Raw genomic sequence first — 109,746 nt, forward strand, 5'->3', positions numbered from 1 at the left:
GGCATCTCGCGCCAGCGCGCGCAGCAAGCCCTCGGCGGCGCCGTCGTGGCCGAAGCCCTGCTCACCATCACGGGCGGCCGCATGGCCATCTGCCCCTGGTCCACCCGCGACGGCCTCCTGCTCACCCTGCTCGACGCCCTCGCCACGACGCCGGACAGCACGGGTTCGCGTCCGGCCGCGTGACACCCCTGGTGCGACCAGGCCGAACGAGGTATCCCGGACCCATGACACGTGAGCTCTTCCCGCGCGACCGCTCCGAAGACGACGAAGACGACCTGACGCTGCCCGACCCCAGTCGTGTGCACTCCGAGGTGCCCACGGCTCCGGGGCCGGATCTGACGCCGAGTCATACGGCGGAGGTGGAGCCGCCACCGGGCACCGAAGACGCTGAAGACTCCTGAGCGTCGGTTTGTGGTGCGCCGGCGGATTCGGGGTGGCCGCAGGCGCAGGTGTGGTGGTGGCCGGGTGGTCGAGCCGGTGGTAGAGCCCCGCGGAGCCTGAGCGCCCGCGGGGCCGGGGAACTCAGGCCTCCGGGGCCACGAACTGGCGCAGCTTCGACCCGTCCCGGCGTTGGGGTGCGCGGCCGTAGGGCTGCAGCGGCGGGTCGCCCGGGTCGACGTCCGCGATGGGGAGCGTCACGGGGTCCGTGGTGACCGTGAAGCGCTCGCCGTGATGCACGAGTTCCAGGGGCTCGCCCTCGAGGACGTGGTAGGTGGCCTCGCCGGGGCGGATGGCGACCTGGAAGCGCGTGCCGCGGAAGGCCAGGCGGAAGGTGATGCCGCCGAGTTGCCTGGGCAGGCGCGGGGCGAACGAGAGCTGCCCGCCGTGGTCGCGCAGGCCGCCGAAGCCGGCGACGGTGCCCTGCCACGCGCCGGCGAGCGAGGCCATGTGCAGGCCGTTGCGGACGTTGTTGTGCACGTCGTGCAAGTCGGTCAGCGCGGCCTCGGCCAGGTAGTCGTACGCGAGGTCCAGGTGGCCCACCTCGGCCGCGATCACGGCCTGCGTGCCGGCCGAGAGCGACGAGTCGCGCACCGTGCGGGCCTCGTAGTAGGCGAAGTCGCGGGCCTTTTCCTCGGGGCTGAACGAGTCGCCGCACAGGTGCAGCGCCAGCACGAGGTCGGCCTGCTTCACGACCTGCTTGCGGTACAGGTCGAAGTACGGGTAATTCAGCAGCAGCGGGTAGAACGCCGGGTCGGTGCCCTTGTAGTCCCACTCGTCGTGCTCCAGGAAGCCCTCCGACTGCGGGTGCACGCCGAGTTCCTGGTTGTACGGCAGGAACATCGCCTCGGCCGCGGAGCGCCAGCTGTCGATCTCCGCGGTGTCCACATCGAACTGCTGCATGGCGGCGGGGTACTTCTCGCACACCTGCGCCGCGGCAAGGAGGTTCCGTCGCGCCATCAGGTTGGTGTAGACGTTGTTGTCCGCCACCGCCGAGTACTCGTCCGGGCCGGTCACGCCGTCGATGCGGAAGTGCCCGTGGCGGTCGAAGTGCCCGAGCGAAGCCCAAAGCCGCGCGGTTTCCACCAGGAGTTCGGCGCCACAGCCGCTTTCGAACTCCTCGTCGTCGGTCGCGTTGATGTAGCGCTGCACGGCGTCGGCGATGTCGGCACTCACGTGGAACGCCGCGGTGCCCGCGGGCCAGTACGCCGAGCACTCGGCGCCGGTGATGGACCGCCACGGGAACGCCGCGCCGCTCAGGCCGAGTTGCTTCGCGCGTTCTTTGGCCTTGTCGATTGTGGAGTGCCGCCAGCTGAGCGCATCCCTTGCCGCGCCCGGGATCGTGTAGGTGAGCACGGGCAGCACAAAGGTCTCGGTGTCCCAGAACGCGTGTCCGTCGTATCCGGGACCGGTCAGGCCCTTGCCGGCGATCGCGCGCTGCTCGCCACGGGCCCCGGCCTGAAGCAGGTGGAACACCGCGAACCGCACGGCTTGCTGAAGCTCGGGGTCGCCGTCGATCTCGATGTCCGAGGTGGCCCAGAAGTCGTCGAGGTACTGGCGCTGCTCGCTGATCAGCCCTTTCCACCCCGTCTGCCGCGCGCCGGCGAGCGCGGCCTCGACCTGCGCCCGCAGCGCGGGCACGGACCGCTGCGCGGACCAGCCGTAGGCGAGGAACTTCGTGATCCGCAGGCGCCCGCCCTTCGGGACGTCGACGGCGACCGTGAGCCGCGCGAGGTCGTCCTCGCTGTGGATGCGCGTGCGGATGCCGTCGTCGACCTCGATCTTGTGGTCCATCGCGGCGGCCATGCGCAGGCCGGAGTTGCGCGTCTGGTGCACGAGCACGGCCTGGTAGTTGGCCGCGCGGTTGAACTGCGACACCAGCGGCGTGTCGAGAGCGGCGGCGACGCGCGGGTCGCGGGCGTCGGACTCGATGGGCTCATTGGCCAGCAGGTCGGACTGGACCACGAGCTGCAGGTCCTCGTCGAGCGGCTCCACCTCGTAGCGGATCGCCGCGATCGCGCGCTGCGTGAACGACACGAGCCGCTCGGTCTTCACGCGCACGCGGCGGCCCGTGGGGGAGGACCACTCGGTGGAGCGGGTCAGGGTGCCGCTGCGGAAGTCGAGCACGCGGTCGTGCTCCAGCGCCGTGCCGTAGCGCATGTCGAGCGGCTCGTCCTCCACCAGCAGCCGGAGGATCTTGCCGTCGGTCACGTTGACCACGGTCTGCCCCTCCTCGGGGTAGCCGTAGCCGCCTTCGGCGTAGGGCAGTTCGTGCTGCTCGTAGAAGCCGTTGAGGTACGTACCGGGCAGCCCGCGCGGCTCGGCTTCCTCGAGCGTGCCGCGCAGTCCGATGTGGCCGTTGGACAGCGCGAACGCCGACTCGGTGCGCTGCAGCGCGTCGACGTCGAGGCCGCGCCAGCGCAGCTCCCACGGCGAGCACTCGTAGCCGAACTGCGTTTCGGTCATGCCTTCTCCAGGAGTTCGGCGAGGTCGTCGACCACAACGTCGGCGCCGTGGGCTTTCAGTTCGTCGGCCTGATCGGCGCGGTTCACGCCCACCACGTAACCGAAGTGGCCGGCGTGCCCGGCCTGCACGCCCGACAGCGCGTCTTCGAACACGGCCGCGTGCGCGGGCTCGACACCGAGCGCCTTCGCGCCGGCGAGGAAGGAATCGGGGGCGGGCTTGCCCTTGAGGTTGTCGCGCCGGATGACCAGGCCGTCGATCCGGGCCTCGACGAACTTCGTCAGGTCCGCGGCGGCGAGCACCTTCGCGCCGTTGGCCGACGACGTCACCACGGCGATGCGCAGGCCGGCCGTCTTCGCCGCTTCGAGGTAGCGCACGGAGCCGGAGTAGGGGTTCACGCCGCGCTCTTCGATGATCTTCAGGACCAGCTCGTTCTTGCGGTTGCCGACGCCGTTCACGGTCGGCTCGTTCACGCCGTCGTCGGGGGAGCCTTCGGGCAGCCGGATGTCGCGGGAGCGCAGGAACTCGCGCACGCCGTCGGCGCGCGGGCGGCCGTCGACGAACGCCGCGTAGTCGTGGTCGGTGAACTCCCGGAACGTGTCGCCGTCCCGGCCGCGAAGAAACTCGTCGAACGTCCGTTTCCACGCTTCACGGTGGAGTACGGCCGTTCCGGTCAGCACGCCGTCGAGGTCGAACAGACAGGCGGTGATGGTGTCCGGCAGTCCGATCATGCGTGCAAACCTACCGGTCCGGATCCGGTTCCGCGGCACCCGTGTCGTGGGGGCGCACGCGGTGGATCAGCTCGTGCACGGTCGCGTCCGCCAGCCGGTATCGCACCACGCGCCCGTCGCGATGCGCGGTCACGAATCCGTGGGCCCGCAACAGCCGCAGCGCCTGCGAAACGGCGGTGTCCGTCATGCCCGTGGCCGCCGCGAGGTCGGTGACGCTGATCTCGCGCGCGTAGTGGATCGACACGAGCAACGCCAGCCGCGACGGATCGGCGACCACGGCGAACCGCCCGGCCCACTCTTCGATGACCGCCCTGTCACCCAGTCCGGCGACAGCGGCGGCCACGCGCTCCGGGTCGATCAGGCGCCGGTCCGGCTCGATGCTCACAACGCCCGATGATTCCACCCCGGCCGCCCGCCGACCACCGCGGCCGAGCTGTCGGCCGCGCGGGAATGTTCAGTCGCGGTGTCGAACCGGCGCCGGTGCGTTCGTCGAGTGGGCGCACAGGGCTTCACACCGGAGGAAGCCCGAGACGAGCCGATGAGGAGCGTGCCCGTCATGACCGAGAAGAACGTGAGCGCCACCCTGACCATCGCAGTACCCGCCGGCACGGTTTTCGCGATCCTGGCGGACCCGGCGGCCCACTCCGCGATCGACGGCACCGGCTGGGTCCGGGAACCCGTCGACCGGGCGCTGCTCACCGAGGTGGGGCAGCTGTTCTGGATGGACATGTACTACGGCACGGGCTATCGGGTGGTCAACAAGGTTCACGTGTTCGAGCCGCCGCGCGTCGTCGGCTGGTTCACCGGGCAGGAGAAAGAAGACGGCGAGCTGGAGTTCGGGGGCTGGACGTGGCGTTACGACCTCACGCCGCTCGGTCCGTCCGGCACCGAAGTCACGCTCACCTACGACTGGTCGGCGGTACCGCAGTCCATCCGCGATCGCGGTATCCGGTTCCCGCCGTTCCCCCCTGACCACCTCGTCAACTCGCTGCACCACCTGGCCGAGCTGGCCGAGGCATCCCGGCTCGCGGCCGGGTCACAGTGAGGCTCAGGCCGCCCCGACCCGACGTTCGAACACCAACCCCTCCGCGGCCCGCAACCCCACGCTCATCGCCCCCGTCAGCACGCCGTCGTCGCCCAGTTCGCCTTGGACGACGGTCGGGACGAGGGGCGTGAAGGAGCGCAGGGCGCGGTCGATGGGGTCCAGCAGGAGGTCGGCGGCGGTGCCGATGCCGCCGCCCAGGACGATGAGTTCGGGGTCCACCACGGCGGCCACGGAGGCGACCGTGTAGGCGAGGCGGTCGGCTTCCGTCCGCACCGCGCGCTGGGCTAGTTCGTCGCCCTCGCGGGCCAGGCGGAAGACCTCGCGGGCCGATTTCGCCGTGCCCAGGCCGAGTTCGCGGGCGCCGCGGACCACGGACTGGGCGGCGGTGGCCTCTTCGAGATGGCCGCGGGCCGGGACCTCTCCGCCGGACTGCGTGCGGCCGTAGGGGAGGTAGCCGATCTCGCCGGCGGCGCCCGTCGCGCCGCGGAAGACGCGGCCGTCGACCATGAGGCCCATGCCGACGCCGGTGCCGATCATGAGGCAGCCCACCACGGACGCGCCGCGGGCGGCGCCGCTTTCCCACTCGCCGACGGCGGTGAGGTTGGCGTCGTTCTCCACGACCAGGCCGGCGCCCAGCGCGGCCTCCAGGTCGTCGAGCAGGCCGGGTTTGCCCCAGCCCGGCAGGTTCGGCGCGTGCCGGAAGCAGCGCTTCGCCGGGTCTGCGACGCCTGGGGAGCCCAGCACGCGCACCACGATGTCGGCGTCGGTCAGCCCGGCCTCGGCCACGATCTCGCGCGCCAGCCGGCCGACGGAGGCGACGAGCGCGCTGCCGGAGCGGGCCGTGTTGCGGGCGTCGCGTCGCGCCACCGTCGTGCGGCCCAGGTCCGACACGGCGACGCGGATGTGCTCGCGCCCGATGTCCACGCCCAGCACGTACCCCGCGGTGGGGTCGGCTTCGTAGAGCACGGCGGAACGGCCGGTGCCGGTGGACGTGTGCCCGGTCGCCCGCGCCAGGCCCGCGGCCTCCAGCGCCAGCAGTGCCTGGCTCACCGTCGGCTTGGACAGCCCGGTGTCCTTCGCGACTTGCGGCCGCGTCACCGGCCCGCCGCGGCGCAGCAGGTCGAGCACCGCCCGCTGGTTGATCCTGCGCATCCCGGCCGGCGTGCCGACCGGCGGAGTCCCCGCGCCCACCACGTGCCGCCCGCTTCCTACTCGTGCCGATGTCACCACTGCCAAGGTAACCGGCTTCGGCAGGAAACCTTTCGGTGACCAGCGGCAGAGCGTCCAGACGACGATACGGGCTGTCGGCGCCATCCCGGCGCGCGGCGCGCGGAGCCGAGACCAGGCGAGTGTCCGAACGGCCATCCGGCGCAGCCCGCGCTCACCCGTCGGCACATCCGTGAACGCCCGATCCGACCAGGGGTGAATGTGTCACGACGCACATTCGAAGGCGGTCGCCTGTTACCTCATCACAGACATCGGTCGACACGACTACTGCGCGTTGCGTCGTTTCTGTCACGTCCTTAGCGTGGCGCGCCAGACCTCCCGCTCCACCACTGCGTCACACCACCCCACCACCCGGGCACCGCCGCGGCGCTCGCCCGGCCGCGCCGTCCGCACCGGCGCGAGTGCCTCGAAGGGATTCCCGATGGCCAGTCCCACCACCAGTCCCGGACCACAGGGCGACGCCGCGCCGGACGACGACGGGCGCGTCGGCCGCCGCCGCTTCCTCACCTACCTGGTCGCCGCGCCGACGCTGACCGTCGCGACGAAGCTGTCGTTCGACACCCTCGTGCCGGACAAGGCCGAAGCCGTGGTGCCCACGCTGCCGCAGCCCGCCGAGATCCTCGACCTCGGCGACGTGCTCACGCTCTCGAACGCGCCCACGGCCGGCATGCTGGTGCTCGAGGTGACCACCGACGGCCGCGTGCGCCTGCAGCTGCCGCGCGCCGAGGTGGGCCAGGGCATCAACACGGCCAGCGCGATGCTCGTCGCCGAAGAGATGGACCTGCCGCTCGACAAGGTCGACGTGGTGCTGGCCGACGCGCGCCCGGAGCTGCTGTTCAACCAGCTCACCGGCGGCTCCAACACCATGCGCTCGCTGTACGACCCGATCCGCACCGCCGCCGCGACGGCCCGCGCCCGGATGGTGTCCGCCGCCAGCTCGCAGTGGAACGTCCCGGCCGCGCGCCTGACCACCCGCGACGGCCTCGTGCGCGCCCCGGACGGGCGCAAGGCTTCCTACGGCGTGCTCGCCGGCCCGGCGGCTCGCGCGGACCTGTCCACCGCGGCCGTGAAGCCGAAGGCCGAGTCGGCCCACACGCTGGTCGGCACCCCGACGTCGCGCAAGGACGCGCTCGCCATGGTCACGGGCAAGCAGGTCTACACGCTCGACCTCGACATCCCCGGCGCGATGCCGGTGATGGTGCGGCGCCCGCCGACGATCAACGGCACGGTGAAGAAGGTCAACAACGAGGCGGCCGTGCGCGCGATGCCCGGCATCATCGACATCGCCGTCGTGCAGACCGGCGTCGCGGTGATGGCCGAGACCTTCGGCCAGGCGCTCGACGGCAAGAACGCCCTCGACGTCACCTGGAACGCGGGCACCGTCGACGGCGAGAACAACGCGTCCATCACGAAGAAGCTGCAGGCCGCGGCGCTGCCGTTCGTGGTGCCGCCGCTGCTGACGCAGTACGTGGACGGCGAGTTCGACTTCGCGTTCGTCAGCCACGCGCCGATGGAGTCGAACTCCGCGGTCGCCGACGTCCGTGAGGACAGCGCCACCATCTGGGCCGGCCTGAAGTCGCCGATCGTCGCGAAGCAGACCATCGCGCAGGAGCTGGGGCTGCCGGAGAACAAGGTCACCGTGCACGTCCAGCAGGGCGGCGGCTCGTTCGGCCGCCGGCTGTTCTTCGACGCCGCGCTGGAAGCCGCGCACATCTCCAAGGCCATGAAGAAGCCCGTCCGGCTCATGTGGAGCCGGATCGACGACATGCGCCACGGCCGCGCCCGCGCCGCGAGCCACCACAAGATCCGCGCGACGTTCGCGCTCGGCCAGGTGCTCACGTTCGAGCACCGCGTGGCCAGCGTCGAGACCGACTGGGGCCACGGCCTCGGCGAGATCCTCACCGCGTTCGCCGCGAAGCTGCCCGTGGGCGGCAACCTGAGCTTCGCGCAGACGGTGTTCCTGCTGACGGTGAAGTCGCCCTACAACTACGGCGTCACAACGCAGCTGCTCAACGAGGTGCCGCTGAAGTTCCACACCTCGGCGTGGCGTTCGGTGTACTCCGCGAACACCCGCGGGGCCGAGGAGATCATGGCCGACGAGATCGCGGCCAAGCTTGGCAAGGACCCGCTGGAGTTCCGCCGCGAGTTCATCAAGGAGCCGCGCCAGAAGGCGGTGCTGGACAAGGTCGCCGAGCTCGGCGAGTGGGGCAAGAAGATGCCGAAGGGCTTCGCCCAGGGCATCGCGGTGCACGGCGAGTACAAGTCCTACACCGCCTGCCTGGTCGAGATGGATGCGCGCGACCCGAAGAACCCGCGCGTGACCAAGGCGACGATCGCCGTGGACGTCGGCAAGCCGGTGAACCCCCGCGGCATCCAGTCGCAGATGCTCGGCGGCCTCACCGACGCCATCTCGACCACGCTCACCGCGGGCCTGCACATCGACAACGGACTCCCGCTCGAAGGCAGCTACTCGCAGTTCCACTACGCGCGGCAGAAGAACGCGCCGATGGACGTGAACGTGTTCGTGATGCCGGCCAACGGCAGCGAAATCGGCGGTGCGGGCGAGCTGGGCCTGCCCGCGCCGGTGGGGGCGATCGCCAACGCGTACGCGCGCGCCACGGGGATCAAGCCGCGCAGCTTCCCGATCAACTTCCCGGTCGACTTCGACCCGTTCCCCCGCTGATCTCCCCACCACACCAAGGAGTTCTCGCATGCCCAACTACACCTTCGTGGTGAACGGGAAGACCGTCACCGTCGACGCGCCAGCCAACCTGCCGCTGCTGTGGGCGCTGCGCGACAAGCTGAAGGTGCGCGGCCTCAAGTACGGCTGCGGCATCAACGTCTGCAAGGCCTGCACCAGCCACCTCGACGGCGAGGCGATGAACCCGTGCGTCACGCCGGTCTCGGAGTGCGAGGGCCGTGAGGTCACCACGATCGAGGGCCTCGCCGACGGAGACAAGCTGCACCCGGTGCAGGAAGCGTGGCTGGAGCAGGACGTCGCGCAGTGCGGCTACTGCCAGCCGGGCCAGATCATGGCCGCCGTCGCGCTGCTGAAGAAGACCAAGAACCCCACCGACGCCGACATCGACGCGATCGAGAACGTGTGCCGCTGCGGTTCGTACTTCCGCATCCGCGAGGCGATCAAGGCGGCCGCCGCGAAGATGTGACCCGCGAATGCGGAAGTTCTACATCAGTTCTTCCGCATTCGCGGCAAGTGTCACAGGTTCACCCGGCCGAGTGAGCGGGTGTCGTGTTAGATGACCTTCCCGAGGGCTCAACGACGAGTCCCCGTACGGTCACGGGCGAGGGGCGCGCGAGCGCCCTTCGCCCAGGCCTGGAGGGCGTTGATGCACTACCAGACAGTTCTGCGCGACGGGCTCGCCCCCGTCGTCTCGGTGCTGGCCGCCGAGGTCGAAACCGCCATGCCCGAGCTGATCGAAGCGACCACGCACCAGATCCTCGAGCAGATGCCGGTCTACCGCGACGAGCGGTTCGTCACCCACGCCGAACTGCGCAACTCCGTGCGCGCCAACCTCGACTACGTGATGCGCACGCTGCGCGGCGAAGACGTGCCCGACTTGTCCCAGGCGCGGGCCACCGGCCGCGCGCGGGCGCTGCAGGGCGCGCCACTGCCGGAAGTCCTGCGTGCTTACCGGATCGGGCTCACCGAGGTGTGGCACCGGTTCGTGCTGCTGACCGCGCGCGGCGACCACCAGGACCTCGCCGGGCTCGTCGCCGCGACATCCGCGGTGTGGGCGCTGGTCGACGACTACGCCGAGGCGCTCACTTCGTCCTATCGGGACACCGCGGCCGAAGTCGTGGTGGCGCACCAGAACCGGCGCTCCGCTCTGGTGGAGGCGCTGTTCGCCGGCGGCGCCGCGACAGAGGGCACGCTGTGGGACATCGCCCGCGTGCTGGAGCTGACCGTGGACGGCAGCTTCGTGGTCGTCGCGGCCGAAACGCCGCGGCTGGGCCACGAACCGCTGCCGAAGATCGAGCAGCGCCTGCGCGAAGCCCAGCACGCCTCGGCGTGGCGGCTCACGCCGGACCTGCAGGTGGGTGTGGTGTCGCTGCGCGACCCGTCGGCGTGCAAGGTGACCATCGACCTGCTGCGCGAAGCCCCGGTGGGCCGCGTGGGCATGAGCCCGGTGTTCTCGGGCCTGGGCAACACCTCCCGGGCGCTGCACTTCGCCCGCGTGGCGCTGTCCAGCATGGCGCCCGGCTCGACGGGCCTGGTGCAGTTCACGGAGTCGCCGCTCGCGGGCCTGGTCGCCAGCGCGCCGGAGGCGTCGGTGCAGCTCGCGCACCACGTGCTGCGCCCGATCCTCGACCTGCCCGGCGACGACCGCAACGTGCTGCTGCTGACGCTGCGCGCGTGGTTCGACTGCCAGGGCTCCACGAAACTCACGTCGGAACGGATGTTCTGCCACCCCAACACGATCCGCCACCGCCTGCGCCGCATCACCGACGAGCTCGGCCGCTCGCTCACCGACCCGGCGGACATCGCGGAGCTGGGCGCGGCGCTGCGCGCGCTGCACCTGTTCCCGGAGACTTCGCACCTGCCGGCACCGCGGCCGACGCGTGCTGGGTGAGCTGCCGCCGACCGTCCGCAGTGGCCGGTGACACGAACATCGCCACCGGCCACCGGCGGACCGTCAGCTGTCGCTCGACTGCTTCCAGAGGTTGATGTCCGACTCCGTCGCGTACCGGTCGACCTCGGCCAGCTCCTCGGCGGCGAACTCGAGGTTGTCCAGCGCGGCGACGTTGTCCTCGAGCTGCTTGACGCTGCTCGCGCCGATCACCAGCGACGTCATGCGCGGGTCGCGCAGGGCCCAGGCCAGCGCGAGCTGCGCCAGCGACTGGCCGCGGCGGGTGGCGATCTCGCCGAGGCCGCGGATCTTCGCGAGCCGGTCCTCGGTGATCGTGTCCGGCTCGAGGGACTTGCCCTGCGCCGCGCGCGAGTCGGCCGGCACGCCGCCGAGGTAGCGGTCGGTGAGCAGGCCCTGGGCGAGCGGCGAGAACGCGATGCAGCCGGCGCCGGCCTCTTCGAGCGTGTCGAGCAGGTGGTCGTCCTCGGTCCACCGGTTGAACATGGAGTACGAGGGCTGGTGGATCAGCAGCGGCGTGCCCAGCTCGCGCAGCAGGCGCGCGGCCTCGGCGGTGCGCTCGGAGTTGTAGGAGGAGATGCCGACGTAGAGCGCCTTGCCCGAGCGCACGGCGCGGTCGAGCGCCCCGACGGTCTCCTCCAGCGGCGTCTCCGGATCGAAGCGGTGGGAGTAGAAAATGTCGACGTAGTCCAGGCCCATGCGGCCCAGCGACTGGTCGAGCGAGGCCAGCAGGTACTTGCGCGAGGCCCAGTCGCCGTACGGGCCCGGCCACATGTCGTAGCCGGCCTTGGTCGAGATCACCAGCTCGTCGCGGTAGGGCTTGAAGTCCGTGGCGAGGATCTGGCCGAAGTTGGACTCGGCCGAGCCGTAGGGCGGGCCGTAGTTGTTGGCCAGGTCGAAGTGCGTGATGCCGAGGTCGAAGGCGCGGCGCAGGATCTCGCGCTGGACCTGCAGCGGCCGGTCGTGGCCGAAGTTGTGCCACAGGCCCAGGGAGATGGCGGGCAGCTTGAGTCCGCTGCGCCCGCAGCGCCGGTAGGGGATCGAGTCGTATCGGCTGGTCGCCGCAACGTAGGTCACGTGGCCAGATGCTAGCTCGCGATCAGCCGCTGGGCTCCCGCACCATGCGACCGGGCCACGGTCGCGGTGCGGCCCGCGGCGAGCGTCAGCGCCGCCGTGACCGGTCCCGCGACGAGCGCGCCACCGTCGCCGGCCGGCCGGCCGGAGTCCGGTCGAGGCCCAGCGGGAACGCGATGTCCACCTGGAGCCCGAGCGGCTGGGGAGGGCACGGCGGCGGAGCTCAACCGCACACTCGACCGGATCGTGGAGACGGACTGAGGCGCGGCCAGTACAGTGCGAGGTGAGCATCCGCTTAGGAGGTCACGTGGGCACCGGGTTCTTCTCGTCCGTCGACGACGTGTCGGCGCAGCTGGCCGAGGCCGGCTACCTCGCCTCGACGGCGGTGGCGACCACCGTGTTCCTCGCCGACCGGCTGGGCAAGCCCTTGCTCGTCGAGGGCCCGGCCGGCGTGGGGAAGACGGAGCTGGCCAAGGCCGTGGCCGCTGTGAGCGGTTCGCGGCTCGTGCGCCTGCAGTGCTACGAGGGCATCGACGAGGCCCGCGCGCTGTACGAGTGGAACCACGCCAAGCAGCTGCTGCGCATCACCGCCGGGCGCGACGAGACGTGGGAGGACGCGCGCACCGACATCTTCGGTGAGGAGTTTCTGCTGCGCCGCCCGCTGTTGCAGGCCATCTCCGGCACGGAGTCCACCGTGCTGCTGGTCGACGAGACGGACAAGGCCGACGTCGAGGTGGAGGGCCTGCTGCTGGAAGTGCTCGGCGACTTTCAGGTCACCGTGCCCGAGCTGGGCACGATCACCGCCACCCGCGACCCGTTCGTGGTGCTCACGTCCAACGCGACGCGCGAGCTGTCCGAGGCGCTGCGGCGGCGCTGCCTGTTCCTGCACATCGACTTCCCCGACCCGGAGCTCGAGCTGCGGATCGTGAAGCTGCGCGTGCCCGGCATCGACGCCGCGCTGGCCGATTCCGTGGTCCGCGTGATCGCCGCGCTGCGCGCCATGGACCTGCGCAAGCTGCCGTCGGTCGCCGAGACCATCGACTGGGCGCGCACGCTGCTGGAGCTCGGCGCCGGCACGCTCGACGAGCAGATCGTGCGCGAGAGCCTCGGCGTGGTGCTCAAGCACCAGGACGACATCACCAAGGCCGGTGCGGGCCTCAAGCTCGACCAGGTGCTGGACGCGTCTTGAGCGCGCCCGGCGTCACCGAGCGGCTCACGGCGTTCGTGCAGGCGCTGCGGGCACAGGGCATTCCCGCGGGCCCGGCCGAGACCGTCGACGCGGGGGCCGCGCTGGAGGTGCTCGGCTTCGACGACCGCGAGCTCGTGCGCGAGGGCCTCGCCGCCGCGCTCGTGCGCCGCGGCGGGCAGCGGGCGGTGTTCGACGCCGCGTTCGACCTGTACTTCCCGGCCGGCGTGGGCGTGCCCGAGCTGGCGCGCGACGACCGGCCGCGGGACCTCGAACAGCTGCGGGAGGCCGTGGCGGCCGCGCTCGCCGAGGGCGACCAGCAGGCGCTGGCGCAGCTGGCGGGCGTCGCCGTGGAGATGCTCGGCGGGTACGGCGCGGGTTCCGGCGCCGGCGGCGGGTTCTCCGCGCACCAGACGCTGGATCGGCTACAGCCGCAGACGCTGATCGTGCGCGTGCTCGCCGCGATCCGGGCCGCGGGCGGCGGCTCCGACGAGGGCGGTGAGTTCACCGACCGGCTCACGCGCGACGAGGTCCGCCGCCGTGTCGAGGACTTCCGCGGGAACGTCCGCACGGAGGCCCGCCGGCGCGCGGCCGAGGTGCGGGGCCGCGACCGCGTGGCCAAGCACGCGATCGCGCAGGCCGCGGACCGCGTGGACTTCCTGATCGCCAGCCGGGCGCAGCTGGCCGAGCTGCGCCGCGCCGTGCAGCCGTTGTCGCGCAAGCTCGCGACCCGGCTGGCCGCGCGCCGCAAGCGCACCACCCGCGGGCAGATCGACCTGCGGCGCACGCTGCGGCGGTCGTTGTCGACGGGTGGTGTGCCGGTGCGTCCGGCGTTCCGGCACCGGCGGCCCGGCCGGCCCGAGATCGTGCTGCTGTGCGACCTGTCGGGTTCGGTCGCGGGGTTCGCGAACTTCACGATGCTGCTGGTGCAGGCGCTGCGTGATCAGTTCAGCAAGATCCGCGTGTTCGCGTTCGTGGACAGCACCGACGAGGTCACGCACCTGGTCACCGCGGGTGTCGCCGACCCGGAGCATCTCGGCGCGCGCATCCTCGAAGAGGCGGCCGTGGTGCGCTGGGACGGGCACAGCGACTACGGCGGCGCCCTGCGCGGGTTCACCGGCAAGTGGCTCGACGCCGTCGGCCCGCGCACGTCGGTGCTCATCCTCGGCGACGCGCGCACCAACGGCGGCGACCCCAACCTCGACGCCGTCCGCGCCATCCGCGACCGCGCGCGGCACGTCTATTGGCTCAACCCCGAGCGTCGCGCCCTGTGGTCCACCGGCGACTCCGCGGCGCTGGCGTACGCGGAGCTCGTGGAGATGCACGAGTGCCGCAACGTGCAGCAGCTGAGCACGCTGGTCACGCGCCTGCTGCCGGTGTGAGCCACGCGGCGATCTCCTTGCGCAGCGCGGTTTTCGTCTCCTCCGGCGCGAACGACGCCGTGACGGCGGTTTCGGCGAGGGCCGCGAGAGCGGTGTCGTCGTAGCCGAACGTGTCGCGCGCGGCGGTGAACTCGTCGGTCAGCGTGGTGTGCGTGACCGAGGGGACGTCGGTGTTCAGCGTGACGGCGAGGCCCGCGGCGACGAGGCGGGGGAGCGGGTGCTTCGCCAGGGCCGGCACCAGGCCGAGGACGACGTTGGACGTCGGGCACACCTCGAGCGCGATCCCGCGGTCGCGGACCTCGGCCACCAGCTCGGGGTCGTCGAGGACGCGGATGCCGTGGCCCAGGCGCTCGGCGAGGCCGACGTCGAGGGCTTCGCGGATGCTCTCGGGCCCCGCGTCCTCGCCCGCGTGGTGCACGAGGTGGAGCCCGGCTTCGCGCGCCTTGGCGAAGACGCCGGCGAACGGGGCGAGCGAGTGGCGCTCCTCGCCCGCCATGCCGAGGCCGGCCACCTCGTCGTGGGCGAGGGCGAGCCGCAGCGTGCGCTCGGCGCGTTCGACGGACCGGCGGCGCGAGTGATCGAGGAGCACGCGGGTCTCGAGGTCTCCTTGGGACAGTCCTTTGAGGACGGAGGCGAGCGGCATCTCCAGGTCCCCCAGCCGTTCCCCGTGCGACGCGGCCGTGAACGTCACCTCGGCGTACCGCGTGCCCTGCGCGGCTTCGTCCACGCAGAACTCCCGGGCGACACGCTCGAAGTCCTCCGGCGTGCGCAGGCAGGCACGGATGAGGGAGTTGTAGTCGGCGAAGTCCCGGAACCCGGTGAACGCCCGTGCCGCACCCGGCAACGGCACGCCGTTGACGTCGGCCAGCTCGCGCAGCGTCGCCGGCCGCACGGTGCTCTCCAGGTGGACGTGCAGGTGCGCCTTCGGGAGCGCCGCCAGATCTCGCATGGGGCCGATCATGCCTGGTCAGCCGTCGTGGGACGCGGGAATTTCGCCGGGCCCGCGCCCGGAATGTTCGAATCGGGGGAACTCCGGGTACTCATCGCAGCGTTGAGGGGATGACGAGCAACCCGCGGGAGGACTCCATGGCAATGCTGAAACGACTCACCGTACTGGCCGGCGCGGCCAGCGCCGTCACGTCGTACGTGAAGAAGAACCCGGAGAAGGTCAACCAGGCCGTGGGCAAGGCCGCCCAATTCGTCGACCAGAAGACCAAGGGCAAGTACCACGCGAAGATCAACGGTGTGACCCAGAAGGTCTCCGACGTGACCAAGCCGAAGCCGGGCCACTGACCGACGCGAGGTAAGCCGGCGGGTGCCGAATCGACCGTATGCTCACCTGGTGAACGCCGGTCACCGGAACCGGCCGCGGCGGCAGACCAGGGTCATCACCGCCTGCTGACGTCCGGGGATGCGTTCTCGAACCGCCTGCGGTCACCGCCGCGGCCGGGCGCCGCTTCGTCTTCGTCCAGTTCAGGGCGGCGCTTGGCGAAGCCGCCGAAGTGGAAGTCGCAGTCGCCGGCTTCGGAGCCCGTCGCGACGTGCGGCTCGTCTGGGTGACGAAGCCAAGATGATGTACGGCGGCACCTATTCCTCCGCCAACGCGGCCAGCACGCCCTCGCCGTACTTCGCCAGCTTGGCCTCGCCGACGCCGCTGACGGTGCCCAGGTCGGAGAGCGAGCCGGGGCGCTCGGCGGCGATCTGGCGCAGCGTGGCGTCGTGGAAGATCACGTAAGCGGGGACGCCCTGGTCCTTGGCGGTGGCGGCGCGCCAGGCGCGGAGGCGTTCGAACAGTGGCGCGGCTTCCGCGGGCATTTCCACGGCCGCGGCGGTGCTGCGGCGGGAAGTGCGCGCCGCGCGGGCCGGGCGCTCCGGTTCGCGGCGCAGGGACACGGTGCGTGAGCCGTTGAGCACCGAGGTGCTGCCGTCGGTCAGGACCAGGGAGCCGTAGTCCCCTTCCACGGCAAGGAGGTTCTGCGCCAGCAGCTGCCGGACGACCGCGCGCCACTCCTGCTCGCGCAGTTCGGTGCCGATGCCGAAAACCTTGAGCGTGTCGTGCTGGAACTGGGTGACCTTCGGGGTCGTCTTGCCGAGCAGGATGTCGATGATCTGGCCTGCGCCGAACTTCTGGCGCCGTTCGTTGCGCAGCCGCACGACGGTGGAGAGCAGCTTCTGCGCCGGGATGGTGCCGTCGAAGCGTTCGGGTGGGGCGAGGCAGGTGTCGCAGTTGCCGCAGGGTTGGCCGGTCTGGCCGAAGTAGGCGAGGATCTGCGTGCGGCGGCATTCGACGGTCTCGCACAGCGCCAGCATGGCGTTGAGGTGCGCGGCCTGCCGGCGGCGGTGGGCCTCGTCGCCCTCGCCGTTCTCGATCATCTTGCGCTGCTGCATCACGTCCTGCAGCCCGTAGGCGAGCCACGCCGTGGACGGCAGCCCGTCGCGGCCCGCGCGGCCCGTCTCCTGGTAGTAGCCCTCCACGGACTTCGGCAGGTCGAGGTGCGCGACGAACCGCACGTCCGGCTTGTCGATGCCCATGCCGAACGCGATGGTGGCCACCACTACGAGCCCGTCCTCGCGCAGGAACCGCGACTGGTTCTCCGCGCGGGTGCGCTTGTCGAGCCCCGCGTGGTAAGGCACCGCACGGATTCCGTTTTGCACCAGGAACTCCGCCGTCTTCTCCACCGACGCACGCGAGAGGCAGTAGACGATCCCCGCGTCGCCCTTGTGCTCGGTGCGCAGCAGCTCCAGCAGCTGCTTCTGCGGCGAGTTCTTGCCGACGATGCGGTACTGGATGTTCGGCCGGTCGAAGCTCGCGACGAAGTGGCGCGCGCCGTCGAGGTTGAGCCGCGCGGAGATCTCCTTGTGCGTGGCCTCGGTCGCCGTCGCGGTGAGCGCGATGCGCGGCACGTCCGGCCAGCGCTCGTGCAGCGACGACAGCATCAGGTAGTCGGGCCGGAAGTCGTGGCCCCACTGCGACACGCAGTGCGCCTCGTCGATCGCGAACAGCGCGATCTTCCCGCGGTCGAGCAGCCGCACGGTCGACTCGACCGAGAGCCGTTCCGGCGCCAGGTAGAGCAGGTCGAGCTCACCCGCGACGAACGCTTCCTCGACGCGCTGGCGCTCGCCGAAATCCTGCGTGGAGTTGAGGAATCCCGCGCGCACGCCGAGGTTGCGCAGCGCGTCGACCTGGTCCTGCATCAACGCGATCAGCGGCGAGATCACCACGCCGACGCCGGGCCGCACGAGCGAGGGGATCTGGTAGCACAGCGATTTCCCGCCGCCGGTGGGCATCAGCACCAGCGCGTCTCTGCCGGAGATCACGGTTTCGACGATGTCCGCCTGATCACCGCGGAACGCGTCATAGCCGAACACGCGCTGCAGGGTCTCGACGGCGGGGGAGCGCTGGGCCTGGTCGGGGTGAGCCACCCGGCCGATTCTAGGCGCCGGCACCGACACCGCGGTGCCACCCCGGGCGCCTCGGCGCGTTTCCGGAACGAGTGTCCCGCTCGCACCGCACCGGTCACGCTGTGTGTGATCCCCGCCCCGCCGCCGCGTCACGCCGCACGCGCGGGCGCAGAATGGCGGGGTGGACTTCGCGATCACCGACCTCGCCGCGCACTTCGCCGGCACCTGGCGGCTCTCGCGCGACATCGTGGCCGCCGACGGCGAGCCGATGGGCGAGGTCACCGGCACCGCGACGTTCACCCGAGGCGAAGGCGTGCTCGTCTACCACGAGACCGGCGAGCTGCGGCTGGCCGGCTACACCGGCCCGGTGAGCCGCACCCTGCTCTACCACCCCGACGGCGCCCGCGCCGCCGTGCACTTCGACCACGGCGGGTTCTTCCACGACCTCGACCTGGCCACCGGCCGGTGGAGCACGGACCACCCGTGCCGCGACGACCTCTACCGCGGCGAGTACCGCGTGCTCGACGCCGACCACTGGCGCCAGGAGTGGGTGGTCGCCGGCCCGGCGAAGGACCACGTGATCACCACCCGCTTCACGCGCGCCTGATCCGCCGTCGAAAAGGGGACACCCGATGCGCATCGACCGCCTGGACCACCTCGTGCTCACCGTCGCCGACGTCGAGGCCACGGTGGCCTTCTACACGCGGGTGCTCGGCATGGCCGAGGTGACGTTTAAGGGCGGGCGCAAGGCACTGGCGTTCGGCGCCGGCAAGATCAACCTGCACCAGGCGGGCCACGAGTTCGAACCCAAGGCACTGCGCCCGACGCCGGGCAGTGCGGACCTGTGCCTCATCACCGAAGATGTGCTCGACGACGTGATCGAAGAACTGCGCCGGGCGGGCGTGCCGATCGAGGAGGGGCCGGTGGAGCGCACCGGTGCCACGGGCGAGATCCGCAGCGTCTACTTCCGCGACCCGGACGAGAACCTCATCGAGGTCAGCAACTACCTCCGCTGAGCAGTCGCGAAACGGCTCAGCGCCGCCGGTTGCGCACGATCAGCAGCAGGACCGCGAGCGCCGCGACGATGCACACCACGGCCAGCAGCGTGCCGGCCCAGCCGGGGATGGGGACGCCGGCGATGGTGTCGAAGCCGGGCACGACGCGGAGCGCGCTGGAGGCGAGCCGCACGGTGGTATCCACGCGCCGTCCTCCCGTCCGCCGGGTTTCGCCCTGACGTCCGAACCGTACCTCATCTGGCGGCTCGCGCTCCGCCACTCGGCCGAAAACGCCGTTCATCCGGCGGCATTCGCGTTTCGCCTGGGCAGCGGCGGGCACCCGGCCGGTACGGGGGGCTCGACAAAATCCGTGAAGGAGTTCGTGCGATGCCCACTTGGCTCATTGTCGTGATCGTGGTGGTCGCCGTCGTGGTGATCGGCGCCGTCGCGTGGCTCGTCGTCCAGGAACGGCAGCGAAAACGACTGCAGCAGCAGTTCGGTCCGGAATACTCGCGCGCGGTCGAGGAGAGCGACAGCCCGCGTGCGGCGCAACGGGAGCTGGCCGAACGCGAACGCCGCCACCGTGACCTCGACATCCGGCCGCTCTCGGCCTCGGCGCGCGAGCGCTACGCCCAGCACTGGGGGCTGATCCAGGAGAAGTTCGTGGACCAGCCCGCCGGCGCGCTCGACGAGGCCGACGACCTGCTCGTGGCCGTGATGTCCGAGCGCGGCTACCCGACCGAGGGCTACGACCAGCAGATTTCCGACTTGTCCGTGCGCCACTCGCGCACGCTGGAGCACTACCGCGCGGCGCACGAGACGCACCGCCGCCACTCGGAGACAGCACTGTCCACAGAGGAACTGCGCTCGGCTATGGTGCATTACCGCACGGTGTTCGAGGACCTGCTGACCGATGACACCGGCGCCGGAAGCCGCACGGACACCCGTGCCGACAGCCGCACCGACGAGGACACCGTCGAGCGCCGCCGCGAGCACACCGCCGCGCGCGGCGGCAACCACCGCGGCGCCGACGAGCGGAACGGAGACCGCTGACATGACCGACATGACCGACCAGGAGACCCGGGGACTGAGCACGGCCGATCTGGCGGGTGCGGCCGAAAAGCCCCGCACCGAGGAACGCCGGGATGTTCCCGGCGAACGCTCGCGCGAAGCGTCCGATGTGGACACCGGTGCGAGGGAGGCCGGCGACGTGGACGACCGTGCCGCGGACAGACGTTCTGTGGACCAGCGCGCCCGCACCGACGGCGCTCCACCGCTGTTCGAAGCCGGCGACGTCGACCGCTTCCGCAACCGCTGGCAGGAGGTGCAGACCGACTTCGTCGACGACCCGCGCCGCGCCGTGCGTGACGCCGACGAGCTCGTCGCCTCGGTGATCAGCTCGCTGGCCGAGACCTTCGCCGAGCACAAGGGTGAGCTGGAAGGGCAGTGGCGCGACGGCGAGCCCGCCACGGAGGACCTGCGGATCGCGCTGCGCCGCTACCGCTCGTTCTTCGACCAGCTGCTCGGAGCGTAGCCGGACCGCGGAGCCGGCCCGCCGCCGCGCCAGACCGCCGGAATTCGGTGGCGGCACGGCGGTTTGCGTACGGCAGGATCGGGGTAGCAGGCAGGAACGAACCGAGGAGGACTACGGATGAACGTGGCCGATCTGCTCGTGGACGGCTTCGGCCGGATCCAGGAGGTCGTGCACCAGTCGGTCGACGGCCTGACCGGCGACCAACTCGTCGCCCGGCCCGGGCCGGGCGCCAACTCGATCGCCTGGCTCGTCTGGCACCTCACGCGCGTGCAGGACGACCACGTGGCCGACGTCGCGGGCACCGGGCAGATCTGGACCGCGCAGGACTGGCACCGCCGCTTCGGCTTGCCCTTCCCGCCGGCGGACACCGGCTACGCGCACAGCAGCGACGACGTCGCCGCCGTGCAGATCGACGACCCCAAGCTGCTGACCGGCTACTACGACGCCGTGCACGAGCACACCGTGGCGTGGGTCGGCGGCCTCGAGGGCAAGGCGCTCGACGCCGTCGTCGATGAGCGCTGGGACCCGCCCGTGACCCTGGGCGTGCGGCTGATCAGTGTGCTTTCGGACGACTTGCAGCACGCCGGGCAGGCCGCCTACGTACGCGGCCTCGTGCTGGGCTAAGGCCGGGTTGAGGCTCACGGGTAGCCGTCCCCGCGGTGGTCCGGGAGCCGCCTCGGCCCCGGGCCCTCGCGGCCGAGGCGATCGCCGGGGTTCGCCAGCCGGCACTTGGTGAGCGACATGCAGCCGCAGCCGATGCAGTCGGTGAGCTGGTCGCGCAGCTGCTCCAGCTGCCGGATGCGCTCGTCGAGGTCTTCGCGCCAGCAGTGGGAGATGCGGGCCCAGTCGGCGCGGGTGGGGGTGCGGTCGTCCGGCAGCAGCGCGAGCACCTCGCGGATCTGCGACAACGGCATGCCCACCCGCTGCGACATCCGGATGAACGTGACGCGCCGCAGCGTGTCGCGGCGGTAACGGCGCTGGTTGCCCGCCGTGCGACGGCTGCGGATCAGCTTCTCGTCCTCGTAGAACCGCAGGGCCGAGGCGGGCACCCCGGTGCGGTGCGCCAGCTCGCCCACGGTCAGCTCGGGCAGCTCCGTCTTGGTCATGGCAGCGAGGATAGAGGGAGCGAGGACAGCTTGACTTCAAGTGAGCTTGAAGTTCCAGACTCGGTTCCGGTGCGGGACACCCGGTTCCGCACGGTGATTCGAGGAGAATAATCGTGTCAGAAGTTCCGGTCCGGGTTGCCGTGATCGTCGGCAGTGTCCGGGAAGGACGGTTCGCGCCGACGGTCGCGAACTGGTTCACCCGCGAGGCCGCCGCGCACGGCGGGTTCGAGGTGGACGTGGTCGACTGCGCCGATCTGGCTCTGCCGCTGGCGTTTCCCGCGTTCGGGTCCGAGCCCGCGCCGGAGGCCGGGCGCCTCGCGGCCCGGCTCGCCGCGGCCGACGCGTTCGTCGTGATCACGCCGGAGTACAACCACAGCTACCCGGCGTCGCTCAAGAACGCCGTCGACTGGTTCCGCTCGGAGTGGCAGGCCAAACCGGTCGCTTTCGTGGCGTACGGCGGACTTTCCGGCGGCCTGCGCGCGGTGGAGCACCTGCGCCCGGTCTTCGCCGAGCTGCACGCCGTGACCATCCGCGACACCGTGAGCTTCCACGGTGCCCACGGCCGGTTCGACGAGTCCGGCAGCCCCACCGACGCCGAAGCCACCGGTGCGGCGGTGAAGAAGCTGCTCGACCAGCTGCAATGGTGGGCGCGTTCGCTGGCCGACGCGCGGGCTCTGCGCGCCTACCCCGCCTGACCGGCTTCTGTCAGCGGCTCAAAACGTGCAGAGCGTCGGACCGATGCGCGAATCGGGCGTGACCACCGAAACGCCGCGCAGGTCCACGGGCAGCCCCGCCGCCGACATCGCGGCGACGGTGGTGCAGACCACCTGGTCCACGCCGAGGTAGAGCGGCTTGATCGAGAACGGGATGGACACCGTCGGCGGCACGCTGCCGGTGTCGATGGTGACCTGGCCGTCGCCGGGGAACAGGAGCGAGTAGTACCCGCTCTTCTGCTCGACCGGGCTGGGGCCCTGGAACAGCTCGTTCACCGCCAGCTCCGGCGACACCGGGCTGCCTCAGCTGCGCACGACGGGGGCGAGCTGGCCGTCGACCAGGAAGTACAGCGTCAGCTGGTTCGCGCGGGCGCCGGGGCCGACCGCGGTCGGGGCGGGACCGGCGGGCACGACGACGGTGGGCTGGATGCCGCACGCGCTCACGAGCAGGAGCACGGCGAGCGCGGTCACGAGCTTCTTCATCGCGCCTCTCCTGGCCGGGGGTGACGGGGCAGCCACAGGGTGAACCGCGCGCCGGAACCGGTGTTCGCGGCCTCGACGTCGCCGCCGTGCAGCCGGGCGTTCTCCCGCGCGATGGACAGGCCGAGCCCACTGCCCTCCGAGCGCGCCCGCGCCGAGTCGGCCTTGGTGAAGCGGTCGAACACGCGGGGCAGCACGGGTTCGGGGATGCCGGGACCGTGGTCGGCGACCTCCAGCGTCACGGTGTGCGCGTCGGCGGCCAGGTGCACCTCGACCGGCGCTTCGCCGTGGCGCAGGGCGTTGCCGACGAGGTTCGCGACCACGATGTCGAGCCGGCGCGGGTCGACGGTCGCGACGACGCCGGCCGGCAGGTCGGTGACGATCCCGTTGGCGGCGGTCCAGCCGCGCGCGGCGAGGCTGTCGGTCACGCCCTGCGCCACGTCCCACTCCTCCAGCCGCAACTCGGCGCGCCCGGCGTCGAACCGCGAGATCTCCACCAGGTCCTGCACGAGCCGCGTCAACCGGCGCGTTTCGGTCGACACCAGGCGCGCGGCGACGGCGGTGTCGGCGGGCAGCTGCTCGGCGTCCTCGTCGAGCACGTCGGTCACCGCGTTCATCGCGGCCAGCGGGGTGCGCAGCTCGTGGGAGACGTCGGCGACGAAGCGGCGCGCGTCGGCCTCCATTTCCCGCAGCGTGCCCACGGTGCGTTCGAGCTCCGCCGCGGTGCTGTTGAACGTGGTCACGAGCTGGGCCAGCTCGTCGGAGCCCTTGGCGCGCAGGCGGACGTCGAGCTGCCCGTGGCCGAGCTTGCGCGCCGCGGTGTTGAGCGCGCGCACCGGGCGCAGCACCTGCCGGGCGGCCAGCAGCGCCAGCGCGACCGCGATCGGCAGCGCCAGGGCGGCCGTCTGCCACGCGCGGGTGGCCAGCTGGTCGATCGCGGTCTGCTGCGCGGCCAGCGACACCATGGAGTAGACCTCGACGCCCGTGTGGGCCACCCCGTTGTCGCCGCGCTGCAGCACCGGCATCCCGACCATCAGCAGCGGGGTGTCGCCCCTGATCACCCGCTTGAACTGGATCGTGCCGCCGGCGGCAACCTCCTCGCGCAGGTCGGCGGGCAGCTCCGAGGGGTCGAGCCCCGACCGCGAACGCAGGTCCCGGTAGACCGCGACGGTGGTGCCCTTGAGGTTGTCGGCGAGGTTGTCGAGCTGGCGCTGGTCCGGCGGCAGCGTCATCTGCGGCAGGTACGCGGTGACCTGGTCGCGCAGCTGGACCATGGCCGGGTCCTGCACGCCCTGCAGGATGGTCGTGCGCGCCGTCACGTAGCTGGCGCCGGCCGCGGCGGCCGCGCCGACCAGGGTCATCGCCGCGAAGGACAGCACCAGCCGGGGCCGCAGCCCCGAGAGCCACGGCCGCAGCCGCGGACGCCTCACGAGCGGCCGAACCGGTAGCCGAAGCCCCGCACGGTCTGGACGTGGTCGGGCCGCGCCGGCACGTCCTCGATCTTGGACCGCAGCCGCTGCACACAGGCGTCGACCAGGCGGGAGTCGCCGAGATAGTCGTGGTCCCACACCGCGGTGAGCAGCTGCTGGCGGCTGTACACCTGGCCCGGCGTGCGGGAGATCTCGAGCAGCAGCTTGAGCTCGGTGGGCGTGAGCGCCACCTGATCACCGCGCTTCTTCACGAGCATGCCGGCACGGTCGATCACCAGCTCGCCGTGGCGTTCGACCTCGCCCGCGCGCCCGTCGTGATCGCTGACCGCGCGCCGCAGCACGGCGCGGATCCGCGCGTCGAGCACGCGCGGTTCCACCGGCTTCACCACGTAGTCGTCGGCGCCGGCCTCCAGGCCCGCGACCACGTCGAAGTCGTCGCTGCGCGCGGTCAGCATGATGATGGGCACCTCGCCCAGCGAGCGCATCCGGCGGCAGGTCTCGAACCCGTCCATCCCGGGCAGCATCAGGTCGAGCACCACGATGTCGGGTAGGTGCTTGCGCACCAGGTCCAGCCCCGCCTCGCCCGAGCCGGCGGTGTGCACCACGTGACCCTGCCTGCGCAGGGCCAGCTGGAGTCCTTCCCGTACGGCCGCGTCGTCCTCGACCACCAACACCTCTGCCACCCCGGCCATTATTCGGAAAACCGCAGCGTGGGGCGAACCGGGGCGATCTTGTAGCAAAACCATGACACGGCACTGACCCGACCGCTAAATCTCCCGCCGAGACTCGGGTCCATGGCAGTGACGTTCCCCGAGGCACCCCCGATCACCCCGTCCGGCTCCCCGCGCCACGCGCTCGAGGCGCGGACACCGTCGCGCACCGTGCTGCTCGTCGCGAGCGCGGTGGGCTGCGCGGTCGCGTTCCTCGTGGCGTACCTGCTCTTCGTGCGCACGGCAGCGGGCCAGGAGGCGGAGAACGGCGTGGTGCACAGCGCCCAGGCCACCGGCCCGTCCACTGTGGACTGGGCGGTGCCGTTGCGCGACGTGGACCTCGTGGTGCTGCTCGGCGCGGTCGCCGTGCTGGTCCTCGCGCTGGCGTTGGTGCGGCGCCGGTTCGCCCTGGGCGTGACGGCGCTGGTGCTCCTCGCGATCCCGCTGGTCGCCGCGCAGCTGCTCAAGATCTACGTGCTCGACCGGCCCGGGAGCCACGACGGCTACGCCGTCGCGAGCCACAACAGCTTCCCGAGCGGGCACGTCAGCGCGGCGACGGCGGTGCTGTTCGCGCTGGCGGTGGTGCTGCCCGCACGGATGCGCACCTGGGTGCTCGCCGTGGGTTCACTCGGCGTCGCCTGGGTAGCCGCCGCGACCGTCGCGCTCGGCTGGCACCGGCTTTCCGACACCGTGGGCGGCTGCCTCCTCGTGGCCGCGGTGGTGTGTGCCGGCGCGGCGGTCGTCTCGGCCCGGCGGCCCGACGGGCGGCGGGTCCCGGTGCCGGCCACGGTGGCGGCGCTGGCGGGCCCGACGGTCGTGGTGCTCGCCGGGTTCGCGGTGCTGGCCTCGGCGACGTCGGAGGCGGCGCAGTTCGTGGCGGCGCTGCTGCTGGCGGGCGTGTCGGCCGTGGCGCTGGTGCTGCTGGTCGCCGGTCCGCTGCGGAAGGTGAACTTCGACCCGGGGCGGGCGCGGACGCGCCTGAGCCGCTGAGCGGGCCAGTTCCGCAGGATTGGCCTGCGACGGGCGTGGCCGTGCGCGGCTAGGGTCGCCGCAGGAGGTGGCTGTGTACTCGAAGCTGGCCGAAGACCTCGCCGGCCTGCCCGCGCTGCTCGACGCCGCGCGTGAGCAGGCCGGCGAGTTGCTCGCGGGGGTGGCGGACCGTCCGGTGGCGGTGCCGCCGGGGACGTTCGAACCCGCCGAGTTGCCGGAGGACGGCGTGGGCGCGCGGGCCGCGCTGGCGGAGTTCGGGCGACGCTGGGCGCCCGGGTTCGCCGCGAGTGCCGGGCCGCGGTACCTGGGCTTCGTCACGGGCGGCGCGACCCCCGCGGCGGTGGCCGGCGACTGGCTCACGGCCGCGGCGGACCAGAACCCCGTGTCGTCGCTGGATTCCTCGGCTTCGGACCTCGAACGCGAGACGGTCGGCTGGCTCGCGAAGCTGTTCGGGCTGGGGTCCGAGTTCAGCGGCGCGTTCGTGTCCGGTGCGACGATGTCCAATGTGGTCGGTCTGGCGATCGGGCGCGAGTGGCTGGGGGAGCGGCTCGGCGTCACGGTCGCCGACGCCGGGGTCGCCGCACTCGGGCCGGTCGAGGTACTCAGCGGGTCGCCGCACTCCAGCGCGCTCAAGGCGATGTCCGTGCTGGGACTGGGCCGCTCGGCGCTGCGGCCGGTGACCGTGCACTCCGAACGTGAAGCCGTGGACGTCGACGCGCTGGACCGGGCGCTCGCCGAGCTGGGCGGGCGGCCCGCGATCGTGATCGCCAACGCGGGCACGGTCAACACCGTCGACTTCGACGACCTGCGGGCGATCGCCGCACTCAAGGAGAAGTACCCGTTCTGGCTGCACGTCGACGCCGCGTTCGGCGGGTTCGCCGCGCTCTCGCCCGAGCACGCGGGGCTCGTCGACGGGCTGGAGCTGGCCGACTCGGTGTGCGTCGACCTGCACAAGTGGCTCAACGTGCCCTACGACTCGGCGATCCAGTTCAGCCGCCGGCTCGACCTGCAGGTGCGCGTGTTCCAGAACTCGGCGGCCTATCTCGGCCATCCGGGCGACAACCCGGACTTCGTGCACCGCACGCCCGAATCGTCGCGGCGGCTGCGGGCGCTGGCCGCGTGGTGCACGCTCGCCGCGTACGGGCGGGCCGGGCACCGGGAGATCGTGGAACGCTGCGTCGCCCACGCCCGCGACCTCGGCGACCGCCTGGCCGGCATGCCGCAGTGGCGGCTGCTCGCGCCGGTGCGGCTCAACGTCGTCTGCTTCACGCTGGCCGAGGGCCCGACGCAGGAGCGCATCGACGCCGTGGTGCGCGCCGTCGCCGCCGAGGGCGAGACGTTCGTGACGCCGACGGTCTACGCGGGCGTGCCCGCGCTGCGGGCCGCGTTCAGCAACTGGCGGACCGGGCGCGAGGACGTGGACCGGATCTTCGCGGCGCTCGTCAGGGGTTGCGGCGCGGCTTGATCCGCACGTTGGGCAGGACCGGAGCGGGCAGCCGCGCGGGGTCGCCCGGCACCTCGGGGATCGCCCCGAACTGCGGTGACTCGGCCTGCCACGCTTCGCGGTACTCCACGATTTCCTCGTGCGTGCGGGCCACGAAGTTCCACCACATCACGATGTCCTCGCCGAACGGCGGCCCGCCGAGCAGCATCACGCGAGCGCGGCCTTCGCCGGTGTTCGCGAGCTCGAGCGTGCCGCGGCCGGTGCCGAGGTAACCGAGGTCGGTGGTGTGCAGCGTCGAGCCGGCGAAGGTGACCTCGCCGGTGTCGACGAGCACGCCGTGTTCGTACTCGGGGTCGACGTCGAGCGTCACGCGGGCGCCGGGCTCCAGGACCAGCTCCGCGCCGAGCAGCGGGGTGAACGTCTTGACCGGCGACGTCTCACCGGCGAGCGTGCCGAGGAAAACGCGTGCGGTGGCGCCGCCGAGGTCGGTCACGGGCGGGGCGTAGTGCTGGAAGTCGCGCTCGGCGTGGCGGTGCGCGTCGGGCAGCGCGACCCACAGCTGCACGCCGTGCAGCGTGGTGGTCTCCGGCGTCGAGACCTCGGAGTGGCAGATGCCGTGGCCGCCGGTCATGAGGTTCAGCTCGCCCGGGCGGATCATCGCGTGGGAGCCGAGGCTGTCGCGGTGCTCGATCTCACCGGCGAACAGCCAGCTCACCGTCTGCAGGCCGGTGTGCGGGTGCGAGCCGACGGACATGCCGCCGGTCGTCCTCGGGTCGTCGGGCCCGTAGTGGTCGGCGAAGCACCAGGCGCCGACGAGCGAACGCTTGCGCTGCGGCAACGTGCGGCGCACCTTCATAGCGCGCGGTCCGCCCAGCGGCACGTCCCGCGCGCCGAGCACCTCGACCCCGCCGTGGCCGGCCGCGTCGTCCCCGCAGTCCAGGACGGGTGGCTCGGTCTCAACGTTGCTCATTCCTGGTGCCTCCACTCGCGCGGTCGGTTCACCGAAACCTTAGCGGGAAGGCTTGTGCCGCGTCGTTTCCGAGGCGCTGTGGGTTCAATCGGTGGGGGTTCGCGCGGTGGGGGTTCGAGGCTCAGTCTTGCGAGTTCGGGGTGGCTTCGTGGCCCGGCAGCCCGGCCGTGCGGTTCTCGCGCTTCACGCGGGCCTCGGCGAGGTGGCGGACGCCGCGGGTGAGCTCGCGCACGCGGGTCTCGTGGTCGTGAAACGCCCGGTAGTAGGTGGTGTCGTACTCCTCCACGATCTGGAACGTCCAGCGCCCGTGCAGCACGTTGCGGCCCAGCAGGTGCTCGGTGAGCCGGTCGGCGTGCGCGGCGTGGCCCGCGTCGCGCAGCATGGCGATGCCGTCGGCGAGCTTGCGGTCCGCGGAGCCGGTGAGCTGGTGGAACTCGTAGAGGTGGCCGCGAGCGATCTCGACGGTCTCCAGCGCCTCGGTGATCTTGCCGACCGCGTCCAGCGTCGCGCGGTCGGGTTCGAGGTGCTCGGCCGCGGTGTCGTCGAGCCGGAGGTCGGGGTTCGCGTCTGAGTCCATACCTCGCGAGGTACCCCGTGAACGCCGTTCCCTCACGCGCGCGGGCCGCTAGAGTCGCGACGCATGGGGACCTCACACGATCTGACCCTCGCCGGCGACCGCGTGCTGCGCGTGCACGACAGCGGCCGCGGCGACGCCCTCACGGTGGTCTGGCTCCACGGCACGCCGCAGACCGGAACGCTGCTGGCACCGGTCCTGCAGGCCGCAGACGCCCGCGGGATCCGGGTCGTCTCCTACGGCCGGCCGGGCTACGGCGGTTCGAGCACGGTGCCGGGCCGCACCATCGGGTCCGCGGCCGAGGACGTGCGCCTGGCAGCCGACGCGCTGGGTCTCGGCCGCTTCGCGGTGGTCGGCGCTTCGGGCGGCGGGTCGCACGCGCTGGCGGCCGCCGCGCAGCTGCCGGACCGCGTCACCGCGGCCGTGGCCCTGGCCGGGGTCGCGCCGTACACCGAGGAGTTCGACTGGTTCGCCGGGATGGCCGACCCGACTTCGCTGCGTGCGGCCCGCGAAGGCCGCGAAGCGCGGATGGCCCACGCGCTCACGCACGAGTTCGACCCGGCGAGCTTCGTCGCGACCGATTGGGCGGCGCTGGAAGGCGCGTGGGGACCGCTGGGCGCCGACGCCGGGGAAGCCGGCGGCGCCGGCCACGACGGAGAGGTCGACGACGACGTCGCCTACGCGTCCGGCTGGGCCTTCGAGCTCGCCGACGTGCGCACGCTGGTCCTGCTGGTGCAAGGCGGTGCCGACCGCGTGGTCCCCGCGTCGCACGCGCAGTACCTGCTGGCCCACCTGCCCGACGCCCAGCTGTGGCTGCGGCCCCGCGACGGGCACATCTCGGTGCTCAACGCGCTGCCCACCGCGCTCGACTGGCTGCTCGCGCAACCCCGGTGACTCCCGGTGTCGCCGGCGGACGGTCAGGATGCCTCTTCCAGCGCCCGTTCCAGATCCGCGCGCTTCATCTTCGAGCGGCCCTTGATCTCGCGTTCCTTGGCCAGCTCGTCGAGTTCGGCCTTGGTGAGGTCCGCGAGCTGCGGCCCCTTCTCCTTCTTGCCACGCCGCTTCCCGTTCTTCACGCTGCGCTGCAGTGCCTCGAACAGGTCGACCACCTTCGTCGGCTCCGCGGCCTCGGTGGCCGGCGTGACCTTGTCGCCCTTGCGCTTGGCCTCGATCAGCTCGTGGACGCGGTCGGTGAAGGTGTCGCGGTAGTCCTCGGGCCGCCAGTCCTCCGTCAGCGCCTCGATGAGGTCCACGGCCATGTCGAACTCCTTGCCGCGCGCCGGCGCCTTCTCCGGCAGGTCCGGCAGCGACTTCTCCCGGTCCCGCAGGTCCGCGGCGAAGTGCAGCGTGTCGAGCAGCATCACCCCGTCGCCGGCCCGCACGAGCGCCAGGTACTCGCGCCCGCGCAGCACGAACTTGGCAACCCCCGCCTTGTCCGTCTTGGCCATCGCCGCGAGCAGCAGTGAGTACGGCTTGTCGTAGTCGGAACTCGCGGGGGCGAGCCAGTAGGTGCGGTCGAAGAACATCGGGTCGATGCCGGCGAGGTCGGCGAACGCCTCGACGTCGAGCGACTTGCTGCGCCCGGGGGCGATCTCGTCGAGCTCCTCGGGCTCGACCAGCACGTAGTCGCCGTCGTCGAGCTCGTAGCCCTTCACGATCTCGGCCAGCTCCACCTCGTCGCCGGTGCGCTCGTTCACCCGCCGGTAGCGGATGCGGTCGCTCGTGCCGCGCTCGAACTGGCGGAAGTGCACGGTGTGGTCCTCGATCGCGCTGTAGAGCCGCACCGGCACCGTCACCAGGCCGAGGGTCAGCGAGCCGCTCCAGACGGGCCGTTTCGGTGCCATGACGCACTCCTTTCCCGACTGGGGACTACCCGCTTTCGCCCGCGCCGACGCATCGCCCGCGTCAGGCCAGGCGTTCCAGCAGCTCGTCGTGCCCGCCCGCGCGGCGCAGCTTGCGCGGGTCGGGGCGGCCGAGGGAGTGGTCGGCCGCGCGCAGCGCCACCAGGAAGCGCTCGACGGCGGCGGGCTCGGCGAGCACGTCGTCAGCGTCGAGGTAGGCCAGCACGATCAGGTCCTCCCCGCACGAGGCCTCGATCGCCGCCGACCAGCCGTGCACCTCGTCCCACAGCAGCGCCAGGTCCCGGTCGGGGAACCGCTCGAGCCGCCGGTCGAGGGCGACGTAGGCCGAGACGGGCACGTCGAGGTCGACCGTGCAGGACTCCAGTCCCACGCCGACCGCGGCGGCCACCCGGGAGAGGTAGCCGCGCAACGCGCGGTCGAAGCCGTGGTCCACGCCGAGGTCCGTATCCACGAAGCTGCTCACGACGGACACCCTCTCTGTCGCCGGGGAAGGGGATCGCCCTGGGGCGAGCATCGGCTACCCGGTTCCGGGTCGCGTCACACCCCATTTTCGGGTGATTTTCCTGCCATACGGGCGATCCGGCGTGAGTGGCTCCGATCGGACGCGCCCCGGTCCGGCGACCGGAACCCCTCGTGAGCGCGCGGCTACCGTCCGGCCAGCCGCCGCACAGCCGCGACGATCTCGCGGTTCGGCACACCCTTCGCGAGGTACTCGACGGCGCCCGCGCTCTCCATGGAGGCCATGGACGCGTAATCGGAGTAGGCGGAGAACGCGAGCACCGCCGTCCCCGGGCAGCGGGCCGCGATCTCACGCGCGGCGCGGGCCCCGCCGCCACCGGGCATGCGCACGTCGAGCACCGCGACGGCGGGCCGGTGGCGCTCGGCGAGCGTGATCGCGTCTTCGGCGTCGCGCCCGACTCCGACGACCTCGATGTCGGGCTGCTCGTCGAGCACCTCGCGCAGGGCGTCGCGGATCATGTCGTCGTCGTCGCTGATCACGACGCGCAGGGGGCCGGTCACCGCTGCTCGTCCGGGGCGCTCGGCAGCCAGAACTCCACGGTCGTCCCTTCACCGGGTTCGCTGGACATCGACCACCAGCCGTGGGCCGACTCGGCGCGTTCGCGCATCTCGATCAGTCCGAAGTGGTCGCGGCCGGGGTCGGTACCGGTGACGGCGGTGCCGACCCCGTCGTCGGTCAAGCGGAACAGCGTGCCCCTGTCTACTGTGGACAACGAAACCTCCACTCGCGACGCGCGGGCGTGCTTGTGCACGTTGGTGAGCGCTTCCTGGCAGATCCGGTACCCCGTCACGGCGGCTTCCGAGGTGGGCTCGGCCGTGAGGCCGTGGCGCAGGGTGTACTGGAGCCCCCAGCCGGGCAGGACCTCTTCGAGGTAACCGGTGAGCGCGACCACTAGCCCGTGGCGGTCCAGGTCCGGCGGTCGCAGCCGGGAGACGAGCGTGCGCAGCCGGTCGACCGCCGCGCGCACCGACTCGTCGAGCGCGTGCACGCCCTCACGGTGCTCCTCAGGCAGCCGGTCGGCCAGCAGCTGCAACCGCATGCCGACGGCGACCATCGACTGGATCGAGTCGTCGTGCACGTCCCACGCGATGCGCCGCCGCTCCACCTCCTGGGCGTCCACGAGGTGCCCGACCAGCCGGCGCCGCTGCACCAGGGCTTGCTCGGCGGTGCGGCGTTCGGTCATGTCGCGGGTGACCTTGCCGAACCCGTGGTGCGTGCCGGTGTCGTCGAACAGGGCGGTGATCACGACGTTGGCCCAGAACCGGGTGCCGTCCTTGCGCAGGCGCCAGCCTTCGTCCTCGAGCCGGCCTTCGGCGAGCGCGGTTTCGAGCTCGCGTTCGGGTTTGCGGGCGGCGATGTCCTCGGCGGGGTAGAACACGGAGAAGTGCCGGCCGATGATCTCGTGGGCGCGGTAGCCCTTGATGCGCTGGGCGCCGGCGTTCCAGCTGATGATGTGGCCGCCGGTGTCGAGCATGAAGATGCCGTAGTCGACCACGTCCTGAACCAGCAGGCGGAAGCGTTCCTCGCTCTCGCGCAGGGCCTCTTCGGCGGCGCGGCGTTCGGTCATGTCGCGGGTGACCTTGCCGAACCCCAGGTGGTTTCGCTCGTCGTCGAACAGCGCGGTGATCACGACGTTGGCCCAGAACCGGGTGCCGTCCTTGCGCAGGCGCCAGCCTTCGTCCTCGAGCCGGCCTTCGGCGAGCGCGGTTTCGAGCTCACGCTCGGGCTTGCGAGCGGCGATCTCCTCCGGCGGGTAGAACACGGAGAAGTGCTGCCCGATGATGTCCTCGGCCCGGTAGCCCTTGATGCGTTCGGCGCCCGCGTTCCAGGTGACGACGCGGCCGGTCGGGTCGAGCATGAAGATCGCGTAGTCGAGGACTCCCCGCACCAGCAGGCCGAGGTCGTCCACCGCGGGGTCGTCCATGCCCCAACTCTGCCTCATCCGGCTCACGGGAGCAGCCTCCGGTTCACTCGCGCGGAGCCCGGCCGAGCTCACACCAGACGACCTTCCCCGACACGCCGGACATGACGCCCCACGCGAGCGAGAGCTCCTGCACCAGCCGAAGGCCCCAGCCGCCGTCCGGACCGGACTCGCGAGTCGCCGGCAGCGCGGTGCTCTCGTCGGTGACCTCGAGCCGGACCACCGCGTCGCCGTACTTGAGCCGCAGCACGGGTTTCCCCTCGCCGTGCTGCACGGCGTTGGTGGCCAGCTCGGTCACGATCAGCAGCGCGTCGTCGGCCACGGCACCGAAGCCCCAGCCGGTCAGGGTCGTCCGGGTGAAGTCGCGCGCGAGCGCGAGACCGGCCACCGACTCGGGCAGCGCGCACTCGGCATCGACGGGCGCAGGAACCTCCACGTCGCCACTCTGCGCGAAACGCCCGTCGAGTGGCAGACGCAGATCAAGACCGCGTCACTGACGCAGGTGCATCAATCGAGCAGGCCCTCGCGCCGTGCGAGGGCGACCGCTTCGAGCTTCGAGCGCGCGCCGAGCTTCTCCAGCACGCGCTGCACGTGGTTGCGCGTGGTGTTGCGGGTGACGCCGAGGCGGTCGCCGATCTCCTCCGTGCTGGCGCCTTCCGCGAGCAACTGCAGCGTTTCCCGTTCCCGTGCGGTCAGCGCCGAGCCGTTGCCGCGGGCCCGGCCGGTGAGCTGGTCGAGCACGCCGGGCAGCAGGGCGGCGTCGAACACGACCTCGCCCTTGGCGACGCGCTGCACGGCCGACTCCAGCTGGTCCAGCGGCGCCGACTTGAGCAGCAGCCCCTGGCCGCCGGCCTCGGCCACGCGTGCGGCGACGGCGGGGGTGGCGTCGCCGGTGAGGACGAGGACGCGCGAGCCCAGCGCGGCGAGGTCGCCGATCGCGGCCACGGCGTCGCCGTCGGGCAGTCGCCGGTCGAGCACCACGACGTCCGGCCGCAGCCGGGCCGTGTCGGCTGTCGCGGCCTCGCGCGAGCTGGCGCGCCCGACCACGGAAATCGCGGGGGAGCGTTGCAGGGCGAGCTCGAGAGCCTGGGCCACCATGTCGTGGTCTTCGACGAGGAGCACCCGCACCGGGCCGGCGAACCGAGGCTCGACAGGCATGTCGCTGCCTTTCCACTTGGGACCGGGGACTGGGGGCGGGTCTCGAAGCTGACCACTTATCGTAACCGGGTGACCGCCTGGCCACCGTCCGGGCGGGTCAGGCTGTCGCCGGTCTCGCCGCGCCGGTCGGCACGGCGAAGCGGTCGACGACGTCGAGGGCGCTTTCCCGGTTCGCGAAGAGCCGGCGCTGGCGGTCGGCTCCGCCGCCGTCGCGAGCGAGCCGCGCGAGGCCTTCGAGGACGAACTCGGTGTCGCCGGCAGAACGGAGCGCGGGCGCGCAGAACTCGGCCAGCCGCTTGAGCACCTCCACGGCAGGCAGGAGGTCGCCGGTGGCCGGGTCGGGGCAATGGCCTGTGACGCCTTCGCGGGCGGCGCGCCAGAGCTGGCCGCGCAGCACCTCGTTGGACAGGTGCGGGGGATCTCCGGCGTCGAGCACCGTGGCCACGAGTGCGCGGCACAGCACGGCGAGCAATGTGGCCTCTTCGGCGGTGGCGGCGACGTCTGCGACGCGGAACTCGACTGTCGGCTGCTTCTCCGACAGGCGCACGTCCCAGTAGACCATCCCGCGGTCGAGGATCGCGCCCGCGCGCAGCCACGCGTCCACGACGCCCTCGTAGTCGGCGTGCGAGGCGAAGCGCGGCGGGGGCCCGGCCGAGGGCCAGCGCGCCCATTCCTGGTTGCGCCAGCTGCAGTAGTCGGTGTCGATGCCGTCCGCGATCGCCGAGTTGGCCGTGACGGTGAGCAGCGCGGGCAGCCACGGCCGCACGTGCCCGAGCACTCGCGTGCCGGTCTCCGGGTCGGGCACGGCGACGTGGACGTGGCAGCCGCAGGTGAGCGTGGCGCGCGCGGTGGCGCCGAAGTGCGCGGCCATCCGCCGGTAGCGCGGGGTCGCGGTGATGGCCGGGAGCTCGCCGGCGGAGACGGGCGGACTCGCGCAGGGCAGGATCCGCAGCCCGCGCCGGTCGGCCGCGCGGGCGAGCGAGGTGCGCATCGCCTGCAGCTGCTCGACGGCTTCGTCGCGGGTCACGCAGATGCCGGTCGCGGTCTCGGCCTGCGACTTGGTGAGCTCCTGCTGGAGATCTCCCACGCCGCTGTCGCCGGCCGAGTCCAGCACGGCGTCGGCCGCGTGCACCGGGCGTCCCCGGTCGTCGACGACGAGGAACTCTTCTTCGATCCCGAAGGTGAGCACGTCGGCCATGGTGGTCCTTTCCGCGTCCTTTTCGGGGTCAGCCCGTGCGCTCGGCGCGGGCCTGGTCGGCGAAGCAGTCCCACGCCTGGCTCACCAGCGCCGGGTGCGCCAGCAGGTCCACCGTGGTCCTGCCGAGCGCCGCGGCCGCCGCGAGGAGCACCGAACGGGCCCGCGGGGACGCGGCCGCCGCGGCGAACTCCGGCGTGCGCTCGGCGTGGCCGGGGTCGAGGATCGCGATGAAGGGGTGGATCGTGGGCACCTTCAGGCTGACGTCGCCGACGTCGGAGGAACCGGGGAACACACCCGGATCCGGCGGCGTCGCGTGGATGCCGCGCGCGGCGAGGTGGCGGGCGAAGTGGGCCGACAGCACAGGGTTGTCGCGCAAGTGCGCGCAGCCGGGGCCGAGCGGCTCGGTCTCGGCTTTCGCGCCCGTGGCCAGGGCCGAGCCCTCGGCGCACGCCGTCACGTCGGACACCAGTTTTTCGAGCGCGGCGGTGGTCGGCGCGGACAGCCCGAACCACGCCTCGGCCAGGTCGGGCACGACGGCGGTGGACTCGCCGCCGCGCGTGATGATGCCCTGCACGTGGAAGCCGGCGGGCAGGCGCGACTGCAGTGCCGCGACGGCGGTGAACGTCTGCACGAGCGCGGCCACCGCGTCGACACCGCGGCGCGGCACGGCGGTCGGGTGTGCGGCGCGGCCGTGCACGGTCACCCGTACGTCTGTACGGGCGGTCAGCGGCGCCCACGTCCAGGAGTGCGTGCCTGGGTGAAAGACCAGTGCCGCGTCGACGTCGTCGAACACCCCGGCGGCGGCGAGGGCGGCCTTGCCCGTGGCCGGTTCCGCGGCGGGGCAGCCGACGACGAGGATCGAGCCGCGTTCGTCGCCGGTGACGGCCCGCGCGGCAAGCGCGGCCCCGAGCCCGGCGGCCGCGACGAGGTTGCGCCCGCTCGCGTGCCCGAGGCCGGGCACCGCGTCGTACTCCAGCAGCAGCGCCACGCACGGCCGGGTTTCGCCGTGGCACGCGGTGAACGCCGTGGTCAGGTCCGCCACGCCGGGCTCGACGGCGAAGCCCGCCTCGGCCAGCTCGCCGGTCAGCGCGCGGACGGCCTCGTGCTCGGCGTTGGCCGGCTCGGGGCCGGCGTGGAGCGCGCGGGCGATCGACCACAGCCGCTCGTCCAGCCGCTCGATCTCCTCGTCGACCCGCTCGTGCCGGGTTTCGTCCGCCTCCATGTGCCACAAATACCCACCCGGCTCCGATTCGATACGGGCGGGGTCCGCGAGTGGGTAATTCGGCCGTGTGCCCGGCGCGGTGGGTGGGGAATTCTCGACGGGAAAGCAGCCGAGTCGGACGGAGCAGGCATGACAGCGGGAAGTTACCGGGTGAGCTCGCCCGAAGTGTCGTCGATCGTGAAGGACGTGGAGAGCCTGGGCTCCTCGGCGTTGTCCTCGACGCGCGACCTCGAGTCACTCGTGATCGACGCGCTCTCGTTCGCCGGGATCGGCAGCGGGGTGGCCGCGGCGAACTCGACGCTGCAATCGCAGCTGGTCTCCTCGCTCGGCAAGTTCGTGAACCTCATCGGCGAGGTCAGCGGCAAGGTCCAGTCGGCGGTGCAGGGGTACACCGACGCCGACACGGCCGTGGCGCAGGGGCTTGGCGGCGGTACGCAGGCTGCTGCTGGTGGCGGCGCGGCCGCTCCGGCTGCCGCGCCGACGCAGCTGGACGACCGCGTCGTCGACTCGATCATGCGGTTGGAAGGCGCGACCGGCGAGCAGGGCGGCGTGCCCGAGGTCTACGGCTTCCGCCAGAACATGCACAACGGCTAGGACGAGATCACGGCCGTGCGCAACCAGTACGGCATCGGCAGCGCCGAGGAACACGCCGTCGTCGCGCGCCTCATGTCGGCCAACGCCCGCACGGCCGGCGCCCTCGCCTTCACCGACCCCGGCACCCAGGCCGCCGTGATGTCCGGCGCGCACATGCGCGGCGCCGGCGGCGTGCGCGCCATCCTCAACCACATGGGCGGCGCCGACATCGTCCGCAGCGCGGGCACCCTCGACCCGGCCGCGGTGCAGCACATCCAGGGCCTCACCCCCGAGCAGTTCCAACAGGACTTCCACGACGCCCGCATCGAGTACGACCGCCAGGTCTACGGCGCCACGACCACCACGCAGGGCGGGCACACCCAGAACTGGTGGGACCGCTACGGCAACGGCCTCACGCAGCGCTACGACCGTGAACAGCAGGAGTTCGGTAATTTGGCCTCGGCGCCGCCGAGGCGTGCGAGATCGCTTTGAGCCGGCTGTGTTGTCTGCCTCGGCTCCGCCGAGGCGTGCGAGATCGCTTCGAGCCGGCTTCTTCCCTCCCGATTTTCACGCGGCCCAGGGGCCGCGTGAAAATCGCTCAGTCCAGAAGCCGGCGCGATCTCGCGTGGGGGTTGCGCCGGGAGTCGGCGTGATCTCGCGTGGGGGTTGCGCCGGGAGCCGGCGTGATGTCGCGTGTGGGGTGGGGCGGGAGCCGGCGTGATCTCGCGTGTGGGGTGGGGCGGGCGAGGGCGGCGCGATGGGGGGTCACTCGGTGGGTGGTTCGCGCAGGAGAGCGGCGATGCGCCGCAGGGGCCGACGGGCGATGGCGCCGAGGCGGGTGCCGTCGGTTTCGGCGTTGTGCAGGATGGCGGCTTTGGCGGTGGCGAGGGCCGACGGGTCGGGCGTGCCGGTGAGGACGGCGGTCACGGCATCGGAGAGGGAGCCCGCGACTTCGGACGTGTCGATCGGTTCGCCGCGGGCGGCGAGTTCGGTGGTGTCCTCGAAGTGGATGCGCACGAGGGTGCCGATGTCGGCGGCGGTGCGGGCGAGGGGCACGAGCGTGGCGAGGTGGTCGGTCTCGGTCCGGCGCCACCACGGGTGGCAGCGCACGGCTTTCCGCGCCAGGGCGAGCTTTCCGGGCAACGCTCGGGCGCGGGTCTCGACCGCGCGCACCGATTCCTCGCCGACCGGCGCCCGGAGGTTCTGCGCCAGCTCGGCCGCGGTCTCGTGGAGTTCTTTCACGAACGTGCGGGCCGGGTTCGCGGGCAGCAGCAGGGGCGCGAGCACCACGGTGACCCCGGCGCCGACGGCCGTCTCCCACAGGCGCGACACCGCGTAGGAGTCCGGGTCGGTGCTGGCGAACACCAGCAGCGCCGACACGGCGACCTGGATGTTGAGCGTGCCGCCGATCCGCAGCACGATGCCCACGGCGAGTGCCAGGGCCAGCACGAGTGCGAGCGCCCCGGCCGACGGGTGGACCACCCGCAGCACGAGGATCCCGATCGACAGCCCGCACACCACGCCGGCCAGGCGCGCCAGGGACACGTTGAACGTCGAGTACGGGGCGTCCCGCATGGACACCAGTGGCACGATCACCGCGTACACCGGCGGCTGCCGCGCACCCAGCCACACGCAGATCTGCCACGCCACGGCCGCCGTCACCACGATCCGCAGCGCGAACGGACCGTCCGCACGCAGCAGCTCGCCCGCGCGGCCCATGTGACGGGCGAGGACTTCGGTCATCTCCTCATGCTCGGGCCGGACGGGGGATTCGTCCAGCGGACCCGGCGGCTAGCGACCGCGGCCCATGTGACGGGCGAGGACTTCGGTCATCGCCCCGCCGTGTTGTCTGCCTCGGCTCCGCCGAGGCGTGCGAGATCGCCTCGCGCCTGGCTCGCGGAATTCCGAAGTCGGCCGCGAGGGCATCCGCGCGGGTCTCGGTGGTCGCCATTGGCCCATCCTCGGGCCAAGCCTCGGATCCGTCTAGCGGTCGGCCACGAACGGTAGAGATCGGTACCAGATCTGGCCGATCACCGAACCGAGGTCCTGGATGCGCTCGGGCCGCGGGGTCACGGGCAGGAGTCCGATGTGGACGTAGGCCATCTGCTCGATGAGGGAGCCGAGCGCTTCGGCGTGGAGCTCGTACTGGGTTTCGTCGATCACGCCGTTCTCGTGCAGCCGCCGCAGCCAGCGTTCGGTGCGGTGCACGAAGCCGGACCGCACCTGCAGCCACAGTTGCAGGAACCCCTCGTTCTCGCTCGCCGCCGCGGCTTCGCGCATCACGCGCAGGAGGTGGCGGTTGCGCGCATACGAGTGCAGGTACGCGATGGTCTGCTCCACCAGGTGGTGCTGTTCGTCGCCGGAGCGCGGCGCGGTGGCCGAGGCCGCGGCGAGTTCTTCCAGCGCCGGCTGCAGGGCCGCGAGGAAGATGTCGTCGAGGCTGGTGAAGTGGCGATAGAAGTTTCCCTGCGCGGTGTCGGCCCGGTTGGTGATGTCCGAGACGCGGGTGCGCGTGTAGCCGTACTCGGAGAAACACGCCGTGGCCGCCTGCACGAGCTTGTCCCGGGTCTGCGCGCCGCGTTTGTTGGGGCGCTTGTCCACCGCGTCGGGCTGCAGCGCGGCGATCAGCTCGCGGACGCGCACGCGCGCGGCCTCCGCCCGGTCCTCGCCGGTCGTTTCCTGCGTGCTACTGCTCATCTTCTGCTCACCCAACCGGTCATTCGCGTCCGCTGACCTTACTGTGCCGATCGTTACTAATCCGACCACAGTCACGGCCGAATGGCTTCGCGGCAACGGCTACGTGCCGCGGGGGGCCTACTTTTTGGCCGGATCAGTACTGCGCACCAGTGCGAGCAGCTCGGGCAGCGCGCCGTCGCCGCCGGTCCGCGCGGAGGCCCACTCCGTGAGCGTCGCCGCGGGGCCGTCGGAGGTCGTGCCCGCTCCGCTCGCCCGGTCTCCGTCGAGCACCGCGCCGGTCGTGCCGTCGACGGTCACGAGGCGGCCGCGCAGCGCGTCGAGGGTGCCGTCGCCGCAGCCGACCACGCACGGGATGCCCGCCTCGCGGCACACGAGCGCCGCGTGCGAGGTCGACCCGCCGTGCTCAGTCACGACGGCGGCCGCGGCGAACATCGCCGGCACGTCCTCCGGGGAGGTGAACGGCCGCACGAGCACCACCGCGGTTCCGTCGTCGGCGGCGTCCAGCGCTTCGTCGGGGTCGGTCACGACCTTGCCCACGCCCAGGCCGGGCCCCGCGCCGGTGCCGCGGGCCAGCTCGACGCCCTCGGCCGCGCCGGCCGTCTCCAGCAGCTGCGTGGCCTGGGCGGGGGTGACGCGCGCGAGCGCCGTGTCGGTGTCGATCAGGCCTTCGCCGACGAGGTCCACGGCGATGCGCGCCGCCGCGCCGGGTGTGCGTTTGCCGGCCCGGGCCTGCAGCACGTAGAGCGTGCCGGACTCGATCGTGAACTCCACGTCGACCATGTCGCGGTACTCACGCTCCAGCACTCCGGCCAGGCGGAGCAGCTCAAGGTGGTTGCCCGGCTGCGTGCGCGCCAGCTCGTCGAGCCGCGCCGGAGTGCGTTCGCCGGACACGACGTCCTCGCCCTGCGCGCGGGCCAGCCACTCGCCGTAGACGCCGGGCTCGCCGGTGCCGGGGTCGCGGCTGAACAGCACCCCGGTGCCGGACTCGGCGTCGCGGTTGCCGAACGCCATGGCCTGCACGGTCACGGCCGTGCCGCCGAGATCGGTGATGCCGTGGTGCTGGCGGTAGCTCACCGCGCGCGGCGAGAACCACGAGCGGAACACGGCGCCGATCGCCGCGCGCAGCTGCTCGCGCGGGTCCTCGGGCGGCGGGCCGCCGACGATGCCGGAGTACGAGCGCTCGAACCGCTCCCACGTGTCCGCGGCCCACTCGGGGTCGCCCGACTGCTCGGCCAGCGCGTCGCGCAGCTCCCGCGTCAGGCCGAGGTTGAGGACGGTGTCCATCATCCCGGGCATGCTGCGGGCGGCGCCGGAGCGCACGGAGACCAGCAGCGGCCAGCCCGGTCCGCCGAAGCGGCGGCCGGTCCGTTCCTCCAGGTGCGCCAGGCGGTCGAGGACCCGCGCCCAGACGTCGTCGGGCAGCGTGCCGCCCGCGTGGTAGGCGGTGCAGACGTCCACGGTGATCGCGAACGCCGGCGGCACCGGCAGGCCGAGCGAACGCATCCGGTTGAGGCTGTGGGCCTTGCCGCCCACGAGGTCGCGGCCCAGCGGGCGCGTGCCGTCGAGGGGGAGCACGGTCTCGGTCGGCTCGGGAGGCGCCGTGGTGGTCACCGGGTGGTCCTTTCGGTGCTGGGCTCGACGGCACTGGGCTCGACGGTGCTGGGCTCGACGGTGCTGGATGGGGGCACCGCGGCCAGGTGCGTGCGCGCGGCGGCCAGGCCGCCTTCGACGGGCAGATTGATGCCGTTGACCCAGGAGGCCGCGGGGCTGAGCAGGAACGCGGCCGCTGCGGCTACCTCGCCGGGTTGGGCGTGCCGCCCGACCACCGCGCCGGCGCGGTCGATCGACTCGGCGCCCATCGACGCGCGGAAGTCGGCCAGGATCGGCGTGTGCACGGGGCCGGGGCTCACGCTCACCGCGCGGGCGCGCGGCAGCAGCCGGGCGGCCAGCCGCGCGCTCCACGCGACGAGCGCGGCTTTCGACGTGTCGTAGGCGGCAGCGCCCGACAACGGGTACTCCGCCAGCCAGTCCGCCAGCTCGACGTCACTGTCCACAGTGCACAGCCGGTCGAGGGCTTCGGCCGGCAGAGTGTTGCGGTGGGCGGCGATGGACGCCACCGTCACCACGGCGCCGCCCTCGGCCAGGCGTGGCAGCAGCGCTTCGGTGAGCACGCGGGTGCCGACCACGTTCACCGCGAGCACGGTCGCGGCGGGCGCGGTGCCGGGCACGCCGGCGACGTTCGCGATGCCGTCCAGCTCGGTGACGCTCGCCGCGACCTCGCGCACGGCGGCGAAATCGGTGAGGTCCACCCGCAGGGCCCGGTCCACGGGCATGGGGATCTCGGCGCGGTCGACGCCGATCACAGCCACGCCTTCGTCGGTCAGCTGCCGGGCCAGCGCGAGGCCGACGCCGGAAGCGGCGCCCGTGACGAGGATCCGGCGCGTCATCGCAGCACCGCCTGCACCGCGGTGAGGTCGGCAATGCCCTCGGCGCCGAGCTCCCGGCCGTAGCCGGAGGACTTCCGGCCGCCGAACGGCACGCCGGGGCGCTCGCGGGTGCGCACGCCGTTGATCTTGACCTGGCCCACGCGCAGCGTCCGCGCGAAGCTCTCGGCCCGGTCGGGGTCGGCCGACCAGACCTCGGCGGACAGGCCGAAGTCGCTGTCGTTCGCGACCGCGGTGGCGTCCGCCTCGTCGGTGTAGGACTGCACGACGAGCACGGGACCGAACACCTCCTGGCGCACCAGCGGATGCCGGGCGTCGAGTCCGAAGTAGACGCGCGGGCCGACGAAGAACCCGCGTGAGGGCAGCAGTTGAAGCGGCGGCGTCACCGCGCGGTCGTCGCCGGCGGTGTCGAGCAGGTGGCGCACCCGGTCGCGCTGGCGTGCCGAGGCCAGCGGCCCGAACGTGGTGGCCGGGTCACGCGGATCGCCGGCGACCACGGCGTCGAGCGCGTCGACGACGAGTGCTTCGACGTCGGCGAGCGCGCTGCGTGGCACCACGATCCGCGTGGTCGCGTTGCAAGCCTGGCCCGAGTTCACGAGGCCGCTCTTCACCGCCGCCGCAACGGCGCGCGCCAGATCCGCGTCCGGCAGTAGCACCGCGGCCGACTTCCCGCCCAATTCCAGTGTGGTCGACGCGGTGTGCCCAGCGGCGAGCGCGGCGATCGCCTGCCCGGCCGGGACGCTGCCGGTGAAGGACACGTGGGCCACGCGCGGATCGGCCACGAGCGCCTCGCCGGTGACCGGCCCGGTGCCTTGCACGACCGAGAACACTCCCGGCGGGAACCCGGCTTCCAGCGCGGCGGCCGCGATGAGGTTCGCGTCGAACGGCGTGGCCTCACTCGGCTTGAGCACCACGGTGTTGCCGGCGGCGAGCGCGGCGCCGACCTTCGCGATGATCTGGTGCGCGGGCATGTTCCACGGCGTGATCGCGCCGACCACGCCGAGCGGCACGCGGTGCAGGTGCGCGCCGTCGATCTTCTCGGTCCAGCCGAATGCCCGCGTGGCCGTGGCGAACGCGCGCAGCACCCGCGGCGGCAGGTCGCCCTGGCTCGCCGTCGCGAGCGTGGCGGGCATGCCCATCTCGCGCGTGATCAGCGCCGCCAGCTCGCCCGAGCGGGCCTCCAGCAGGTCGGCCAGCCGGTCGAGCAGGTCCGCACGATCGGCCGGGCCGGTCCGTTCCCACGCCGGGAGCGCCGCTTCGGCCGTGGCGACGGCCTCGGCGGTGAGGCCAGGACCGGCCTCGGCCGTCTCGCCGACGGGCTGCGCGGTGTACGGGTCGACGACGGGGATCGCCGGGCCGTTCGGCGTCCGCCACTCACCGCCGACGAGGCAGGCCGCGCGCCCCAGCCACTGCTCAGCCACGGTCGTTCACCAGCCGCACCGGCAGCCGCTTCACGCCGCGGAAGAAGTTGCTGCGCAGTCGTTCCGGCGGCGCCTGCACGTCCACGCGCAGGCTGCGCTCACGCAGGCGGCGCAGGAACAGCTGCGCCTCCAGCCGCGCGAGGTGCGCGCCGAGACAGGCGTGCACGCCCCAGCCGAAGCCGAGGTGCTCGTTGGGCGCGCGCTCGGCGCGGAACTCGTCGGGCGCGGCGAACACCGTCTCGTCGCGGTTGCCCGAGGCGAACCACAGCACCACCTTCTGCCCGGCCTCGATCGTGCGGCCGTGCAGCTCGACGTCACGCGTCGCGGTCCGCCGCATGCACAGCACCGGCGACACCCAGCGCACCATCTCCTCGACCGCGCCCGGGATCCGGTCCGCGTCGGCGCGCAGTGCGGCCCACTGCTCTTCGAACGCGCCGAACGCGATCATCCCGCCGGTGAGCAGGTTCCGCGTGGTCTCGTTGCCGGCGACCATGAGCAGCAGGTAGTACGCGTCGAGCTGGCCGCGGTTGAGCGGCTCACCGCCCGGCGCGGCGTGGGCGAGCACGCTCACCAGGTCCTCGGCCGGGTTCGCCCGCCGTTGCGCCTCCAACTCGTGGAAGAACGAGAAGATCTCGTCGCGCGCTCGGGCGGCGGTCTCCGGGCCCGTGCTGTATTCCGGGTCGTCGGACGCCATCTGGTTGGTCCAGCGCTGCATGTGCGGGCACGCCTCGGGCGGCGCGCCGAGCAGGCGGCCGATCACCAGCAGCGGCAGCTGGGCGGCCACCGTGTGCACGAAGTCGAACGTGCCGCCCTGGGCCAGCGCGGTGTCGAGCAGCTCGTCGATGACCGTGACGATGTCGCCCTCGAGCGGCCGGACCTTCGCGGGCCGCACGTGCGGCACCACGAGCTTGCGCAGCGCCCCGTGGCGCGGCGGGTCCATGTTGTGGATGCTGGGTTCGCCGTGCCCCTCGGCGCGGCGGTCCGGGATCTGCGTCCCTTCGGCGGAGGAGAAGCTCTCGTGGTCGGCGGCGATGCGCTTGATGTCCGCGTACCGCGTCACCGACCAGAAACCGCGGCCGCCGGGTTCGTCGTTCCAGTGCAGCGGATCGTGCTCACGCAGCTCACGGAACGCCTCGTGGTCGGAGCCCGATGCGAACAGGTCCAGATCCATGAGGTCGACGGCTGTCGCGCCGGACGTCTGTTCGGACACCGCTGTCCCTTCTGTTGCGCCTTGCTGGATTGCGAACGCTCAATCACTACATCACATCGCGTCGGAGAACGGAAGGGCTAAGCAAGAGCGTTGCGGTGGCGCTCGTTCGTGACATAGCATTCACAAACAATCGAGAAGGAGGTCGATGGCGTGTACCCCGCCCCGATTGCGCGCGAGCGGCCCGGCGCCCGGGCGTACGTGATGGCGCCGAGCGGCGCGAGCCTCACCTACGCCGAACTCGAGGCCCGCTCCAACCAGGTCGCGCACCTGCTGCGCGAGCGGGGGATCGGCCCCGGCGGCGCGCTGCTGCTCGTGCTCGAGAACCGGCTGGAGTGGCCGGTGCTCGTCGCCGCGGGAATGCGCTCCGGACTCTACGTGACCCCGGTGAACTGGCACCTGCGCAGCGGCGAGCTCGGCCCGCTGCTTGCGGAGGCGGTGGGCGACGGTGTCTCGTGCGCGATCGTCACCAGCGCCCGCTGCGCCGACGTCGTCGCCGAGGCCCTGCGCGAGGTCGGCAAGCCGGCGCTGCTGCTGTCCGTGGACCCCGGCGGCGAGCCGGAGTTCCTCGGCGACGCCGTGGCCGGCCTGCCCGAGACGCCGATCGATGGTGAGCTGCTCGGCGCGCGGGTGCTCTACAGCGGCGGCAGCACCGGGCGGCCCAAGGCGTTCCGCCAGCAGCTGCTCGGCGTGCACCCGGGCGACGCGCCCGCCCGCCACACGGGGCTCGCGGCGAAGCTGGAGCTGGCCGCTGACACCGTGTTCCTCTCGCCGGCGCCGAACTACCATGCCGCGCCGTTCACCTTCCAGCTCATCACGCTCTCGCTCGGCGGCACCGTGGTGTGCCTCGACCGCTTCGACGCGGAGGGTTCGCTCGCGGCGATCGCGGCGCACGGCGTGACGCATTCGCAGTGGGTGCCCACGATGCTGCTGCGGCTGCTGCGCCTTTCGCCGGAGGCCCGCTCGCGCCACGACCTGAGCAGCCACCGCGTCGCGTTCACCTCCGGCGCGCCGTGCCCACCCGAGGTGAAGGCGGCGGTGATGGACTGGTGGGGGCCGATCCTGCACGAGTACTACGGCGCGTCCGAGGGCTACGGCCACACCTACGTCGGCCCGCACGACGCGCTGGCGCATCCGGGCACGGTGGGGAAACCGTTGTCCGGCAGCGTGCACGTGACCGACGACGCCGGGCGCGAGGTCCCGGCGGGCACCGTCGGGAAGGTGTGGTTCGCGCCGGGCGGCTCGGCCTACCGCAACGCGGGCGACGCGGGCGCCGACCTGCGCAGCGTCGGCGATCTGGGCCGGCTCGACGAGGACGGGTTCCTCTACCTCGTCGGCCGCGAGGGACACACGATCATCTCCGGCGGCGTGAACGTCTACCCGACCGAGGTCGAGGACACCCTGCTCACCCACCCCGCGGTGGCCGACGCAGCCGTGATCGGCCTGCCCGACCCCGAGTTCGGCGAAGGTGTGACGGCCGTCGTCGAACTGGCCGGCGAGCGCGCCGGCAACGTGAGCGGGGCCGAGCTGATCGAGTACTGCCGCGAGCGGCTTGCCGGGTTCAAGGCGCCGCGGCGCGTCGAGTTCGTGGCGAGCCTGCCCCGGCTGCCGACGGGAAAGCTGAACAAAACCCTGCTGCGTGACCGAATCCTGTCCGTCGACTCCGGTGCAACCGGCGAAGGAGCGTGACCCATGACGACGTCCACCCGAGCGCGATTCCTCGTGCTCCACGCGTTGCGCGTGAAGGGCCTGGCTCCCGACCCCGTGCTGCAGGCGCTCACGGGGCTGCCCGCCGACGAAGTGGCCGCCGAGGTCGCCGCGCTGGTCGCGGACGGGCTCGCCGTGCGCCGGGAAGGCCGGCTCGCCGGAACCATGCCGACGCCGGCCGGCCGCGCCGCCCACCCGGAGCTGCTCGCGGCCGACGTCGCGGACTCCGCCGAGGCGATTTCCGCGGCCTACGAAGCTTTTCTGCCCGTGAACGGCGAGTTCAAGCGCGTCTGCTCGGCCTGGCAGCTGCGCCCGTCCGGCGAGCCGAACGACCACGCCGACGCCGGGTACGACGCCGGCGTGGTCGAGTCGCTGGCGGAGGTGGACGCGAAGGTGACCGGCTTGCTCGACGAGCTCACCGCGTCCGCCGGCCGATTCGGCACCTACCCGGTGCGCCTCGCCGGCGCGCTGGAGCGCGTGCGGGCGGGGGAGACCGCGGCGTTCGCGCGGCCGATGGCCGACTCGTATCACGACATCTGGATGGAACTGCACCAGGACCTCCTGCTGTCCGCCGGCCGGGAACGCTCGGCCGCCGACGAAGGCTGACTTTGTGAAACGCTGAGCCCCAAGGGAAAGGGCCTGCACCCCACGCGGAGTGCAGGCCCTTTCCCTTGCCGTGCCTAGACTTCCAGCACCGTGACGGTGCCGGTGGTGCCGTCGACCTCGATGAGGGCGCCGTCCGGGATCCGGGCCGACGCGGCCGTCGCCGAGACCACACACGGAATGCCGAGCTCGCGGCTCACGATCGCGGCGTGGGAGAACGGCGCGCCGACGTCCACGACCACCGCGGCGGCCGGCACGAACAGCGGCGTCCACGACGGGTCGGTCAGCGGGGCCACCAGGATCTCGCCGGGCTCCAGGGCCGACGGGTCGTCGGCGTTCGTGACCACGCGGGCGCGCCCGCGCGTGGAGCCGTTGCAGCCGGGCACGCCCTGGATGACCTCGCCGGCGACGGCGGGCCGCACCTCACGGCCCGAGCGGCGCGGCCAGTTCTCCACCGGCTCCGGCTGGCCCACCACCACGAACGGCGGCTCGCGGTCGAACAGGTCCAGGTATGCCGCTTCTCGGTCGCGCAGCGTCGTGCTGAAGCTCGCCGGGTCGGCCAGGAACGCGTCGAGTTCGCCGGCGAACAGCATGAAGATCTGCTCGGGGCGCTCCAGGTGCCCTTCGGCGGTGAAGCGGCGGCCCAGCTCGAGCGCGGGCAGGCGCAGCTCGTGCATGACCATGGCGCACGACGTGCGGCCGCGTTCCCGGCCCCGCAGCCACAGCGCGGCCGCGTGCAGCACGGCCTCGAACTGGCCCAGTGCCTCGTCGTTGCCCGCCAGGGCAGCGCGTACGCCGGTGGAGGCCGCTTCGCGCTGCGTGACGCGTTCGGCGTTCTTCACCGCGGGCGACGCGGAGTCGTCGGCCTGGCGCATGCGGTCCACAGTGGACAGGACAAGTGAAGGCTTCACGCCCCAGGTCTTCGCGCGGATCTCCCACTCCGACGGGCCGCGGAAGTCCCATGCCGCCAGGAACTCGTCGAGCCGGCGCGTGAACGCCACGACCTCGGGGTCGCCGCTCGCGCGCAGGCGCTCGATCAGGCTGTCCTGGCCCTCGTCGAACAACGCGGCCACCGGGCCGGTGCGGGCCAGGCGCGAGAGCGCCCACATGCCGGTGGACGGGCCGGTCGAGTCGATGTCGCCGATTCCGGCCACGAGCGTCAGCGCGAGCTCCGGCTGGCCGATCGCCTCCGTGAACTGCGCGACGGCACCCAGGCCGACGCCGGCCTTGAGGCTCGCCTCGATGTGGCGGCTCAGCAGCGGCCGGAGCACGTCGCCGAACGAGGTGATCCGCTCGCGCAGCTGCTGGTTGCCCAGGTCGGCGATGGCGGGGCGGTTCTTGCGGATGTCCTCGACGGTGCCGCGGTCGGCGTCGTAGGCCGCGAGGTCCGTGGCGCCGAGGACCTGCTCGGCCAGCCACTGCCCGGCCGTGGCCTCGAACTCGGGGTTCTCGTCGAAGTCGCGCTTTTCGCTTTCGTAGGAGGGGATCCCCGGCAGGTCGCCGAAGTACTGCAGATCCACCGCCTCCGGCGTCATGCCGGGGACGCGCACGCCGAACAGGCGCATCAGGGACATGTTGATGTAGAGGTAGCTGCCGAACGCGGGGAGCACGTTGTGCTGCACGGCGGAGTCGTAGGTGGCATGGTCCCACACCCCGCACGCGACGAACGCGTCGTCCCAGCCGGGCGAGAGGTTCGCCTGGAAGCCCGCCGACGCGTTGAGCGGGCTGATCGGGTCGGGGAAGATCTCGCCGATGTTGGCGCGCGAGTAGATCGGGAAGACCGCCGACGCGTCGTCGTAGATGGGCCACTGGGTCATGGAGACCTCTCCTCGTCTTTGAGTTGGGCAGGTGAGTGGTAGTGGTGGGTTTTCTTGCGGTGCGGTGGCTCAGGCGGACGTGAGCCGCCGCCGTTCGAGGGCGAGTTGCCGGGGCAGTCCGAAAGCGACGGAGCCGACGTGCCGGCCGTCCGTCGAGTAGCGGGCGACGAACTTGTCCCCGGCGAGGTTGCCGTGCACGAGCTCCACGTGCTCGCCGCGGCCGGGCAGGCCGACGCCCTGGATGCGCAGGCCGCACTGGTCGGACCAGAACGAGGGCACGGCGTCGAACGGGGCCTGCGGCCCGTGCAGCAGCGTGCGCGCGGCCGCGGCGGCACCGAGCGCGGCGGTGGTCCAGTGCTCCACGCGCACCGCCTCGCCGAGCAGCGGGTGCGTCCAGCAGGCGACGTCGCCCGCGGCCACGACGTCCGGCACGACGGCGCCGGACTCGTCGAGCACGCGCAGGTACTCGTCGCAGCGGACGCCGCCGGACACGTCGACGCCGCTGCCGGCGAGCCAGCCGGTGGCCGGACGGACGCCGGTGGCGATGACGACCACATCGGCGCGCACCGCACGGCCGTCGGACAGCACCGCGCCGGTCACGCGGTCCCGGCCGAGGAACTTCACGACCTGGGTGCCGAGCAGCCAGCGCACGCCGCGCTCGCGGTGCAGGCGCTCGACGCGCCGGGCCACGTCTTCGCCGAGCACACGGATCAGCGGGTGGGGGAGCGGGTCGGCGACGGCCACGGGGAGGCCGAGGTCGCGGCACGTGGAGGCGAGCTCGCAGCCGATGAAGCCCGCGCCGAGCACCAGGACGCGGCCGGTGAGATCGGCTCGGAGGGCGCGGGCGTCGTCGAGCGTGCGCAGGACGTGCACGCCGGGCGGGCGGTTGAGGCCGGCGGGGATCACGGGGGTCGAGCCGGTGGCGATCACGAGACCCGTGAAGTCGAGCTCTTCGCCGTCTTCGAGGACGACGGTGCGGCCGCGCAAGGCGGCGACGGGGTTGCCGAGGCGCCAGGTGACTTCGGTGTCGGCTGTGTCGCTCTCGGACAGCGCCAGCGCGGTTTCCGCGGTGGCGCCGGTGAGCAGGCCCTTGGACAGCGGCGGGCGGTCGTAGGGCCGGTGCGCTTCGGCGCCGGCCACCACGATCTCGCCGCGGAACCCCTCGGCGCGCAGCGCTTCGGCGGCCCGCCAGCCGGCGAGCCCCGCTCCCGCGACCACGATCCGCACGGGCTACTCCGCGATCCGGATCGCGCGGGTCGGGCAGGCGCGGGCCGCGCGGTGCACCGCTTCGCGCACGTTCTCGACCGGCCCGTGGTCGATGTGCAGCACCGCTTCGTCGTCGAGGCTGAACACCTCGGGCGCGGCGAACTCGCACTGCCCGTGGCTCTCGCACAGCACCGGGTCGACTTCGACGTTCACGGGTCACTCCTCGCGGCCAGTTTGTGACGTGCAGATCACATAATGCGGACCCGTGGGCTTCTGGTCAAGGGGGATATGTGGGTATCTTGGCTGGACAGATTCGTTGTGTCCAGCTTGGGCGTGGACACAACAGCGAACGTGTGGTCACAATCTAGCGATCCGAACACTCCGACGAACCGGGAGCGGGCGACTGTGCGGGTACTGCTCACGAACGACGACGGCATCGAAGCCCCGGGCCTGCTCGCGCTGGCCCACGCCCTGCGGGACGCGGGGCACGACCTCGTCGTGGCCGCGCCCGCGGGGGACAGCAGCGGCAGCGGCACGTCGCTGGGCGCCATCGACCACGGCACGATCGTCGCGTGCGAGCCGCACGCGCTGCCCGGCCTCGACGGCGTGCCGGCGCACCGCGTGTCCGCGCCGCCGGCGTTCGCCGTGCTCGCGGCCTGTTTCGGCGCGCTCGGCCCGCCGCCCGACGTGGTGGTCGCGGGCATCAACGACGGCCACAACACCGGCCGCTCCGTGCTGCACTCCAGCACCGTCGGCGCGGCGCTCACCGCGTCGACCGCCGGCCGCTCGGCCCTCGCCGTGAGCTGCGGCGACGGCCCCGGCGCGCGCTTCGACACGGCGGCAGCGGTGGGCGTCGCCGTGCTCGAGTGGCTGGTCGCCCACGCGCCCAAGCGCACCGTGCTGAACGTCAACGTGCCGGACGTCGACCTCGCCGACGTGCGCGGCGTCCGCTGGGCCCGCCTCGGCCGCGTGGGCTCGTCCGGTCTGATGATCAAACCGGCCGCCGACGGCCTGCGCCTGGAACGCTTCCCGACGGCGCAGGACGTGCTGGCGCTGGCCGAGCACGCCGACACCGACGCTGCCCTGGTGGCCGCGCGGTGCGTCGCGGTGACGGGGTTGCTGGGCGGGCCGCGGGAGGTCTCGGACCTGGGTTCGCTCGACGGCGTGCTGCCGCTGGGGTGACCGAGGTCAGAGGGGCGAAACCGGATCCGCCGCGTCGCCGGGAGATGCCGATCGATGACGTAGCGCGCCCGGGTACCGACGACGCGTTTCGGGCCGTCCCACGGAAGCGCGGTCCGGACGCCGTCGGATTCGAGGCCGTACGAGCGATCGGCGAAGACGTCGACGATTTCCGCGGTCACCTCGGAACCGACCGGATGACGGCGCGTGATCTCCGCGTACTCCGCGACTCGGTCCCGGCCGTCCACGCGGCGGGATGGTGGTAAGCGGCATTTAGTGGCCACAGCCGGACCTGCCCCGGCCGGTGCCACAGGACCTCGAAGTCGGTGACGGTGCCGACCGGCGGCCAGGCGGCGGGGTCGCGTGGCAGGTGGAGGACATCCACGAATCCTTGCGGCGGCCCGCCGAGGTCCACCACGAGGCCGATGGCCCCCGGGCGGGGGATGAGGGTGACCACGCCGGTCACGTGGTCGCCCGGAGGGTAGGTACGGCGGTCGGCGTCGAACTGGCCGGAGCTGTGGTCGGGAAGAGTCATCGTCCGGCAAACCCACCACGGTTATGCTCCGGCGCGGAACCGACTTTCCGGGGGCGGGCGATGGCGGGGTACGTCGAAGCGGAGTTCGAGAGGTTCGACGAGCGGTTCGCGCGCGTCGGCGGTGATTCGCGGCTGGAGCGGCTCCACGACGGCTGCCGCTGGGCCGAAGGCGCGGTGTACTTCCCGGCGGCGCGCTCGCTGGTGTGGAGCGACATCCCCAACGACCGGATGCTGCGCTGGGACGAGACGACCGGCGCGGTGGGCGTGTTCCGCCACCCGGCGGGCTACTCGAACGGCAACTCGCGCGACCGCCTGGGCCGGCTGCTCACGTGCGAGCAGGGCCCGCGCCGGGTCACCCGCACCGAGCACGACGGCTCGATCACCGTGCTCGCCGACCGCTTCGAGGGCAAGCGCTTCAACAGCCCCAACGACCTCGTCGAGGCGGCCGACGGCGCGGTCTGGTTCACCGATCCCCGCTACGGGATCTCCAGTGACTACGAGGGTTTCCGCGCCGAGAGCGAGATCGGCGGCGACCACGTCTACCGCATCGACCCGTCGGGCTCGGTCACCGTCGTGGCCGACGACTTCGAGCGGCCCAACGGCCTGGCGTTCTCCCGCGACGGCTCACAGCTCTACGTCGCCGACACGAAACGCGGCCACCTGCGCCGCTTCGACGTGACCTCGCGCGGTGTTTTGACCGGTGGCGCCGAAATCGCGCGCTGCCGCCAAGGCAACTTCGACGGATTGCGCCTCGACGACCAGGGCCGCCTCTGGGCGGCCACCAGCGCCGGCGTCGACTGCTTCGCCCCCGACGGCACGCTGCTCGGCGGCCTCAAAGTTCCCGAACCCGTGGCGAACCTGGTCTTCGGCGGCCCGAAGCGCAACGTTTTGTACGTCTGTGCGACGACGTCGATCTACTCGATCATGCTGAACGTGACGGGCGCCTGAGGCCGCGCACCATCTTCAGTGCCGGCCGCCGGTAGTGCACTGTGCTTTCTTCGAGGAACCCGGACCGGCGGTACAGCGCGATCGCCGCCGCGTTGTCCTCGAAGACCTGCAGCCGCAACGAGTGGGCGCTCTGGCTCTCGGCCCACTGCGCGACGGCCTCGACGACCGCCTCGCCGACGCGGTGGCCGCGTGCGGACGGAGCCACGTACATCGAGTGCAGGTCCACCACACCGTCGTCGTCCGGGGCCGTGCCGCTCGCCATGCCCGCGTCGCGCCCGCCGACGGCCGCGAGGACGTTGAACGGCCAGTCCGTGAGCCGTCCGCGCCAGCGAGCCTCGGTGTCGCCCTCGCCCTGCCAGTCGGCGAGCCGCGCGCCGAACGCGTGCGGCGCCTCGGCAAGTGCGCTGAGCCGCAGGGCCCGCCACGCGCGCCAGTCGTCCGCCGTCAGTTCCCGGATCGCCACCACGCCGTCCACGATCGCGGCGACCGGCCCTGGCTCGCAAGGTGTTTTCCGTATAACGACCTATACCGCCGCCCGGGGATCAGCCGGCTTCCACGGCCTCCGTCGAGCTGCCCAGCGTGATGAACGTCTTCGTGCCCACCACCCCGCCCGACACGTGGATCGCGTCGATCACCTGGCGCAGGTGGGTCACATCGCGGGCGCGGATGTGGCACAGGGCGTCCGGGTCGCCGGCGATGAGGTACACCGCCCGGACCTCCGGCAGGTCGCGAGCGAGGCGCTCGATGTCCGGGGGCCGGGTGCGGCCCGTGTAGCGCAGCTCGGTGAAGGCCTCGATGTTCCAGCCCAGCTTGGTGTAGTCGATCTGCGCGGTGAAGCCGGTGATCACGCCGGCGGCCTGCAGGCGGTCGACGCGGCGCTTCACCGCGGGCAGGGAAAGCCCGACTTCGGCGGCCATGTCCGCATACGAGCGCCGGCCGTCGAGGCGGAGGAACTCCACGAGGCGCAGGTCGATGTCGTCGACGCCGGCCATGTCGCCTCCTGGCAAGAAACTAAAGTGGATACCAGGTCCACGTTACATAGTTGCGTCATTGTGGCCAGACCGCGCACTGATCTTGCGCCGTGAGAAGCTGAGGTTTCTCCTGTGTCCCGCCCCACAACGGTCCCACCCGGGCCCCACCACGCCCCTGCGAGAGGAGCGCCCCACGTGCTCACCGAACCGGTTTCGCTGGACGACAAGTACGTCGCCGACCACGGGCGAGCGTTGATCTCCGGCGTCCAGGCGCTCGTGCGGCTCACGCTCGAGCAGCGCCGGCTCGACGAGGCCCGTGGTCTCGACACGCGCGTGTTCGTCTCCGGCTACCAGGGTTCCCCGCTCGGCGGGCTGGATCAAGAGCTCGGGCGCGCCAAGAAGTTCCTCGACCCGGCCGGTGTCGTGTTCCGGCCCGGGGTGAACGAGGAGCTGGCCGCGACCGCCGTCGCCGGCACGCAGCTGCTCGGCAACGTCCCCGGCCGCCGCCACGCCGGCGTCACCGGCTTCTGGTACGGCAAGAACCCGGGCCTGGACCGCGCGGCCGACGCGATCCGCCACGGCACGCTCGCCGGCACCGCCTCGCTCGGCGGCGCGGTGGCGTGGATCGGCGACGACCCGGCGTGCAAGTCCTCGACGGTGCCCAGCTCGTGCGAGCCGATGGCCCAGAGCCTGGCCATGCCGCTGCTCGCGCCCGGCAGCGTCGCCGAGATCATCGAGTTCGGCCTGCACGCGGTGGCGCTCTCGCGGGCAAGCGGGCTGTGGACCGGGCTGAAGATCGTCGCGGACATCGCCGACGCGTCGGCCACGGTCGACATGCACACGCTCAGCCACGGCATCCCGATGCCGCCCGAGACCCTCCGCCCGACCGGGCGCGCGCTCGTCGGCGCGCCCGCGCTCGACGCCGAGCACGACATGTTCACCCGCCGCCTCGACCTCGCGCGCGCGTACGCCCGCGCGGCCGGCCTCAACCGCGTCACCTTCACCGCCCGCGCCGCCAAGCTCGGCGTGCTCGCGTCGGGCACCGGCTACGCCGTGGTGCAGCGCGCGCTGCAGGATCTGGGCCTCGACGAGGCCGCGATGGAGGCGCTCGGCCTGCGGCTGATCCGCCTCGCCATGCCCTACCCCCTCGACGCCGACGTGCTGGCCGAGCTCACCGAGGGCCTCGACGAGGTGCTCGTGGTCGAGGACAAGGTGCCGTTCCTCGAAGGCCACCTCAAGGAAGCGCTCTACCGCCGCCCTGGCGCGCCCAACGTCGTCGGCCGCCACGACGAGACCGGCCGGCCGCTGCTCACGGGCCGGGGCCAGCTCGTCGCGGAAGACGTGGCGAAGGCGCTGGTCAAGCGCATCGAAGCCGTCGTCGGCCCGGACCGGCTGCCGCGTACCGCCGCCGTGCACCTGGACGCGATCACGCCGCCGCGCCCGGCGCGCATCGCGCTGCCCACCGCCGCCGCGCCGCGCACGCCGTTCTTCTGCTCCGGCTGCCCGCACAACGTCTCCACGCGCACGGGCGACGACACGCTCGTCGGCGTCGGAATCGGCTGCCACGCGATGGTGGCCATCGACGGCGCGGGCCGCGGCCACCAGATCGGCCTCACGCAGATGGGCGGCGAGGGCGCGCAGTGGCTCGGCCTCGCGCCGTTCACCGACGACCGCCACTTCGTGCAGAACCTCGGCGACGGCACGTTCCACCACTCCGGCTCGCTCGCCATCCGCGCGGCCATCGCCGGCGGCGTGACCATGACGTACAAGCTGCTCTACAACGACGCGGTCGCCATGACCGGCGGCCAGCGCGCCGAGGGCCGCCTCGACGTCCCCTCCATCACGCGCCTGCTGGCCGTGGAGGGCGTGCGGCGGATCGTGATCACCACCGAAAGCCCGGCCGACTACCGCGCGATCACGCTCGACCCGATCGCGTCGGTGCGCCACCGCGACGACTTCGCCGAGGTCGAGGCGGAGCTGGCCGCCACCGACGGCGTCACCGTGCTGATCCACGACGACCGGTGCGCGGCCGAGGAGCGCCGGCTGCGCAAGCGCGGGCAGCTGCCGACGCCGGCCGAGCGCGTGGTCGTCAACGAGCGCGTGTGCGAGGGCTGCGGCGACTGCGGCGACGTGTCCACCTGCCTGTCGGTGCGGCCGGTCGAGACGGAGTTCGGCGCAAAGACGCGCATCCACCAGTCCTCGTGCAACAGCGACTTCACCTGCCTCAAGGGCGACTGCCCGTCGTTCCTGCTCGTGACGCCCGGCACGAAGAGGCCGCGCCGCGAGGTGCCCGAACTCCCTGTGGTGCTGACGGAACCGGCGGCGCGGCTGTCCGAAGTGGACACCGTGCTGATGCGGATGCCCGGCATCGGCGGCACGGGCGTGGTCACGATCTCCGCCGTGCTGCAGATGGCCGCGCACCTCGACGGCCGGTTCGCCGCCGGCCTGGAGCAGACCGGGCTGGCGCAGAAGGGCGGCCCGGTCGTCTCCGACATCCGGATCTCCAAGTCGCCCGTGACCGGTTCGCTGCGGGCCTCGCGCGCGACCGCCGACGTGCTCGTGGGCTTCGACCTGCTCGGCGCGGCCGACGCGGGCAACCTCGCCACCGCGCGGGCGGGCCACACCTTCGCCGTGGTCAACACGGCGCTGGTGCCCACGGCCGCGATGGTCACCCACCGCGTGGTGCTGCCCGGTTCGAACGACGACGCGCTGGAGAAGATCAGCGCCGTGACCCGCGACCTCGTGGCGCTCGACGCGAACGAGTTGGCCGAGGAGCTCTTCGGCGACCACATGCCGGCGAACATGCTGCTCATCGGCGCGGCCTACCAGCACGGCGTGGTGCCGATCTCGGCCGACGCGATCGAGGCGGCGATCCGGCTCAACGGCACCGCCGCGGAGAAGACGCTGGCGGCGTTTCGCTGGGGCCGCGCCGCGGTCGTCGACCCGGCCGCCGTGCGGGCCGCCGCGATCTCACCGGCCGTCGCGGAAGTGGCGGTGGACGCGGTGGCCGCGACGATCGCCGCCGGCGACTTCGAGCAGGTGCTGGCGCCGCGCGTCGCGGACCTGATCGGCTTCCAGGACGAGACCCTCGCGCGCCGCTACGCCACCCAGGTTCGCGAGCTGGCCGCGGAGGCGGCCGAGCGCACGGACGCCGACACGGGGGCTCGCATCGCCGCCGCGTACGCGCGTGGGCTGCACAAACTGCTGGCGTACAAGGACGAGTACGAGGTCGCGCGCCTGCACCTCGACCCGGTCGAGCAGGCACGGCGGGCGGCGGAGTTCGGCGCGGACGCCGACGTCGCCGTGCTGCTGCACCCGCCGGTGCTGCGCGCGATGGGCATGAAGCGCAAGATCCGCCTGCGCGGCCGCACCGCCACGGTGGCCTTCCGCGCGCTGAAGGGGGCCCGCCGCCTGCGGGGCACCCGGGCCGACGTGTTCGGTTACGCGAAGGTCCGCCGCGTCGAGCGCGCACTGCCGGGGGAGTACCAGCACCTCGTGGAGCGCGGCCTCGCCCACCTCACCCCGAAGACCGCCGACGCGTTCGAGGAGCTCGCCGCGCTGCCCGACGTCGTGCGGGGCTACGAGGACATCAAGCTCGCCAACGTCGAGACCTTCCGCGCCCGCGCGGCGGAGCTGCTGGCCACGATCACCGCCTGAGCGCTCCCCGTCCCGCTCCACAAAGGACTCAGCCACAAACGCCCGGCCCGGGAATGGCGCCGCTGCTGCCGGGGTGCGAGGCTTCCGCGGGAAGAAGCGCGAAGACGGTGAGGTGCGGGTGAACGTTCTGGCGCGCGGCGGCGGCATGCTCGTCGTGATCCTGGTGGTGGTCGGCGGCACGGCCGGGCTCGGGGCGGTGCTCGGCCTCGGTGGCACGATGATCCTCGCCGGGCTGACCGCGTTGTTCTGCTTCATCGCGGCCAACGGCGGCCCGCTCGTGCCGGACCTCAAGCTGCTGGCGGCGTTCGCGCCGGCGGTGGTGATCGGCGCGGCCGGGCCGCGGCTGCTCGGGCAGGTCTCGCACGCCGCGGCGATCGCGCTGCACGTGCTCGTGGTGTTCTGCTCGGCGTTGCTGCCGGCTCTCGGCGCGCGGTACGTGACCGTGGGCCTCGGGCTCGGGATGTCGTCGGTGTTCGGCTGCGGCTTCCAGCTCACGGGCGCGGCGAGCGTCGGGCAGATCCTCGGCGCGCCCGCGCTGGCCATCGGCGTGGTGTTCGTGCTGCGACTGCTCACGGGCCTGGGCGATCCGGGCAAGCCGACGCGCCGCGCTCGCCGGCGCGCTGGCCGGACCGGACCGCGAGAGCGCCGAACGCGCCGTTCGGCTGTGGCTGGCCGACCGGCCGCTGCGCTGGCAGGCGCGCGTGGTCGCGGCGGGTCTGCGCTGCCACGGCACGGCCGCGGTGCTGCGCGACCGGCTGCGGGTGCTGGACGCGGGCCAGGCGGCGGCCGTCACCGCGGTGCTGGCGGCCGCCGAGGCGGCGCTGACGCAGCTCGCGGACGCGGTCCGCGCCAAGACCCTCGACCCGGCCGGCGGACCCGAGTTCGAGCGCGTCGACCCGGAGATCGGCCTGCCCGGCGACACCCGCGTGCTCGTCGAGGACCTGTGGACGGCGCTCGCCGCGGTGCGCGAGGCCGTCTCGACGCGTGAGGAGTCCCTTGTGGACTTCCCACGCCACATCGTGCGCACGGCGTTGCGCCGCGAGGCCGCCGGCGCGTTGTCGTGGCGCTCGGCCCAGTTGCGCCACGCGGTGCGGTGCGCGCTGGGCATGCTGCTGGCCGTCGTGATCGCGTCGTTGCGCCCGGGAGACCCGCTCACGGTGTCGTTCCTGATGACGACGTTCGCGATCATGCAGCCCGAATGGCGCGACACGCTGGCGAAGGTCTGGCAGCGCGTGGCCGGCTCGGTGGCCGGGGCGGTGGTGCTCGTGCTCGCGCTGTGGCTGCTGCCGCTTCGGCGCTGCTGCCGCTGGGGCTCGTCGCGCTGCTCGTCGGGTTCCCTTTCATGCAGGCGCAGCCGATGGTGTTCAACGCGTGCATCGTGCTGATGAGCGTGAGCGTCAACGCGGTGACCAAGCACCTCGACCCCGGCGCGACGCTCGCGGAGTACGTTCTGCTGGTGGCTCTCGCCGTCGCGATCGCGCTGCTGTTCGGGTTCGCCGCCGTGCCGGGGGTGCCGAAACCCCCGGTGGCGCAACGCTTTTCGGACGCGACGGCCGCGATGGGCGAGCTGCTCGGATCCGTCGCCGCGCGCCTGCGCGGCGACGCGCGCGAGGTCGGCCCGCGCTTCCGCACGGCCGTGCGCACGCACCAGGACCTGCTCGCGCCCGAACCGGCACGGGCGGCCCGGACTCCACTCAACGCGACGCGCTCGACGAGTCCGTGGAAGGTCTGCGCGGCCTCGCGGCGTCGGCCGGCGCGCTGCTCCAGCGCCGCACCGGATCGGCCGAGCCGGCCGGCTTCACCGCCGACGCCGCCGCGGCGCTGACCACCGGTGCGCCGCCGCCCTCCCGGCCGGACCTGCCGGACGAGGAGGAGCGGCTGCTCGCCGATCTGGTCCTCGCCGACGTGCTGCGGATCAGCCACGGGCGCGCGGTCCTGACCCCGGCGTGAATGCGATTCATTTTCTGCGGAGGAATTCGCGGCAACCCTAAGTCATTCCTAAATGGCCACTTTCGAGGTGCGCCGCTCGGCTGTTCCGTTGTACGTTCGGTTCGCGGCGAGATGATCTTGCCGCTCCTACTGGAGGGAACAGAACACATGGGGAAGCGGATTTCGCGGATCGGTGCGCTCGTCGCCGCGATCGCGGCGGCCGGCACGCTCGTGGGTGGGGCGGGGGTCGCGAACGCGGCGCCTGCCAACGCGTGCACCGACCCGCACCAGGCGTCGGGCATCATCGGGAAGTGGGGCCCGGTCAGCAAGTCGAGCTGCGCGATCTTCGGCCACGCGGGTTTCCGCGCGGGTTACGGCTGGAACGTACAGGAAGGCACCAACCAGTCCGCGTGCGTCCAGGGCTGGGGTTTCGACGCCAAGCACCCGAAGGGCGGCTGGTTCAGCCTCGGCTGTGGCAAGAGCGGCAAGATGACGGTGCCGTGGGGCAACACGGCCGCCAACCCGCAGGTCCGGGTCAAGAGCATGGGCGGCAGCATCGCGGTGATCGTCGACTGGCGCCAGTGAGCTGATCCCGGTGCCCGCCGGTCATTCCCCGGCGGGCACCGGAACCATTGTCCGGAAATAGCAATTCTCTCAAACGGCACTGCCTATTCGATGGCCACGATGTCGCGTCCGGTTCGGTCCGGCGCTATCGCGGAGAAAACAATCCCCGCCAACGGGCCCAGAATGCCCAGCGCCAACGCGAGCGGAATGCCGCCGCCCGCCAGGGTCAGCGCGAAAAGCGGGTACACGCCGGCGCCGAGGCCGCGCCCGACGTAGTAGCTGCTGTTCGCGCCCGTGGACCGGATGCGCGTCGGGTAGTACTCCGACATCCACACGCCCAGCACGCCGAAGCCGCCGCAGGCCGCGGCCGACCACATCAGTGCCCAGAACGTGGTGTCGCCCCAGAAGGACGAGCTCACGTGGTCCGTGCCGCTCAGCACCTGGCCGAGGAACCAGCCGAAGCCGGCCACGCCGAACACGCAGGCGGCCAGGAACGCGTACTTGCGCCGCACCAGGTCCGACAGCGCGCCCGTCGCCGAGTAGGCGAGGATCGTGAACACGTAGCCGATCAGCACCACGCCGCTCGCCGTGCCCAGCGGCAGGTGCTGCACCTTCAGCAGATACGTCGACAGGTACACGCCGACGGAGTTGGTCGTGAGGAACATGGCCGTGGACAGCACCATGAAGATCACGCTGCCGTAGACCACTTTCGAGCGGAACACGTCGAGGATCGGCACGCGCGTGCGCCGCAGCTCAGGCGGCACGGTGCCCTCGCGCAGCCGCCGTTGGTACTCGAGCCAGTGACGCGACTCCGGCAGCAGCCGGAACGCCGCGAGCCCGATCACCACGCTCACCACGCCGATCACGACGTAGCCGGTGCGCCAGCCCAGGTCGTTGCCGAACCAGGACAGGCACGCGTAGAGCACGCCGACCGTGACGATCTCGCCGAGGAAGTACATCGACTGGATCAGCCCGCCCATCGTGCCGCGACGGGTGGTTTTCCAGCACTCGGTGAACATCGAGAACGACAGGCCGAACAGGCCGCCCATGCCCAGGCCCGCCAGCAACCGGGTGGCCAGGAACGTCCCGAAGCTCGGCGCCAGCCCGCCGAGCACGGCGGCGACGCCGAACGCGAGCACGGAGATCGCGTACGTGCGACGGCGCCCCAGCGTGTCGCCGAGCCAGCCGAACAAGAAACCGCCCGCGATCGAGGCGAAACCCTGGAACGTCGCCACGCTCACCAGTGCCACCGTGGACACGTGCAGGGAGCCGGACAGGTAGGTGAGCGGGTAGCCGACGAGGTTGATCTCGGCGCCGTCGAACAACGAGCCGAGGAACGCGAACACGAGGATGAACCGCAGCTCGCGGCGGGACCCGGTTCTCGCTGGTGCCTCTGCTGACACAGCGGTCATTGATGTGCCTTCCGAAGCGGTGGGGGAGGGAGGGTCAGAGCACCTTGCCGAGACCGGCGTGGGCGAGAGCGGCGGCGACCTCGTCGTCGGCCTCAGGAGCGAGCGGCAGCAGCGGCGAGCGCACGTAGGCGTTGGGGATGACCCCGCGCTGCACCAGGCCCAGCTTCAGCGCGACGCTGCCCTCCATGTGCGAACCGCGGTGGTACACGGCCTTGGTCAGCGGCAGCAGCCGGTCGTGCACCGCGCGCGCAGCCGGGTAGTCGCGGCGCTTGCCGGCCTGCAGCAGCTCCCACATGCCCTCGGGTGCCAGCGCGCCGTAGCCGACGAGCGCGCCGTCGACGTCGAACATCGTGTGCAGCAGGTACTCGTCGTGGCAGGTGAGGATCTGCAGGTCGGGGACCTCCTTGCGCAGCACCGGGACCTCGGTGTCCCAGCGGCGCATGTTGCGCACGCCGTTCTTGATCGCGAACACGGAGTCGAGCTCGGCGATCTTGAGCTGTTCGGTGAGGTTGTAGCTGGCCTTCGTCACGTCCGGGTACTGGAACAGGATCTGCGGCAGGCCGGAGATCTCGCCGACGATGCGGTAGCGGTCGGCGGCGGCGCCGGGCTGGAAGCCGAAGCGCAGCCAGCTGTGCGCCGGGTAGAGCAGCACGCCCGCCGCGCCCGCCTCGCCGTAGCGCTTGGCCTCTTCGCCCGCGACGCGGCTGCCGTCGCTGATCACGCCGGTGATGATGGGCTGCTTGCCCTCCACGGCGTCGACCAGGGTTTTCACCACGTCGCCGCGCTCGGTCTCGGTCATGCTGGCGCCCTCGCCGGCGTGCCCGTTGCACACGATGCCCTTGACGCCCGGCAGGCCGGCGAGCCAGCGACCGTGCACTGCGAGGGCTTCGTGGTCGACGTCGCCGCTCTCGGTGAACGGGGTGACGCACGCCGGGACGAGGCCGCGCAGATCCAGAGACTTCATGACACTCCCTTGTTTCAGGCTGTGCAAACGATGAGGGAATCGGTTGCACAACGGTAGGCTGCGGGTTGCCCGAGAGTCAAGGAGCCGCATGAGCGAGCGAACACCGGAGAGCACCCGGGAGCCGGGGGCCCGCCCGACGATCAGCGACGTCGCGCTGGCGGCCGGCGTCAGCAAGTCGACGGTCTCGCGCGCGCTCAACCCCGAGCACCGGTTCTTCCGCAGCCCGTCGGCGGCGCGGATCCGCGAGATCGCCGAGGGCGTGGGCTACGAGCCGAACCCTGTCGCGGCCAACCTGCGACGCCAGCAGACCAACACGTTCGGCGTGCTCGTGCCGCGGCTGACCGACACGGTGATGGCGATGTTCTACGAGGAGGTCGCCACGGCGTGCACGCGCCGCGGGTACCACGCGCTGGTCGCGACCTCGCACGACGAGCCGCAGCTGGAACGCGAAAACGGCCGGATGCTGCTCGGGCGCCGCGTCGACGGCCTGATCCTCACCACCGCACGCACCGAAGGTGGCTTCTGCCAGGAACTGCTCGAACGCGGGGTGCCGCACGTGCTGGCGATGCGCACGTTCGGCGACAACGCCGCGGCCGTGGGCGACGACCGCCTCGGCGGCTACCTCGCCACGCGGCACCTGCTGGACCTCGGCCACCGCCGCGTCGCTCTGGTCGCGGGTCCGGCGTATGCGTCCAGCGCGCTGGGCCGCCGGGCCGGTTACGAGGACGCGTTGCGCGAAGCCGGCCTCCCGGCAGTGGTGCTGCCCTCGACGTTCAGCATGGAGAGCGGCGAGGACGCCGGGCGCGCCCTGCTCGCCCTCGACCCGCGCCCCACCGCGGTCTTCGCCGTGAACGACAACACCGCCGTCGGGCTGCTCTCGGCCGTGCAGCGCGCCGGTGTGCGCGTGCCCGAAGAGCTGTCCGTGGTGGGGTACAACGACATTCCGCTCGCCGCGCGCCTGCCGGTGCCGCTCACCACGATCCGGGTCCCGTTCACGGAGATCGCCGGTGCGGCCGTGGACCTGCTGATCGACGCGGGCGCCGGGGTGCCGGCCACCACGCGCCGGTTCGCGCCGACGTTGATCCCGCGGGGGACCACGCTGCGGGTGGGGTGAGGAGAGGCCCCGTCCGTCCACAGGGGACTGCTCCGTGCGGAACCAATGCGCAGTTGTTGCAGACCCATGACATTTCCCGGGCCCGCCGCGGACGAAGCGTTGGCAGGCTGGACGGGGTGAACAACCGAGTGCTCAGCATCGCCTGGCGGCTGGTGGCCGCCGTCCTCCTCGTCGTGGCGACGGGGGTGACGTACTTGCTGCTGGTCCGCACGGAGTCCGGTCAGGAGGCCGACCAGCGGGTCCTGGAGACGTTCGACCCGTCGTTCACCCGCGCCTCGGGGGAGGTGCCGCTGCCGCTGGAGGTCCCGGTGCCGGTGCTGTTCACCCTCGCGCTCGTGCTGGTCGTGGTGATCGGCCTGGTGCGGCGCGCGTACCGGCGCACGACGGCGGCCGTCGGGCTGCTGGTCGTGGTCGCGGGCTTCGCCCAGCTGCTCAAGGTCGCCCTCGACCGGCCGAACCTGGCCGAGCGCATCCACTCCACGAGCAACAGCTTCCCCAGCGGCCACGTGACGGTGGCGGCGATGAGCGTGTTCGCGCTGCTTCTCGTGCTGCCGCGTGTGGGGCGGTTCGTGGCGGCGCCACTGGGCGTGGCGTGGATCGTCGCGGTCGGCGTCGCGACACTCACCGTCGGCTGGCACCGCCCCAGCGACTGCCTCGGCGGTTTCTTCCTCGCGGCGGCCGGCTACGCGCTGGCCTCGGCGTGCGTGGTCGAGCGCCGCGGCCCGCGGCTGCCGGCCGACGCCACCACCGTCGTCCTCGCCGCGCCGCAGCCCGCGCCCGGGCACCCGGACCGGCAGCCGTTCTCCGTGCCGCGCTGACGGATCGGCACACGGCTGTTGCCTTGCCGCGACAGAGAGCGCGCGGTCCGGGGACATGCCGGCCGCACCCTCGAATCCGGGGACAGCGAGTCCTCACCGGACACAAGAGGGTGCGTGATGAACGAGCTGACCGTGCGGGACCTGGGCCACGTGTACCTGATCGGCATCGGCGGGGTGGGGATGTCGGGCCTCGCGGAGATCCTGCTGCGCCACGGGGTGCCGGTGAGCGGCAGCGAGGTGGGCGACCGGCCGGCCCTGGCGTTGCTGGAAGACCTGGGCGCCACCGTGCACCGCCGGCACTCGGCCGGGCACCTCTGGAACGCCGACACCGTGGTGTACTCCACCGCGATCCCCGACGACCACGTGGAGCTCGTCGAGGCCCGCGATCGGGGGCTGCCGCTGCTCCACCGGTCCGAGGCGCTCGCGGCGGTGCTGGCGGGGCGCCGCGCGATCACGGTCGCGGGGACGCACGGCAAGACCACCACCACCGCGATGATCACGATCGCGCTGCGCGCCGGTGGGGCCGACCCGTCGTACGTGATCGGCGGCGACGTCCGCACGCTCGGTTCCGGCGGCGTCGGGTCGGGGGAGCACGTCGTGGTGGAGGCCGACGAGAGTGACCGCTCGTTCTTCGCCTACACGCCCGAGGTCGCGGTGGTCACGAACATCGACTCCGATCACCTCGACACTTACGGCGACGTCGAGGGCCTGCAACAGGCGTTCCTCGACTTCTGCCGCCGCGTGCGCCCCGGCGGTTTCGTGGTGACCAACGCCGACGACGAGCGGTGCCGCCGCCTCACCTCGGCGCTGCGGGCGGAAGGCCGGACCGTGTACACCTACGGCGAGGCCAACGACGCCGACCTCGTCGTGGTGGGGCTTTCTTCGGTGACCACGGGGATCCGCTACGACGCCGTGCTCGACGGCGCCCTCGTCGGCGCGGTGCACGTGCCGGTGGTGGGCAAGCACCTCGGCCTCAACTCCGCGGCCGCGCTGCTCACCGCGCAGCGCCTCGGCATCCCCGGCGCGGCCCGCGCCTTACGCCGTTTTCCGGGCGTCCGCAGGCGGTTCGAGCTGCGCGGTGTCGCGCGCGGTGTGCGGGTGTACGACGACTACGCCTGCCACCACACGTCGATGGCCGCTTCGCTGACGGCGTTGCGGTCGGTCGCGCAGGAGCACCGGCTGGTCGTGGTGTGCCAGCCCAACCGCGCGTACCGCGTGCGGCAGTTCCTCGGCGAGATGGCCGATTCGCTGAGCCTGGCGGATCAGGCGGTGGTGCTTCCGGTGTTCGGCCCCGGCGAGACCGTCGCGGCGGGTTATGACGGCGAGGCGCTCACCGCCGCGATTCCGTTGCCGGAGAAGGACAAGGTGTACGCCGAGTCCGGCTCCGTCGCGTGTGCGGAGGTGGTGCGGCGCGTGCAGCGGGGCGACGTCGTGGTGACCATCGGGTCGCCCGAGATGGCGGCGCTGGCCGGCCGCATCGTCGAGGCGCTGCACGAGGGCTGAGCGCTTATTCGCGTGCCGGTCGGAGCGGTCTCGTGCTACTTTGCTCGACTTTGCTCCTGCCGAAAGGAAGGTCATGACCGTTCCCGCGCTGCACCGCGAGTTCCTTGACGACGTGCTCCCGAAGATCGGCCGCGACCCACGCGTGGCCGGGGTGGCCGTCGGTGGCTCGATCGCCCATGGCGAGCCCGACGTCTACTCCGACGTCGACATCCTCGTGGTCGTCGCCGATGAAGCGTTCGATGCGGTGATGGCCGAGAGGTTCGCGTTGATCGGCTCGTGGGTCGACCTCGTCGCGGGCTTCACCGGCGAGCACGTCGGCGAACCGCGGCTGGTCATCACCCTGACCGGGCCGCGCCTGCTGCACGTGGACTTCAAGTTCGTGCGGGTGGCCGATTTCGGCGAGCGGACGAGCGACCCGAAGATCCTGTGGGAGCGCGACGGAACGCTGACCCGGGCCCTCGCCGCCGCACCCCTCGCCAAGGAACCGCTGGACGAACAGTGGCTCGAAGACCGGTTCTGGGTGTGGGTCCACTACGCGGCCACGAAACTCGGGCGCGGCGAGCTGTTCGACGTGCTCGGATTCCTGGCGTTCCTGAGGGAAACCGTCCTGGGGCCGCTGATCGCCGCGCGCGCCGGCGTTCCTCCTCGAGGCGTGCGCCGGCTGGAGTTCGCCGCTCCGGAAGAGGCACGTGAGCTGCGGGCCACCGTCTGCGGGTACGACACGAAGGAAGCCGGGGCCGCGGTGCTGGCGAGTATCGAGCTGTACCGGCGCTGGCGCGGCGATGTCGAGCGGCGTGACCGGGCCGAGGAGCTGGCGGTGCGGTACCTCGCCGTCGTGCTGGAGTCGCGCGACAGGTAGCAGACACACTCGGGAGGGCTCCCGCCGTCCGTGGTTACCGTTCCCGGTGATCAACCGGAGGAGGGGTGCGTCGTGGGCGGGTGGCAGGTCAGGACCGCGCGGTGGGTGATGGCCGTGCAGGCCGTGGCGTCGATCGGGATCTGGGTGGTGCAGCTGCTCACGGTGCTCGAACGCCTCGACCACGGCCAGGACGTGCCGGGGCCGGTGTGGCTCGTGCTCGTGCTGAACCCCGTGATCGCGGTGCTCGTCGCCGTGGCCGCGGCGTTCCTGGCGCGGCACGCGTGGGCGGCGACGCTGGGGGTGGCCATGGAGGTGATCGGCGCGGTGAGCGCCCTGATCAGCGTGATCACCGGGTACTACCAGGCCGTGGTGGCGATCCTGCTGGCCATCGCCGTGATCACGCTGATCGTCCGCCGCCGGCAGCCTGCCGTCGTCTGAGCCCGGGAAGGGGTTCCGCCGTGTCACGTTTGCGCCTGGCCGCCGCGGCCGCCGCCGTCGTCCTGCTCGCCACCGGCTGCGCCGGGCCGCCACCCAAGCAATGCGACGAGTTCATGTGCGAAACCGTCGGCTACTGGCCCAGCACCGAAACTCAGATCGAAAACGGTTTCGTCGCCGTGCTCAGCGCCCTCGGCGTCGTCCCGATCGTGCCGCGCAGTGCCAACGGCCCGGCGCGGCGCACCGTCACCATCGGCGGGTAGCGCTTCAGCTGGTGGCGACGAAGCCGAGGATGGCGACGAGCGCGATGAAGACCATGCCCACCCCACGAACGACCGGCGCCCACGCCGGCACGGGCACGTGGGTCCCGGAGAGAGGCCGGGGCGGGGTGGCGTGACAGGGCCCTGCCACGGCGTCACGGCCAGGTTGCGGCACCGCCGCGACGTTTCCGGACTTCTTTGCCGGTGTTCGGGGGGAAGCCGTGCCTGGCGAGACGCACTTCGGCGAGCTCGTCGGCGCTGCCGAGGGTGAGGAACAGGCCCAGCACCAGCGCCATCAGCAACCCGAGCAGAACCAGACCCGCCGGCAGCGGCGTGAGGAACACCAGCAGCAGGAACCCGGCGGTGAGCCAGGGCAGCGCCTCGAAGAACACGCGGAGCGCGAACCGCAGCACCCAGGTCCGGGCGGTCGCGTCGTGCAGCACCCACGGACGGTACTCATCGGGCAGCCGCGCGCCGTAGACGTAGCGCAGCCACCGGATCGGGCCTGGCCGTGGGCTGACCATGACACCAGTGTCGGCGCGGTCGGCGAGATCTGTCCACCTGGTGCCGGCGTCGCTCAGGTGTTCTGCCCGCCGGGCGCCGGTGCGATGCGCGTCAGCCCAGCGAAGCCAGCGCCGCCTCCGCGGAACTCGCGTGCTTCCCCAGATCTCGCCACGGGTCGGCCTTGCGCGCCAGACGTTGCTTCTGCTTCGCGGGCGGCCAGCCGTCCGGGTCCGCCTTGCCGAGCTCGCGCCAGTCGAGCGGAGTCGCGGCCGCCGCGCCGGGGCGTGCGCGCAGGGAATACGGCGCGACGAACGTCTGGGCGTAGCCGTTGCGGTTGGCGTCGAGGAAGATCCGGTCGCCGCGGCTGTCCTTGCGCTGCGCCGTGGTGAGGTGGTCCGGGTCCTCATCGGCCACGCGATCGGCGAGCGCGCGGGCGAGTTCGAGCACGACGTCGGTGTCCGAGCGGGCGTCGAGCGGGGCGAGGACGTGGAAGCCGCGGCCGCCGGTCGCCTGCACGAACGCGGTGAGGCCGGCCTTCTCGTAGTGGCCGCGGATCCTGCGCGCCACCTCGCGCAGGCGCGCCACGGGCGTGCCGTCCGGCGGGTCGAGGTCGAGCACGAGCCGGTCCGGTTGCTCCGGGTTGTCCACAGCGGACAGCCACACGTGGAACTCCACCGTGCCCTGACCGGCGAGGTAGACGAGGGAGTCGGCGTCATCGCAGACCACGTACTCGTCGGAGCCCCCGCCGCGCCGCGGCACGCGTTCGACGTGCAGCCACTCCGGGAAGTGCTCGCCGGGGTGCTTCTGGAACCAGCCCTGGCCGTCGATGCCGTCGGGGTAGCGGCGCAACGTCAGCGGCCGCCCGCGCAGGTGTGGCAGCATCACATCGGCCACCGCCCGGTAGTGCTCGACGACGTCGCCCTTGGTGATCCCGTCCGCGGGGTAGAACACCTTGTCGGGATGGGAAACTTCGATCACGGCTTCTCCCGCACCACGTCGGCCGGCTTCTTGTCGTCGCGCAGGCCCAGGAACCGCGGGTGCCGCAGCCGCCCGTCGCGCGTCCACTCCGAGAACCCGATCTGCGCCACCAGCTCCGGCCGCACCCAATGCGTCCCCTGCTCGCGCACAGCATCCGAGAACGGCGACCGGCCCGCCTCGAACCCGCGCAGCTGATCGTGCAACGACGCCAGCAGCTTTTCGTCGAACCCGGTGCCGACCTTGCCGGCATAACGCAGCTCGTGGCCTTCGTAGTAGCCCAGCAGCAGCGCGCCGAAGCCGTGTCGCGCGCCCTGCGGGTCGGTGAACCCGCCGACCACGAGCTCCTGACCGTGGGCGCACTTGAACTTCAGCCAGTCCGCCGACCGCCCCGAGTGGTACGGCGCGTCGGCCCGCTTCGCGATCACGCCCTCCCAGCCGCGCCGGCAGGCCTCCTCGAAGAACTTCTCACCGTCGGTGTTGCGGTGCGCCGACAACCGCAGTGGATCCGTGAACTCGAACGCGTCTTCGAGGAGGGTCTTGCGTTCGCGCAGCGGCAACGGCGTGGCGTCGTGCCCGTCGAAATGCAGCAGGTCGAACAGGTAGTAGTACACGCGCACGCCGGTCGCCCTCGCCCGCGCGGGATCCGTGAGGTGGATACGCGGCTGCAGCGCGGCGAAGCTGGTGTTGTCCCCGTCGAAGGCCACGATCTCCCCGTCCGCCACGAACCGCGGACCGCCCTGCCGATCAAGCGCCTCGACGAGCTCCGGGTAGGCGTTGTCCATGACCTTGTGATTGCGCGAATACAGCGTCGGAGTACCGCCGTCGCGCACGCAGATCGCGCGCACGCCGTCGAGCTTGCGCTCGAACATCCAGCCTTCGTCGGAGAACCGGCGGTCGGTCAGCGTCGCGAGGGTCGGTTCTCGCCAGCCCGGGGTGCTCATCGCGTTTTCCTTTCGACACCTCGCTTCGGAATGCCCGGCCCGTGGTCGTTCGAAACCCCAGCTCAGTACGGTGCGGAGCCGTCGGTGCTCTCGTCCTGGTGCTCACTGCGCAGCCACGGAGAGTGCTCGCGCCCCGTGACTTCCGCGACGAGTCTTGTCAACGTCCGCTAATTAGCATTACGTTACTAACAAGTCGCTAGTTAGGAGCCAGCGTGGGCTGCAACGAGCACCCGGACCCCCGGTGGGCCCGGCCGGGACGCCATCGGGTCGTCACGAGCGAAGTCGACGAATGGGCGACCGCGGACGGGCAGCGGGTCGCCGTTTTCGCGCAAGAACCGGACGGTGCCGGGGAAAAGCCGGTCGTCGTCCTGTGTCACGGACTGGGCGGGAGCCACCGCGGGTACGCGGGCCTCGGCCACCACCTCGCGTCCCACGGCTACGCGGTGCTGCACCCGCAGTTCCGCGACGCCTTCGAGCTCGCGGGTCCGGCGCTCGGCCTGTCCGGTGTGGACGAACGAACTTGGGCCGCGGATCCCGTGGCCAAGCAACGGATGCACGCGCTGCTGTTCGACCCGGAACACTGGCTGTCGCGGGTCGACCGGGTGCACGCGGTGCTCGACGCACTCGCCGCCAAGCCGAACCTGAGGCCCGACCACGTACTGCTCGCCGGGCACTCGTTCGGCGCCTACACTGCCCAGCTCCTCCTGGGCACGCGCCTGTCCGGCCACAAGACCTTCACCCACCCGGCCGTCGCAGGCGGAATCTTGTTGTCACCGCAGGGAAGCGGCGACCGCGGGCTCACGCCGGGCTCCTGGCACGAGGTCGAACTGCCCCTGCTGGTCGTCACGGGCACGCGTGACTTCGGCGCCCGCGGCGAGGGCGTCGAATGGCGCCGCGAGCCGTACGACCGGGCGCGCTCGCGGTTCAAGCACCTCGCCGTGGTCCACGACGGCGATCACCAGCTCGGCGGAATCCCACACCACGCCACCGCGAACAGCCCGACGGCGGCCGCGATCTCCGCGGTCGCCACGGCGTTCGCCGACCACGTGCACGGCGACCGGGCCGCGGGGGAGTGGCTCGCGAGCGCACCCTTTCCGACGATCCTCGACCACACCCACCAAGAGGAGGCCGCATGTCCGACGTCGTGATCAGCGCGACAGGCGTCGAGCGGACGTTCGTTTCCCGCGGCCACGCGGTCCACGCACTGGGCCCGGTCGACCTGACCGTCGAAAGAGGACAGTTCGTCGCCATCGTCGGCCCGTCCGGTTGCGGGAAGTCGACGTTGCTGCGGATCGTCGCAGGGCTGGCCGCGCCTTCGGCCGGCGAGATCGTGATCGACCGTGCGGACGCGGATTCGCCGCTGTGCTCGATGGTCTTCCAGGACTACGGCATCTTTCCCTGGAAGACCGTGCTCGCCAACGTGCGGCTCCCGCTCGACATCGCGGGCGTCTCGCGGCCGAGGGCGAACGAGGTGGCCCGCGACTGGATCGAGCGCGCCGGCGTCTCCGGCTTCGAATCCGCCTACCCGGCCACGCTTTCCGGCGGCATGCGCCAGCGCGTGGCCCTGGCCCGGGCGTTCGTGGCGAATCCCGAGATCCTCCTGATGGACGAGCCGTTCGCCGCGCTCGACGCGCAGCTGCGCCTGGTCCTGCAACAGGAGCTGTTGCGGGTGTGGGAGGCACACCGGCGCACCATCCTGTTCGTCACCCACGCCATCGACGAGGCACTGTTGCTGGCCGACCGCGTCGTCGTCATGTCCTCGCGCCCCGGGCGCATCCTCGACGACATCGAGGTCCCGTTCGCCCGGCCGCGCACCCGCGCCGCGCGTTCGGCGGCCGAGTTCGGCGCCCTCGAAGACCACATCTGGCGGCTCCTGAAAGGTGAGGTGGAAGAACGTGAGCACGCTCATGACGTCGCATGAGGAGCTCGGAGGTCGTGAGCTCGTCCGGCGCACGCCCGGTCCCGCCGAGCTGGCGCCCCAGCGGCACGCCCGGCGCCGCCGCGGCGTGACCCTCACCCTGGCCTGGGCGACCCCGGTGCTGATCGTCGTGGTCTGGGAGCTCACCGCGCAGTTGGGCATCCTCGACACCCGGTTCTTCCCGGCCCCCAGCGTGATCTGGCAGGCGGGCGTGCAGTCCATTCAGGACGGCGTGATGACCGACGCCATCGTCGACACCGTCCGCAAGCTCGTGATCGGCTACGGGATCGGCGTCGTCGCGGGCGTGGCGCTCGGTGTCCTCCTCGGACTGTCGTGGATCGCCCGGGCTGCGCTGGAACACACGCTGGTCGCGTTGTACACGCTGCCGAAGCTGGCGCTGTTCCCCGTGTTCTTGCTCATCTTCGGCCTCGGTGGTCTGCCGCAGATCGTCCTGGTCGGCGTGTCCGTGTTCTTCATCGTCGTACTCGCTTCCACCGCCGCGGTGCTGTCGGTCGAGCAGGGCTACCGCGACGCCGCGGAAGTACTCGGCGCGAAACGCACCCAGCTGCTGCGCCACGTGATCCTCCCCGCCGCGCTGCCCGCCATCGCGACGTCGATCCGGCTGACCGCGGGCATCGGCATCCTCGTGATCGTCGGCATCGAGATGGTGTCGGGCGACAGCGGCCTCGGCTACCTGATCTTCCAGCGCTCCCAGGTGTTCGACCCCGCGACGATGTACGCCGGCGTGATCATCGCCGGGGTGATCGGCGTGGCCTTCACCGGCCTCGTCAGCCTCGCGCTGAAGTTCGCCGTCCCCCAGCAGCGGCCGCGCCTGCGCCGGTCCTGAGTCCCTCCCCGTCCCCCACCCCTTCCCGTGTTTTCCTCAGGAGAGCCATGTCCAGAACCACCCGGGCGCTCTGCGCCACCGCCGTCACGGCCGGCCTGGTGTTCGCGAGCGCGTGTGCCCCGTCGTCGCAGCAGAACCAGGCCACCGACGCCAAGCAGGTGTCCGTGCTGCCGGCCGGCGTGAGCCTGTCGGGCAAGGCCGGCACGCCCGCGCCGAAACCGCTGGCGCAGCGGGCTTCGCTCAAGGTCGGCATCCCGTCCAAACTGGAGCTCGAAGCGCCGGCGCTGCTCGCCCAGGTCTACGGCGAGTTCGGCAAGGAGAACCTCGACGTCACCTTCGTCACCGACACCGTGCCGAACCTGCTCACGTTGCTGGGACAGGACAAGATCGACCTCGTCTACGCCGGCGCGCAGGCACTGGTCTTCAACGCGCTGCGCCACGGCGTCCCGATCCGCTGGGTCTCCGGCGTCGCTTCGTCCTCGCCGGACAGTGGCGTCTACATGAGCACCAAGTACGGCAGCAAGGCGAACGACTTCAACCCGGCTTCGTTGAAGGGCAAGAACATCGGCGTCAACCCCGGTGGCCTGGCGGCTCCGTCGGAGTACGGCTTGTACGACCTGATCACCAAGGGTGGCCTCAAGCCCGGCGACGTGCGGATGACGCCGTTCAGCGACATCGCCGCGATGGTCCAGGCGCTCAACAACGGCTCGATCGACGGTGCCACTCTCGGCCCGCCGTTCACCGCGAGCATCAAGCCGGGCACCGCGTTCAACGCCGAAGGCGGGTACCCGGACAGCATGCAGATCGCCGGCTACTTCGCGACCACCGACCTGCTCGGCGAACACCGCGACGCGGGCGTCGCGTTCTTCCGCGCGGTGGAGCGGACCGTGAACACGCACCTGTCCGGTGACTACCACCAGGACACCGACGTGATGACCAAGATGGCCCAGCAGCTCGGCACGACCGTGGACACGCTGCGGATCGCGCCGTCGGTGCCGTTCGACTTCAACGTGCCCGCCGAATCGGTGGCGAGCCTGCAGAAGATGTACCAGGCCGTGCCGAACACGCTGCAGATCGACTCCCCGGTGAAGCCCGAAGAGCTGATCGACCTGTCGCTCGTGATCGACGCGGCGCAGGGCAAGTGAACCCCCGCATCCCGACGCGAGCACGGAGGACAACCACACGATGAGCGACGCGCTGGCCGGTGTCCGGGTCCTCGACGCCGCGACCGTCCTCGCCGGACCGGTCTCGGCGACGATCCTGGGCGACTTCGGCGCCGAGGTGGTCAAGATCGAAGACCCGAAGGTCGGCGACTTCACCCGCGGCGGCGGGCGGTCGCCGGGCTGGCTCCAGGAGGGGCGCAACAAGAAGTCCGTGGCGCTCGACCTCCGGACGTCCGAAGGGCAGGCCGTGTTCCACCGGCTCGTGCCGCACTTCGACGTGGTGGTCACGAACTTCCGCCCGCCGACGCTCGAGCGTTACCGCATGCTGCCCGAGCACCTGCAGCCCCTCAACCCGCGGGCGATCCTGCTGTACCTCACGGGGTTCGGGCTCACCGGGCCCTACCGCGACCGCGGTGCGTTCGACCGGATCGCGAGTGCCTACAGTGGACTGACCTACGCCACGGGCGAGCCGGAGCGGCCGCCGGTGCGCAGCGGATACTCGGTGATCGACTACATGAGCGCCTACCTCGCGGCGTTCTCGGTCGTGTCCGCGCTGTACCACCGCGATCACGGTTCGGGCTCGGGCCAGGTCATCGACCTGGCGCTGTACGAGGCGGCGTTGCGGTCCAGTGAGGACTCGGTGACCGCCTACGGCCTCGACCGCCAGGTCCGGGAACGGCTGGGCAACAAGAACCCGGCCATCGTCCCGGCGTCGGACTTCGTGACCTCCGACGACCGCCGGGTGTCGCTGCACGCGGGCACCGACTCGTTGTTCCGGCGCCTGTCCGCCGTGATGAACCGGCCCGAGCTGGCCGACGACCCGCGCTTCGCCGACCGCCCCGCCCGGATCCGCCACCAGGACGAGCTGTACCCGCTCATCAGCGAGTGGGTCTCACGGCTGACCGCCGACGAGGTGGTGAAACTGCTGAGCGACGCCGACATCCCGGCGTCACCGATCATGAGCGTCGCCGACCTGATGAACGACCCGCACTGCCGGTCCCGTGGCTCCGTGATCACCGTGGACGACGCGGAGTTCGGCGAGGTCCCGATGGTCGCGCCGCTGCCGCACCTGAGCGCGACTCCCGGCAGCGTCCGCTGGGCCGGCACGACGTTGGGCGCGCACACCGAAGAGGTGCTCGGCGGCCTGCTGGGCCTGTCCACCGCGGAGCTCGACGCGTTGCGGAGCCGGGGTGTCGTGTGAGCGATCACTAGACTGGGAGGTCGGAGGCAGGTGAGCAGAGCGCACACGGGAGATGATGTGAACGACACCGCCGGGCAGGCGTCGAGCCGGCGCGGGCGCGACCGGGCCCGCACCGAGGCCGACCTCCTCCAGGCGACTTTTGATCTGCTTCAGCGCGACGGGATCTTCGCCGGGCTGAACCTGCAGGAGGTCGCCGACCGCTCCGGGGTGAACCGCGGCCAGATCTACCAGTACTTCGGCGACCGGCGATCGCTGCTGAGGGCGGCCGTGGCCCATCGAGCCCGGGAATGGGCGGTCGGCGCGAAACGGCATTGGGAGGCGTCGTTCCTCGGCCGGCGCAAGGCGATGTTCCGCAGCGCGCTCGCGAACCCGGCACCCACGCTGGTCGAGGCCCTGCTCGCGATCGACGGCGACCCGGACTACCACGCCCTGCCCGAGATCGAGAAGACGAGAGCCGCCCTCCAACGCGACCAGGCCACCGGCGCCCTGCCCGCCGACGGCGACGCGATCGCGATGCACGTGTTCATGGTCGCGGCGTACAAGGGTTACCTCATCTTCCGCGAGGCGCTCGCGCGTGACGTCGGCGTGCCGGTCGAGGAGCTCGACGCCCGCGTGCTGGCCGTGCACGATCAGGTGGCCGGGGCGATGACCGAGGGCGACCCGCGGGACCGATGAGTTTTCGCGGCGGTGGTCTATCCCTCTGCCAGCCGTCGAGAGGAGTGGTTCCGTGGAGCTGTACACGATCATGTGCGTGAGCGACCTGCCCCGGGCCCTGGAGTGGTTCATCGCGTTCCTGGGCCGGCCCGCCGACGAGGTCATCGGCGAGGAGCACCTGTGGCAGCTGGGCGAAGCCGCGTGGCTCGTGGTCGACGCGCGGGAGGCGCGCCGAGCGTGTGGGCCGGGCGGTGGTCACCATCGGCGTCACCGATCTCGACGAGATCTTCACCCGCCTCGCCACGCACGGCATCACACACGAACCCGTCGAGACCTACGCCAACGGCGTGCGCCACGTCGTGGTCCTCGACCCGGACGGAAACAGCCTCTCGCTCGCGCAGCCGCCGGCGGAGCCCGCGTAGCCGCGCACCCCGCCGGCGATCGGGCCTACTTCAGGGCTTTGAGGAGTTCCTGGGCCAGCGGCGCGGCCGAGGCGGGGTTCTGTCCCGTGTAGAGGGTGCGATCGACGACCGTGTACGGCTGCCAGTCCGGCCCGCGCTCGAACGCGACGCCGAGCTTGCCCAGCTCGTCCTCCAGAAGCCACTTCGCCTTCGGGCCCAGGCCGACCGCGTTCTCCTCGTCGTTGGTGAACCCGGTGACGCGGTAGCCGGCGAACGGTGACTCGCCCCGCTCGTCGCGCGTCGCCAGCAGCGCGGCGGGCGCGTGGCACACCACGGCGAGCGGCTTGCCCGATGCGAGCGCGGCGTTGAGCAGGGCACCGGAGTCGGCGTCGTGGGAGAGATCCTCCATCGGACCGTGGCCGCCGGGGTAGTAGACGGCGTCGTAGTCCGACAGGTTCACGTCCGTGAGCACGATCGGCTCGCGCAGTTCGCCGGCGGACTCGAGGACCTGCGCGAGCTTCGCGGCCTCTTCCGCACCGCCGGCCATGTCCGGGTTCAGGCTGCCCTGGTCCACGGTCGGCACCACGCCGCCCGGGGTCGCCACCACGATCGTGTGGCCCGCGTCCTTGAGCGCGGCGTACGGGGCGGCGAACTCCTCGGCCCAGTACCCGGTCGGATGCCGAGTTCCGTCGTTGAGCGTCCAGTGGTCGGCGCCCGTCATGACGAACAGGACTCGTGCCATGGTTCTCGTTCTCCTCTGGTCGATCGGGGGTTGCCTTGGTGGGGTACCCGTTCCGGCGGCCGGCGACCTGTCGCCGAGCTCACCCGTCCGGTTGACGGGTGGGTTAGAGCCGGGGGGAGAGCCGCGTGAGGATGTCGGCCGCGGTTTCGGCGGTGGCGTGCCGGTAGCCGGTGCCGGCCCACAGGTTGACGCGCTCGGGGTCGCCGGCCCGCACGGCCGCCTTGCGCAGCGCGCTGGTCAGGTGGTGCAGGGCCGGGTACCCGGCGGGAGCTTCGGACGAGTGGTCGTCGGTGAACGTGTTGCGCAGGCCCCGCGCCGGGCGGCCGGTGAACGCGCGCGTGACGACAGTCTCCCGGCGGGCCGGGTCGGCCAGCGCTTCGCGGTGGGGCTTCGACGCGCCACTCTCGTCGGACCGCAGCAGCACGGTGCCGACGGCCACGGCGGTGGCACCGGCGGTCAAGGCTTCGGCCACGGCCTCGGGAGTGGCGAGCCCGCCGGCGCCGACCAGGGGCAGCGACACGGCGGCCCCGACCTCGCCGAGGAGCCGCGGCAGCGGGACCGCCGGCGGGACGCGGTCGGGCGTGAGCGTGCCCGAGTGCCCGCCCGCGGCCGCGGCCTGTACGAGCAGGAGATCCGCACCGGCGTCGGCGGCCGGCCGGGCCTCGTCGGCGGAGGTCACGGTCTGCGCGACCAGCGTGCCCGCGCGGCGAAGCCGGGCGAAGACCGACGCGTCCGGCAGCCCGAAGGTGAAGCTGACCAGCGGGACGGGGCCGGCCAGCAGGAGGTCGAGCTTGGCCTCCCAGTGGTCGTCGTCCTCGGTGATCGCCTTCGGGAGGTCGAGGCCGTAGCGGTCGGCGTCGGGCCGCAGCGCGCGGGCGTAGCGGCGATAGGCGTCCGGGTCGACGGGCACCGGGTTGGGGGCGAACAGGTTGACCCCGAACGGGATGCCCAGCGCGCGGACCTGCGCGATCTGCTCGGCGAGGGCTTCGGCCGTCTTGTATCCGCCGGCGACGAAGCCGAGGCTCCCGGCGCTCGCCGCCGCGGCCACCAGGGCGGGCGTGGTACCCCCGCCCGCCATCGGCGCCGCCAGGACCGGCGAGGTCACCCCGAGCCCGGACAGCGAGCCATGCATGTCGAACGCCTTCTCTCTTCGCCGCGTGAACCCCTTCGGCTCCACGCTAGGCACCCGCGGCCGCGTTGGGAAATGCCCGTCCGGCCGCGGCTATGCTCTGCGGGCATGGTTGAGGGCACACCGGCCGGCATCGAAATCCGGCACCTGCGCGGGTTCGCGTCGGTGGCCCGGCTGGCTTCGTTCACGCACGCGGCCCAGGAGCTCGTCATCACCCAGCCCGCGCTCAGCCGGACGGTGCGCCAGCTCGAGGAGCTGCTGCGCGTCACCCTGCTGGACCGCTCGTCGCGGCACGTGGAGCTGACGGAAGCGGGCCGCGCGTTCCTGGAGCACACCCAGCGCGTGCTGGCGGAGCTCGACCGAGGCGTCAGCGCGGCGCGGCGCCGGGGCACCGTGAAGCTGGGGTTCAGCTGGCTGCTGCCCACGCCATGGGCGCAAGAGACCGTGGCGCGGTTCGAACACGCCACCGGCAGTTCGGTCGACCTCGTGCGCATCGACGACCCGCTCGCGGCGGTGCAGCAGGAGAAGGTGGACGTCGCGCTCGTACGCGGGCAGGTGCGTTCGTCGCGGCTGCAGGTCGTGCAGCTGTTCGACGAGGACCGGGTCGCCGTGTTCGCGGAGACGTTCCCGCTCGCCGGCCGGGCGGAGCTGGCGTGGGGCGACGTGCCGAACTGGCCGCTGGTGGTCAACGTCGTCAACGGCACCACGGGCCCGTGGTCCTGGCCCGAGGGGCAGCGGCCGCAGACCGTCGTCGAGACGGCCAACTTCGACGAGTGGATCGAGAGCGTCGCCGCGGGGCGCGGGAGTGGTGCCCCAGGTCGCGGTGCGGCGCAACATCCACCCCACGGTGCGGTTCCTCCCGATCGTCGGTGCGCCGGCGATCCCCGTCGCGCTGGCGTTCCTGCCGAGCGCGAACGGGCCGGTGCTCCGGCAGTTCGTGGAAGCGGCGCTCGGACGGTGAAATCGGTCCGGTAATAAAGATTGACACCCGGGTGCGGGTTCGCGATTATGTGATGGAGCTGAACGCAAGAGCTCATCGGAACCAGTACAGAAACTCAGAAGGAGCCATCGTGGCGAGCATGGAGAAGCGAGGGTCGCAGCGCCGTTATCCGGGCGATCTGCGCGATGCGCTGTGCTCGTCGGATGCGCTTCGATCAGCCGCGCCGCGCATGCCGCAAGAGCGGCTCAGCAGCTCGATGCTGCCTGAAGCGCGGCTGCTGAGCATCGGGGGCTCCCCACCGTGACGTCGTCGACGTCATGACCGGGAGCCGCCCATCGGGAAACCGATTCGGGCGGCTTTCTCTATTTCGTGCACCCACAATTGGTGGGATATCCATTTCGTTGATGTGCTGCGCTCATTTTGTTGGCGCGTGTTCTTTCTCGACTACCTGGTCTTTGTCAACTACACAGCGGAGCAGAAACACGCTCGCCGGCCGCGGCGAGCACGGTGGGACTGGGCACAGGTGAGCCCACCCGGCTGTAACCCGGACGCCCTACAGCGGCTTTGACGGTTCGACTCCGTCCCCCACCACCGACACACCAAGACAAGGCCGATGCGACTGCTGGCTAGGTCACCGCCCCTTCAAGGCGGAGGACCGGGATCGATACCCGGATCGGCTGCCACACCCCTGTAGCTCAGCTGGACAGAGCGCCGGATTACGAATCCGGAGGTCCCAGGTTCGACTCCCGGCAGGGGTACGCAGGTTTTCAGGCTCACGTGGCCCAGCGGCCAGGGCAGCTCCTTGTCGAGGAGACGATCGCGGGTTCGAGTCCCGTCGTGAGCGCGCGCCCGGCACCCGAGGGGGGTGCCCGGCCGACGAGTGCGAGGGAGACGGGAACCCATCCGCTTCGGGAGCGGAAGACACCGCGTTCGACTCGCGGGCACTCGACTGAGGTTGATCAAAAGACTGTCACCACCACGGCGCGTTGGTCCAGCGGAACGGACACCGGCCCCTCAAGCCGAAGACGCGGGTTCGACTCCCGCACGCGCTACGCGGTTGTAGCCCAACCGGCAGAGGCACCTGGTCGAGCGCCAGGCCAGTCGGGGTTCGAATCCCCGCAACCGCACGCAGCTGCATCGAAGACGGGCCCCGCGCGGGGACCCCACGCCCTCGTAGCCCAACCGGCAGAGGCACCGGACCCAGGCTCCGGACAGTCCAGGTTCGACTCCTGGCGAGGGCACGCTTTCCCGGGTGGTGTATCCGGCAACACGGCGGATTTTGGTTCCGCAGAGCCAGGTTCGAGTCCTGGCCCGGGAGCACCACGCGATGCCCGTTCGTCCAACCGGCAGGACTCCGGACTCTGGATCCGGCAACCGAGGTTCGAACCCTCGACGGGCAGCGGGGCACCGCAGGACGAGGACGGCCGGCCGAGTGGCAAGGCACCGGATTGCTGATCCGTGGTCCGGGGCGCGACGTCCCGGCGCGCGTTCGATCCGCGCGCCCGGGCCAGGGAGGATTGGCCGAGTGGTAAGGCAGCCGTTTCGAAAACGGTGGTCGGGTGTGCTGAGCACCCGCGTGGGTTCGACTCCTGCATCCTCCGCACCTCGCCGGCGCGAACCCGGCGAAGCCCTCGTGGTCCAACGGACACGACTCCGGCGTCCGAAGCCGGGAACGCAGGTTCGACTCCTGCCGGGGGCACCGCGGCACACCGCGACGCGCGGGGCCCAGTGGTCGGCCGGGCTCATATCCCCGAATCACCTGGATCGACACCAGGACGCGCGACCGAATTCTGCTCCGCTGGTAGTCGCGGGCTCCTTCGCGGGCCGAGGCCGAACTTCGCTGTCCGGACCTTTCCATTGTGCAGTAAGGAAAACCGGCTCTAAGAGTCCGGACCGTGAACAAATCCGACAACCGGGCTCACGGCACCGTCCTCGGAGCCTTCCGGCTCTACGCCGTGTCGCCCGTCGTCGCCATCGTCGGCGCGGTCGTGCTCGTCGCGGACAAGCAGGCCGTGCGGGTGGAGCTGTGGGACGCCGAGCCGCCGGCTGCGTACGGAGAATGGGACCAGGTCCTTGCGGTCGTGTGCGACCTGGCCGATCAGGTGCGCCTGCAGTCCGTCACTGCCGCCATGTCGCCCGACGTGCTCACCCTGGCCCGGCCCGGTCCGCACCACGCCCGGGTGCACGAGGGCGGCCGCGCCGCGACCGCGGAGCTGGCCGAGGGGACGTTCGCCGAGGGCGTCGAACGCTGGCTGATCCAGCTCTGGCCCGCGTGAGGGGCCCGGATATTCTCGCCGGACCATGACGAACCTCGACCGGATCCGCGCCGACCTCATCGCCGACCCCGACAACGCGTGGGCGAAGGAAGCCGGTTACGAGCCCCTCTACACCGCGGAGCCGTCGGCGAAGGTGGCGCTCATCGGGCAGGCGCCCGGGCGGAAGGCGCAGGAGAGCGGCGTCCCCTGGAACGACGTCAGCGGCGTGAAGCTGCGTGGCTGGCTCGGGGTGACCGACGAGGAGTTCTACGATCCCGGGCTGTTCGCGATCGTGCCGATGGACTTCTTCTACCCCGGCAAGGCGGCCTCCGGTGACGCGCCGCCGCGCCGCGGGGTTGCGGACAAGTGGCACCCGCGGATTTTCGCCGAGCTGCCCGAGATCCGGCTGACGGTGCTCGTCGGCAGCTATGCGCAGAAGCACTACCTGCACGCCGGGCGCGGGTGGAGCCTCACGGAGACCGTCCGGTCGTTCCGCGACTACCTGCCGTCGACGATCCCGCTCGTGCACCCGTCGCCGCTGAACGTCGGGTGGCACCTGCGGAACCCGTGGTTCGAGCACGAGGTCGTGCCGGAACTGCGGATGCTGGTGGCGGCCGCGTTGAAGTCCTGAGCAGAGGCATCAGAAGATGCTGAGCCCCGTGACGTTGCCGAACGTCTCGAGCGCCATCGCCGCGGACACGGAGTTGCCCTTCTCGTCGAGCCCCGGCCCCCACGCCGCGATCGCGCAGCGGTCCGGCACGATCGCGAGGATCCCCCCGCCGACACCGCTCTTGCACGGCAGCCCCACGCGGTACGCGAACTCGCCGGCGGCGTCGTAGGTGCCGCAGGTGAGCATGATCGCGTTGATGCGCCGAGCGTCCTGCTTCGACAGCAGGCGCGTGCCGTCGCGACGGACGCCGTGGCGCGCCAGGACCAGCCCCGCCCGGGCGAGCTCGACGCACGAAGCCATGATCGAGCACTGGCGGAAGTAGTGGCCGAGCATCTCGTCGACGGGGTTGAGGACGTTGCCGAAATCGGCCATCAGGTAGGCCAGCGAACGGTTGCGGTTCCCGGTGCGCGTCTCGGACTCGGCCATCGCCGGGTCGTAGGTGAGGCCGGGGTTCCCGGTCTCCGCGGCCAGGAACGCGCACAGGGCACCACAGGCGTCGCCGGTGTCCGCGAGGAGCTGGTCGGTCACCAGCAGCGCGCCCGCGTTGATGAATGGGTTGCGCGGCACGCCGCGTTCGATCTCCAGCTGGATCAGCGAGTTGAACCGCGTACCCGACGGCTCGCGGTTGACGCGCTTCCAGATCGACGCGTCGTCGTGCCCGAGCACGTGCGCGAGCGCGAACGCCTTCGAGATGCTCTGGATCGAGAACGGCACCTCCGCGTCGCCCACCTGATGCAGCTCGCCGTCGACGGTCGCCACCGCGAACCCGAACTGGCCCGGGTCCACGCAGATCAGGTCGGGGATGTAGTCCGCCACCTTGCCGGCCCCGATGTGGGGCCTCGTGGCCGCCCAGACCTCACCGACAGCGCGCTCGTAGTCCACCGGCCGCCCTTCCACACGTGATCACGGCGGCTCCGATGATGTCACGGCTACTGCGGGTCGTCGCCTGCCCAGGTCCAGTGGGGGACCTCGCGCAGGGGATGGAGGTCGGCGGCCGTCTCGGCGTGGGAGTTCTGCAGGGCGACCCGGGAGCCGAACTCGACGTGTTCGCGGACTGCGTCGTGGAACGGCGCGTCGCGGGGCATCCCCGCGGTGTCGAGGGCCGCGAGGTAGAGCTGGACGAACCGCTGCCGCTGGGCTTCGGTGATCTTCAGTCCCCGGTGGACGGAGATCAGGTGCGCGAACCCCAGCTCGCGCGAGAAGCGGTCCGGCCCGCCGAACGACTCGGCCGTGAACGACGTCAGGTGCTCGACGTGCCGCGGCTGTCCCGCGCCGAACAGCGGCTGCAGCAGTGGATCCGCCAGCACGCTGTCGTAGAACACCTGCTCCAGCTGGTGCAGGGCGGCTTCACCGCCGGCGTGCTCGAACAGTGAGGGCATGCGCCCAGCGTAGGGCGAGTATCGGACATGATAGGCAATTGCACCGGCCGGCTTGGCCAGTGCTGAACCGCCTCGTCCCGACCGCAGCGAGCGACTGGCCGCCCTCACAAGCGTCACAACAGCCTCGGTAAACGCGGTGGCCACGAACTGATCACAGTCTGTTCTCTGAAGAGCTTGAAGTGGTGGTTCTTCACCTTCGCCCCGGTCGGAGTACTCAACTTGGTCTTCACCGTCGCGAACAGCGCGCAGGCCTGAGGTCGGCACGATGCGCCGGCCGATCCTGGCCCGCGACGAATCGAGGTCGGGATACAGTCGATCATGAAGCCGCCCCACCGGAGGTCTCGATGAGTGTTCCCTTGCCGGAGAAGTTCGGGTACCAGCGGGTCGACGCGGGGGGCGTGCGGATCAACTGCGCGGTCGCCGGCGAGGGGCCGCCGGTGTTGCTGCTGCACGGTTATCCGCAGACGCACCTGATCTGGCACCACGTCGCGCCGCGGCTGGCGGAGGAGTTCACCGTGGTGCTGACCGATTTGCGCGGGTACGGCGACAGCGACAAGCCGGCCGGCGGCGACCATGAATATGCCAAGCGGGCCATGGCGGACGACCAGCTCCAGGTCATGGCGAAACTGAGCTTCGACCGTTTCTCCGTCGCCGGGCACGATCGTGGCGGGCGGGTGGGGCACCGGCTCGCGATCGACGCGCCCGAAGCGGTGAAGGCGCTGGCGGTGCTGGACATCGTCCCCACGCGGTACGCGTTCCAGCACGCCGACAAGGACTTCGGACTGGGCTACTACCACTGGTTCTTCCTCGCCGCCGGCAACGGGATCCCCGAACGGCTGCTCGCCGGCGACCCCGAGTTCTGGGTCACCTCGCGCATGAACTCCCGCCACGACGGCGGCGCGCCCTTCGATCCCGCCGCTGTCGCCGAGTACGTGCGGTGTTTCTCCGCGCCGGAGGCGATTGCCGCTTCGTGTGCGGACTACCGCGCCGCGGCGGGCATCGACCTCGAGCACGACGACGCGGACGCGGCCGCGGGCCGGCTCGTCACCAGCCCGCTGCTCGCGCTGTGGGGGAGCGCCGGCTTCGTCGGCCGCTCCTACGACGTGCCCGCCGCGTGGCGCGAGTACGCGACGGACCTGCGCACGCTCGCCGTCGAGAGCGACCATTACCTGCCGGAGGAACAACCGCACGTTGTCACCGAAGCATTGCGGGACTTCTTCGCGGAGACCTAAGCCGCAGAGGGACGCCACCGCGGCCACCCTGGGTTCAGCTTCGGCTCAGAACCGGCCGAGGCCGTGCGGCGAGCCGAGGCCGGTCGGGCCGTCCCAGCCGGGGCCGGCCTGGCACACCTTCGGGCCCCAGCCCAGCCCCTGGCAGACCGACGGTGCCGCGCCGTCGGTCGTGACGTCGTGGAACGCCGAGGCCGGCGCGCCGTACAGCGCGCTCGGGCCCGTCGCCCCGGTGGTGTGGCCGCTGCTGCGTACGTACCACGCGGCCACGAACGGCGACGAAGCGCTGGTACCGCCGCTGACGATCCAGTGCTGCGGCTTGCCCGTGAAGGGCGCGTAGGTGTCGTACACCGCCGGGCCGTTCGCCGGGTCGGCGATGGCGGCGACATCGGAGGACGCGCGGTGCCCACCGCAGTTCGCGGTGATCGAAGCGGGCTGGCCTGCGGCGGGCGGGAACGTCCGGGCGCACTCGCCGCCGAGGTTGTGCCACGCCTGCTCCGTGAACTTCGTGCGCGCCGCGTCGACGGGTTTCAGCGCCGTGCCCCCGACGCCGACCGCCCACGGCAGGTCGGCGGGCCACGTGTAGAAGCTCGTGTCGGCCTTGCTCTTGGCCGAAGCCGAGACCGAACCCGAAACCGCCGTCGCGTCGGTGCTGCCGACGTCACCGATCGACGCGAACAGCGGCACCCCCGGGTGGTTCAGGGCCTTGCTGTAGGGCGCGTCGATCGTGGCCGAGTCGAGGACCTCGATGTCGCTGAGGCGCACGGCGTTCGCGCCGAGGCGGACCGCCGTCTGGTAGGCCGTGGCGTAGTCGGCAGCCTTCTCGTCGGGATCGAGCTCACCGGTCGCGTCGAGGTCCGGCGTCTGCACCACCGTGATGCGACAGGCCGGGCACGCCGCCGAGGCCATGTCGACGTCGAGCGACGTCTCGACGGCCCAGTCCTCCTCGGATTCCTTGAACTCGTCGGTGGTCCCGGGCCGCACCGGCGGCCCGCCGTGGAAGTCGGTGATCGTGAGGCACCCGCTCGCTGTCGTGCACGCGGGCAGCCCGTACTGCTTGCGGTAGACGGCCAGATCCGACTCCAGGTGCGTGTTCGCGCCCGCGCTGATCACCGCGATCGTGCCGTTGCGCCCGACTCCCGCGGCCGGCAGCGAGTAGGCGCGCGCGAGGTCCGTGGCCCCGAGACCGACCGGAGTCGTCGTCGACAACGCTTTCGCCGAGCCGGGGCTCTCGGTGACGACGGCGGCCTGGCAACTGGCCGCACACGCGGTCCGCACGCCGTGGTCGCTCAGGAAGGTGCCGTCGTGGATCTGGGCCTGAAGTCCCGTGATGTCCGAAGTGCCGGGTGCGGCCTCCGCCGGGGCGCCCGCCACGGTCATCGCCGCGAGCACCGGCAGCGCCGCGGCCACGGCGAGGGCCCGCCTGATTGTGACTTTTCCCTTGTACAAGGACGTTGCGCCTCCCAGGACGGTCGGCGGCGCCACCGCCGCCACGCGGGCCCATCCTGGGTGACGATCTTTCGGATCCTGTCAGGAAGTTGTGTGGATCTTCGGCTGCGACAGCTCCGCGTCGAGTGAGCGCAGGGTTCGGGCCGTCAGGCTGGGGGTCGTGGCGGCCAGTTCCCACACGGACAGCGTCGCGACGGAGGCGGCGAAGTCGGCGTTGGCGAGCATCGGCAGGTGGCGCACGAGGATCTCGTGGGCGTCTGGGGCCAGTGAGCCGATCGGGGTCAGGACGGCGGAGCCGAGATCGGCCGCCGGTGGGAGGTCCTCGAGTACGGCGAGGGCGTTCTCGCGTTGGGCGCGGACGAGGAGGTGCTCGCGCGTGACAGGGCCGTCGGCGGGCAGGCCGAGGCGTTCGAACTGGGACGGGGGTGCGTCGGCGGCTCGCATCAGCTCGACGAGGTGGGTGGCCATGGTGAGTTCGAGGTCGTCGTCGAGGAGGGGGTGGGTTTGGCCGGGGTCGGTTTCGAGGTCGAACAGCAGGGTGCCGAACGCGTGCGGGTCGCCCCAGGCGTAGCCGGGCATGCGCAGTACGGGGGCGCCTTTGGTGAAGGGCAGGGGCGGGATCAGCTCGGCGTCCCGCAACTCGGCGGGGGAGAAGCGGGTGTTCATGTGGGTGGGCATGAGGGTGTGTTCGAACAGCGGCGCGTTGGCGGGGGTGGCCGAGGCTCGCAGGTAGACGTAGCGGCCGTCGGTGACGTTGACGTGGGCGCCGAAGCTGCCGAACAGGCAGGCGTCCCGCGTGGTGGAGCCTGTCAACGGGAGGCCTTGCATGTCGGCAGGCCTTGCTACGCCGAAGAAGTCGAGCAGTGTCGGTCCGAAGTCGACGGTCTGCACGAGTTCGGCCCGGCGCTCGCCGCGGGCGCCGCTGCGCGGGTCCCAGGCGAACAGGGGCGTGTGGATGTTCTCGTCGTACCACGGCTGGACGTTCTTGCCCCACCAGCCGTGCTCGCCGAGCAGCAAGCCGTGGTCGGTGCAGACGATGAGGAGGGTGTCGTCCCACAGCGCGTGGGTGTCCATCGCGTCGAGGACGCGGCCGAGGGAGCTGTCGCACATGGACAGCAGGGCGCGGTACTCGTCGCGGACCTTCAGCGTGTCGCCGGGCTGTTCGGTGACCCTGCGGTAGCCCGGCCAGTCGTACTCCGGGCCTTCGTGAGTGAGGGAGTACCGCGCGCGGTGGTCCTCGGTGGCGACGAACGGTTCGTGCGGGTCGAAGCACTCGATCTGGAGGAACCAGCCCTGCTCGCCGGCGTTGGTGTCGAGGAACTCCAGGCCGGCGTCGACGGTGAGTGTCTGTGGGTGCTGCCCGGGTTTGAGGAAGTGCTGCCGGTTCACCCAGTGTTGGCGGATCATCGCCGACGCCCGCCGCGCCCCGACCGCCGGTTCCGGCATGTCGGGGTCCGCGACCTGGCCCTTCCAGCGGTCGCCTTCCTGGCCGCGGAAGAACTCGTAGGTGTCGAAGCGGTTGTGGTAGGTCGCGCCGCCGTCTTCCCAGTAGTGCTGGTGATCCGTGACGAGGTGGGTGTGGACGCCGTTGCGCGAGAGCAGTTCGGGCACCGAGTCGTCGAACGGTTCCAGCGGCCCCCAGGAGCGGTGGAGGAAGTTGTACCGGCCGGTGTGCAGCTCACGGCGCGCCGGCATGCACGGCATACTGCCCGCGTAGCAGTTGTCGAACGTCACGGCCGCCTCGGCCAGCCGCTCGAACTGCGGCGCCTGCACACCCGTCGCCCCGTACGGCGGCAGGTACCGGCGGTTGAGCGTGTCGAAAAGGACGACGATCGCGCGCATGGGCCGGGCTCCTCCTCAGGTGGGTGCCACCCCGCCCAGCCTAGGGAACCCGTGGGACGGCAGCGGCCGAACTTTGGCGAACGCGGCCCCCGCCTGATTGACTGTGGCTGCCCGGCTCTGCCGGGCATCAGACACCCAAGACGATTCTGGAGGACGCATGCCCGTCTCTAAGGCGCACGCGAACTGGAACGGCGACCTTCCCACCGGGTCCGGGCAGTTCACCGCCGGGGGAGGAAGCATCAGCGGGAGCGTGACCTTCAAGTCGCGCTTCGAGGACGGCCCCGGGTCGAACCCGGAGCAGCTTATCGCCGCGGCGCACGCGTCGTGCTTCTCGATGGCGCTGGCCAACACGCTGGCGAGTGCGGGATTCCCGGCCGAGTCGATCGAAACGGACGCTTCGGTCACCCTACGCCCGGTGGACGGCGCGCCGACGATCATCAAGGTCGAGCTCGTGACGGAGGGCCGCGTGCCCGGTGTCAACGAGGAGCAGTTCAAGGAGTACGCGGCGCAGGCCAAGGCCGGCTGCCCGGTCAGCCGCGCGCTGGCGGGCGTCCCCGAGATCACCGTGCAGGCGTCGCTGGCCGGCTGAGCCGTGCGAGCGCTCGCTCCCGCGCGGGGCGAGCGCTCGGCCAGCCCGGGGCTGCCCCGACGCGTCCCGACAGCGAGACCGGCCGGTTTCCGGCAGGCGGGCCTGGACCGCCCCGGTGAGAATCGGGGCATGAGTGAACGCTCCGACCCCGACCGTCGCCGGGCCGCGACCACCGGCTGGGCCCACCGCCACCGAGACGTCTCCGGCGGCTGGCTCCGCCCGACCGTGTTCGGTGCGGTGGACGGCCTGGTCACCAACGCGGCCCTCATCGCAGGCGTCGGCGGCAGCGGCGTCGCACCGCACACGATCGTGCTCACCGGGTTGGCGGGACTGGTCGCGGGAGCGTTCTCGATGGGCGCGGGCGAGTACGTGTCGGTGACCAACCAGAACGAGCTCGTGCACGCCGAGGTCGCGCTCGAAGCCGACATGCACGCGCGCTTCCCGCAGCAGGAGCACGACGAGCTGGTCAGCCGCTTCGTCTCCTACGGTGCCGACGACGACACCGCCCGCCGGATGGCCGAAGCCGTCGCGCGCGACCCGGACCAGGCGCTGCGGTTGCACACGCGCGAGGAGCTCGGCGTCGATCCGCAGGACCTGCCGTCCGCCCTGCTGGCGGGTGGCGCGTCGTTCGTCGCGTTCTCGATCGGTGCGCTGCTTCCGTTGCTGCCGTACCTGCTCGGCGCGAGCACGCTGGTCGTGTCGCTGATTCTGACGGCGGTCGCGCTGCTGGCCGGGGGGATGACGGTCGGCAAGCTGACCGGAAGGCCGTTGGTTCACTCCGGACTGCGGCAGCTCGTCCTCGGGGCGCTCGCCGTCGCAGTCACCTACGGCGTCGGCCAGCTGATCGGTGCCCCTGTCGGCTGAGGGTGGCGGGCGTGATCAGGCGTTCTTCAACAGGTCGAGCAGGGCGGCGTGGAGCTGGGCCGGCGCGGCGAGGAACGAGGTGGCCCGCGGGTGCCAGGGGGTGCCGTCGGCATCGGTGACGACCGCGCCGGGCCTCTCGGGCGATCAGGCTCGCGCCGAGGAGGTTGCCCGCGTCGCGGCCGTACAGCCGGAAGCCGTCCATGCGTCCGGCCGCGACGTCGGCGATCTGCAGGGAGGTCGGGCCCAAGTTGCGGACCGCGCCGACGTGGGAGAGGACGGCCGAGAGCGAGCGGCCGGCCTGCTCGGCGGCGTTCGGCTGGGTGGTGATGAAGGGCGGCTGGCTGGTGCCGACGAGCGTGACCGGGAGCTCGGCAGTGGCCGACGGGGTGAGGCGCTCGCCGTCGAGGAACGCTCCGAGGCCCCTCACCGCGTGGTAGGTCTCGTCGCGGACTTTCGCTGTGGATCACGGCGGCGACCGGGGTGGCGTCCTCGACCAGGGTGATGCTGACGCACCAGTACGGCAGGCCGCGCAGGTACTGGACGGCGCCGTCGGCGAGGTCGACGACCCAGCGTTGTTCGCCGGGCGGGAGGGTGGTGTCGATCTCGTCGGCCCATTCCACGCCGGGTCGCAGTGCGGCGAGACTCGCGCGCAGCGGGCCTTCGGCTGAGTGTTCGAGGGCGTCGAAGGTCTCGCGGAACTCGGTGAAGGTGGTGGGGGCCGCGGGCCTGGGCCGGGCGGCGAGGCGGCGGCCGGCTTCCCGGGCCGCGGTGATCATGCCGTCGATCAGGGTGGTTGTCACGGGCCAAGCGTGCTCCCGGGTGGGCGCTGGTGAGGTGTTTCGGCGGCTCTCTTGATCGAACTCAGTGCCATCATGGGGTGATGGTGAGCGATGCCGTCCTCGGAGACGAACATCTGCGGCTGATCGCGGCTCTGCAGTGCGACGGTCGCGTGACGATCGAGCGCGCGGCGGCCGTGCTCGCCTGAACCAGCGCGCGGTCCGCCGGCGGCTGCGCGTGTTGCTGGACGGCGTCGTGCGCGTGGTCGCCACCCGGCCCCGCGCCGCGTTGCCGGGCGCGACCCTGCTGCGGATCCGGGTGCTGCGCGGCAAGATCGACGCCGTCACGGCCGCCCTCGCGGCTCGCGACGACGTCCTCTACCTCGACCTCTCGCACGCCGGCGACGAGATCTCGGCCGCCGTCGTCTCCGACCCGAGCCGCCGCAACGCCCTCGTCTTCCGCCAGCTCCCCGCGACGACCGCCGTCACCGAGATCCACGCCGAAACCGTGATGCACGTCTTCTCCGACGCGAGCGACTGGCGCCTCGACGTGCTCACCGAGACCGAACGAGCCGACCTCACGGTGGTGTCGACCCGGGCCGCCACCGGCGACCTCGACTCCGTCGACTCCGCGATCCTCACCACGCTGGCGCGCGACGCCCGCCTGCCCGGGGCCGCCGTCGCCGCCGAGGTGCGCCACCCCGAGTCCACCGTGCGCCGCCGCCTCGCCACCCTCCGCGCCGACGGCCGCCTCCTCACCCAGACCTTCGTCGACCCGCACCACCTCGGCCTCCGCATCGACGCGAACATCACGATGCAGGTCCCACCCGCGAAGCTCGACCACGCCGGCCGCACCCTCGCCCAGCACCCGGCGGTCCACGGCGCCCTCGCCACGACCGGCAGCTCCAACCTCCACGCCGCCGTCTGGCTGCGCGATCTGGATCACCTGTACCGGTTCGTCACGGAGGATCTGGCGCGGCTCGGGGTGGAGCGGGTGGAGACGTTTTTGGTGGGGCAGGCGGTGAAACGGCCGGGAAATTGAGGTCTACCCGGTCTCCGTCGAACGGGACGAAAGCCGAGGCGCTTCCGTGATGCCCGCGGCGCGGAGTTCCTCGGCAATTACCTCCCGCAGGCGGAACTTCTGCACCTTGGTGCCCGACATCGGCCAGTCCGTGACGAAGCGGATGTAGCGCGGCACCTTGAACGTCGCGATGCGGCCGAGGCAGTGGTCGATCAGGGCGCGTTCCGTGGCACCGGCGCCGGGGCGGAGCTGGATGAAGGCGGCGGCCACTTCGCCGAGGCGGGCGTCCGGGGCGGCGACGACCTGGACGACGCCGCAGGCGGGGTGGTCGGCGAGGCAGCCTTCGACCTCGGCGGCGGAGACGTTTTCCCCGCCGACTTTGAGCATGTCCTTGAGCCTCGAGACGAAGGAGAGGCGGCCGGCGGGGTCGGCGACGACGAGGTCGCCCGTGGAGAACCAGCCGGCGGGGTCGAGGCGTTCGGCCGTCAGCGCGGGGTCGCGGTGGTAGTGGGAGAAGCGGGAGGTGCCGCGGAACTGGAGTTCGCCGCGGGTGCCCGCGGGGACCCGCGCGCGAGTCGAAGGGTCGACGACGCGGACTTCCATGTGCCGCAACACTTTTCCGCTCGTGGTGGCGCGGACGTCAGCCGGGTCGTCGGGGGAGCCGACGCAGCAGAAGCCGAGGGACTCCGTCGAGCCGAGGGACGACATCTGGACGGCCGGGGCGATCCGGACCTGCATGGCGCGAAGCCGTTCGGGGGCGCCGACGTTGAGCACGAGGCGCAGCGCGGACAAGTCGGTACGAGGAAACTCGGGGTGGTCGAGCACGCGCAGCCAGATCGTCTCGAACGCCGGAAACGCGACCGTGCACCGTTCTTCGGACAGCTGACGCAACGCCAGACCCGGCTCGAACGGTCCGGTGTGGACCATCGCGCAGCCGGCCGCCAGCGCCGCGAGGACGACGTCGTAGCCGCCGCAGTGGAACATCGGCAGGGCGGTCCAGAAGCGGTCCGCCGAAGTGAGGCCGAGCCGTTCGGCGACGGCTTCGCCTTCCGCCACCAGGGAAGCGTTGTCGTGCACACAGCCATTCGGCCGGGCGGTGGTGCCCGAGGTGTAGAGGATCAACGCGGGATCGTCGGGTCGCACATCGGAACGGGCCGCGGCGACCGTGGCCGCGTCGGCGGAGTTCGCCGAGAACGCCGCGCGCGAGAGCCAGCCGGCGGGTGCGGGACCGTCGTCCACGGCGACGATCGCACGCAACACCGGCGCCACGCGCAGGGAAAGCGCGGAAGAATCAGCGAGCCCGGGAAGCGCCGAAGCGAGCGCCGGCCCGAGCGAGGTGTCGGCGAACAACAGCCGCAGGTCCGCGTGCTCCACGACGTAGGCCAGCTCAGCCGCCTTGAGCCGAGGGTTGATCGGGACGGTGACCGCGCCCAGGTGCGCGATCCCCAGCCAGGTCGTCACGCTCGCGATCCCGCCGGGCACGAGCACACCGACGTGATCACCGGGCCGGATCCCGCTAAACCACAACGATCCGGCCACCCGCCGGGCCTCGGTGGCGATCTCGCCATAACTCAGCCGTCCGTCGGGGAACACGACTTCGCGCTCGGCGGCGCACCGGTCGAGCAGATCCGGGATGGTGGACATGACCCCTCCAGAGCGACTATCGGCGCGCCCGCGGCGCTTCCGTGATGCCGGCGGCCGCCAGCTCGTCCGCGATCCTCTTGCGCAGTTTCACTTTCTTGATCTTCGTCCCCGACATCGGCCACTCGGTCACCCAGCGGACGTAGCGCGGCACCCGGTAGGACGCGATCCGCCCGACACAGTGGTCGATCAGTTCCTGCTCGGTCGCCGAACACCCGGGTTTGAGCTGGACGAACGCCGCCGGCACCTCGACGACCAGGTCGCCGGTGTGGAACCAGCCAGCGGAGTCGAACACGCGCGCGGTGAGGTCCGGGTCGCGGAAGTAACCGTCGAACGTGTTGGCGCCACGGAAAAGCAGCTCACCGGGCACGCCGGGGCCCACGTCGTCACCCGACGGATCGACGACCCGGCACTGCATCCCGGGCATCGGATGCCCGCCGGTTTCCGCGCGTTTGTCCGGTGGGTCGTCGAGCCGGTTGAGCGTGAGGAACGCGGCGGACTCCGTCATTGCCACGCACGACACGTGCACCGCGTCCGGGAACCGCGCCGCCATGGAGCGGAGGCGTTCGGGCACGCCGACCACCATCACGACCCGGATCCGCGTCAGGTCGTACGAGGCGAAGTCGGGCCGGTCGAGCACCGGCAGCCAGATCGTCTCGAACGCCGCGAGCGCGATCGTCACGCGCTCGCGGACCAAGAGGTCCAACGTCGTGGCGGGATCGAAGAACCGCGGGTGCACAAAGGTGGCGCCCGCCGTGAGGCAGGTGAGGGCGAAGGTGATCCCGCCACCGTGGAACAGCGGGATCGCCGTCCACGCCCGGTCGTCTGCGGTCAGTGGCATCCGCTCGCCGGCGATCCCGTCGGCCAGGCGGGTGAGGGCTTCGTGGCTCAGCATCGCGCCTTTGGGCGCGGCCGTGGTCCCCGACGTGTAAACCAGCAAGGCGGTGTCGCGGACCCGCACGCTCGCCGCCGCCCGGTCGGCCTCGGCAGCAGGACACGCAGTCGCGAAGAACTCCGCGGAGGACATCAGCCCGCCGCCACCCGCACCGCCCAGCTGCACGACGTGCTCCAGCTCGGCAGCAGCGCCCTCGGCGAGCCCCGGAAACGTCCGGCGCAGCAGCTCGGCGAAGTCCGGCTCGCCGGCCCGCGGCGGAGCGGTCACGAGCACCCGCATCCCCGAGTGCGTGATGATGCCTTCGAGCTCCACCGACTTGAACCGCGCGTTGACCGGCACCGCGATCGCGCCGGCCTCGGTGGCGGCTACCAGCATCGCGAGGAGATCGACCGACGCGGGCAGCAGGATCCCCACCCGCTCGCCCGGTTGCACGCCCAGTCCCAGCAGCGCGCGGGTGAACTCCCGGACGCGGCCGGCGAGCGCGCCGTAAGTGGCGCGTTCAGCGGGGAAGACGAGGGCTTCGCGGTCGGGATGCGCCAGCCCTCGACGGCGCACCAGATCGCCGAGCGTGGTGGCGGCCACGGGCCGGACGGAACCGGCGGATCTGCTTGTCATCGGCGACTCCCCGCTCTATCTACCGACCGTTTGACAAACTAGCGTGGGTACTCGATGGTGGACAAGCCGGAAAACCCAGCCGCGACAGTGCGTTGACCGCGACTGCGGCGAAGAAAGGTGATGCCGTGTCGAGTTACGACGTGGTGGTGATCGGGGCGGGCGCCGCCGGCCTGTGCGCGGGGGCGCTGCTCGCGCGCGAAGGCAAGCGGGTCGTCGTCCTCGACCGCAGCCCGTATCCGGGTGGCCGCGCGATGGCGGTGCCGGACGAGGGGTTCACCGTCAACCTCGGCGGGCACCTGATCGAAGACGGCGGATCCGGCCTCACCAAGGTGTTCGAGCACGTCGGCAAGGAGCTGATCCACGGCGAGGTCAGCAAGGAGATGCCGATCTGGGAAAACGGGTCGGGCTGGGGCTCGATCCGCGACCGCTACACCGACCGCGCGGAACTGAAGAAGGTCATCAAGGCACTCGCCGACACGCCGTACTCCGAGCTCGACGACTGGGACGACCGGTCGCTGCGTGAGTGGATCCACCAGCACACGTCCGACCAGGGCGTCGTGGACCTGTTCGAGTTCATCTCCGTGCTGGAGTGCATGACCGACAACTGGTACGACCACTCCGCCAGCGACAACCTCTACGTGCGCAAGATGCACTACGAGGAGCGCAACACCGCCGCCTATTCGTGTTGGCCCGGCCAGGGCTGGGACGGGCTGTGGCGCGACCTCGCCGACGCGATCACCGGGCACGGTGGGGAGCTGCGCCTGGGAACCACGGTCGAGCGTGTGATCGTCGAAAACGGTGCGGTGAAAGGTGTCGCCGTCGCCCGCGAACCCCGGGTACTGCCCAACGAGTTCTTCGAGGAGGAGATCCTCGAGGCCCCGGCGGTGATCTCCACGCTGCCGGTGTGGCACGTGCTGAACGTGGTGCCGCGCAGCGTGCTCCCGGAGTGGTACGCCTCGCAGATCGAGTTCCTGGCGCAGGACAAGTTCCGCATCGCCTGGCTCGGGCTCTACCTCGCCACCGAGGAGCCGGTCACGCAGTTCGACCCGCGTGAGCTCTCGACGTGGACCGCGACGCCGTCGACGGACTGCTCCGGGTTCATGTTCGACCAGTCGGCGATGGATCCGTCGTGCTCGCCCGAAGGCACGCACCTGCACGTGCTGGGCGCGATCATCCCGGGCGCGAAGGGCCGCGACCGCGAGTGGTGCCGCGCCACGATGCAGGCCTTCGAACGCGACGTCGAGACGATGTGGCCCGGCCTGGCGAACCCGGTCTGGCGGCGCCGGCACCTGGTGTTCGAGCCGAGCTTCGGTGTGATCCAGATGCCCGGGCTGGTCGGGAAGTACCGGCCGCACTGGCGCGCGCCCAACGTCGAGGGGCTCTGGTTCGCCAGCGAGACCTTCCGCAGCCGCGGCGTCGGCACCGACCGCGCGGCCCGCGCCGCCCTCACGTGCGTCGAGGACTACCTCGGTGCGCGGATCCCGACGTTCGGCGATGGATGGAGGTACTGAGTGGAGCGTCTGCAGCTCGGTGTGCCCGGTCAGATCATGCCGCCGGCGGACGCCGCGGTGAAGTTCGCGCGCCGCAGTGAAGCCGAGGGCTTCGACGCCGTGTGGTGGCCCGACCACCTCATGGGCTGGCACGCCGACACGATGTGGACCGAGGACTTGACGCCGCTCGCCGCGGTGCAGCCCAACCCGCACGCCTACTTCGACCCGCTGATCGTGATGGGCGTCGTCGGCGCGCAGACGGAGCGGATCAAGGTCGGCGTCGTCGTCACGGATCTCATCCGGCGCAACCCGGCGATGGCCGCGGCGAGCGCGCTGACGCTGGACCACGTCACGAAGGGCCGCGCGATCATCGGGCTCGGCTCGGGGGAGCGGCTCAACATCACGCCGTACGGGATGTCGTTCGAAAAGCCCGTCGCGAAGCTGGGCGAAGGCATCGACGTGATGCGGCTGCTGTGGGAGGCCGACGGACCCGTCGACTACGCCGGGAAGTTCCACACCCTGGAGAACGCCGTCCTCGGATTGCAGCCCTACGAAGGGAAAGCGCCCGAGATCTGGACGGCGGCGCACGGCCCGCGGATGCTGGAGCTCACCGGGGCCAAGGCCGACGGGTGGCTGCCCACCAAGATGTCGCCGGCGGAGTACGCCAAGTCGCTCACCACGATCCGGCAGTCGGCACAGGACGCGCGCCGCGATCCCGCGGCGATCACGCCCGGCATGCTCGGGTACCTGCTCATGGGCCCCGACGAGGAGACGGTCCAGCGGCTCACCGAGGCCCCGCTCGTGCGCGCGCTGTGTGTTTTGCTGCCCGCTCAGGTCTTCCGCGACCTCGGCGTCGAACCGCCGCTGGACGGCGGGCCGGGCGGATCCGGCTTCCACGACTTCATCCCCACGGCCGTGTCGCGCGCCGAGTCGCTGCGGATCATCGACGCGATCCCGCCGAAAGTCGTGCGGCACTACGCGTTCTGCGGCACGCCGGCCCAGGTGGCCGAACAGCTGGCGGAGTACCGCGAGGCCGGGCTGCGCCACCTCGTGATGTGGAACATCACCGCGTTCGGCGACCCTTCGCTGGCGAGGTGGTCATTCCAGGCGATGACTGAGCTGAAGAAGCTGGTCGGCTCGTGAGCCGGGCGGCGGTCCAGGCGTACTTCTCCGCGATCAACGCCGAACGATTCGCTGACCTGGCCGGGGTTTTCACCGACGAGGTAGAGATCCACACCGTCGGCGCGGCCCCGGTCGTCGGCCGGGACGCGGCGATCGCGCACTTCACGAAGCTCCTCGCGGGCTACGCCGAGCACGACGACCGCGTCACCCGCTGGATCGAAGCCGGCGAGGCCGTGGTGACGGAGATCGGCTTCACGGGCCGCCTGCGCGACGGCCGTCCGATCGCGTTCAGCGCCCTCGACGTGTTCGACCTGCGCGAGGGCCGGATCGCGAAAGTCGCCACCTGGTACGACACCCGCGACGTGCGCCGCCAGGTGCTCGCGTCATAGGGCGCGGCCTTTCGCGGTCTGCACCATGTCCATCCGCTCGATGCCCGCGCCGAACGACGCGGCCTGTGGGGCCAGACTCGCCAATGCCTGCTCGTAGGCCGCCACCAACGCGTCTTCGGCCGGATAGTCGAAGGGATCCGTGGTGCCCGATGCGCGTAGGACCGGTTCGTTCGCGCGCATCCACTCGACGGTCTCGGCGATCCCGTCGGGCACCGAGACCACGTCGCGGTAGCCGAGGTCCTCGCGCAGCCGGGTTGTGTCCACAATGCACGTGGGCGACTCCTGGCCGCCGAACGCCGACACCGCGAGGCCGGGATTGGGCAGTTCCCGGGGCAGCGACAGGATTTCCAGGTCGCGGCCCGCGGCGCGGGCGACGAGCTGCGCCCACTGCCGCACGGTGAGGAGCTCGTCGTCGGCGACGTTGTAGGCCTTGCCCGCCGCGATCGCCGGCCGGTCGACAGCCAGCAGCACGGCCTCCGCCGCGTTGCGCGCGGCGGCGCGGGAGTGGATGCCGTGCCCGCCGTCGGCGAGGACCAGCCACGGACGCCCGTCCAGCACGCGGCGCACCACGTTCCACTCCCACGCATACGGGTTGCGCGGCCCGTAGACGGTCGGGTAGCGCAGGTAGGTGGCCGCGAAGGACCCCTTGGCGCCCAACGAGAACACGTGGTCTTCGGTGCGCCGGATCGGGCCGGTGCTGTAGCCGGCGAAGCGCGGCTCATCCGGCGCGACGAGCGGGTGCGAGTCCTCGCGCACAGGCAGCTGCACGCCGTACGGGAACCGCGAACCGGGGTTGACGTAACCCTGGTAAACCGGCACCCCGCCGACCACGACCAGGTGCGCGCAGCGGTTCGCCACCGCGTCGGCGATGAGCCTGACCCGGCCGTAGGTCGCGACGACCACATCCCACCCGGCCGACCCGTCCGAGCCCACGGCGCGCGCGATGTCGTCCGCCTCGAAGGGGCTGCCGTGCACGTGCGGGACGTCCGGCAGCTCCGCGACCTCGTGGCGGCCGGTGTGGAACACCGTGACCTCGTGCCCGCGGGCGAGCAGTCCCGCCACGATCGGGGGGCCGGTCGGGCCCGTGCCGCCGACGACCAGCGCGCGGCCCATCAGGCCCGGGCCGTTCGGAGGAAGCGTCGCGGCCTGCCGTCGTCCTGCACTGGAGCCTCCCTGCGCGAGTCCTGTCCGCAGCATGACAAGGCCGACCTTCACTGTCAAACGGTTGGTTGACAAACCCTTGTTGGGGCACCGGTGTGGTGCTAATCTCACCGCTACCAAACGGCCGTTAGTCAGTGACGATGACGTCATGGAGGACGCCGATGTCCGTAGCCGCCACCGCTGGACCCGACATCCTGTCCGAGGAGTTCGCTGCGGATCCCTACCGCGCGTACCGGGTGATGCGCGAGCAGCACCCGCTCATCTGGCACGAAGCCACGCAGAGCTACGTGATCAGCCGGTACGCGGACGTCGAGCGCGCCTTCAAGGATCCGGTGTTCACCAGTCACAACTACGACTGGCAACTCGAACCCGTGCACGGCCGGACCATCCTGCAGATGGACGGGCGCGAGCACTCCACGCACCGGAACCTGGTCGCGCCGGCCTTCCGCGGACGGGACCTGATGACCAAGTTCCTGCCCGTCATCGAGCAGAACTCGCGCGACCTCGTCGACGCATTCCGCCGCGACGGGCGCGTCGACCTCGTCGACCAGTACGCGACACGGTTCCCGATCAACGTGATCGTGGACATGCTGGGCCTGCCCAAATCCGACCACGAGCACTTCCACCGCTGGTACAGCTCGATCATGGCCTTCCTGTCGAACCTCTCCGGTGACGAGCAGGTGATGGCCGAAGGGATCCGCACCAAGGAGGAGTTCGAGGCCTACCTGCTGCCGATCATCCGCGCGCGCCGCGAAAACCCGGGCGGGGACCTGCTTTCCACGCTGTGCTCCGCCGAGATCGACGGCGTGCGGATGAGCGACGAGGAGATCAAGGCCTTCTGCAGCCTGCTGCTGACCGCGGGCGGCGAGACCACCGACAAGGCGATCGCCAGCCTGATGCGCAACCTCGTCGCGAACCCCGACCAGCTCGAAGCCGTCCGCGCCGACCACTCGCTGATCGCGGCCGCGTTCGCGGAGACCCTGCGGTTCTCGCCGCCGGTGCACATGATCATGCGCCAGCCCGCCGAAGACGTGGAGCTCTCCGGCGGAGTCGTCGAGGCGGGCAAGACCGTGACCTGCCTGATCGGCGCGGCGAACCGCGACCCGGCCAAGTACGCCGATCCCGACTCGTTCAACCTCCTGCGCACCGACCTCGACCTCGGCCGGGCCTACACCGCCGGCGCCAACCACACGGCGTTCTGCCTGGGGCGGCACTTCTGCGTCGGCGCGATGCTGGCCAAGACCGAGCTCGACACCGGCATCGCGCACCTGCTCGACGCCATGCGGGACATCCGTTTCGACGGTGAGGCGCCGCCGGAGCACGGCGTGTTCACCCGCGCCCCCACTTCGCTGCCCCTGACCTTCACGCCCGCCTGAGGAGGCACCCGCATGACCGCACGCGCCGAGATCGAAAACGTCCTGGGCAAGGCTTCTTGGGGTTACGACGAGAACGACGTCGGCCTGATCGCCGACCAGTTCACCGAGACGGCCACGATGACCATGCAGATCGGCCGCGAAGGCGACCTGATCGGGCCGTTCGAGGGCCGCGAGGCGATCCGCAAGCTGCACGCCGATTCGCTCGTCGCGCAGACCGACCAGCGCCGGCACAACCTCTCGAACCTGGTGCTCACCAAGGAAACCCCGGACAGCGCGGCGACGACCGCGAACCTCACCCTGCTCTCGATCGAGAACGGCGCGGTGCGGGTGCTCTCCAGCGGCTGGTACCGCGACGAGCTGGTGAAGCAGGGGGACCGCTGGTTGATCGCGACCCGGCACATCTACCTCGACCTGCCCTACTGATCCCCGCACCGGCACCTACCAGAGGACACCCATGGTCAACATCGGACGGATCCCGGAGAAGTGGGCGGCGCTCACCCCCACCCGGGACGCGATCGTCGACGCCCCGAGCGGCCGGCGGATGGACTGGAGAACGCTCGACGAACGCGTCCGCAGGCTCGCCAACGGGCTGGCGAGTGAAGGCGGACTCGGTCTGTCCAAAGGGGACCGGGTCGCGATCCTGGCGAAGAACTCCATCGAGTACCAGGAGCTGTACTACGCCGCCGGGCGAGCCGGGCTCGTCACGCAGCCGCTGAACTGGCGGCTCGGCGCGGGCGAGCTGACCCGGATCGTCGCCGACGCCGCGCCGAAGGCGGTGATCGCGTCCGACGAGTGGCTCGACACCGCGAAGCAGCTACAGTCCACGGTGGACGTGCCGAACTGGCTGCAGTACGGCGAATCAGGCGACGGCAGCTACGAAGACCTGCTGGCGCGCAGCAGCACCGACGAGCCGGTGCAGTCGTCGTCGATCGGTGACGCCGACCCGTTTTTCATCCTCTACACCGGTGGCACCACCGGCGAGTCGAAGGGCGCGCTGCACAGCCACACGAGCGTGTCGTTCGGGATGCTCAACCAGACCGTCGCCGAGCGCATCGTCGCGACCGACGTCTACATGCTGACCGGGCAGATGTACCACATCCCGGTGGTGCTCTCGATGAACTACCACCGCCACGGCTGCCCGCTGGTGCTGATGAACTTCGAGGCGCGCACGGCGCTGGAGCTCATCCAGGAGGAGCGCGTCTCGGCGTTCCTGGGCATCACCACGATGCTCAACTGGATGATGGCCGTGCCGGGCTTCTCCTCCTACGACATCTCGGCCCTGCGCAACATCCAGTACGGCGGCGGGCCCATGCCCTCGTCGGTGGTCAAGGCGGCGCTGGACCAGTTCCCCTGCACGCTGATCCAGGGTTACGGGCAGACCGAGGGCACCACGATGTGCTTCCTGTCGCAGGAAGACCACCTCGACGCCGTGCGCGGCATCCACCCGGAACGGCTGATGTCCTGCGGGCGCGAGGGTTTTGTCACGCAGGTCCGCGTCGTCGACCCGGACGGGCGCGAGGTGCCCAAGGACGGCCGGACCGCGGGCGAGATCATCGTGCGGTCCGAGGCCAACATGCTCGGCTACCTCAACCGCCCCGACCTCACCGAGAACACGATCCGCGACGGCTGGATGTGGACCGGCGACATCGCCACCTGGGACGCCGAGTCGTACGTGTTCATCGTCGACCGCGCCAAGGACATGATCATCTCCGGTGGCGAGAACATCTACTCGATCCAGGTCGAGGAGGCGGTGAACAAACACCCGTCGGTGCTGGAGTGCGCGGTGATCGGCGTGCCCGACGACGAGTGGGGCGAAGCGGTGAAGGCGTTCGTGGTGCTCAAGCCCGAGACGACGGCCACGGAGGCGGACATCATCGCCACGGCCAAGCAGCACCTCGCCTCCTACCAGAAGCCCCGGTCCGTCGAGTTCGTCGACGCCCTGCCCAAGGCGCCCACCGGGAAGATCCTCAAGCGCGACCTGCGCCGCGCGTACTGGGCGGACCGCGGCCGGTCCGTGTGACGGCGGGACTGCACCACCTCGGCGTGCGCGTGGCGGAGCTGGACCGGGCCGTGGCCTTCTACCGCGAACTCGGCGCCGAACCGCTCGCGCCGCCGTTCACGCTCGATCCCGGTGCGGCCGCGCTGGCGATGAACACCGAGCGCGAGGTGCGCGTCGCCCTGCTCGGGTTCCCGGACGGCAGCGGGATCGAGCTGTTCGAGTTCGGCGAGCCGGCGCCGCAGTGGCGTGCCGCGCCGGAGCCGGCCGCCCGGCTGCCGCACCTCGGCATCCGGGTCGCCGACGTCGACGCCGCGTTGGCCCGGGCCGAGGCGGCCGGCGGGCAGCGGTTGTGGAACCAGCCGAAACAGTGGGGTCCGGTGCGGGTGGTGTACCTGCGCGACCCCGACGGGACCGTGCTCGAACTGCTCGACGCGCCGTTGCGGGCGGTTGCCGACGTGGTCGCCCCGTGAACACCCGGCAGGAGGAGGTTTCTTGTCCTACGACGTGATCGTGCTCGGTGCCGGCGTGTCCGGCCTGGTCACGGCGTCAGTGCTGGCCGAACAGGGCCAACGCGTGCTGCTGGTGGAGAAGCACGCGTACCTCGGCGGGCGGGCGCGCGAGTACCGGTACAAGGGCCACCAGCTCGGCCTCGGCAGCCACCTCGTCGAGGATCCCGGCGACTCGCTGACGAGGGTGTGCGCGCTCATGGGGCTCGACCTCGTGCACTCCGAACGCAGCGACTCCATGCCGTTCTGGACCAACGGCCGCGGCTGGGCGCCGATCCAGGAGCAGTACGCGGGCAGCGCGAAGCAGGGCCTCAAGCGGTGCATCCAGGCGCTGAACGAGACGTCGTACAAGGAGCTGGAGAACTGGAACCACGCTTCGCTGCGGGAGTGGATGGCCCAGTACACTTCGGACGAGGGCGTGTACACGGTGTGGGAAGCCATCTCCGTGCTGGAGCAGATCACCTTGCGGCCGTGGGAACACTCGGCCTCGGAGAACCTGTACACGCGCAAGTTGCACTACTCGACGCGGCGCACCGCCGGCTACTCGTTCTGGCCCATGGGCGGCTGGGATGCGTTGTGGCACACCATGGTGGCGGCGTTCGAGGCCCACGGTGGTGAACTCCGGCTCTCGGCGCCGGTCCGCCGGGTCGACGTGCGCGACGGCGCCGTTCGCGGCGTGACCCTGCGCGACGGCGAGGAGATCGAGGCGCCGCAGGTGGTCGTGTCGGCCCCGGTCTGGGACCTGCTGCGGCTGTTCGACGAGGACGTGCTGCCGTGGGACCTCTCGGCGCGCATCCGCATGCTGGCGGCCAACCGCAACCGGGCCTGCTGGATCGGCTACTGGATCGCCGCGAAGGAGCCGGTGATCGCGATGACCGAGCGGGAGATGGCGTCGTTCCTGTCCACGCCCCGCTGTGGTCTGCCCGGCTTCACCCTCAACTTCACCGGCTACGACGGCGGGGTCTCGCCTGCGGGGGAGTACCTGACGTGCGTCGGGGCCTCGTTCGACGCGACCACCCACTACGGCGACCGGGCCTGGCTCGACCGGAAGTTCGCCGAGCTGTGGGAGGACATCGAGGAGATGCTGCCGGCGGCGCGCGGGGCACTGTGGACGAAGCCGCACGTCGTCACCAGCTACGGCGTGATCACCAAACCGGGACTGGTCGGCCCGGTCCGGCCCGACACGGTGGTCCGCGGGATCGAGGGCCTGTGGCTGACCGGCGACACGACGCGCGCCCGCGGCATCGGGATCGACAAGGCCGCGCGCTCGGGCATCACGGCGGCCGAGGCCGTGCTGGGCAAGCGGCTCGACGCGTTCGCCGGCACGCTGCGCTACTGACCGGAAGTCTTTGCACGGCAACGAGTTTCTTCCAGCAGAGGAGGCGGACATGACGGGACGGGTCGCGGGAAAGGTCGCGTTCATCACGGGCGCGGCGCGCGGGCAGGGCCGCGCACACGCGGTGCGGCTCGCGGAGGAGGGCGCCGACATCATCGCGATCGACGCGTGCGCGGCGGTCGAGACGGTGGACAAGTACCCGCCGGCCACCGAGGAGGACCTGGCCGAGACCACCGCACTGGTCGAGAAGGCCGGCGGGCGGATCGTGGCGAGCAAAGCCGATGTCCGCAATGCGAAAGACCTGCAGGCCGCACTCGACGAGGGCGTCGAGCGGTTCGGCGGGCTGGACATCGTGGTGGCCAACGCCGGCATCGCCACCTACGGCATGTCCTGGGAGCTCACCGAGGACATGTGGCAGGACATGCTCGACGTCAACCTCACCGGGGTCTGGCACACCGCGAAGGCCGCGGTGGGGCACCTGATGCGCCGCGGCGGCGGGTCGATGGTGTTCACCAGCTCGATCGGCGGGCTGAAGGGCATCATGCAGGTGGGGCATTACGTGGCGGCCAAACACGGGATGGTCGGGCTGATGCGCACGATGGCCAACGAGCTCGCCGGGCATCGCATCCGCGTCAACACCGTCCACCCGACCAATGTGGACACCCACATGATCCAGAACCCCGGCACGTGGGGGATGTTCGCGCCGGACGACCCGGCGCCGACGCGGGAGGCGGCGATGCCGGGCTTCCTGTCGCTCAACGCGCTCCAGGTGCCGTGGGTCGACCCGATCGACATCGCCAACGCCGTGCTGTTCCTCTCCAGCGACGAGGCGCGGTACGTGACCGGGGTCGCGCTGCCCGTCGACGCGGGGGCCACGATCAAATGAGGATCGAGGGTTCCGTCGGCCTGGTCACCGGCGGTGCGTCGGGGCTCGGCGCCGGCACCGCGCGGCGGCTGGTCGCGGGCGGCGGCCGGGTGGGCATCCTCGACCTGGCGAGCTCGGCCGGCGCCCAGCTCGCGGCCGAGCTGGGCGAATCCGCGCTGTTCGTGCCCACCGACGTGGCCGACGAAGCGGCGGTGGAGAAGGCCGTGGGCGCGGTCGCGGAGCGGTTCGGGCGACTCGACGTGTGCGTCAACGCGGCCGGGATCAGCCCGGCCGCACGGGTGCTCTCGCGCAAGGGCGAGCTGCACCCGCTGGATCTCTTCCGGCGCACCGTGGAGATCAACCTCGTGGGCGCGTTCGACGTGCTGCGCCACGCCGTCGCCGCGATGGCGCGCAACGAGCCGGGACCGGACGGCGAGCGCGGGCTGATCGTCAACGTCTCGTCGGCCGCCGCGCTGGAAGGACAGGCCGGGCAGGCGGCGTACTCGGCGTCGAAGGGCGGGCTGGTCGCGCTGACGCTGCCGCTCGCGCGGGACCTCGCGATCTGGGGGATCCGCGTGATGACGTTGTGCCCGGGGATCATGGACACGGGCATGTTGGCCGGGGCCGACGAGACGCGCCGCGCCGCGCTGATGGACCTGCACGTGTTCCCGAAACGTCTGGGCCGCCCCGAAGACTTCGCCCGGCTCGTGGCGAGCTTCATGGAAAACGAGCTGCTCAACGGCGAGGTGGTCCGGCTCGACGCCGCGACCCGCCTCTGACGCGACCACCGACGACGAGGAGTTTCCGATGTCCCCCGACGCCACGCCGCCGGCGGGCCGCATCGCGCTGGTGACCGGCGGCTCGCGCGGCGTGGGCCGCGCGATCGCGACGCGGCTCGCGGCCGACGGTGCCGCCGTCGCGGTCAACTACCGGCGTGACGCCGGCGCGGCCGAGGAGGTCGTGGCGGGGATCGTTGCCGAGGGCGGGACCGCGGTCGCCTACCGCGCGTCCGTGGACGACGAGGCCGCCGTCGCCGCCATGGTGCAGCGGATCCGCGCCGACCTCGGCCCCGTCGACCTGCTCGTGAGCAACGCGGGGACGGCGAGCCGCGGCACGCCGATCGCGGACACCGACGAGCAGGAATACCTGCGGCTGCTGCGCGTCCACACGCTGGGACCGCTCGCGTTGATCCGCGCCCTGCTGCCGGGGATGCGCGCCGCAGCCCGCAGCGACGTGATCGTGGTGTCGAGCGCGATCGTGGACACCACGCCGGCGGGTGGCGCCGCGTACACGATGGCGAAGGCCGCGATGGAGGCCGCCGCGCGGACCCTGGCGTACGAGGAACGGCCGCACGGCGTGCGCGTCAACATCGTCGCGCCCGGCCTGGTGGTCACCGACATGGGCGAGCGGCTCGCCGCGGCGTCCGGTGCGCGGGCGATCGCCGACCTCGACGCGCGCTACCCCTTCGGCCGCGTGGCGCGGCCCGAGGACGTGGCCGGCGTCGTGGCGTTCCTCGCCTCCGCCGGCGCGGGTTACCTGACGGCGCAACGCATTCTCGTCGACGGCGGCGGGCCGGACATCCCGATCGTGGCGGCGCCGGAGGCGTGACCGCCGGGCTCAGCCGAGCGTGATCAGCGGAGCCCCGGCGGCGACGGAGGTACCGGGGGAGACGAGGACGGTCCCGACGACCCCGCCGACCTCCGTGCGCACCTGCATCTCCATCTTCATCGCCTCCAGCACCGCGACGACGTCACCCGCGGCGACCTCCTGCCCGGGCTCGACCCGGACCGCGACCACGGTGGCGTCCATCGGCGCGGTCGGCGGTCCACCGGCGGTCGTGCCCGTGGTGCTGCCTGATCCGCTGTCGCGCGACGGGCGTTCCGACGGCGCGGCAACCACCCCGGGCCGCTGAGCGCGTCCGTAAACCGCGATCTCGACCGGTCCGCGGTCCGTGGCGATCCGGACCAGCCGGGCAGGCACGGCGTTCGTGCCCGAGGTGCGCGGGGTGGGGGGAGCGGCGGGAGCCGCGGCCGGTTCCGGCGCCCACTCCCGTTCGACGGATCCCGTGTCGTGCCTGCCTTCCGTGAACGACGCCGATCCGAGGATCGTGCGCAGGTACGGCGCGGTCGTCGGCGGACCGGCGACCCGCAGTTCGCCCAATGCGCCCACGAGCCGGCGTCGTGCGGTGTCGCGGTCGGCGCCGTGGGCGAGAACTTTGCCGAAGAGCGAGTCGTACATCGTCGGCACCACGTCGCCGGCCTCGACCCCGAAGTCGTTGCGGATCCCCGGCCCCAGCGGCAGCGTCAGGCCGGTCACCGTGCCCGGCGCCGGGCGGAAACCCGCCGACGGATCCTCGGCCGCGATGCGGGCCTGGATCGCGTGCCCGCGCACCACCACGTCGTCCTGCGTGAACGGCAGCGGCTCACCGAGTGCGACCCGCAGCTGCGCCGCGACGAGGTCGAGGCCGGTGACCAGCTCGGTCACGCCGTGCTCGACCTGCAGGCGGGTGTTCATCTCCAGGAAGAAGAACTCGCCGGTCTCCGGCAGCACGAGGAACTCGACCGTGCCCGCGCCGACGTAGCCGACCTCGCGCGCCAGGGTCACGGCCGCTTCCCGCAGCGCGGCGCGCACCCGATCCGGCAGGCCGAACGCCGGCGCCTCCTCGATCAGCTTCTGGTGCCGGCGCTGCACCGAGCAGTCCCGGTCGGCGAGGTGGACGACCGTGCCGTGCGCGTCACCGAACACCTGCACCTCGACGTGCCGCACCGGCCGGAGGTAGCGCTCGAGGTGCACCTCCGGCCGTCCGAACGCGGCGCCCGCTTCCCGCCCGGCCGCGGCCATCGCCTCGGCGAGCCCGTCGGCTGACGTCACGACGCGCATGCCCCGCCCGCCCCCGCCAAAGGAAGCCTTGACCACCAAGGGAAAGCCGATCCGGTCCGCCTCGGCCGCCGCTTGCTCGGCCGTGAGGTCCGCGGTGCCGGGCGGCACCGGCACGCCGCACTTGTCGGCCACCGCGCGCGCCGCGACCTTGTCGCCCATCCGCGCGATGACCTCGGCGGACGGCCCGACGAACGTCAGCCCGGCCGCGGTGACCGCCTCGGCGAACCCGGCGTCCTCGCTCAGCAGGCCGTAACCCGGGTGCACGAGGCTCGCGCCGGCTGCCTTCGCCGCACCCAGCACCGCATCGACGTCCAGGTAGGACGCTCGCGCGGGCGGCGGCCCGATCCGGTGGGCTTCGTCGGCCAGCCGGACGTGCAGTGCGCCGGCGTCCGCGTCGCTGTGGACGGCGGCGGCTCGCAGGCCGAGTTCGTGGCACGCGCGGATGATGCGAACGGCGATCTCGCCGCGGTTCGCCACCAGGACGGTCGCCTCTGGCATGTCGGTTTCCCTCACGTCCGTGGTGTCGCTGCACACCCGTCTTGGGGGTTCCGTCGCGGACGACGGGCACCCGGTGGAGAACTGTCTACCAACCAGTCGTCTGATAGTCTAGGGTCGGCTCCGGGGCCGGGCCACCGCGGTGAACACGACCGTCGTGAACGTGACTGCCGCCGACTGCGGCAGCCGCGACCCGATCCGGCCAGGGGAGGTCCCGTGACGACGAGGAGCACCGTGCGCGACGACTCGGGTGACGACACCGCCGAACCGGCCGAGGTCACGATGGCCGACCGGCTCGCCGTTCTCCGCGAGAAGCAGGCGGCCGCCCACGCCAGCGGCGGGCCGGAAGGCCTGCGCCGGCACCGGGAATCCGGCCGGCTGCCCGTGCGCGAGCGGATCGAGCTGCTCGTCGACTCCGGCTCGTGGTTCGAGATCGGCGCGCTCGCGCTGCCGGAGCTGCGCCGTGAAAAGCCGATCCCCGGCGACGCCGTGGTGACCGGGTTCGGCCTGCTCGACGGCCGGCGCATCGGCGTGATCGGCATCGACTCCTCCGTGGTGGCCGGCACGACCGCCCCCATCAGCATGCGCAAGCAGGGCCGGCTCATCGAGCACGCGCAACGCCACGGTTTCCCCCTCGTCCTGCTGTGCGACGCCGACGGCGGCCGAATGCCGGACGTCTCCGGCTGGCGGTTTTCCGGTCTCCCCTTGGACTTCACCACGTTCCTCAAGCCGCCGCCCGGTCAGCCGGTGGTGCCGAGAGCCGCGGCCGTGCTCGGTCCCAGCTACGGCGACTCCGCCCTGCACGCGTCGACCGCGCACTTCGTCGTGATGGTGCGCAGCGGTTCGATCGCGCTCTCAGGTCCGTCGGTCGTGGAGCCGGCGATCGGCGAGAAGGTCACCGACACCGAGCTCGGCGGCCCGGCCGCGGCGACCGAAGCGGGCAACGCGCACCTCGTCGTGGAGACCGAGGCCGATGCGATGGACGCCATCGCCGCGTTCCTGTCCTACCTGCCGCAGAACTCGACGCTGAAGCCGCCGCTCGCGCCGCCGCGCCCGCCGGCCCGGGACCCGCGTGAGCTCGAGTCGATCGTCCCGCTCGGCCCGCGCTCGGGTTACGACATGCGCGACGTGTTCGCGTGCATCGCCGACGAGGCGAGCGTGCTGCCCTGGGCCGACGGCTGGGGGCCGAGCCTCCTGTGCGCCCTCGCCCGGATCGAAGGGCGGCCGGTCGGGCTCATCGGCAACCAGCCGATCGTGCGCGCCGGGGCGCTGGAGCCGCCGACGCTGGCGAAGGAGCGCACGTTCGTGAAGCTGTGCGACACGTTCGGCCTGCCACTGGTGTTCCTGCACGACGTGCCCGGTCTCATGATCGGCACCCAGGCCGAGCGCGGCGGCATTCTGCATGGCTACGAAGGGCTCGTGTCCGCGATCGCCGAGACGACCGTGCCGAAGGTCGGGGTGGTGCTGCGCAAGGCCTACGGCGGCGGGCACTTCGCGATGGGCGGGCGCCCCACCAAACCGGATTTCCTCTACGCGTGGCCCAGTGCGGAGCTCGGGTTCATGGCGCCCGAGACCGGCATCCGCACGATCCACCGGCGCCGGCTGGAGCGTGTGCTGGCCGAGGAAGGCCCCGAGGCGCACGCGGCGCTCGTCGCCGAGCTGACCGAGGAGTGGATCAGTGAGGCCGAGCCGTGGGAGGCCGCCGCGCACCTGTCGCTGGACGACGTGATCGAGCCCGCCCGCACGCGGGACGTCATCGCGACGAGCATCGAGATCGCCTCGGGAGGACTTGCGTGAGCACCTGGAATCCCGCCGCGGCCCGCACCTTGCGGATCGAGGTCGACGACACCGGCGACGGCTCGGGCGCGGTCGCGGTGCTCACCCTGGACACCCCGGGCAAGCTCAACGCGATGGGCCGAGACTTCTGGCCGGAGCTGCGGGAAGCGTTGGCCCACTTGGCTTCCGACGGTCGCACCCGAGCCGTGATCATCACCGGCGCGGGTGACAAGGCGTTCTCGGCCGGCGGCGACATCGCGAGTTTCGCCGACCTCACCGACGTCGTCGCCAAACGCGAGTTCCAGCAGGACTGCATGCGCACCTTCGCCGCGGTGGAGGAGTCGCCGCTGCCGATCGTCGCGGCCGTGAACGGGTTCGCCCTCGGCGGCGGGTGCGAGCTGGCTCTGGCGTGCGACGTGGTGGTGGCCGCCGACACGGCGACGTTCGGGATGCCGGAGTGCGGCGTCGGGCTGGTGCCGGGGTTCGGGGTGCTGCGCGCGCCG

At 71.7% G+C, this 109,746-nt stretch carries 113 protein-coding genes, 11 tRNA genes and 2 pseudogenes (1 of these 126 only partly in view); 73 read left to right on the forward strand and 53 right to left on the reverse strand.

The genetic code is table 11. The features are described 5' to 3' along the window. Together AB0383_RS31955 and AB0383_RS31960 are read left to right on the forward strand one after the other, a co-directional pair. Positions 1 to 183, forward strand: a pseudogene (locus AB0383_RS31955) (exopolyphosphatase); the annotation flags it as partial. Between the two features lie 41 nt (positions 184 to 224). Next, positions 225 to 401, forward strand: a complete 177-nt coding sequence (locus AB0383_RS31960) for a hypothetical protein (RefSeq protein WP_364184618.1) — start codon at positions 225 to 227, stop codon at positions 399 to 401. 121 nt (positions 402 to 522) lie between these two features. On the opposite strand, the gene AB0383_RS31965 is transcribed toward AB0383_RS31960, so the two are convergent. From AB0383_RS31965 to AB0383_RS31975, 3 genes are read right to left on the reverse strand one after another with little or no spacing between them, the layout of a single operon-like run. After that, a complete protein-coding gene (locus AB0383_RS31965) occupies positions 523 to 2,904 on the reverse strand; it encodes a glycosyl hydrolase family 65 protein (protein ID WP_366189318.1) in 2,382 nt (793 codons plus the stop codon). Continuing rightward, entirely contained in the window at positions 2,901 to 3,632 is a 732-nt protein-coding gene (locus AB0383_RS31970) for a beta-phosphoglucomutase family hydrolase (protein ID WP_364184622.1), read from the reverse strand. Before AB0383_RS31970 ends, AB0383_RS31965 begins: the two co-directional genes overlap by 4 nt. Before the next feature lie 10 nt (positions 3,633 to 3,642). Further along, complete coding sequence (locus AB0383_RS31975) at positions 3,643 to 4,011, reverse strand: metalloregulator ArsR/SmtB family transcription factor (RefSeq protein ID WP_364184864.1); 369 nt, start codon at positions 4,009 to 4,011, stop codon at positions 3,643 to 3,645. 177 nt (positions 4,012 to 4,188) lie between these two features. Between AB0383_RS31975 and AB0383_RS31980 the strand changes: the two genes are divergently transcribed. After that, positions 4,189 to 4,677 (forward strand): polyketide cyclase, encoded by a 489-nt coding sequence (locus AB0383_RS31980; RefSeq protein ID WP_364184624.1) that lies wholly within the window; start codon positions 4,189 to 4,191, stop codon positions 4,675 to 4,677. A 3-nt stretch (positions 4,678 to 4,680) separates the two neighbouring features. On the opposite strand, the gene AB0383_RS31985 is transcribed toward AB0383_RS31980, so the two are convergent. Further along, positions 4,681 to 5,829 (reverse strand): ROK family protein, encoded by a 1,149-nt coding sequence (locus tag AB0383_RS31985; RefSeq protein WP_364184866.1) that lies wholly within the window; start codon positions 5,827 to 5,829, stop codon positions 4,681 to 4,683. A gap of 496 nt (positions 5,830 to 6,325) precedes the next feature. Between AB0383_RS31985 and AB0383_RS31990 the strand changes: the two genes are divergently transcribed. The 3 genes from AB0383_RS31990 (at position 6,326) to AB0383_RS32000 (ending at position 10,496) form a co-directional block, all read left to right on the forward strand. Beyond that, positions 6,326 to 8,587, forward strand: coding sequence for a molybdopterin cofactor-binding domain-containing protein (locus AB0383_RS31990; RefSeq protein WP_366189319.1), 2,262 nt, complete (start codon positions 6,326 to 6,328; stop codon positions 8,585 to 8,587). 28 nt (positions 8,588 to 8,615) lie between these two features. Beyond that, the gene (locus AB0383_RS31995; protein WP_364184628.1) at positions 8,616 to 9,071 is read left to right on the forward strand and encodes a (2Fe-2S)-binding protein; all 456 of its coding nucleotides are present in this window, start codon (positions 8,616 to 8,618) and stop codon (positions 9,069 to 9,071) included. Between the two features lie 180 nt (positions 9,072 to 9,251). Further along, a complete protein-coding gene (locus AB0383_RS32000; RefSeq protein ID WP_364184630.1) occupies positions 9,252 to 10,496 on the forward strand; it encodes a helix-turn-helix domain-containing protein in 1,245 nt (414 codons plus the stop codon). Between the two features lie 63 nt (positions 10,497 to 10,559). Here the strand turns inward: AB0383_RS32000 and mgrA are convergent, their stop codons facing one another. Then, complete coding sequence (gene mgrA / locus AB0383_RS32005; RefSeq protein WP_366189320.1) at positions 10,560 to 11,588, reverse strand: L-glyceraldehyde 3-phosphate reductase; 1,029 nt, start codon at positions 11,586 to 11,588, stop codon at positions 10,560 to 10,562. Positions 11,589 to 11,892: 304 nt separating this feature from the next. Between mgrA and AB0383_RS32010 the strand changes: the two genes are divergently transcribed. Next, positions 11,893 to 12,774 carry a MoxR family ATPase gene (locus tag AB0383_RS32010; protein ID WP_366189321.1) on the forward strand — a complete coding sequence of 294 codons (882 nt, stop codon included), beginning with the start codon at positions 11,893 to 11,895 and terminating at the stop codon, positions 12,772 to 12,774. Next, entirely contained in the window at positions 12,771 to 14,153 is a 1,383-nt protein-coding gene (locus tag AB0383_RS32015) for a VWA domain-containing protein (RefSeq protein ID WP_366189322.1), read from the forward strand. Before AB0383_RS32010 ends, AB0383_RS32015 begins: the two co-directional genes overlap by 4 nt. Here the strand turns inward: AB0383_RS32015 and add are convergent. Beyond that, entirely contained in the window at positions 14,131 to 15,102 is a 972-nt protein-coding gene (add, locus tag AB0383_RS32020; RefSeq protein WP_366189323.1) for an adenosine deaminase, read from the reverse strand. The genes AB0383_RS32015 and add overlap by 23 nt on opposite strands. 137 nt (positions 15,103 to 15,239) lie before the next feature. On the opposite strand from add, the gene AB0383_RS32025 reads away from it, so the two are divergent. Continuing rightward, on the forward strand, positions 15,240 to 15,446 hold the full coding sequence (locus tag AB0383_RS32025) for an antitoxin (RefSeq protein WP_364184867.1): 207 nt from the start codon (positions 15,240 to 15,242) through the stop codon (positions 15,444 to 15,446). Between the two features lie 294 nt (positions 15,447 to 15,740). On the opposite strand, the gene recQ is transcribed toward AB0383_RS32025, so the two are convergent. Then, positions 15,741 to 17,576: a DNA helicase RecQ gene (recQ, locus tag AB0383_RS32030; protein ID WP_366189324.1), complete on the reverse strand. Its 1,836-nt coding sequence runs from the start codon at positions 17,574 to 17,576 to the stop codon at positions 15,741 to 15,743. 160 nt (positions 17,577 to 17,736) lie between these two features. Here recQ and AB0383_RS32035 point away from each other — a divergent pair, with 160 nt between their 5' ends. Then, positions 17,737 to 18,162, forward strand: coding sequence for a DUF6314 family protein (locus AB0383_RS32035; protein ID WP_364184642.1), 426 nt, complete (start codon positions 17,737 to 17,739; stop codon positions 18,160 to 18,162). Between the two features lie 25 nt (positions 18,163 to 18,187). Further along, the gene (locus AB0383_RS32040) at positions 18,188 to 18,571 is read left to right on the forward strand and encodes a VOC family protein (protein ID WP_364184644.1); all 384 of its coding nucleotides are present in this window, start codon (positions 18,188 to 18,190) and stop codon (positions 18,569 to 18,571) included. Positions 18,572 to 18,587: 16 nt separating this feature from the next. Here AB0383_RS32040 and AB0383_RS32045 read toward each other — a convergent pair whose 3' ends face one another. Continuing rightward, positions 18,588 to 18,755, reverse strand: coding sequence for a hypothetical protein (locus tag AB0383_RS32045; protein ID WP_364184646.1), 168 nt, complete (start codon positions 18,753 to 18,755; stop codon positions 18,588 to 18,590). Positions 18,756 to 18,937: 182 nt separating this feature from the next. Between AB0383_RS32045 and AB0383_RS32050 the strand changes: the two genes are divergently transcribed. The 3 genes from AB0383_RS32050 to AB0383_RS32060 all read left to right on the forward strand — a co-directional run bounded on the left by AB0383_RS32050 (position 18,938) and on the right by AB0383_RS32060 (position 20,708). Next, complete coding sequence (locus AB0383_RS32050) at positions 18,938 to 19,603, forward strand: hypothetical protein (protein ID WP_364184648.1); 666 nt, start codon at positions 18,938 to 18,940, stop codon at positions 19,601 to 19,603. A 1-nt stretch (position 19,604) separates the two neighbouring features. Then, positions 19,605 to 20,084, forward strand: coding sequence for a hypothetical protein (locus AB0383_RS32055; protein WP_364184650.1), 480 nt, complete (start codon positions 19,605 to 19,607; stop codon positions 20,082 to 20,084). Between the two features lie 117 nt (positions 20,085 to 20,201). Then, complete coding sequence (locus tag AB0383_RS32060; RefSeq protein ID WP_354869701.1) at positions 20,202 to 20,708, forward strand: DUF664 domain-containing protein; 507 nt, start codon at positions 20,202 to 20,204, stop codon at positions 20,706 to 20,708. Between the two features lie 14 nt (positions 20,709 to 20,722). Here the strand turns inward: AB0383_RS32060 and soxR are convergent, their stop codons facing one another. Then, on the reverse strand, positions 20,723 to 21,190 hold the full coding sequence (gene soxR, locus AB0383_RS32065) for a redox-sensitive transcriptional activator SoxR (RefSeq protein WP_220242179.1): 468 nt from the start codon (positions 21,188 to 21,190) through the stop codon (positions 20,723 to 20,725). Between the two features lie 113 nt (positions 21,191 to 21,303). On the opposite strand from soxR, the gene AB0383_RS32070 reads away from it, so the two are divergent. Further along, complete coding sequence (locus AB0383_RS32070; RefSeq protein WP_364184652.1) at positions 21,304 to 21,885, forward strand: NAD(P)H-dependent oxidoreductase; 582 nt, start codon at positions 21,304 to 21,306, stop codon at positions 21,883 to 21,885. Positions 21,886 to 21,903: 18 nt separating this feature from the next. Here AB0383_RS32070 and AB0383_RS32075 read toward each other — a convergent pair whose 3' ends face one another. From AB0383_RS32075 to AB0383_RS32090, 4 genes are read right to left on the reverse strand one after another with little or no spacing between them, the layout of a single operon-like run. Beyond that, a complete protein-coding gene (locus AB0383_RS32075) occupies positions 21,904 to 22,179 on the reverse strand; it encodes a hypothetical protein (RefSeq protein WP_366189325.1) in 276 nt (91 codons plus the stop codon). A 27-nt stretch (positions 22,180 to 22,206) separates the two neighbouring features. After that, the gene (locus AB0383_RS32080; RefSeq protein ID WP_366189326.1) at positions 22,207 to 22,386 is read right to left on the reverse strand and encodes a hypothetical protein; all 180 of its coding nucleotides are present in this window, start codon (positions 22,384 to 22,386) and stop codon (positions 22,207 to 22,209) included. After that, on the reverse strand, positions 22,383 to 23,813 hold the full coding sequence (locus AB0383_RS32085; protein WP_366189327.1) for a HAMP domain-containing sensor histidine kinase: 1,431 nt from the start codon (positions 23,811 to 23,813) through the stop codon (positions 22,383 to 22,385). Before AB0383_RS32085 ends, AB0383_RS32080 begins: the two co-directional genes overlap by 4 nt. Then, positions 23,810 to 24,496 (reverse strand): response regulator transcription factor, encoded by a 687-nt coding sequence (locus AB0383_RS32090; protein ID WP_366189328.1) that lies wholly within the window; start codon positions 24,494 to 24,496, stop codon positions 23,810 to 23,812. The genes AB0383_RS32085 and AB0383_RS32090 overlap by 4 nt, the downstream gene beginning before the upstream one ends. A 111-nt stretch (positions 24,497 to 24,607) precedes the next feature. Between AB0383_RS32090 and AB0383_RS32095 the strand changes: the two genes are divergently transcribed. Then, on the forward strand, positions 24,608 to 25,513 hold the full coding sequence (locus tag AB0383_RS32095) for a phosphatase PAP2 family protein (protein WP_366189329.1): 906 nt from the start codon (positions 24,608 to 24,610) through the stop codon (positions 25,511 to 25,513). Positions 25,514 to 25,586: 73 nt separating this feature from the next. Next, on the forward strand, positions 25,587 to 26,978 hold the full coding sequence (locus AB0383_RS32100) for a pyridoxal-dependent decarboxylase (RefSeq protein WP_366189330.1): 1,392 nt from the start codon (positions 25,587 to 25,589) through the stop codon (positions 26,976 to 26,978). Here the strand turns inward: AB0383_RS32100 and AB0383_RS32105 are convergent. Further along, positions 26,956 to 27,927: a pirin family protein gene (locus tag AB0383_RS32105; RefSeq protein ID WP_364184662.1), complete on the reverse strand. Its 972-nt coding sequence runs from the start codon at positions 27,925 to 27,927 to the stop codon at positions 26,956 to 26,958. The genes AB0383_RS32100 and AB0383_RS32105 overlap by 23 nt on opposite strands. Before the next feature lie 121 nt (positions 27,928 to 28,048). Continuing rightward, positions 28,049 to 28,504, reverse strand: a complete 456-nt coding sequence (locus AB0383_RS32110; protein ID WP_364184664.1) for a hypothetical protein — start codon at positions 28,502 to 28,504, stop codon at positions 28,049 to 28,051. Between the two features lie 63 nt (positions 28,505 to 28,567). Here AB0383_RS32110 and AB0383_RS32115 point away from each other — a divergent pair, with 63 nt between their 5' ends. After that, positions 28,568 to 29,395, forward strand: a complete 828-nt coding sequence (locus tag AB0383_RS32115) for an alpha/beta hydrolase (RefSeq protein WP_366189331.1) — start codon at positions 28,568 to 28,570, stop codon at positions 29,393 to 29,395. 23 nt (positions 29,396 to 29,418) lie between these two features. Here AB0383_RS32115 and AB0383_RS32120 read toward each other — a convergent pair whose 3' ends face one another. From AB0383_RS32120 to AB0383_RS32155, 8 genes are all read right to left on the reverse strand, one after another. Beyond that, a complete protein-coding gene (locus AB0383_RS32120; protein ID WP_364184668.1) occupies positions 29,419 to 30,345 on the reverse strand; it encodes a Ku protein in 927 nt (308 codons plus the stop codon). 61 nt (positions 30,346 to 30,406) lie between these two features. Then, positions 30,407 to 30,826, reverse strand: coding sequence for a DUF6292 family protein (locus AB0383_RS32125; protein ID WP_364184670.1), 420 nt, complete (start codon positions 30,824 to 30,826; stop codon positions 30,407 to 30,409). A gap of 182 nt (positions 30,827 to 31,008) precedes the next feature. Continuing rightward, positions 31,009 to 31,383 (reverse strand): response regulator transcription factor, encoded by a 375-nt coding sequence (locus AB0383_RS32130; protein WP_364184672.1) that lies wholly within the window; start codon positions 31,381 to 31,383, stop codon positions 31,009 to 31,011. Continuing rightward, entirely contained in the window at positions 31,380 to 32,807 is a 1,428-nt protein-coding gene (locus AB0383_RS32135; protein WP_366189332.1) for a PAS domain S-box protein, read from the reverse strand. Before AB0383_RS32135 ends, AB0383_RS32130 begins: the two co-directional genes overlap by 4 nt. Before the next feature lie 43 nt (positions 32,808 to 32,850). Then, positions 32,851 to 33,240 (reverse strand): ATP-binding protein, encoded by a 390-nt coding sequence (locus tag AB0383_RS32140; RefSeq protein WP_366189333.1) that lies wholly within the window; start codon positions 33,238 to 33,240, stop codon positions 32,851 to 32,853. 71 nt (positions 33,241 to 33,311) lie between these two features. Further along, positions 33,312 to 33,962 carry a response regulator transcription factor gene (locus AB0383_RS32145; RefSeq protein WP_366189334.1) on the reverse strand — a complete coding sequence of 217 codons (651 nt, stop codon included), beginning with the start codon at positions 33,960 to 33,962 and terminating at the stop codon, positions 33,312 to 33,314. A 97-nt stretch (positions 33,963 to 34,059) separates the two neighbouring features. Then, positions 34,060 to 35,160, reverse strand: a complete 1,101-nt coding sequence (locus AB0383_RS32150; protein WP_366189335.1) for a glutamate--cysteine ligase — start codon at positions 35,158 to 35,160, stop codon at positions 34,060 to 34,062. A 28-nt stretch (positions 35,161 to 35,188) separates the two neighbouring features. After that, positions 35,189 to 36,382 carry an amidohydrolase gene (locus tag AB0383_RS32155; RefSeq protein WP_366189336.1) on the reverse strand — a complete coding sequence of 398 codons (1,194 nt, stop codon included), beginning with the start codon at positions 36,380 to 36,382 and terminating at the stop codon, positions 35,189 to 35,191. 129 nt (positions 36,383 to 36,511) lie between these two features. Here AB0383_RS32155 and AB0383_RS32160 point away from each other — a divergent pair, with 129 nt between their 5' ends. Together AB0383_RS32160 and AB0383_RS32165 are read left to right on the forward strand one after the other, a co-directional pair. Beyond that, a complete protein-coding gene (locus tag AB0383_RS32160) occupies positions 36,512 to 36,976 on the forward strand; it encodes a hypothetical protein (RefSeq protein WP_364184684.1) in 465 nt (154 codons plus the stop codon). A gap of 15 nt (positions 36,977 to 36,991) precedes the next feature. After that, the gene (locus AB0383_RS32165; RefSeq protein ID WP_364184686.1) at positions 36,992 to 37,447 is read left to right on the forward strand and encodes a hypothetical protein; all 456 of its coding nucleotides are present in this window, start codon (positions 36,992 to 36,994) and stop codon (positions 37,445 to 37,447) included. 273 nt (positions 37,448 to 37,720) lie between these two features. On the opposite strand, the gene AB0383_RS32170 is transcribed toward AB0383_RS32165, so the two are convergent. The 6 genes from AB0383_RS32170 to AB0383_RS32195 all read right to left on the reverse strand — a co-directional run bounded on the left by AB0383_RS32170 (position 37,721) and on the right by AB0383_RS32195 (position 44,727). Then, positions 37,721 to 38,698, reverse strand: coding sequence for an aromatic acid exporter family protein (locus AB0383_RS32170; RefSeq protein WP_364184688.1), 978 nt, complete (start codon positions 38,696 to 38,698; stop codon positions 37,721 to 37,723). Between the two features lie 240 nt (positions 38,699 to 38,938). Beyond that, positions 38,939 to 39,652 (reverse strand): TetR/AcrR family transcriptional regulator, encoded by a 714-nt coding sequence (locus AB0383_RS32175; protein WP_364184690.1) that lies wholly within the window; start codon positions 39,650 to 39,652, stop codon positions 38,939 to 38,941. A 117-nt stretch (positions 39,653 to 39,769) separates the two neighbouring features. Beyond that, the gene (locus AB0383_RS32180) at positions 39,770 to 41,263 is read right to left on the reverse strand and encodes a pyruvate, phosphate dikinase (RefSeq protein ID WP_364184692.1); all 1,494 of its coding nucleotides are present in this window, start codon (positions 41,261 to 41,263) and stop codon (positions 39,770 to 39,772) included. After that, positions 41,260 to 42,099 (reverse strand): SDR family oxidoreductase, encoded by an 840-nt coding sequence (locus AB0383_RS32185; RefSeq protein WP_364184694.1) that lies wholly within the window; start codon positions 42,097 to 42,099, stop codon positions 41,260 to 41,262. Before AB0383_RS32185 ends, AB0383_RS32180 begins: the two co-directional genes overlap by 4 nt. Continuing rightward, a complete protein-coding gene (locus AB0383_RS32190; protein ID WP_364184696.1) occupies positions 42,096 to 43,517 on the reverse strand; it encodes an aldehyde dehydrogenase family protein in 1,422 nt (473 codons plus the stop codon). Before AB0383_RS32190 ends, AB0383_RS32185 begins: the two co-directional genes overlap by 4 nt. After that, complete coding sequence (locus AB0383_RS32195; protein ID WP_364184698.1) at positions 43,510 to 44,727, reverse strand: cytochrome P450; 1,218 nt, start codon at positions 44,725 to 44,727, stop codon at positions 43,510 to 43,512. Before AB0383_RS32195 ends, AB0383_RS32190 begins: the two co-directional genes overlap by 8 nt. A gap of 150 nt (positions 44,728 to 44,877) precedes the next feature. On the opposite strand from AB0383_RS32195, the gene AB0383_RS32200 reads away from it, so the two are divergent. Then, on the forward strand, positions 44,878 to 46,413 hold the full coding sequence (locus AB0383_RS32200; RefSeq protein WP_366189337.1) for an AMP-binding protein: 1,536 nt from the start codon (positions 44,878 to 44,880) through the stop codon (positions 46,411 to 46,413). 3 nt (positions 46,414 to 46,416) lie between these two features. Next, complete coding sequence (locus AB0383_RS32205) at positions 46,417 to 47,037, forward strand: MarR family transcriptional regulator (RefSeq protein ID WP_364184702.1); 621 nt, start codon at positions 46,417 to 46,419, stop codon at positions 47,035 to 47,037. Positions 47,038 to 47,111: 74 nt separating this feature from the next. Here AB0383_RS32205 and AB0383_RS32210 read toward each other — a convergent pair whose 3' ends face one another. The 3 genes from AB0383_RS32210 to AB0383_RS32220 form a co-directional block, all read right to left on the reverse strand. Next, positions 47,112 to 48,851 (reverse strand): PEP-utilizing enzyme, encoded by a 1,740-nt coding sequence (locus tag AB0383_RS32210; RefSeq protein WP_364184704.1) that lies wholly within the window; start codon positions 48,849 to 48,851, stop codon positions 47,112 to 47,114. A 69-nt stretch (positions 48,852 to 48,920) separates the two neighbouring features. Continuing rightward, a complete protein-coding gene (locus AB0383_RS32215; protein WP_364184706.1) occupies positions 48,921 to 50,078 on the reverse strand; it encodes an FAD-dependent oxidoreductase in 1,158 nt (385 codons plus the stop codon). Between the two features lie 3 nt (positions 50,079 to 50,081). Then, positions 50,082 to 50,270: a ferredoxin gene (locus tag AB0383_RS32220; protein WP_364184708.1), complete on the reverse strand. Its 189-nt coding sequence runs from the start codon at positions 50,268 to 50,270 to the stop codon at positions 50,082 to 50,084. 192 nt (positions 50,271 to 50,462) lie between these two features. On the opposite strand from AB0383_RS32220, the gene AB0383_RS32225 reads away from it, so the two are divergent. Beyond that, positions 50,463 to 51,239, forward strand: a complete 777-nt coding sequence (locus tag AB0383_RS32225; RefSeq protein ID WP_364184710.1) for a 5'/3'-nucleotidase SurE — start codon at positions 50,463 to 50,465, stop codon at positions 51,237 to 51,239. 175 nt (positions 51,240 to 51,414) lie between these two features. Here AB0383_RS32225 and AB0383_RS32230 read toward each other — a convergent pair whose 3' ends face one another. Then, positions 51,415 to 51,771 carry a hypothetical protein gene (locus AB0383_RS32230; protein WP_364184712.1) on the reverse strand — a complete coding sequence of 119 codons (357 nt, stop codon included), beginning with the start codon at positions 51,769 to 51,771 and terminating at the stop codon, positions 51,415 to 51,417. Between the two features lie 60 nt (positions 51,772 to 51,831). Between AB0383_RS32230 and AB0383_RS32235 the strand changes: the two genes are divergently transcribed. Then, on the forward strand, positions 51,832 to 52,719 hold the full coding sequence (locus AB0383_RS32235) for an SMP-30/gluconolactonase/LRE family protein (protein ID WP_366189338.1): 888 nt from the start codon (positions 51,832 to 51,834) through the stop codon (positions 52,717 to 52,719). Here the strand turns inward: AB0383_RS32235 and AB0383_RS32240 are convergent. Together AB0383_RS32240 and AB0383_RS32245 are read right to left on the reverse strand one after the other, a co-directional pair. Further along, positions 52,694 to 53,182, reverse strand: a complete 489-nt coding sequence (locus AB0383_RS32240) for a GNAT family N-acetyltransferase (protein WP_364184716.1) — start codon at positions 53,180 to 53,182, stop codon at positions 52,694 to 52,696. The two genes, AB0383_RS32235 and AB0383_RS32240, sit on opposite strands and share 26 nt — an antisense overlap. Positions 53,183 to 53,261: 79 nt before the next feature. Then, complete coding sequence (locus AB0383_RS32245; protein WP_366189339.1) at positions 53,262 to 53,711, reverse strand: Lrp/AsnC family transcriptional regulator; 450 nt, start codon at positions 53,709 to 53,711, stop codon at positions 53,262 to 53,264. A 111-nt stretch (positions 53,712 to 53,822) separates the two neighbouring features. Between AB0383_RS32245 and AB0383_RS32250 the strand changes: the two genes are divergently transcribed. Next, positions 53,823 to 57,347: an indolepyruvate ferredoxin oxidoreductase family protein gene (locus AB0383_RS32250; protein ID WP_366189340.1), complete on the forward strand. Its 3,525-nt coding sequence runs from the start codon at positions 53,823 to 53,825 to the stop codon at positions 57,345 to 57,347. 28 nt (positions 57,348 to 57,375) lie between these two features. On the opposite strand, the gene AB0383_RS32255 is transcribed toward AB0383_RS32250, so the two are convergent. Next, positions 57,376 to 58,080 (reverse strand): hypothetical protein, encoded by a 705-nt coding sequence (locus AB0383_RS32255; protein ID WP_366189341.1) that lies wholly within the window; start codon positions 58,078 to 58,080, stop codon positions 57,376 to 57,378. On the opposite strand from AB0383_RS32255, the gene AB0383_RS32260 reads away from it, so the two are divergent. The 3 genes from AB0383_RS32260 (at position 58,049) to AB0383_RS32270 (ending at position 59,861) form a co-directional block, all read left to right on the forward strand. After that, positions 58,049 to 58,732, forward strand: a complete 684-nt coding sequence (locus AB0383_RS32260) for an FUSC family protein (protein WP_364184721.1) — start codon at positions 58,049 to 58,051, stop codon at positions 58,730 to 58,732. The genes AB0383_RS32255 and AB0383_RS32260 overlap by 32 nt on opposite strands. Beyond that, positions 58,690 to 59,172, forward strand: coding sequence for a hypothetical protein (locus AB0383_RS32265; RefSeq protein WP_366189342.1), 483 nt, complete (start codon positions 58,690 to 58,692; stop codon positions 59,170 to 59,172). The genes AB0383_RS32260 and AB0383_RS32265 overlap by 43 nt, the downstream gene beginning before the upstream one ends. 272 nt (positions 59,173 to 59,444) lie before the next feature. After that, positions 59,445 to 59,861, forward strand: coding sequence for a hypothetical protein (locus AB0383_RS32270; protein WP_364184725.1), 417 nt, complete (start codon positions 59,445 to 59,447; stop codon positions 59,859 to 59,861). An 83-nt stretch (positions 59,862 to 59,944) separates the two neighbouring features. Here AB0383_RS32270 and AB0383_RS32275 read toward each other — a convergent pair whose 3' ends face one another. Together AB0383_RS32275 and AB0383_RS32280 are read right to left on the reverse strand one after the other, a co-directional pair. Then, positions 59,945 to 61,252: an MFS transporter gene (locus tag AB0383_RS32275; protein ID WP_366189343.1), complete on the reverse strand. Its 1,308-nt coding sequence runs from the start codon at positions 61,250 to 61,252 to the stop codon at positions 59,945 to 59,947. Positions 61,253 to 61,286: 34 nt separating this feature from the next. Beyond that, on the reverse strand, positions 61,287 to 62,216 hold the full coding sequence (locus AB0383_RS32280; RefSeq protein ID WP_354869614.1) for a dihydrodipicolinate synthase family protein: 930 nt from the start codon (positions 62,214 to 62,216) through the stop codon (positions 61,287 to 61,289). 88 nt (positions 62,217 to 62,304) lie between these two features. Here AB0383_RS32280 and AB0383_RS32285 point away from each other — a divergent pair, with 88 nt between their 5' ends. The 6 genes from AB0383_RS32285 to AB0383_RS32310 all read left to right on the forward strand — a co-directional run bounded on the left by AB0383_RS32285 (position 62,305) and on the right by AB0383_RS32310 (position 67,208). Then, positions 62,305 to 63,330, forward strand: a complete 1,026-nt coding sequence (locus AB0383_RS32285; protein ID WP_366189344.1) for a LacI family DNA-binding transcriptional regulator — start codon at positions 62,305 to 62,307, stop codon at positions 63,328 to 63,330. A gap of 116 nt (positions 63,331 to 63,446) precedes the next feature. Then, on the forward strand, positions 63,447 to 64,148 hold the full coding sequence (locus AB0383_RS32290; protein ID WP_364184733.1) for a phosphatase PAP2 family protein: 702 nt from the start codon (positions 63,447 to 63,449) through the stop codon (positions 64,146 to 64,148). Positions 64,149 to 64,265: 117 nt separating this feature from the next. Beyond that, on the forward strand, positions 64,266 to 65,651 hold the full coding sequence (gene murC, locus AB0383_RS32295; RefSeq protein WP_364184735.1) for a UDP-N-acetylmuramate--L-alanine ligase: 1,386 nt from the start codon (positions 64,266 to 64,268) through the stop codon (positions 65,649 to 65,651). Between the two features lie 73 nt (positions 65,652 to 65,724). Beyond that, complete coding sequence (locus tag AB0383_RS32300; RefSeq protein WP_364184737.1) at positions 65,725 to 66,510, forward strand: nucleotidyltransferase domain-containing protein; 786 nt, start codon at positions 65,725 to 65,727, stop codon at positions 66,508 to 66,510. 72 nt (positions 66,511 to 66,582) lie between these two features. Then, positions 66,583 to 66,948 (forward strand): hypothetical protein, encoded by a 366-nt coding sequence (locus AB0383_RS32305; RefSeq protein ID WP_364184739.1) that lies wholly within the window; start codon positions 66,583 to 66,585, stop codon positions 66,946 to 66,948. A 20-nt stretch (positions 66,949 to 66,968) separates the two neighbouring features. Continuing rightward, positions 66,969 to 67,208 (forward strand): hypothetical protein, encoded by a 240-nt coding sequence (locus tag AB0383_RS32310; RefSeq protein WP_366189345.1) that lies wholly within the window; start codon positions 66,969 to 66,971, stop codon positions 67,206 to 67,208. Between the two features lie 152 nt (positions 67,209 to 67,360). On the opposite strand, the gene AB0383_RS32315 is transcribed toward AB0383_RS32310, so the two are convergent. The 3 genes from AB0383_RS32315 to ligD (AB0383_RS32325) form a co-directional block, all read right to left on the reverse strand. Next, positions 67,361 to 67,729 (reverse strand): DUF5313 family protein, encoded by a 369-nt coding sequence (locus AB0383_RS32315; RefSeq protein ID WP_364184741.1) that lies wholly within the window; start codon positions 67,727 to 67,729, stop codon positions 67,361 to 67,363. A 91-nt stretch (positions 67,730 to 67,820) separates the two neighbouring features. Next, the gene (gene ligD, locus AB0383_RS32320; protein ID WP_364184868.1) at positions 67,821 to 68,684 is read right to left on the reverse strand and encodes a non-homologous end-joining DNA ligase; all 864 of its coding nucleotides are present in this window, start codon (positions 68,682 to 68,684) and stop codon (positions 67,821 to 67,823) included. Then, complete coding sequence (gene ligD, locus AB0383_RS32325; RefSeq protein ID WP_364184743.1) at positions 68,684 to 69,628, reverse strand: non-homologous end-joining DNA ligase; 945 nt, start codon at positions 69,626 to 69,628, stop codon at positions 68,684 to 68,686. Before ligD (AB0383_RS32325) ends, ligD (AB0383_RS32320) begins: the two co-directional genes overlap by 1 nt. 212 nt (positions 69,629 to 69,840) lie before the next feature. Between ligD (AB0383_RS32325) and AB0383_RS32330 the strand changes: the two genes are divergently transcribed. The 7 genes from AB0383_RS32330 (at position 69,841) to AB0383_RS32360 (ending at position 75,833) form a co-directional block, all read left to right on the forward strand. Further along, a complete protein-coding gene (locus AB0383_RS32330; protein WP_364184745.1) occupies positions 69,841 to 70,776 on the forward strand; it encodes a dienelactone hydrolase family protein in 936 nt (311 codons plus the stop codon). Beyond that, positions 70,761 to 71,549: an ABC transporter ATP-binding protein gene (locus AB0383_RS32335; protein WP_220242138.1), complete on the forward strand. Its 789-nt coding sequence runs from the start codon at positions 70,761 to 70,763 to the stop codon at positions 71,547 to 71,549. Before AB0383_RS32330 ends, AB0383_RS32335 begins: the two co-directional genes overlap by 16 nt. Beyond that, entirely contained in the window at positions 71,524 to 72,393 is an 870-nt protein-coding gene (locus tag AB0383_RS32340; protein ID WP_364184747.1) for an ABC transporter permease, read from the forward strand. The genes AB0383_RS32335 and AB0383_RS32340 overlap by 26 nt, the downstream gene beginning before the upstream one ends. Positions 72,394 to 72,440: 47 nt before the next feature. Continuing rightward, positions 72,441 to 73,538: an ABC transporter substrate-binding protein gene (locus AB0383_RS32345; RefSeq protein ID WP_364184749.1), complete on the forward strand. Its 1,098-nt coding sequence runs from the start codon at positions 72,441 to 72,443 to the stop codon at positions 73,536 to 73,538. 40 nt (positions 73,539 to 73,578) lie between these two features. Continuing rightward, on the forward strand, positions 73,579 to 74,757 hold the full coding sequence (locus AB0383_RS32350; protein WP_364184751.1) for a CoA transferase: 1,179 nt from the start codon (positions 73,579 to 73,581) through the stop codon (positions 74,755 to 74,757). 57 nt (positions 74,758 to 74,814) lie between these two features. Then, complete coding sequence (locus AB0383_RS32355; protein WP_364184753.1) at positions 74,815 to 75,432, forward strand: TetR/AcrR family transcriptional regulator; 618 nt, start codon at positions 74,815 to 74,817, stop codon at positions 75,430 to 75,432. Between the two features lie 230 nt (positions 75,433 to 75,662). Next, positions 75,663 to 75,833, forward strand: coding sequence for a VOC family protein (locus AB0383_RS32360; protein ID WP_366189346.1), 171 nt, complete (start codon positions 75,663 to 75,665; stop codon positions 75,831 to 75,833). 25 nt (positions 75,834 to 75,858) lie between these two features. Here AB0383_RS32360 and AB0383_RS32365 read toward each other — a convergent pair whose 3' ends face one another. Next, positions 75,859 to 76,554: a type 1 glutamine amidotransferase domain-containing protein gene (locus tag AB0383_RS32365; protein WP_366189347.1), complete on the reverse strand. Its 696-nt coding sequence runs from the start codon at positions 76,552 to 76,554 to the stop codon at positions 75,859 to 75,861. 103 nt (positions 76,555 to 76,657) lie between these two features. Further along, positions 76,658 to 77,731 carry a nitronate monooxygenase gene (locus AB0383_RS32370; RefSeq protein ID WP_366189348.1) on the reverse strand — a complete coding sequence of 358 codons (1,074 nt, stop codon included), beginning with the start codon at positions 77,729 to 77,731 and terminating at the stop codon, positions 76,658 to 76,660. 60 nt (positions 77,732 to 77,791) lie between these two features. Here AB0383_RS32370 and AB0383_RS32375 point away from each other — a divergent pair, with 60 nt between their 5' ends. From AB0383_RS32375 to AB0383_RS32445, 15 genes are all read left to right on the forward strand, one after another. Next, on the forward strand, positions 77,792 to 78,658 hold the full coding sequence (locus AB0383_RS32375; protein ID WP_364184760.1) for a LysR family transcriptional regulator: 867 nt from the start codon (positions 77,792 to 77,794) through the stop codon (positions 78,656 to 78,658). 95 nt (positions 78,659 to 78,753) lie between these two features. Then, positions 78,754 to 78,927 carry a hypothetical protein gene (locus AB0383_RS32380; protein WP_364184762.1) on the forward strand — a complete coding sequence of 58 codons (174 nt, stop codon included), beginning with the start codon at positions 78,754 to 78,756 and terminating at the stop codon, positions 78,925 to 78,927. A gap of 202 nt (positions 78,928 to 79,129) precedes the next feature. Next, positions 79,130 to 79,214 (forward strand) — tRNA-Tyr (locus AB0383_RS32385). A gap of 17 nt (positions 79,215 to 79,231) precedes the next feature. Then, a tRNA-Glu gene (locus tag AB0383_RS32390) sits at positions 79,232 to 79,306 on the forward strand. 1 nt (position 79,307) lies between these two features. Beyond that, a tRNA-Arg gene (locus AB0383_RS32395) sits at positions 79,308 to 79,381 on the forward strand. A 13-nt stretch (positions 79,382 to 79,394) separates the two neighbouring features. Then, positions 79,395 to 79,467: transfer RNA gene (locus AB0383_RS32400), tRNA-Asp, on the forward strand. 136 nt (positions 79,468 to 79,603) lie between these two features. Further along, positions 79,604 to 79,675 (forward strand) — tRNA-Glu (locus tag AB0383_RS32405). Between the two features lies 1 nt (position 79,676). Beyond that, positions 79,677 to 79,750 (forward strand) — tRNA-Leu (locus AB0383_RS32410). Positions 79,751 to 79,790: 40 nt separating this feature from the next. Beyond that, a tRNA-Leu gene (locus AB0383_RS32415) sits at positions 79,791 to 79,864 on the forward strand. 5 nt (positions 79,865 to 79,869) lie between these two features. After that, a tRNA-Gln gene (locus AB0383_RS32420) sits at positions 79,870 to 79,941 on the forward strand. 10 nt (positions 79,942 to 79,951) lie between these two features. Continuing rightward, positions 79,952 to 80,023: transfer RNA gene (locus tag AB0383_RS32425), tRNA-Gln, on the forward strand. Between the two features lie 111 nt (positions 80,024 to 80,134). Then, positions 80,135 to 80,224 (forward strand) — tRNA-Ser (locus tag AB0383_RS32430). Between the two features lie 26 nt (positions 80,225 to 80,250). Beyond that, positions 80,251 to 80,322: transfer RNA gene (locus tag AB0383_RS32435), tRNA-Arg, on the forward strand. A 196-nt stretch (positions 80,323 to 80,518) separates the two neighbouring features. Continuing rightward, positions 80,519 to 80,899: a hypothetical protein gene (locus AB0383_RS32440; RefSeq protein ID WP_366189349.1), complete on the forward strand. Its 381-nt coding sequence runs from the start codon at positions 80,519 to 80,521 to the stop codon at positions 80,897 to 80,899. Positions 80,900 to 80,924: 25 nt separating this feature from the next. Then, complete coding sequence (locus AB0383_RS32445; protein ID WP_366189350.1) at positions 80,925 to 81,509, forward strand: uracil-DNA glycosylase family protein; 585 nt, start codon at positions 80,925 to 80,927, stop codon at positions 81,507 to 81,509. 9 nt (positions 81,510 to 81,518) lie between these two features. On the opposite strand, the gene AB0383_RS32450 is transcribed toward AB0383_RS32445, so the two are convergent. Both AB0383_RS32450 and AB0383_RS32455 read right to left on the reverse strand, forming a co-directional pair. Beyond that, complete coding sequence (locus tag AB0383_RS32450) at positions 81,519 to 82,430, reverse strand: glutaminase (protein WP_364184768.1); 912 nt, start codon at positions 82,428 to 82,430, stop codon at positions 81,519 to 81,521. A gap of 47 nt (positions 82,431 to 82,477) precedes the next feature. Beyond that, positions 82,478 to 82,927 (reverse strand): group II truncated hemoglobin, encoded by a 450-nt coding sequence (locus tag AB0383_RS32455; protein WP_366189351.1) that lies wholly within the window; start codon positions 82,925 to 82,927, stop codon positions 82,478 to 82,480. Between the two features lie 344 nt (positions 82,928 to 83,271). On the opposite strand from AB0383_RS32455, the gene AB0383_RS32460 reads away from it, so the two are divergent. Continuing rightward, positions 83,272 to 84,159 (forward strand): alpha/beta hydrolase, encoded by an 888-nt coding sequence (locus AB0383_RS32460; RefSeq protein WP_366189352.1) that lies wholly within the window; start codon positions 83,272 to 83,274, stop codon positions 84,157 to 84,159. A gap of 45 nt (positions 84,160 to 84,204) precedes the next feature. On the opposite strand, the gene AB0383_RS32465 is transcribed toward AB0383_RS32460, so the two are convergent. Both AB0383_RS32465 and AB0383_RS32470 read right to left on the reverse strand, forming a co-directional pair. Beyond that, entirely contained in the window at positions 84,205 to 85,605 is a 1,401-nt protein-coding gene (locus AB0383_RS32465) for a hypothetical protein (protein WP_366189353.1), read from the reverse strand. A gap of 81 nt (positions 85,606 to 85,686) precedes the next feature. Next, complete coding sequence (locus AB0383_RS32470; RefSeq protein WP_366189354.1) at positions 85,687 to 87,447, reverse strand: sulfatase; 1,761 nt, start codon at positions 87,445 to 87,447, stop codon at positions 85,687 to 85,689. Between the two features lie 157 nt (positions 87,448 to 87,604). Between AB0383_RS32470 and AB0383_RS32475 the strand changes: the two genes are divergently transcribed. Together AB0383_RS32475 and AB0383_RS32480 are read left to right on the forward strand one after the other, a co-directional pair. Beyond that, positions 87,605 to 88,036: an OsmC family peroxiredoxin gene (locus AB0383_RS32475; protein ID WP_354869546.1), complete on the forward strand. Its 432-nt coding sequence runs from the start codon at positions 87,605 to 87,607 to the stop codon at positions 88,034 to 88,036. A gap of 129 nt (positions 88,037 to 88,165) precedes the next feature. Then, entirely contained in the window at positions 88,166 to 88,900 is a 735-nt protein-coding gene (locus AB0383_RS32480; protein ID WP_366189355.1) for a VIT1/CCC1 transporter family protein, read from the forward strand. Here the strand turns inward: AB0383_RS32480 and AB0383_RS32485 are convergent. Further along, entirely contained in the window at positions 88,857 to 89,327 is a 471-nt protein-coding gene (locus AB0383_RS32485; protein WP_364184871.1) for a hypothetical protein, read from the reverse strand. The genes AB0383_RS32480 and AB0383_RS32485 overlap by 44 nt on opposite strands. A gap of 91 nt (positions 89,328 to 89,418) precedes the next feature. Beyond that, positions 89,419 to 89,676, reverse strand: a pseudogene (locus AB0383_RS32490) (hypothetical protein); the annotation flags it as partial. A gap of 238 nt (positions 89,677 to 89,914) precedes the next feature. Here AB0383_RS32490 and AB0383_RS32495 point away from each other — a divergent pair. Continuing rightward, positions 89,915 to 90,718, forward strand: a complete 804-nt coding sequence (locus AB0383_RS32495; protein WP_364184784.1) for an Lrp/AsnC family transcriptional regulator — start codon at positions 89,915 to 89,917, stop codon at positions 90,716 to 90,718. Positions 90,719 to 90,721: 3 nt separating this feature from the next. Here AB0383_RS32495 and AB0383_RS32500 read toward each other — a convergent pair whose 3' ends face one another. Both AB0383_RS32500 and AB0383_RS32505 read right to left on the reverse strand, forming a co-directional pair. Further along, positions 90,722 to 92,341, reverse strand: coding sequence for an AMP-binding protein (locus AB0383_RS32500; RefSeq protein ID WP_364184786.1), 1,620 nt, complete (start codon positions 92,339 to 92,341; stop codon positions 90,722 to 90,724). 16 nt (positions 92,342 to 92,357) lie between these two features. Beyond that, positions 92,358 to 93,848 (reverse strand): AMP-binding protein, encoded by a 1,491-nt coding sequence (locus AB0383_RS32505; RefSeq protein ID WP_364184788.1) that lies wholly within the window; start codon positions 93,846 to 93,848, stop codon positions 92,358 to 92,360. A gap of 92 nt (positions 93,849 to 93,940) precedes the next feature. On the opposite strand from AB0383_RS32505, the gene AB0383_RS32510 reads away from it, so the two are divergent. The 3 genes from AB0383_RS32510 to AB0383_RS32520 are packed head-to-tail and all read left to right on the forward strand — an operon-like array spanning position 93,941 to position 96,849. Continuing rightward, the gene (locus tag AB0383_RS32510; RefSeq protein WP_364184790.1) at positions 93,941 to 95,359 is read left to right on the forward strand and encodes an FAD-dependent oxidoreductase; all 1,419 of its coding nucleotides are present in this window, start codon (positions 93,941 to 93,943) and stop codon (positions 95,357 to 95,359) included. Continuing rightward, positions 95,360 to 96,481 (forward strand): LLM class flavin-dependent oxidoreductase, encoded by a 1,122-nt coding sequence (locus AB0383_RS32515; RefSeq protein ID WP_364184791.1) that lies wholly within the window; start codon positions 95,360 to 95,362, stop codon positions 96,479 to 96,481. Continuing rightward, on the forward strand, positions 96,478 to 96,849 hold the full coding sequence (locus tag AB0383_RS32520; protein ID WP_364184793.1) for a nuclear transport factor 2 family protein: 372 nt from the start codon (positions 96,478 to 96,480) through the stop codon (positions 96,847 to 96,849). Before AB0383_RS32515 ends, AB0383_RS32520 begins: the two co-directional genes overlap by 4 nt. On the opposite strand, the gene AB0383_RS32525 is transcribed toward AB0383_RS32520, so the two are convergent. Next, a complete protein-coding gene (locus AB0383_RS32525) occupies positions 96,844 to 98,046 on the reverse strand; it encodes a hypothetical protein (RefSeq protein WP_364184795.1) in 1,203 nt (400 codons plus the stop codon). The two genes, AB0383_RS32520 and AB0383_RS32525, sit on opposite strands and share 6 nt — an antisense overlap. 125 nt (positions 98,047 to 98,171) lie before the next feature. Between AB0383_RS32525 and AB0383_RS32530 the strand changes: the two genes are divergently transcribed. The 8 genes from AB0383_RS32530 to AB0383_RS32565 are packed head-to-tail and all read left to right on the forward strand — an operon-like array spanning position 98,172 to position 105,700. Beyond that, positions 98,172 to 99,386 carry a cytochrome P450 gene (locus AB0383_RS32530; protein ID WP_364184796.1) on the forward strand — a complete coding sequence of 405 codons (1,215 nt, stop codon included), beginning with the start codon at positions 98,172 to 98,174 and terminating at the stop codon, positions 99,384 to 99,386. Positions 99,387 to 99,398: 12 nt separating this feature from the next. Next, on the forward strand, positions 99,399 to 99,809 hold the full coding sequence (locus AB0383_RS32535) for a nuclear transport factor 2 family protein (RefSeq protein ID WP_364184798.1): 411 nt from the start codon (positions 99,399 to 99,401) through the stop codon (positions 99,807 to 99,809). Positions 99,810 to 99,840: 31 nt separating this feature from the next. Beyond that, positions 99,841 to 101,406, forward strand: coding sequence for an AMP-binding protein (locus tag AB0383_RS32540; protein WP_364184800.1), 1,566 nt, complete (start codon positions 99,841 to 99,843; stop codon positions 101,404 to 101,406). Then, the gene (locus tag AB0383_RS32545; RefSeq protein ID WP_364184802.1) at positions 101,403 to 101,855 is read left to right on the forward strand and encodes a VOC family protein; all 453 of its coding nucleotides are present in this window, start codon (positions 101,403 to 101,405) and stop codon (positions 101,853 to 101,855) included. Before AB0383_RS32540 ends, AB0383_RS32545 begins: the two co-directional genes overlap by 4 nt. 22 nt (positions 101,856 to 101,877) lie before the next feature. Next, positions 101,878 to 103,230: an FAD-dependent oxidoreductase gene (locus AB0383_RS32550; protein WP_364184804.1), complete on the forward strand. Its 1,353-nt coding sequence runs from the start codon at positions 101,878 to 101,880 to the stop codon at positions 103,228 to 103,230. 49 nt (positions 103,231 to 103,279) lie between these two features. After that, on the forward strand, positions 103,280 to 104,113 hold the full coding sequence (locus AB0383_RS32555) for a mycofactocin-coupled SDR family oxidoreductase (protein ID WP_364184806.1): 834 nt from the start codon (positions 103,280 to 103,282) through the stop codon (positions 104,111 to 104,113). Beyond that, positions 104,110 to 104,871: an SDR family NAD(P)-dependent oxidoreductase gene (locus AB0383_RS32560; RefSeq protein ID WP_366189356.1), complete on the forward strand. Its 762-nt coding sequence runs from the start codon at positions 104,110 to 104,112 to the stop codon at positions 104,869 to 104,871. Before AB0383_RS32555 ends, AB0383_RS32560 begins: the two co-directional genes overlap by 4 nt. A gap of 28 nt (positions 104,872 to 104,899) precedes the next feature. Further along, positions 104,900 to 105,700 (forward strand): SDR family oxidoreductase, encoded by an 801-nt coding sequence (locus AB0383_RS32565; protein WP_364184808.1) that lies wholly within the window; start codon positions 104,900 to 104,902, stop codon positions 105,698 to 105,700. A gap of 9 nt (positions 105,701 to 105,709) precedes the next feature. Here AB0383_RS32565 and AB0383_RS32570 read toward each other — a convergent pair whose 3' ends face one another. Further along, positions 105,710 to 107,470: a biotin carboxylase N-terminal domain-containing protein gene (locus AB0383_RS32570; RefSeq protein ID WP_364184809.1), complete on the reverse strand. Its 1,761-nt coding sequence runs from the start codon at positions 107,468 to 107,470 to the stop codon at positions 105,710 to 105,712. Between the two features lie 213 nt (positions 107,471 to 107,683). On the opposite strand from AB0383_RS32570, the gene AB0383_RS32575 reads away from it, so the two are divergent. After that, positions 107,684 to 109,264 carry a carboxyl transferase domain-containing protein gene (locus tag AB0383_RS32575; RefSeq protein WP_364184810.1) on the forward strand — a complete coding sequence of 527 codons (1,581 nt, stop codon included), beginning with the start codon at positions 107,684 to 107,686 and terminating at the stop codon, positions 109,262 to 109,264. Continuing rightward, a protein-coding gene (locus AB0383_RS32580) for an enoyl-CoA hydratase/isomerase family protein (protein ID WP_364184811.1) crosses the window boundary here: on the forward strand, positions 109,261 to 109,746 show its 5' portion. 324 nt of this gene lie beyond the right edge of the window; the window shows 486 of its 810 coding nt (coding positions 1-486); it begins with the start codon at positions 109,261 to 109,263; its stop codon lies off the right edge, out of view. Before AB0383_RS32575 ends, AB0383_RS32580 begins: the two co-directional genes overlap by 4 nt.

Source organism: Amycolatopsis sp. NPDC051373 (assembly GCF_040689465.1).
GTDB lineage: Bacteria > Actinomycetota > Actinomycetes > Mycobacteriales > Pseudonocardiaceae > Amycolatopsis.

What these genes read in the sequence shown, in the direction of transcription:
- AB0383_RS31960 (WP_364184618.1), top strand. Translation starts at nt 225, where the DNA reads ATGACACGTGAGCTCTTCCCGCGCGACCGCTCCGAAGACGACGAAGAC.
- AB0383_RS31965 (WP_366189318.1), bottom strand. Translation starts at nt 2,904, where the DNA reads ATGACCGAAACGCAGTTCGGCTACGAGTGCTCGCCGTGGGAGCTGCGC.
- AB0383_RS31970 (WP_364184622.1), bottom strand. Translation starts at nt 3,632, where the DNA reads ATGATCGGACTGCCGGACACCATCACCGCCTGTCTGTTCGACCTCGAC.
- AB0383_RS31980 (WP_364184624.1), top strand. Translation starts at nt 4,189, where the DNA reads ATGACCGAGAAGAACGTGAGCGCCACCCTGACCATCGCAGTACCCGCC.
- AB0383_RS31985 (WP_364184866.1), bottom strand. Translation starts at nt 5,829, where the DNA reads ATGCGCAGGATCAACCAGCGGGCGGTGCTCGACCTGCTGCGCCGCGGC.
- AB0383_RS31990 (WP_366189319.1), top strand. Translation starts at nt 6,326, where the DNA reads ATGGCCAGTCCCACCACCAGTCCCGGACCACAGGGCGACGCCGCGCCG.
- AB0383_RS31995 (WP_364184628.1), top strand. Translation starts at nt 8,616, where the DNA reads ATGCCCAACTACACCTTCGTGGTGAACGGGAAGACCGTCACCGTCGAC.
- AB0383_RS32000 (WP_364184630.1), top strand. Translation starts at nt 9,252, where the DNA reads ATGCACTACCAGACAGTTCTGCGCGACGGGCTCGCCCCCGTCGTCTCG.
- add (WP_366189323.1), bottom strand. Translation starts at nt 15,102, where the DNA reads ATGCGAGATCTGGCGGCGCTCCCGAAGGCGCACCTGCACGTCCACCTG.
- AB0383_RS32025 (WP_364184867.1), top strand. Translation starts at nt 15,240, where the DNA reads ATGGCAATGCTGAAACGACTCACCGTACTGGCCGGCGCGGCCAGCGCC.
- AB0383_RS32040 (WP_364184644.1), top strand. Translation starts at nt 18,188, where the DNA reads ATGCGCATCGACCGCCTGGACCACCTCGTGCTCACCGTCGCCGACGTC.
- AB0383_RS32050 (WP_364184648.1), top strand. Translation starts at nt 18,938, where the DNA reads ATGCCCACTTGGCTCATTGTCGTGATCGTGGTGGTCGCCGTCGTGGTG.
- AB0383_RS32055 (WP_364184650.1), top strand. Translation starts at nt 19,605, where the DNA reads ATGACCGACATGACCGACCAGGAGACCCGGGGACTGAGCACGGCCGAT.
- AB0383_RS32060 (WP_354869701.1), top strand. Translation starts at nt 20,202, where the DNA reads ATGAACGTGGCCGATCTGCTCGTGGACGGCTTCGGCCGGATCCAGGAG.
- soxR (WP_220242179.1), bottom strand. Translation starts at nt 21,190, where the DNA reads ATGACCAAGACGGAGCTGCCCGAGCTGACCGTGGGCGAGCTGGCGCAC.
- AB0383_RS32080 (WP_366189326.1), bottom strand. Translation starts at nt 22,386, where the DNA reads ATGAAGAAGCTCGTGACCGCGCTCGCCGTGCTCCTGCTCGTGAGCGCG.
- AB0383_RS32095 (WP_366189329.1), top strand. Translation starts at nt 24,608, where the DNA reads ATGGCAGTGACGTTCCCCGAGGCACCCCCGATCACCCCGTCCGGCTCC.
- AB0383_RS32105 (WP_364184662.1), bottom strand. Translation starts at nt 27,927, where the DNA reads ATGAGCAACGTTGAGACCGAGCCACCCGTCCTGGACTGCGGGGACGAC.
- AB0383_RS32110 (WP_364184664.1), bottom strand. Translation starts at nt 28,504, where the DNA reads ATGGACTCAGACGCGAACCCCGACCTCCGGCTCGACGACACCGCGGCC.
- AB0383_RS32115 (WP_366189331.1), top strand. Translation starts at nt 28,568, where the DNA reads ATGGGGACCTCACACGATCTGACCCTCGCCGGCGACCGCGTGCTGCGC.
- AB0383_RS32120 (WP_364184668.1), bottom strand. Translation starts at nt 30,345, where the DNA reads ATGGCACCGAAACGGCCCGTCTGGAGCGGCTCGCTGACCCTCGGCCTG.
- AB0383_RS32135 (WP_366189332.1), bottom strand. Translation starts at nt 32,807, where the DNA reads ATGGACGACCCCGCGGTGGACGACCTCGGCCTGCTGGTGCGGGGAGTC.
- AB0383_RS32145 (WP_366189334.1), bottom strand. Translation starts at nt 33,962, where the DNA reads ATGCCTGTCGAGCCTCGGTTCGCCGGCCCGGTGCGGGTGCTCCTCGTC.
- AB0383_RS32150 (WP_366189335.1), bottom strand. Translation starts at nt 35,160, where the DNA reads ATGGCCGACGTGCTCACCTTCGGGATCGAAGAAGAGTTCCTCGTCGTC.
- AB0383_RS32155 (WP_366189336.1), bottom strand. Translation starts at nt 36,382, where the DNA reads ATGGAGGCGGACGAAACCCGGCACGAGCGGGTCGACGAGGAGATCGAG.
- AB0383_RS32160 (WP_364184684.1), top strand. Translation starts at nt 36,512, where the DNA reads ATGACAGCGGGAAGTTACCGGGTGAGCTCGCCCGAAGTGTCGTCGATC.
- AB0383_RS32170 (WP_364184688.1), bottom strand. Translation starts at nt 38,698, where the DNA reads ATGACCGAAGTCCTCGCCCGTCACATGGGCCGCGCGGGCGAGCTGCTG.
- AB0383_RS32175 (WP_364184690.1), bottom strand. Translation starts at nt 39,652, where the DNA reads ATGAGCAGTAGCACGCAGGAAACGACCGGCGAGGACCGGGCGGAGGCC.
- AB0383_RS32185 (WP_364184694.1), bottom strand. Translation starts at nt 42,099, where the DNA reads ATGACGCGCCGGATCCTCGTCACGGGCGCCGCTTCCGGCGTCGGCCTC.
- AB0383_RS32205 (WP_364184702.1), top strand. Translation starts at nt 46,417, where the DNA reads ATGACGACGTCCACCCGAGCGCGATTCCTCGTGCTCCACGCGTTGCGC.
- AB0383_RS32210 (WP_364184704.1), bottom strand. Translation starts at nt 48,851, where the DNA reads ATGACCCAGTGGCCCATCTACGACGACGCGTCGGCGGTCTTCCCGATC.
- AB0383_RS32230 (WP_364184712.1), bottom strand. Translation starts at nt 51,771, where the DNA reads ATGACTCTTCCCGACCACAGCTCCGGCCAGTTCGACGCCGACCGCCGT.
- AB0383_RS32235 (WP_366189338.1), top strand. Translation starts at nt 51,832, where the DNA reads ATGGCGGGGTACGTCGAAGCGGAGTTCGAGAGGTTCGACGAGCGGTTC.
- AB0383_RS32245 (WP_366189339.1), bottom strand. Translation starts at nt 53,711, where the DNA reads ATGGCCGGCGTCGACGACATCGACCTGCGCCTCGTGGAGTTCCTCCGC.
- AB0383_RS32265 (WP_366189342.1), top strand. Translation starts at nt 58,690, where the DNA reads ATGCAGGCGCAGCCGATGGTGTTCAACGCGTGCATCGTGCTGATGAGC.
- AB0383_RS32270 (WP_364184725.1), top strand. Translation starts at nt 59,445, where the DNA reads ATGGGGAAGCGGATTTCGCGGATCGGTGCGCTCGTCGCCGCGATCGCG.
- AB0383_RS32275 (WP_366189343.1), bottom strand. Translation starts at nt 61,252, where the DNA reads ATGACCGCTGTGTCAGCAGAGGCACCAGCGAGAACCGGGTCCCGCCGC.
- AB0383_RS32280 (WP_354869614.1), bottom strand. Translation starts at nt 62,216, where the DNA reads ATGAAGTCTCTGGATCTGCGCGGCCTCGTCCCGGCGTGCGTCACCCCG.
- AB0383_RS32285 (WP_366189344.1), top strand. Translation starts at nt 62,305, where the DNA reads ATGAGCGAGCGAACACCGGAGAGCACCCGGGAGCCGGGGGCCCGCCCG.
- murC (WP_364184735.1), top strand. Translation starts at nt 64,266, where the DNA reads ATGAACGAGCTGACCGTGCGGGACCTGGGCCACGTGTACCTGATCGGC.
- AB0383_RS32300 (WP_364184737.1), top strand. Translation starts at nt 65,725, where the DNA reads ATGACCGTTCCCGCGCTGCACCGCGAGTTCCTTGACGACGTGCTCCCG.
- AB0383_RS32315 (WP_364184741.1), bottom strand. Translation starts at nt 67,729, where the DNA reads ATGGTCAGCCCACGGCCAGGCCCGATCCGGTGGCTGCGCTACGTCTAC.
- ligD (WP_364184743.1), bottom strand. Translation starts at nt 69,628, where the DNA reads ATGAGCACCCCGGGCTGGCGAGAACCGACCCTCGCGACGCTGACCGAC.
- AB0383_RS32335 (WP_220242138.1), top strand. Translation starts at nt 70,761, where the DNA reads ATGTCCGACGTCGTGATCAGCGCGACAGGCGTCGAGCGGACGTTCGTT.
- AB0383_RS32345 (WP_364184749.1), top strand. Translation starts at nt 72,441, where the DNA reads ATGTCCAGAACCACCCGGGCGCTCTGCGCCACCGCCGTCACGGCCGGC.
- AB0383_RS32350 (WP_364184751.1), top strand. Translation starts at nt 73,579, where the DNA reads ATGAGCGACGCGCTGGCCGGTGTCCGGGTCCTCGACGCCGCGACCGTC.
- AB0383_RS32365 (WP_366189347.1), bottom strand. Translation starts at nt 76,554, where the DNA reads ATGGCACGAGTCCTGTTCGTCATGACGGGCGCCGACCACTGGACGCTC.
- AB0383_RS32375 (WP_364184760.1), top strand. Translation starts at nt 77,792, where the DNA reads ATGGTTGAGGGCACACCGGCCGGCATCGAAATCCGGCACCTGCGCGGG.
- AB0383_RS32445 (WP_366189350.1), top strand. Translation starts at nt 80,925, where the DNA reads ATGACGAACCTCGACCGGATCCGCGCCGACCTCATCGCCGACCCCGAC.
- AB0383_RS32455 (WP_366189351.1), bottom strand. Translation starts at nt 82,927, where the DNA reads ATGCCCTCACTGTTCGAGCACGCCGGCGGTGAAGCCGCCCTGCACCAG.
- AB0383_RS32460 (WP_366189352.1), top strand. Translation starts at nt 83,272, where the DNA reads ATGAGTGTTCCCTTGCCGGAGAAGTTCGGGTACCAGCGGGTCGACGCG.
- AB0383_RS32470 (WP_366189354.1), bottom strand. Translation starts at nt 87,447, where the DNA reads ATGCGCGCGATCGTCGTCCTTTTCGACACGCTCAACCGCCGGTACCTG.
- AB0383_RS32475 (WP_354869546.1), top strand. Translation starts at nt 87,605, where the DNA reads ATGCCCGTCTCTAAGGCGCACGCGAACTGGAACGGCGACCTTCCCACC.
- AB0383_RS32480 (WP_366189355.1), top strand. Translation starts at nt 88,166, where the DNA reads ATGAGTGAACGCTCCGACCCCGACCGTCGCCGGGCCGCGACCACCGGC.
- AB0383_RS32500 (WP_364184786.1), bottom strand. Translation starts at nt 92,341, where the DNA reads ATGTCCACCATCCCGGATCTGCTCGACCGGTGCGCCGCCGAGCGCGAA.
- AB0383_RS32505 (WP_364184788.1), bottom strand. Translation starts at nt 93,848, where the DNA reads ATGACAAGCAGATCCGCCGGTTCCGTCCGGCCCGTGGCCGCCACCACG.
- AB0383_RS32525 (WP_364184795.1), bottom strand. Translation starts at nt 98,046, where the DNA reads ATGCTGCGGACAGGACTCGCGCAGGGAGGCTCCAGTGCAGGACGACGG.
- AB0383_RS32530 (WP_364184796.1), top strand. Translation starts at nt 98,172, where the DNA reads ATGTCCGTAGCCGCCACCGCTGGACCCGACATCCTGTCCGAGGAGTTC.
- AB0383_RS32535 (WP_364184798.1), top strand. Translation starts at nt 99,399, where the DNA reads ATGACCGCACGCGCCGAGATCGAAAACGTCCTGGGCAAGGCTTCTTGG.
- AB0383_RS32540 (WP_364184800.1), top strand. Translation starts at nt 99,841, where the DNA reads ATGGTCAACATCGGACGGATCCCGGAGAAGTGGGCGGCGCTCACCCCC.
- AB0383_RS32555 (WP_364184806.1), top strand. Translation starts at nt 103,280, where the DNA reads ATGACGGGACGGGTCGCGGGAAAGGTCGCGTTCATCACGGGCGCGGCG.
- AB0383_RS32560 (WP_366189356.1), top strand. Translation starts at nt 104,110, where the DNA reads ATGAGGATCGAGGGTTCCGTCGGCCTGGTCACCGGCGGTGCGTCGGGG.
- AB0383_RS32565 (WP_364184808.1), top strand. Translation starts at nt 104,900, where the DNA reads ATGTCCCCCGACGCCACGCCGCCGGCGGGCCGCATCGCGCTGGTGACC.
- AB0383_RS32570 (WP_364184809.1), bottom strand. Translation starts at nt 107,470, where the DNA reads ATGCCAGAGGCGACCGTCCTGGTGGCGAACCGCGGCGAGATCGCCGTT.